This window comes from Bradyrhizobium yuanmingense (genome assembly GCF_900094575.1).
Classification (GTDB): Bacteria; Pseudomonadota; Alphaproteobacteria; order Rhizobiales; family Xanthobacteraceae; genus Bradyrhizobium; species Bradyrhizobium yuanmingense.
This window is the reverse complement of record NZ_FMAE01000003.1, coordinates 673083-787606: the sequence shown is the minus strand read 5'-3', so window position 1 is coordinate 787606 and position 114524 is coordinate 673083. Positions and strand designations below refer to the sequence as shown.

Annotated in this window: 100 protein-coding genes, 1 tRNA gene and 2 pseudogenes (2 of these 103 cut by a window edge); 49 read left to right on the top strand and 54 right to left on the bottom strand. The window is 64.1% G+C overall.

The features are described from left to right. Positions 1–444, bottom strand: partial view of an acetolactate synthase large subunit gene (locus GA0061099_RS13415; RefSeq protein ID WP_036028597.1) — the beginning only. 1104 nt of this gene lie to the left of the window's left edge; the window shows 444 of its 1548 coding nt (coding positions 1–444); its start codon is at positions 442–444; its stop codon lies off the left edge, out of view. 343 nt (positions 445–787) lie between these two features. Between GA0061099_RS13415 and GA0061099_RS13410 the strand changes: the two genes are divergently transcribed. Continuing rightward, on the top strand, positions 788–1288 hold the full coding sequence (locus tag GA0061099_RS13410) for a L,D-transpeptidase (protein ID WP_420886525.1): 501 nt from the start codon (positions 788–790) through the stop codon (positions 1286–1288). A gap of 208 nt (positions 1289–1496) precedes the next feature. Next, the gene (locus GA0061099_RS13405) at positions 1497–2312 is read left to right on the top strand and encodes a DUF2927 domain-containing protein (protein ID WP_036028613.1); all 816 of its coding nucleotides are present in this window, start codon (positions 1497–1499) and stop codon (positions 2310–2312) included. A gap of 19 nt (positions 2313–2331) precedes the next feature. On the opposite strand, the gene GA0061099_RS13400 is transcribed toward GA0061099_RS13405, so the two are convergent. Continuing rightward, positions 2332–3360 carry a YcjF family protein gene (locus GA0061099_RS13400; protein ID WP_036028600.1) on the bottom strand — a complete coding sequence of 343 codons (1029 nt, stop codon included), beginning with the start codon at positions 3358–3360 and terminating at the stop codon, positions 2332–2334. Next, on the bottom strand, positions 3357–4826 hold the full coding sequence (locus tag GA0061099_RS13395; protein ID WP_036028602.1) for a YcjX family GTP-binding protein: 1470 nt from the start codon (positions 4824–4826) through the stop codon (positions 3357–3359). Before GA0061099_RS13395 ends, GA0061099_RS13400 begins: the two co-directional genes overlap by 4 nt. Before the next feature lie 185 nt (positions 4827–5011). Here GA0061099_RS13395 and trhA point away from each other — a divergent pair, with 185 nt between their 5' ends. Further along, positions 5012–5707, top strand: coding sequence for a PAQR family membrane homeostasis protein TrhA (gene trhA / locus GA0061099_RS13390; protein ID WP_036009743.1), 696 nt, complete (start codon positions 5012–5014; stop codon positions 5705–5707). 44 nt (positions 5708–5751) lie between these two features. Then, complete coding sequence (locus tag GA0061099_RS13385; protein ID WP_036009739.1) at positions 5752–6546, top strand: SDR family oxidoreductase; 795 nt, start codon at positions 5752–5754, stop codon at positions 6544–6546. Positions 6547–6710: 164 nt separating this feature from the next. Here GA0061099_RS13385 and GA0061099_RS13380 read toward each other — a convergent pair whose 3' ends face one another. Continuing rightward, positions 6711–7169, bottom strand: a complete 459-nt coding sequence (locus GA0061099_RS13380; RefSeq protein ID WP_050996046.1) for a MarR family winged helix-turn-helix transcriptional regulator — start codon at positions 7167–7169, stop codon at positions 6711–6713. A gap of 76 nt (positions 7170–7245) precedes the next feature. Between GA0061099_RS13380 and GA0061099_RS13375 the strand changes: the two genes are divergently transcribed. Next, positions 7246–8022 carry an SDR family NAD(P)-dependent oxidoreductase gene (locus tag GA0061099_RS13375; RefSeq protein ID WP_036028604.1) on the top strand — a complete coding sequence of 259 codons (777 nt, stop codon included), beginning with the start codon at positions 7246–7248 and terminating at the stop codon, positions 8020–8022. A 96-nt stretch (positions 8023–8118) separates the two neighbouring features. Here the strand turns inward: GA0061099_RS13375 and mdlC are convergent, their stop codons facing one another. The 4 genes from mdlC to GA0061099_RS13355 all read right to left on the bottom strand — a co-directional run bounded on the left by mdlC (position 8119) and on the right by GA0061099_RS13355 (position 13037). Continuing rightward, on the bottom strand, positions 8119–9741 hold the full coding sequence (gene mdlC / locus GA0061099_RS13370) for a benzoylformate decarboxylase (protein ID WP_036028606.1): 1623 nt from the start codon (positions 9739–9741) through the stop codon (positions 8119–8121). Positions 9742–9889: 148 nt separating this feature from the next. Further along, the gene (locus GA0061099_RS13365) at positions 9890–10741 is read right to left on the bottom strand and encodes an HTD2 family dehydratase (RefSeq protein WP_074447725.1); all 852 of its coding nucleotides are present in this window, start codon (positions 10739–10741) and stop codon (positions 9890–9892) included. A 15-nt stretch (positions 10742–10756) separates the two neighbouring features. Then, entirely contained in the window at positions 10757–11857 is a 1101-nt protein-coding gene (locus tag GA0061099_RS13360; protein WP_036028624.1) for a CaiB/BaiF CoA transferase family protein, read from the bottom strand. A 10-nt stretch (positions 11858–11867) separates the two neighbouring features. Further along, the gene (locus GA0061099_RS13355; protein WP_036028627.1) at positions 11868–13037 is read right to left on the bottom strand and encodes an acyl-CoA dehydrogenase family protein; all 1170 of its coding nucleotides are present in this window, start codon (positions 13035–13037) and stop codon (positions 11868–11870) included. Positions 13038–13163: 126 nt separating this feature from the next. Between GA0061099_RS13355 and GA0061099_RS13350 the strand changes: the two genes are divergently transcribed. After that, on the top strand, positions 13164–14084 hold the full coding sequence (locus GA0061099_RS13350; RefSeq protein ID WP_036028629.1) for a LysR substrate-binding domain-containing protein: 921 nt from the start codon (positions 13164–13166) through the stop codon (positions 14082–14084). Positions 14085–14314: 230 nt separating this feature from the next. Here the strand turns inward: GA0061099_RS13350 and GA0061099_RS13345 are convergent, their stop codons facing one another. Together GA0061099_RS13345 and GA0061099_RS13340 are read right to left on the bottom strand one after the other, a co-directional pair. After that, positions 14315–15589 carry a cytochrome P450 gene (locus GA0061099_RS13345; RefSeq protein WP_036028632.1) on the bottom strand — a complete coding sequence of 425 codons (1275 nt, stop codon included), beginning with the start codon at positions 15587–15589 and terminating at the stop codon, positions 14315–14317. Between the two features lie 24 nt (positions 15590–15613). Next, positions 15614–16879, bottom strand: a complete 1266-nt coding sequence (locus tag GA0061099_RS13340; protein WP_036028633.1) for a cytochrome P450 — start codon at positions 16877–16879, stop codon at positions 15614–15616. A gap of 309 nt (positions 16880–17188) precedes the next feature. Between GA0061099_RS13340 and GA0061099_RS13335 the strand changes: the two genes are divergently transcribed. Further along, complete coding sequence (locus GA0061099_RS13335; RefSeq protein WP_193374982.1) at positions 17189–18334, top strand: DUF898 family protein; 1146 nt, start codon at positions 17189–17191, stop codon at positions 18332–18334. 3 nt (positions 18335–18337) lie between these two features. Further along, positions 18338–19447 carry a M48 family metallopeptidase gene (locus GA0061099_RS13330; protein WP_036028635.1) on the top strand — a complete coding sequence of 370 codons (1110 nt, stop codon included), beginning with the start codon at positions 18338–18340 and terminating at the stop codon, positions 19445–19447. Positions 19448–19465: 18 nt separating this feature from the next. Here GA0061099_RS13330 and GA0061099_RS13325 read toward each other — a convergent pair whose 3' ends face one another. From GA0061099_RS13325 to GA0061099_RS13310, 4 genes are all read right to left on the bottom strand, one after another. Next, complete coding sequence (locus GA0061099_RS13325) at positions 19466–19678, bottom strand: hypothetical protein (protein ID WP_036028638.1); 213 nt, start codon at positions 19676–19678, stop codon at positions 19466–19468. A 68-nt stretch (positions 19679–19746) separates the two neighbouring features. Further along, positions 19747–20376, bottom strand: coding sequence for a uracil phosphoribosyltransferase (upp, locus tag GA0061099_RS13320; protein WP_036009715.1), 630 nt, complete (start codon positions 20374–20376; stop codon positions 19747–19749). Positions 20377–20543: 167 nt separating this feature from the next. Further along, positions 20544–21782, bottom strand: a complete 1239-nt coding sequence (locus tag GA0061099_RS13315) for a URC4/urg3 family protein (protein ID WP_036028642.1) — start codon at positions 21780–21782, stop codon at positions 20544–20546. Positions 21783–21787: 5 nt separating this feature from the next. Then, complete coding sequence (locus tag GA0061099_RS13310) at positions 21788–23044, bottom strand: GTP cyclohydrolase II (RefSeq protein WP_036028644.1); 1257 nt, start codon at positions 23042–23044, stop codon at positions 21788–21790. Positions 23045–23392: 348 nt separating this feature from the next. On the opposite strand from GA0061099_RS13310, the gene GA0061099_RS13305 reads away from it, so the two are divergent. After that, positions 23393–24520, top strand: coding sequence for a threonine synthase (locus tag GA0061099_RS13305; protein WP_036028646.1), 1128 nt, complete (start codon positions 23393–23395; stop codon positions 24518–24520). Positions 24521–24528: 8 nt separating this feature from the next. Here GA0061099_RS13305 and GA0061099_RS13300 read toward each other — a convergent pair whose 3' ends face one another. Continuing rightward, positions 24529–26091 carry a glycosyltransferase family 39 protein gene (locus GA0061099_RS13300; protein ID WP_036028647.1) on the bottom strand — a complete coding sequence of 521 codons (1563 nt, stop codon included), beginning with the start codon at positions 26089–26091 and terminating at the stop codon, positions 24529–24531. 192 nt (positions 26092–26283) lie between these two features. On the opposite strand from GA0061099_RS13300, the gene GA0061099_RS13295 reads away from it, so the two are divergent. The 4 genes from GA0061099_RS13295 (at position 26284) to GA0061099_RS13280 (ending at position 30161) form a co-directional block, all read left to right on the top strand. Continuing rightward, a complete protein-coding gene (locus tag GA0061099_RS13295; protein WP_141697588.1) occupies positions 26284–28011 on the top strand; it encodes an adenylate/guanylate cyclase domain-containing protein in 1728 nt (575 codons plus the stop codon). 220 nt (positions 28012–28231) lie between these two features. Further along, complete coding sequence (sorA, locus tag GA0061099_RS13290; RefSeq protein ID WP_036028656.1) at positions 28232–29431, top strand: SorA family sulfite dehydrogenase catalytic subunit; 1200 nt, start codon at positions 28232–28234, stop codon at positions 29429–29431. A 12-nt stretch (positions 29432–29443) separates the two neighbouring features. Then, positions 29444–29752: a SorB family sulfite dehydrogenase c-type cytochrome subunit gene (sorB, locus tag GA0061099_RS13285; protein ID WP_036028658.1), complete on the top strand. Its 309-nt coding sequence runs from the start codon at positions 29444–29446 to the stop codon at positions 29750–29752. Between the two features lie 208 nt (positions 29753–29960). Next, the gene (locus GA0061099_RS13280; protein ID WP_008563500.1) at positions 29961–30161 is read left to right on the top strand and encodes a cold-shock protein; all 201 of its coding nucleotides are present in this window, start codon (positions 29961–29963) and stop codon (positions 30159–30161) included. 172 nt (positions 30162–30333) lie between these two features. Here the strand turns inward: GA0061099_RS13280 and GA0061099_RS13275 are convergent, their stop codons facing one another. Further along, on the bottom strand, positions 30334–30795 hold the full coding sequence (locus tag GA0061099_RS13275) for an Lrp/AsnC ligand binding domain-containing protein (RefSeq protein WP_036009699.1): 462 nt from the start codon (positions 30793–30795) through the stop codon (positions 30334–30336). A gap of 114 nt (positions 30796–30909) precedes the next feature. On the opposite strand from GA0061099_RS13275, the gene putA reads away from it, so the two are divergent. From putA to GA0061099_RS13260, 3 genes are all read left to right on the top strand, one after another. Next, positions 30910–33909, top strand: coding sequence for a bifunctional proline dehydrogenase/L-glutamate gamma-semialdehyde dehydrogenase PutA (putA, locus tag GA0061099_RS13270; protein ID WP_036028660.1), 3000 nt, complete (start codon positions 30910–30912; stop codon positions 33907–33909). 115 nt (positions 33910–34024) lie between these two features. Next, on the top strand, positions 34025–35230 hold the full coding sequence (locus GA0061099_RS13265) for a CaiB/BaiF CoA transferase family protein (protein WP_036028662.1): 1206 nt from the start codon (positions 34025–34027) through the stop codon (positions 35228–35230). Positions 35231–35394: 164 nt separating this feature from the next. After that, complete coding sequence (locus GA0061099_RS13260; protein WP_036009689.1) at positions 35395–36042, top strand: glutathione S-transferase family protein; 648 nt, start codon at positions 35395–35397, stop codon at positions 36040–36042. A gap of 159 nt (positions 36043–36201) precedes the next feature. On the opposite strand, the gene GA0061099_RS41105 is transcribed toward GA0061099_RS13260, so the two are convergent. The 6 genes from GA0061099_RS41105 to GA0061099_RS13235 form a co-directional block, all read right to left on the bottom strand. Further along, positions 36202–36366: a hypothetical protein gene (locus GA0061099_RS41105; protein ID WP_167361650.1), complete on the bottom strand. Its 165-nt coding sequence runs from the start codon at positions 36364–36366 to the stop codon at positions 36202–36204. A 79-nt stretch (positions 36367–36445) separates the two neighbouring features. Further along, positions 36446–37984 (bottom strand): hypothetical protein, encoded by a 1539-nt coding sequence (locus GA0061099_RS13255; protein ID WP_036028665.1) that lies wholly within the window; start codon positions 37982–37984, stop codon positions 36446–36448. A 93-nt stretch (positions 37985–38077) separates the two neighbouring features. After that, a complete protein-coding gene (locus GA0061099_RS13250) occupies positions 38078–39073 on the bottom strand; it encodes a hypothetical protein (protein ID WP_036028667.1) in 996 nt (331 codons plus the stop codon). 313 nt (positions 39074–39386) lie between these two features. After that, positions 39387–39884 (bottom strand): TPM domain-containing protein, encoded by a 498-nt coding sequence (locus GA0061099_RS13245; RefSeq protein ID WP_036009684.1) that lies wholly within the window; start codon positions 39882–39884, stop codon positions 39387–39389. 5 nt (positions 39885–39889) lie between these two features. Then, the gene (locus GA0061099_RS13240) at positions 39890–40804 is read right to left on the bottom strand and encodes a TPM domain-containing protein (protein ID WP_036009682.1); all 915 of its coding nucleotides are present in this window, start codon (positions 40802–40804) and stop codon (positions 39890–39892) included. 131 nt (positions 40805–40935) lie between these two features. Further along, positions 40936–41544 (bottom strand): LemA family protein, encoded by a 609-nt coding sequence (locus tag GA0061099_RS13235; protein WP_036009681.1) that lies wholly within the window; start codon positions 41542–41544, stop codon positions 40936–40938. Between the two features lie 143 nt (positions 41545–41687). Here GA0061099_RS13235 and GA0061099_RS13230 point away from each other — a divergent pair, with 143 nt between their 5' ends. From GA0061099_RS13230 to GA0061099_RS13220, 3 genes are read left to right on the top strand one after another with little or no spacing between them, the layout of a single operon-like run. Next, the gene (locus tag GA0061099_RS13230; protein ID WP_036028670.1) at positions 41688–42542 is read left to right on the top strand and encodes an enoyl-CoA hydratase; all 855 of its coding nucleotides are present in this window, start codon (positions 41688–41690) and stop codon (positions 42540–42542) included. A 5-nt stretch (positions 42543–42547) separates the two neighbouring features. Beyond that, entirely contained in the window at positions 42548–43696 is a 1149-nt protein-coding gene (locus GA0061099_RS13225; RefSeq protein ID WP_036028672.1) for an acyl-CoA dehydrogenase family protein, read from the top strand. Positions 43697–43709: 13 nt separating this feature from the next. Further along, on the top strand, positions 43710–44906 hold the full coding sequence (locus tag GA0061099_RS13220; protein ID WP_036028674.1) for an acyl-CoA dehydrogenase family protein: 1197 nt from the start codon (positions 43710–43712) through the stop codon (positions 44904–44906). A 243-nt stretch (positions 44907–45149) separates the two neighbouring features. Here the strand turns inward: GA0061099_RS13220 and GA0061099_RS13215 are convergent, their stop codons facing one another. From GA0061099_RS13215 to GA0061099_RS13200, 4 genes are all read right to left on the bottom strand, one after another. Further along, entirely contained in the window at positions 45150–47474 is a 2325-nt protein-coding gene (locus GA0061099_RS13215; RefSeq protein WP_036028677.1) for a xanthine dehydrogenase family protein molybdopterin-binding subunit, read from the bottom strand. Between the two features lie 126 nt (positions 47475–47600). Further along, positions 47601–48707: a S1C family serine protease gene (locus GA0061099_RS13210; RefSeq protein WP_036009668.1), complete on the bottom strand. Its 1107-nt coding sequence runs from the start codon at positions 48705–48707 to the stop codon at positions 47601–47603. Positions 48708–48874: 167 nt separating this feature from the next. Beyond that, positions 48875–49750, bottom strand: coding sequence for a dihydrodipicolinate synthase family protein (locus GA0061099_RS13205; RefSeq protein WP_036028680.1), 876 nt, complete (start codon positions 49748–49750; stop codon positions 48875–48877). A gap of 63 nt (positions 49751–49813) precedes the next feature. Then, positions 49814–50779: a VOC family protein gene (locus GA0061099_RS13200; protein WP_036009665.1), complete on the bottom strand. Its 966-nt coding sequence runs from the start codon at positions 50777–50779 to the stop codon at positions 49814–49816. Between the two features lie 191 nt (positions 50780–50970). Between GA0061099_RS13200 and GA0061099_RS13195 the strand changes: the two genes are divergently transcribed. After that, positions 50971–51837 carry a S1C family serine protease gene (locus tag GA0061099_RS13195; protein WP_036028682.1) on the top strand — a complete coding sequence of 289 codons (867 nt, stop codon included), beginning with the start codon at positions 50971–50973 and terminating at the stop codon, positions 51835–51837. Next, positions 51834–52205, top strand: a complete 372-nt coding sequence (locus GA0061099_RS13190) for a response regulator transcription factor (RefSeq protein WP_036028685.1) — start codon at positions 51834–51836, stop codon at positions 52203–52205. The genes GA0061099_RS13195 and GA0061099_RS13190 overlap by 4 nt, the downstream gene beginning before the upstream one ends. A gap of 25 nt (positions 52206–52230) precedes the next feature. On the opposite strand, the gene GA0061099_RS13185 is transcribed toward GA0061099_RS13190, so the two are convergent. Continuing rightward, positions 52231–54567, bottom strand: a complete 2337-nt coding sequence (locus GA0061099_RS13185; protein WP_036028687.1) for a Tex family protein — start codon at positions 54565–54567, stop codon at positions 52231–52233. Between the two features lie 242 nt (positions 54568–54809). Between GA0061099_RS13185 and atzD the strand changes: the two genes are divergently transcribed. Beyond that, positions 54810–55919 (top strand): cyanuric acid amidohydrolase, encoded by a 1110-nt coding sequence (atzD, locus tag GA0061099_RS13180; RefSeq protein WP_036028690.1) that lies wholly within the window; start codon positions 54810–54812, stop codon positions 55917–55919. Between the two features lie 116 nt (positions 55920–56035). After that, the gene (locus GA0061099_RS13175; RefSeq protein ID WP_036028693.1) at positions 56036–57505 is read left to right on the top strand and encodes an amidase; all 1470 of its coding nucleotides are present in this window, start codon (positions 56036–56038) and stop codon (positions 57503–57505) included. A 234-nt stretch (positions 57506–57739) separates the two neighbouring features. Here the strand turns inward: GA0061099_RS13175 and GA0061099_RS13170 are convergent, their stop codons facing one another. Then, on the bottom strand, positions 57740–58060 hold the full coding sequence (locus GA0061099_RS13170; protein ID WP_036009675.1) for a hypothetical protein: 321 nt from the start codon (positions 58058–58060) through the stop codon (positions 57740–57742). 136 nt (positions 58061–58196) lie between these two features. Between GA0061099_RS13170 and GA0061099_RS13165 the strand changes: the two genes are divergently transcribed. Together GA0061099_RS13165 and GA0061099_RS13160 are read left to right on the top strand one after the other, a co-directional pair. Then, a complete protein-coding gene (locus GA0061099_RS13165; RefSeq protein WP_036028695.1) occupies positions 58197–59105 on the top strand; it encodes a PaaI family thioesterase in 909 nt (302 codons plus the stop codon). A gap of 68 nt (positions 59106–59173) precedes the next feature. Beyond that, entirely contained in the window at positions 59174–59533 is a 360-nt protein-coding gene (locus tag GA0061099_RS13160; protein WP_036009657.1) for a hypothetical protein, read from the top strand. Positions 59534–59535: 2 nt separating this feature from the next. Here GA0061099_RS13160 and poxB read toward each other — a convergent pair. The 3 genes and pseudogenes from poxB to GA0061099_RS13145 all read right to left on the bottom strand — a co-directional run bounded on the left by poxB (position 59536) and on the right by GA0061099_RS13145 (position 62942). Then, positions 59536–61271 (bottom strand): annotated as a pseudogene (gene poxB, locus GA0061099_RS13155) (ubiquinone-dependent pyruvate dehydrogenase). A 109-nt stretch (positions 61272–61380) separates the two neighbouring features. Next, the gene (locus GA0061099_RS13150; RefSeq protein WP_036028697.1) at positions 61381–62013 is read right to left on the bottom strand and encodes a 2-dehydro-3-deoxy-6-phosphogalactonate aldolase; all 633 of its coding nucleotides are present in this window, start codon (positions 62011–62013) and stop codon (positions 61381–61383) included. Positions 62014–62027: 14 nt separating this feature from the next. Then, positions 62028–62942, bottom strand: a complete 915-nt coding sequence (locus tag GA0061099_RS13145; protein WP_036028700.1) for a 2-dehydro-3-deoxygalactonokinase — start codon at positions 62940–62942, stop codon at positions 62028–62030. Between the two features lie 223 nt (positions 62943–63165). Here GA0061099_RS13145 and GA0061099_RS13140 point away from each other — a divergent pair, with 223 nt between their 5' ends. Next, a complete protein-coding gene (locus GA0061099_RS13140; protein WP_036028702.1) occupies positions 63166–64263 on the top strand; it encodes an LLM class flavin-dependent oxidoreductase in 1098 nt (365 codons plus the stop codon). Positions 64264–64378: 115 nt separating this feature from the next. Then, positions 64379–64933: a flavin reductase family protein gene (locus GA0061099_RS13135; RefSeq protein WP_036009648.1), complete on the top strand. Its 555-nt coding sequence runs from the start codon at positions 64379–64381 to the stop codon at positions 64931–64933. Between the two features lie 174 nt (positions 64934–65107). Here the strand turns inward: GA0061099_RS13135 and GA0061099_RS13130 are convergent, their stop codons facing one another. The 5 genes from GA0061099_RS13130 to GA0061099_RS13110 all read right to left on the bottom strand — a co-directional run bounded on the left by GA0061099_RS13130 (position 65108) and on the right by GA0061099_RS13110 (position 74607). Continuing rightward, the gene (locus GA0061099_RS13130; protein ID WP_036028709.1) at positions 65108–66961 is read right to left on the bottom strand and encodes a sigma-54-dependent Fis family transcriptional regulator; all 1854 of its coding nucleotides are present in this window, start codon (positions 66959–66961) and stop codon (positions 65108–65110) included. Positions 66962–67057: 96 nt separating this feature from the next. Continuing rightward, entirely contained in the window at positions 67058–70363 is a 3306-nt protein-coding gene (locus tag GA0061099_RS13125) for an acetyl-CoA carboxylase family protein (protein WP_036028711.1), read from the bottom strand. A gap of 8 nt (positions 70364–70371) precedes the next feature. Beyond that, positions 70372–72093 (bottom strand): AMP-binding protein, encoded by a 1722-nt coding sequence (locus GA0061099_RS13120; RefSeq protein ID WP_036028714.1) that lies wholly within the window; start codon positions 72091–72093, stop codon positions 70372–70374. Positions 72094–72240: 147 nt separating this feature from the next. Continuing rightward, complete coding sequence (locus GA0061099_RS13115) at positions 72241–72912, bottom strand: aspartate/glutamate racemase family protein (RefSeq protein WP_036028715.1); 672 nt, start codon at positions 72910–72912, stop codon at positions 72241–72243. A gap of 12 nt (positions 72913–72924) precedes the next feature. Next, positions 72925–74607: a methyl-accepting chemotaxis protein gene (locus GA0061099_RS13110; protein ID WP_036028716.1), complete on the bottom strand. Its 1683-nt coding sequence runs from the start codon at positions 74605–74607 to the stop codon at positions 72925–72927. 288 nt (positions 74608–74895) lie between these two features. On the opposite strand from GA0061099_RS13110, the gene GA0061099_RS13105 reads away from it, so the two are divergent. Continuing rightward, the gene (locus GA0061099_RS13105; protein ID WP_036028718.1) at positions 74896–75396 is read left to right on the top strand and encodes a hypothetical protein; all 501 of its coding nucleotides are present in this window, start codon (positions 74896–74898) and stop codon (positions 75394–75396) included. A 14-nt stretch (positions 75397–75410) separates the two neighbouring features. Then, positions 75411–75881, top strand: a complete 471-nt coding sequence (locus GA0061099_RS13100; RefSeq protein ID WP_036028721.1) for a hypothetical protein — start codon at positions 75411–75413, stop codon at positions 75879–75881. 3 nt (positions 75882–75884) lie between these two features. Here the strand turns inward: GA0061099_RS13100 and GA0061099_RS13095 are convergent, their stop codons facing one another. Further along, positions 75885–76484 carry a TetR/AcrR family transcriptional regulator gene (locus GA0061099_RS13095; protein ID WP_074447723.1) on the bottom strand — a complete coding sequence of 200 codons (600 nt, stop codon included), beginning with the start codon at positions 76482–76484 and terminating at the stop codon, positions 75885–75887. 158 nt (positions 76485–76642) lie between these two features. Here GA0061099_RS13095 and GA0061099_RS13090 point away from each other — a divergent pair, with 158 nt between their 5' ends. Further along, complete coding sequence (locus tag GA0061099_RS13090) at positions 76643–77020, top strand: tautomerase family protein (RefSeq protein ID WP_036028785.1); 378 nt, start codon at positions 76643–76645, stop codon at positions 77018–77020. Positions 77021–77057: 37 nt separating this feature from the next. On the opposite strand, the gene GA0061099_RS13085 is transcribed toward GA0061099_RS13090, so the two are convergent. From GA0061099_RS13085 to GA0061099_RS13075, 3 genes are all read right to left on the bottom strand, one after another. Next, entirely contained in the window at positions 77058–77927 is an 870-nt protein-coding gene (locus GA0061099_RS13085) for an urea carboxylase-associated family protein (protein WP_036028726.1), read from the bottom strand. 65 nt (positions 77928–77992) lie between these two features. After that, positions 77993–78922, bottom strand: a complete 930-nt coding sequence (locus GA0061099_RS13080) for a CobW family GTP-binding protein (protein ID WP_036028729.1) — start codon at positions 78920–78922, stop codon at positions 77993–77995. Positions 78923–78925: 3 nt separating this feature from the next. After that, on the bottom strand, positions 78926–80416 hold the full coding sequence (locus tag GA0061099_RS13075; protein ID WP_036028732.1) for an amidohydrolase family protein: 1491 nt from the start codon (positions 80414–80416) through the stop codon (positions 78926–78928). 336 nt (positions 80417–80752) lie between these two features. Between GA0061099_RS13075 and GA0061099_RS13065 the strand changes: the two genes are divergently transcribed. The 4 genes from GA0061099_RS13065 to GA0061099_RS13050 all read left to right on the top strand — a co-directional run bounded on the left by GA0061099_RS13065 (position 80753) and on the right by GA0061099_RS13050 (position 83583). Further along, positions 80753–81199: a hypothetical protein gene (locus GA0061099_RS13065; RefSeq protein ID WP_244429376.1), complete on the top strand. Its 447-nt coding sequence runs from the start codon at positions 80753–80755 to the stop codon at positions 81197–81199. A 138-nt stretch (positions 81200–81337) separates the two neighbouring features. After that, positions 81338–82321, top strand: coding sequence for an alpha/beta hydrolase (locus tag GA0061099_RS13060; RefSeq protein ID WP_244429377.1), 984 nt, complete (start codon positions 81338–81340; stop codon positions 82319–82321). 189 nt (positions 82322–82510) lie between these two features. Further along, complete coding sequence (locus tag GA0061099_RS13055) at positions 82511–82981, top strand: aminoacyl-tRNA deacylase (RefSeq protein ID WP_036009608.1); 471 nt, start codon at positions 82511–82513, stop codon at positions 82979–82981. Positions 82982–83163: 182 nt separating this feature from the next. Continuing rightward, the gene (locus GA0061099_RS13050; RefSeq protein WP_036009620.1) at positions 83164–83583 is read left to right on the top strand and encodes a CBS domain-containing protein; all 420 of its coding nucleotides are present in this window, start codon (positions 83164–83166) and stop codon (positions 83581–83583) included. Between the two features lie 320 nt (positions 83584–83903). On the opposite strand, the gene GA0061099_RS41830 is transcribed toward GA0061099_RS13050, so the two are convergent. Together GA0061099_RS41830 and GA0061099_RS41825 are read right to left on the bottom strand one after the other, a co-directional pair. Next, positions 83904–85031, bottom strand: a complete 1128-nt coding sequence (locus GA0061099_RS41830; RefSeq protein WP_199751041.1) for a DEAD/DEAH box helicase — start codon at positions 85029–85031, stop codon at positions 83904–83906. Further along, a complete protein-coding gene (locus GA0061099_RS41825; protein ID WP_199751042.1) occupies positions 84944–85720 on the bottom strand; it encodes a nuclease-related domain-containing protein in 777 nt (258 codons plus the stop codon). Before GA0061099_RS41825 ends, GA0061099_RS41830 begins: the two co-directional genes overlap by 88 nt. A 330-nt stretch (positions 85721–86050) precedes the next feature. Here GA0061099_RS41825 and GA0061099_RS13040 point away from each other — a divergent pair, with 330 nt between their 5' ends. Next, the gene (locus tag GA0061099_RS13040) at positions 86051–88213 is read left to right on the top strand and encodes an ATP-binding protein (protein ID WP_074447736.1); all 2163 of its coding nucleotides are present in this window, start codon (positions 86051–86053) and stop codon (positions 88211–88213) included. On the opposite strand, the gene GA0061099_RS13035 is transcribed toward GA0061099_RS13040, so the two are convergent. From GA0061099_RS13035 to GA0061099_RS13020, 4 genes are all read right to left on the bottom strand, one after another. Next, positions 88210–89385: a DNA methyltransferase gene (locus GA0061099_RS13035; protein ID WP_074447721.1), complete on the bottom strand. Its 1176-nt coding sequence runs from the start codon at positions 89383–89385 to the stop codon at positions 88210–88212. The genes GA0061099_RS13040 and GA0061099_RS13035 overlap by 4 nt on opposite strands. A 64-nt stretch (positions 89386–89449) precedes the next feature. Further along, a complete protein-coding gene (locus GA0061099_RS13030) occupies positions 89450–90331 on the bottom strand; it encodes a hypothetical protein (RefSeq protein ID WP_141697587.1) in 882 nt (293 codons plus the stop codon). 419 nt (positions 90332–90750) lie between these two features. Further along, complete coding sequence (locus GA0061099_RS13025) at positions 90751–92457, bottom strand: AAA family ATPase (protein WP_083235098.1); 1707 nt, start codon at positions 92455–92457, stop codon at positions 90751–90753. 190 nt (positions 92458–92647) lie between these two features. Continuing rightward, positions 92648–93346: a recombinase family protein gene (locus GA0061099_RS13020; protein ID WP_244620988.1), complete on the bottom strand. Its 699-nt coding sequence runs from the start codon at positions 93344–93346 to the stop codon at positions 92648–92650. A gap of 143 nt (positions 93347–93489) precedes the next feature. Between GA0061099_RS13020 and GA0061099_RS13015 the strand changes: the two genes are divergently transcribed. The 4 genes from GA0061099_RS13015 (at position 93490) to GA0061099_RS13000 (ending at position 96527) form a co-directional block, all read left to right on the top strand. Then, positions 93490–93927, top strand: coding sequence for a hypothetical protein (locus GA0061099_RS13015; protein ID WP_141697586.1), 438 nt, complete (start codon positions 93490–93492; stop codon positions 93925–93927). Positions 93928–93972: 45 nt separating this feature from the next. Beyond that, on the top strand, positions 93973–94344 hold the full coding sequence (locus tag GA0061099_RS13010; protein WP_074447716.1) for a hypothetical protein: 372 nt from the start codon (positions 93973–93975) through the stop codon (positions 94342–94344). A gap of 36 nt (positions 94345–94380) precedes the next feature. Next, positions 94381–95118: an RNA methyltransferase gene (locus GA0061099_RS13005; RefSeq protein WP_074447735.1), complete on the top strand. Its 738-nt coding sequence runs from the start codon at positions 94381–94383 to the stop codon at positions 95116–95118. A 140-nt stretch (positions 95119–95258) separates the two neighbouring features. Next, on the top strand, positions 95259–96527 hold the full coding sequence (locus GA0061099_RS13000; protein WP_141697585.1) for a hypothetical protein: 1269 nt from the start codon (positions 95259–95261) through the stop codon (positions 96525–96527). A gap of 580 nt (positions 96528–97107) precedes the next feature. Here GA0061099_RS13000 and GA0061099_RS12995 read toward each other — a convergent pair. Continuing rightward, positions 97108–97344, bottom strand: coding sequence for a helix-turn-helix domain-containing protein (locus GA0061099_RS12995; RefSeq protein ID WP_074447714.1), 237 nt, complete (start codon positions 97342–97344; stop codon positions 97108–97110). 84 nt (positions 97345–97428) lie between these two features. Between GA0061099_RS12995 and GA0061099_RS39945 the strand changes: the two genes are divergently transcribed. Further along, positions 97429–97914 carry a hypothetical protein gene (locus GA0061099_RS39945; protein ID WP_141697584.1) on the top strand — a complete coding sequence of 162 codons (486 nt, stop codon included), beginning with the start codon at positions 97429–97431 and terminating at the stop codon, positions 97912–97914. Here the strand turns inward: GA0061099_RS39945 and GA0061099_RS12990 are convergent. Next, positions 97911–99734, bottom strand: a complete 1824-nt coding sequence (locus tag GA0061099_RS12990) for a site-specific integrase (protein ID WP_141697583.1) — start codon at positions 99732–99734, stop codon at positions 97911–97913. The genes GA0061099_RS39945 and GA0061099_RS12990 overlap by 4 nt on opposite strands. 289 nt (positions 99735–100023) lie before the next feature. On the opposite strand from GA0061099_RS12990, the gene GA0061099_RS12985 reads away from it, so the two are divergent. After that, positions 100024–101430 (top strand): tyrosine-type recombinase/integrase, encoded by a 1407-nt coding sequence (locus tag GA0061099_RS12985; protein ID WP_074447713.1) that lies wholly within the window; start codon positions 100024–100026, stop codon positions 101428–101430. Positions 101431–101590: 160 nt separating this feature from the next. On the opposite strand, the gene GA0061099_RS43085 is transcribed toward GA0061099_RS12985, so the two are convergent. After that, the gene (locus GA0061099_RS43085) at positions 101591–101809 is read right to left on the bottom strand and encodes an excisionase family DNA-binding protein (protein ID WP_036028736.1); all 219 of its coding nucleotides are present in this window, start codon (positions 101807–101809) and stop codon (positions 101591–101593) included. A 225-nt stretch (positions 101810–102034) separates the two neighbouring features. On the opposite strand from GA0061099_RS43085, the pseudogene GA0061099_RS12975 reads away from it, so the two are divergent. Together GA0061099_RS12975 and GA0061099_RS12970 are read left to right on the top strand one after the other, a co-directional pair. After that, positions 102035–102571, top strand: a pseudogene (locus tag GA0061099_RS12975) (ATP dependent DNA ligase); the annotation flags it as partial. Positions 102572–103134: 563 nt separating this feature from the next. After that, positions 103135–103461: a DUF3833 family protein gene (locus GA0061099_RS12970; RefSeq protein ID WP_338060687.1), complete on the top strand. Its 327-nt coding sequence runs from the start codon at positions 103135–103137 to the stop codon at positions 103459–103461. Between the two features lie 139 nt (positions 103462–103600). Here GA0061099_RS12970 and GA0061099_RS41100 read toward each other — a convergent pair whose 3' ends face one another. Further along, positions 103601–103738, bottom strand: a complete 138-nt coding sequence (locus GA0061099_RS41100; RefSeq protein WP_157786030.1) for a hypothetical protein — start codon at positions 103736–103738, stop codon at positions 103601–103603. A 699-nt stretch (positions 103739–104437) separates the two neighbouring features. Between GA0061099_RS41100 and GA0061099_RS12965 the strand changes: the two genes are divergently transcribed. Further along, on the top strand, positions 104438–106192 hold the full coding sequence (locus GA0061099_RS12965) for a recombinase family protein (RefSeq protein WP_420886524.1): 1755 nt from the start codon (positions 104438–104440) through the stop codon (positions 106190–106192). Here the strand turns inward: GA0061099_RS12965 and GA0061099_RS12960 are convergent. From GA0061099_RS12960 to mnmA, 4 genes are all read right to left on the bottom strand, one after another. Beyond that, positions 106149–106225: transfer RNA gene (locus GA0061099_RS12960), tRNA-Met, on the bottom strand. The genes GA0061099_RS12965 and GA0061099_RS12960 overlap by 44 nt on opposite strands. A gap of 287 nt (positions 106226–106512) precedes the next feature. Further along, on the bottom strand, positions 106513–106866 hold the full coding sequence (locus GA0061099_RS12955; RefSeq protein WP_035999080.1) for a hypothetical protein: 354 nt from the start codon (positions 106864–106866) through the stop codon (positions 106513–106515). Positions 106867–106912: 46 nt separating this feature from the next. Continuing rightward, positions 106913–107551 carry a class I SAM-dependent methyltransferase gene (locus GA0061099_RS12950; RefSeq protein WP_035999078.1) on the bottom strand — a complete coding sequence of 213 codons (639 nt, stop codon included), beginning with the start codon at positions 107549–107551 and terminating at the stop codon, positions 106913–106915. 247 nt (positions 107552–107798) lie between these two features. After that, positions 107799–108980 (bottom strand): tRNA 2-thiouridine(34) synthase MnmA, encoded by a 1182-nt coding sequence (gene mnmA, locus GA0061099_RS12945; RefSeq protein ID WP_036022170.1) that lies wholly within the window; start codon positions 108978–108980, stop codon positions 107799–107801. A gap of 348 nt (positions 108981–109328) precedes the next feature. On the opposite strand from mnmA, the gene GA0061099_RS12940 reads away from it, so the two are divergent. The 5 genes from GA0061099_RS12940 to fliG form a co-directional block, all read left to right on the top strand. Next, complete coding sequence (locus GA0061099_RS12940; protein WP_036022167.1) at positions 109329–110924, top strand: flagellar hook-length control protein FliK; 1596 nt, start codon at positions 109329–109331, stop codon at positions 110922–110924. Between the two features lie 13 nt (positions 110925–110937). Next, positions 110938–111642 carry a flagellar hook assembly protein FlgD gene (locus GA0061099_RS12935; protein WP_036022166.1) on the top strand — a complete coding sequence of 235 codons (705 nt, stop codon included), beginning with the start codon at positions 110938–110940 and terminating at the stop codon, positions 111640–111642. Positions 111643–112027: 385 nt separating this feature from the next. Next, positions 112028–112303 (top strand): CtrA inhibitor SciP, encoded by a 276-nt coding sequence (gene sciP, locus GA0061099_RS12930; protein ID WP_002714638.1) that lies wholly within the window; start codon positions 112028–112030, stop codon positions 112301–112303. 178 nt (positions 112304–112481) lie between these two features. Continuing rightward, positions 112482–114092, top strand: coding sequence for a flagellar basal-body MS-ring/collar protein FliF (fliF, locus tag GA0061099_RS12925; RefSeq protein WP_057027994.1), 1611 nt, complete (start codon positions 112482–112484; stop codon positions 114090–114092). A 32-nt stretch (positions 114093–114124) separates the two neighbouring features. Beyond that, on the top strand, positions 114125–114524 hold the start of the coding sequence (gene fliG / locus GA0061099_RS12920; RefSeq protein WP_035999044.1) for a flagellar motor switch protein FliG. It continues 695 nt past the right edge of the window; the window shows 400 of its 1095 coding nt (coding positions 1–400); its start codon is at positions 114125–114127; the stop codon falls past the right edge of the window.

Here is a 114524-nt window from a genome sequence, read left to right as displayed (position 1 = left end):
GCTTTTGGCGGCGGCAATCGCCGCAGCGCCGTCGGCGGCGACCGATTTGGCATCCGGGGAGGTGCGGACCCAGGACGACATCGGCCGGGCCAGGCCTTCGATGTCGGAGGTGAGCGGCGCGTTGTAGCCGATGTGGTAGACGGCGTGCTGGCCGACAATGTTGACGATGCCGGAATTGGCCTTCTTGGCATTGTGCAGATTGGCAAGGCCGTTGGCGAGGCCGGGGCCGAGATGCAGCAGGGTCGAGGCCGGCGTGCCCTTCATGCGGAAATAGCCGTCGGCCGCGCCCGTCACCACACCTTCGAACAGGCCGAGCACGCAGCGCATGCCGGGGACGCGGTCGAGCGCCGCGACGAAATGCATCTCGGAGGTGCCGGGGTTGGTGAAGCAGACGTCCACCCCGCCCTTGACCATCGTCCGCACCAGGCTTTCCGCACCGTTCATTCTGTCTGCTCCCGCAACCGGCATTTCCAGTGATCCGCTCGATCAATCATTGTTCGCGCGGCCCGTCAAAGCAATAGCGGGCATTGCGGCCCTGTCCCGCGTGACGACGCCCGGATTTGGCTAACGCTTTCCAGCAAATTGGCGAGAGTTGCGATTTGGTAACGTCAGTCGTTAACGATGCGACCCTCACGGGCCCGTGGCTTGCGAAATCCGCGCAAATATGGCCTCTGGATCCGGTTGAATCGATTTTTTTCTGGGGGAAATGATGATCCGGTTTTTTGCCGCACCGATGGCCGCAACGGCGCTGCTGCTGACTGGCGCAGCCGACGCGTCCGCGACGGGGATGATAGACTTCACGGGCACCAGTTCCACCAGCTATATCGGCCGCGGCGGCGCGAGCCCGATCCCCCGCACCACCGTCATGTATAACGGCAGCTACGCCCCGGGCACCGTCGTGGTGAACACCGCCGAGCGGCGGCTCTATTTGGTGCTCGGGAACGGGCAGGCGCTGCGCTACGGCATCGGCGTCGGCCGCGACGGCTTCCGCTGGGCCGGGGTGCACAGGATCACCGCCAAGAAGGAATGGCCGGACTGGACGCCGCCCTCGCAGATGTTGGCGCGCCGGCCGGACCTGCCGCGCCACATGAAGGGCGGCATCGACAACCCGCTCGGCGCCCGCGCCATGTATCTGGGCTCGACGCTGTACCGCATCCACGGGTCCAACGAGCCGGAGACGATCGGTCAGGCCGTCTCCTCGGGCTGCTTCCGCATGACCAACGACGACGTCACCGACCTCTATAGCCGCGTCTCGATCGGCACCCCGGTGGTGGTGCTCAACAACTAGCCGCGCGCGAGCTGCCGTAGGGTGGGCAAAGGCGCACTTGCGCCGTGCCCACGATCTGTCCCCAGTTAGATCGAAATCGTGGGCACGCTTCGCTTTGCCCACCCTACGGCACTGTAACTCTCTTGTTACAGACAACCGCAGGAACCCGCGCGGCGCGTGATTTTGCGGCCTTGTGCGCGCGGCGCGAATGCGGCAGCGTCACAGCACGATGAGCGCATTCGTCCCGCCCTCGCCCGGCCTTCGCTTCGCCCTGCTGGCGCTCGCGACGCTCGCCTGCGCGCCCGATACCGCACCGATGGCTGCCGCCGGCGAGCTGCCCGCGGTGTCCTCGCGCCAGCGCACCGAGAAGAAGAGCTTCACCGACGGCGAGATCATCGAAGGCTTCCTGAAGACGGCATTCGGCGCCGAATACCATCTTGCCGGCCGCGTCGACCGCATCCGCAAGTTCGACGGGCCGGTGCGCGTCTACGCCGAGAGCGACCGCGAGGATCGCAAGACGCAGCTCGCCAAGGTCGTGGCCGACATCGGCAAGCGCGTGCAGCATCTCGACATCGCCATGATCGACACCAACGAAGCGGCGAACGTGCGCGTGAAGCTGGTGCGCGACCGCGATCTCTTCCGCACCATGTCGAGCTTCTACGGCACCGAGAAGGCGCGCGAGATCCGCTCCTCGCTCGATCCGCAATGCCTGTCCGGCTTCCGCAAGAACGACAATTTCGAGATCGAGCATTCCGACGTCATCCTCACCGTCGACAACGGCGATTTCACCTTCCTCGACTGCGCCTATGAGGAGCTGCTGCAATCGCTCGGGCCGATCAACGACACCACGAGCGTGCCCTGGACCATGTTCAACGACAACGTCTCGATGGGCTATTTCGACGTCTACGACCAGTACATCCTCAACCTGCTGTACGATCCCCGCATCAAGGCGGGCATGACCGTGGCGGAGGTCAAGGCCGTGCTGCCCGCCGTCCTCAAGGACGTGCGCGCCTGGGTGAAGCGGGCGAATAATCTGAAGGAATGAGGCAGTCTAACGGAGCGATCTACTCGTCGCCGTCCTTCTTCCGCAGCAGATCCGTCGCCAGATCTGACAGCTTCGGCGGCGGCAGGGCGGCGAACGGCAGCGGCCGCGTCACGTCGATTGCGGCCAATCCCAGCCGCGCCGTCAGCAGCCCGTTCAGCACGCCTTCACCCAAGCGCTGCGACAGCTTCGCCGCGATGCCGTGGCCGAGCATCTGCTGCACCAGGCTGTCGCTCGCGGCCATGCCGCCGGTGATGGCGAGATGGGCGATGACGTGGCGAAGCAGGCGGATCATGCCGAGTGCGCCGGGACGGCCGCCATAGAGATAAGCGAGCTGGCGGATCAGGCGCAGCGCCGCCACGAACACGAACAGCACGTCGATGGCGGCGCGCGGGCTCACCGCCGTCACGATCGAGACCTTTTGCGCCGCCGACGACACCAGCCGCCGCGCCTCGGCGTCCAGCGGCGACATCAGCTCGCGCTCGGCGAGGCGGATCATGTCGGCGCCGTCGATGATCTCGCCGGCGTGGCTCTCCAGCGTCGCGCGGGCGCGCGCCAGCTGCGGATTCTGGTGCGCGATCTTGAGCAGGTCCTGGACGATGACGCGGCTCTCCTTGCGATCGTCGCTGGCCAGCACGGAAGCTGCGCGTTGATGCAACTTCTCGATGGTCGCAAGCCGCGCGAGGCCGAACGCCTCGCGTCCGATCACCACGGCAAGCGCCAGCGCGGTGACGGCGGCGAAGGCAAGCCCGACGAAACCGAGCGTCTCGTTGCGCGCGAACAGATCCTCGACCAGATGGACCACGCCGAGCCCGGTGCCGAGCAGCGTCAATCCGGCGAGCCCCGACCAGAACAGAGTGCCCCAGGGAAAGCCGCGCCGCGCCGGGACTGCGGCGTGCACCGGCACCGGCAGCATCGCCGGGTCGGGCTCCGGCGTGATCTGGATGGTGGCGCGACCGAGACGGCCGGTCTCGTCGGCCTCGGCGACGACGACGCTGGGATCATCGAGCCGGAACGTCGCCGGCCGCCGTGGCTTGGATCGCTCGGTCATGACAGCTTGTCTCCGATCAGGAACTGCAAAGCACGGTCGAGGCGGATGTGTGGCAGCGTCGGCTCGTCGGCACCCTCGCGTTCGAGCTTCGGCGGGCGGAAGCGCAGGAAGCGGAAATCGCTGTTCCCGGCCGCCTCCGACGCGAGCCCGCGGAACGCATCCGTCCCATTGAACAGCGGTTCGGGATCGAGCGGAAGATCGCCCGGAAAGGTCGCAACCTCGGTGTTGCCGTCGAAGAACTCGCCGCCGGCGCTTTCGCCTGCGGCGGGTGTTCCCAGGATCGACGGCAGCTTGTCACGGCCATGCGCCACCTGCGCTTCGCGCGTGGCGCGCACGGCGGCGAGCGCGACGACGTCGATCGCCGCGCCGGTGTTTTCCGCGCGCGCGACCGCGCGCGAGACGGCGCGGCGCAGCACCGCCTCGAGCCGGTCGTGACTGGAATGATGCAGATGATCCGCCTTGGTCGCGGCGAACAGGATGCGGTCGATGCGCGGCCGGAACAGGCTGGAGAGGATCGTGCTGCGGCCGGTGTTGAAGCAGTCGAGAATGCCGGCGAGCGCGGCTTCGAGATCGCGCAGCGCCTCGGGGCCGGAGTTGAACGCGGCGAGCGCATCAGCCAGCACAATCTGACGGTCGAGCCGCGCGAAATGATCGCGGAAGAACGGCCGCACCACGACGTCCTTGTAAGCTTCGAAGCGCCGCACCATCATCGCCCACAGCGATCCCTCACCCGCCTGCCCGCCCGCAGGCACGTCCAGCGGCGCAAAGGTCAGCGCCGGCGTATCGGCGAGATTGCCGGGCATCAGGAAGCGACCGGGCGGCAACAGGCTCATCGCAAACCGCTCGTCGCGGCAGGCGCGCAGATAATCGGTGAAGAGCTTTGCGGCCGTCAGCGTCGCCTGCTCGTCCTCGCGCGCTTCGGGCTTGAGCGTCGCGAGATGACTGTGCCACTCGGCCGCGAGATGCGCACGCGGCGCCTCGCGCGACAGCGCCAGGCTCTCCGCCGACCATTGCTCGTAGCTCTTGTGGAGCAGCGGCAGGTCCAGCAGCCATTCGCCGGGATAGTCGACGATGTCGAGCGTCAGCGTGCGGTCGGCGCCGTTCGGGCGCTGGTAGTCGATCACGAGCCTGAGCTCGCTGATGTCCATGGTCGAGCTCGGCCAGCGCCGTTCCTCGATCAGCGCGCGCAGATGGCTCTCATATGCAAAGCGCGGCACGGCATCGTCCGGCTGCGGCGCCAGGTGCGCCCGCGCGATCCGGCCCGAGGCGTAGGCCTCGAACACCGGAAACCTGCCGCCACGCGTCAGTCCATGGATCAGCGCGGTGATGAATACGGTCTTACCGGCGCGCGACAGACCGGTGACACCAAGCCGCACCGTCGGGTTGAAGAAGTGCTCGCCATAGTCGATCAGCGCCCGCGCCGACAGCCGCGCTTCCTCGACCATATCCTGGAAACTGAATGCCATATGAACGTGAGGGGATCTCGGGCGAGGGATACGCAAAACGGATTAGTCACAAAAGTGGCAATTGCCTGAAGAAATTCAAGCTTTCATACTTCCACCGCCTTTCTCGGCAAATCAGCCGTTTGAACGACCCGCCGGTCCTGAAACACCCATCTAGAGGGCATTGCCTCGAGCCTTTGCGGATTGCCATGACCGTCTTCCAGTTGAAGCAGCTTGCATCCTCTTCCGTCCACGCCGCAGCCGACGCGATCGGCTGGGACTACGATCGCGCCGAGCTGATCGCCGACGGCATCGTCCACGGGATCGGCGTGCTCGCGGGCATCATTGCCGCGACGGTGCTGGTGGTGCTGACGGCGGTCTATGCCGACGCCACCGACATCGTCGGCGTCTCCGTCTATGTCGCCGGCCTGCTCTCGATGCTGGTGCTGTCGGCGACCTATAATCTCTGGCCGGTCTCGCCGGCCAAATGGCTGCTGCGCCGCTTCGACCATTCCGCGATCTATCTCTTGATCGCCGCGACCTACACGCCGTTCATCCTGGAGCTGAAGGACAGCGTGTTCGCGTTGGTGCTGCTGGCCGGCGTCTGGTGCGTCGCAATCCTCGGCATCGTGCTGAAGCTGCTCTATCCCGGCCGGTTCGACCGCGTCTCGGTCGGCATCTATCTCGCGATGGGCTGGAGCGGCATGATGCTCTACGATGCCGTGGTCAGGGCGTTGCCCACGCTGGTGCTGGGCTTCATTCTTGCCGGCGGCCTGCTCTACAGCTTCGGCGTGATCTTCCACGCCTGGCGGCGGCTGCGCTTTCAGAATGCGATCTGGCACGGCTTTGTCTTGGCCGGCGCGGCATGTCATTATACCGCGGTGCTCGACCTCGTGTTGAGCTGAGAAGTTTCCGCGAAGCGGTATAAGAAGACGAGAGGAGACGTCGCATGCAGGTGACCGGCAAGGTCGTGGTCGTCACGGGCGGCGCAAACGGCATCGGCAAGGCGCTGTGCGAGGCCTTTCACAATGCGGGTGCGGCCAAGGTCGTGGTCGCGGACATGGACGCGGCCAATGCGCGAGCGGTCGCGGCCATGGTCGATGGCGCCGCGTTCAAATGCGACGTCGCGCAGGAAAAGGACATCGTCCACGTCATCGAGGAGACCGAGCGGCAGTTCGGCCCGATCGCGCTGTTCTGTTCCAACGCCGGCATCGGCGGCGGCTTCGATCCAATGTCGGAGAACGCCGGTGGCGCTTCCGACGAGCCTTGGCAGCGCAGCTGGGCGATCCACGTCATGGCGCATGTCTATGCGGCGCGGCATCTCGTCCCTCGGATGAGGGCGCGCGGCGGCGGCTATTTCCTCAACACCATCTCGGCCGCGGGCCTGCTGTCGCAGGTCGGCAGCCCGGCCTATTCGACGACGAAGCACGCGGCGGTCGGTTTTGCCGAGAATCTCGCGATCTCGCACAAGGCCCACAACATCAAGGTCTCGATCCTGTGTCCGCAGGGTGTCGACACCAACATGCTGCGCTCGATTCCCAAGGGCCCGCAATCCGGCGACGGCGACCTGACGCCCGAGCAAGTGGCGAAAGACGTGCTCGCCGGCCTCGAGCAGGAGACGTTCCTGATCCTGCCGCACCCGCAAGTGCTCGGCTACATGCGCAAGAAGACCGAGAATTACGACCGCTGGATCGGCGGCATGGCCAAGATCCAGGCGAAGATGCGGGAGGAGTTCGGGAAGTGACCGTTAGGTGCTCCCACGCTAGACGCTGTCATGCCCCGCGGAGGCGGGGGCATCCAGTATGCCGCCCCTGTCGGCTCAACCACAACCGTCTCAGAGTACTGGATCGCCCGCCTGCGCGGGCGATGACACCGAGCGTGTAGAAGCAGCTTCAGCAACCTCGCGCATCACACCACCGCCACCGTCTCCCCCACCCGGCTCGCGCGCAGCGCCTGCGCATAGAGCATCATGCCCTCGCACACCGTGCGCTGCTCGGCTTCCGTCAGCGCCGCCAGCGCGCCGCGCACCTGCTGCCGGCCGAACGCGTGGAGGGCCTCCAGCGTGCGCCGGCCCTTCGCCGTCAGCGACAGCAGCTTGCTGCGCGCATCCGCCTCGTCCGGCGTCTCCTTGAGCTCGCCGCAATCGATCAGCTTGCGCACCAGACGGCTGACGCTGGATTTCTCCAGCCGCAGGAAATCGCCGAGCTCGCCCGACGTCATGGGGCCACGAATGCCGATCTCCAGGATGGTGTGGACCGCCGAGGGCGGATAGCCCGAGGCCGCCACCGTGGCGTCCATGAAGCCGAGTTCGCGCACCATCAGGCGCGAGGCGGCGCGGATGTCGTCAATCAGCGAAAGCTCGGCCATGGCTTGACTCGCCCCATATCGTTGTATCATACAACTATATGGGCGCAGCGGCGCGCGCAAGTGTTTGGAGTGGACCATGAGCGAAGCCTTGCCGACCGGTCAGCGCATGAGCGGCAAGGTCTGCCTGATCACGGGCGGCGGCAGCGGCATCGGGCGCGCAACGGCGCTGAGGATGGCGGCCGAAGGGGCGGAAGCGATCGTCGTCGCCGGCCGGCGCGAGGCCGAGATCGAGGCCACCGCCGCCGCGTGCCGCGAGCTCGGCACGGAGGCGATCGCGCTTCAGACCGACATCACGAAGAAAGACGAGGTCGCGCGCCTCGTCGGCACAGCCGTCGGGCGCTGCGGCCGGCTCGACGTTGCCTTCAACAATGCCGGCTTCCAGGAGCGCCGCGCGCCCCTGGAGGAGCAGGGCACGGAGATCTACGACAGCGTGTTCGACACCAATGTCCGCGCGCTGTTCCTCTGCCTGCGCCATCAATTGCCGGCGATGCTGGCGCAGGGGCGCGGCAGCATCGTCGTCAACACCTCCGTCAGCGGGGTGCGCAATCCCAATCCAGGCTTTTCGCTCTACTCGGCCTCAAAGGCCGCCGCGATCTCGCTGACGCGCTCGGCGGCGATGGAGAACGCGCCGCGCGGCATTCGCATCAATGCGATCGCGCCCGGCCGCGTCGTCACAGACATGATGCTGCGCGCCGGCGTCGGCGATGTGGCGACGGTCAGCGCAGGCCTGCCGCTGCGGCGGATGGGCAGCCCGGAGGAGGTCGCCGAGGCCGTGGTGTGGCTGTCGTCGGATGCGTCGTCGTATGTCGTCGGGCATGTGCTCGCGGCCGACGGAGGTTTTTTGGCGTCGTGATGTCGTAGCCTGGATGGAGCGCAGCGCAATCCAGGGCCGACTCGCCTGTGGCAGGATTCCCGGATGACGCTGCGCTCCATCCGGGCTACGACACGGTCAATGCTTCTGCCCGTACAGCACAGGCACTGCGGAATCCACGACGACCTCAACGAGGCTCGTGCCCGCATACGCCATGCCGCGCTTCAGCGCTTCGCCCAGCTCCGCGGCCTTCGTCACCCGCACCGCATGACAGCCCATGCCTTCGGCAAGCCGCACGAAATCGATCCCCGGCAGCTCCAGCCCCGGTACGTTGCGCACCTGCATCACCTGGCTGAACGAGCGCATCGCGCCGTAGCCGGAATTGTTGATGACGACGATTGTGAGCGGCAGCTTGCGCTGCACGGCGGTCCAGAGCGCCTGGATCGAATACATCGCCGAGCCGTCGCCGATCAGGCACACCGTGCGCTGCTTCGGCTTGCCGAGCGCCATACCGACGGCGGCGGGTAGAGAATAGCCGAGGCCGCCGCTCGACATGGTGTAGAAACTGTCTTGGCCGCGCATCGGCAGGAATTTTTGCATCGCCGGCCGGTGCGAGGGCACTTCCTCGACAAGTGATGCGTCATCCGGCATCGCCCGCGACAGCGAATGCAGCAGGAATTCGACCGGCAGCGGATCGGCGGGCTGCGGCGCCGGCGGCAGCGTGCGGCCTTTTGGCGCCGCGCGCTTGCTCTCCGGCAGCAGGTCGAGCAGCAGGCCGAGCGCTGGCTTCATCGTCGCGATGATGCTGGTGCCCGATGGCGTCACTGCGGCGGCATCCGCGTCATCCGTGATCTGGAAGATGGTCGCGCCGCGGTCGAAGATCGCGGCATGGCCCTCGACATGGAAGGTGAACACCGGCGCGCCGATGACGACGACGACATCGTGCTCGCGCAGTGCATCGGACAACTGCGCCGGCGAGGCGTGCAGAAAGCCTGCGAATTGCGGATGCCTCTCGGGGAACGAGCAGCGTGCCGAGAACGGGCTAACCCAGACGCTCGCCTTGGCCTTCTCGGCAACGCGCACCATCAGATCCACCGCGCCGGCGCGATCGACGCCCGGGCCGACGACGAGCGCAGGCTGTTTGCTTGAGGCGAGCGCCGCAACCAGCGCCTTCATCGGCTCCAGCTCAGGGCCGATCTCGCGGCTCACTTTCCGCGCCTCGACCGGCGCGCAGGGATGGGCCCAGTCGTCGATCGGGATCGACACGAAGGTCGGCCCGCACGGCGGCTGCATCGCGGTGTAATAGGCCCGCGCGATCGCGGCGGGCACGTCCTCCGGCCTTGCCGGCTCGACGCTGTATTTCACATAAGGTCGCGGAAACTCGGAGGCGCGCTCGGCATAGAGGAACGCCTGCAAGGGCAGGATCGAGCGCGCCTGTTGGCCTGCGGTGATCACTAGCGGGGTCTGGTTGCGATGCGCGGTGTAGATGTTGCCGAGCGCGTTGCCGACGCCGGCCGCCGAATGCAGGTTGACGAACCCGGCATTGCGCGTCGCCTGCGCATAACCATCGGCCATGCCGACGGCGGAAGCCTCCTGCAGCGCCAGCACGTAGTCGATATCGTCGGGCCAGTCGCTCAGGAACGGCAGTTCGGTCGAACCAGGGTTGCCGAACACCCTGTCGATGCCGAAGGCGCGCAGAAGGTTGAGCGTCGCCTGCTTCACGGTGACGGGCTTGCTGCCGGTCTTGCCGTTCCTGGCCATGGTTTCCGTCCCCGTGTTGTTGATTGAGGGTAGCAGCCTCACCCCGTCATTGCGAGGAGCGAAGCGACGAAGCAATCCAGATTATCTCCGCGGAGGGATTCTGGATTGCTTCGCTACGCTCGCAATGACGGGAAGAAACAGTGGTGGCTCACCACACCGCCGTGCCCTTCATCGTCGGCTGCCCCTCCGCGTTCGCGGTCCACAGCTCCATGCCCGCCTCAGTCTCGTTGGCGTTGACCGAGAACTCCGTGCCTTCGAATAGCGGCTGCACGCCGCGATACGAAAACTTCTTCGGCGCCTTGCCGCCACGAAGCTTGGCCGCCATCTCGACGATCAGCGCTGCCTGTAGTGGACCGTGGAAGATCAGGCCCGGATAGCCCTCGACCTCAGTGACGTAGTCGCGGTCGTAATGGATGCGGTGGCCGTTGAAGGTCAGCGCGGAGTAGCGGAACAGCAGCACGGGATCGGACACATGCGTTTCGCGATGCTGCGCCTGCGGCGGCGGAGGCGACGCCTTGCCGCCAGCCGGCGCGCCGCCGGTCATCTCGCGATAGACGATGTCCTGCCGCTCGCGGATCGCCGTGCCCCTCGGCGAGGAGATGCTATGCTCGACCGAGACGAAGCACAGCGTGCCGGTCGATCCTGATTTCACCTGCACGTCGGCAATGCGCGAAGTCCGCGTCGATTCATCGCCGACGCGCAAGGGCTGCAAGAACTCGATCTCGCCGCCGGCCCACATCCGGCGCGGCAGCGGCACCGGCGGCAGGAAGCCGCCGCGGGTCGGGTGGCCGTCGGGCCCGAGCATCGACATCGGGAACACCGGCTGCGCCAGGCACCAATGCACCGTGAACGGCGCAGCATCGCCCGTCTTGGGCTCGCCGACCTCCTGGAACAATGTCGCGCGCAGGCCCTTCACAAGCTGCGCGGTGACGATGTCGGTGGCCTCCTGGCTGCGGCCGATCCATTGCCTGAGATGATCGATGTCGAGCTTCTCGGTCATGACGCCTCGCTCTCTTTATTTGGACTGGGGACGCTCGCCGATCGCGGGCACGGCGCCGTAGCTGCGCGTCTCGCCGACGATGATCGGCGCCGGCGCGGGATAGCTGACGCGGCCGTTCGGCGTGTCGACCTCGATACGACGCAGATGCGGATGGTTGGCGAGGTCGGCCATGGTGTTGACCTCGGCGAATGCGATGTCCGCGTCCGACAGCCGCTTCAACAGCTCGTCGCGCGTCATCCTGCCGAAGATGTCGGCCACCGTCGCGTCGGTGAAGTCGCGGTTGCGCACGCGCTCGACCATGTTGGCGACGCGGGGATCGGCCGGCAGGTCCGGCTGATCCAGCACCTTCGCGCACAGCGTCTTCCACTCGCGTTCGCTCTGGATCGAGATCAGGATGTCCTTGCCGTCCTTGGAGGTGAACACGCCGTAAGGCGCGATCGAGGGATGGCGCAGGCCCATGCGCTTGGGCGGATTGCCGGCTTCGGCGTTGAGCAGCGGCACGGTGCACCAGTCCGCCATCACGTCGAACATGGAGATGCGGATGTCGGCGCCCTTGCCGGTGCGCCCGCGCGCGATCAGTGCCTCCAGGATTGCGGCATGCGCGGTGGCGCCGGTCGCGACGTCCACGATCGACATGCCGACGCGCGAGGCGCCGTCGGGATTGCCGGTGATCGAGGCGAGGCCGCTCTCGGCCTGGATCAGCAGATCATAGGCCTTGCGATGAGCATAGGGACCTTCGTCACCATAGCCGGTGATGGTGCACGAGATCAGCTTGGGATAGTCCTTCAAGAGCCGCTCGCGCGAGAAGCCGAGCTTGTCCATCGAGCCGGGTTTCAGGTTCTGGATCAGCACGTCGGCACTCGCGATCAGCTTCTCCAGCTCGGCGCGGCCTTCCTTCGTGGTGAGATCGACCACCGCCGATTGCTTGCCGCGATTGAGCCAGACGAAATAGCTGCTCTGGCCCTTGGCCGCCGCGTCATAGCCGCGGGCGAAATCGCCCTCGGGCCGCTCGATCTTGATCACCTCCGCGCCGGCATCCGCCAGGCGCGAGGAGCAGAACGGCGCCGCCACCGCCTGCTCGACCGCAATCACCCTGATCCCGTCCAATGCTCCCATGGCCGCAACCTCAGTACGAGCGCGGCATGCCGAGCACGTGCTCGGCGACGAAGGACAGCACGAGGTTGGTCGAGATCGGCGCCACCTGGTAGAGCCGCGTCTCGCGGAACTTGCGCTCGACGTCGTATTCCTCGGCAAAGCCGAACCCGCCATGGGTCTGGATGCAGGCATTCGCCGCTTCCCAGGACGCATCCGCCGCCAGCATCTTGGCCATGTTGGCCTCCGCGCCGCAATCGAGCCCGGCCTCGTATTTGCGCGTGGCTTCCTTCACCATCAGTTCGGCCGCGCGCATCGAGGCGTAGGCCTTGGCGATCGGAAACTGGATGCCTTGATTCTGGCCGATCGGCCGGCCGAACACGGCGCGCTCCTTGGCGTAGTTCGTCGCCTTCGCGATGAACCACTTTGCGTCGCCGACGCATTCGGCCGCGATCAGGATGCGCTCGGCATTCATGCCGGAGAGGATGTAGCGAAAGCCCTTGCCTTCCTCGCCGATCAGGTTCTCCGCCGGCACCCTCATGTCGGTGAAGAACACTTCGGTGGTGGCGTGGTTCATCATGGTGCGGATCGGGCGGATCTCGAGGCCGTTGTTCTTGGCCTCGCGCATGTCGACGATGAACACCGACAGGCCGTCGGTGCGCTTCTTGACCTGGTCCTTCGGGGTGGTGCGCGCCAGCAGCACCATCAGATCGGAATGCTCGGCGCGGCTGGTCCAGATCTTCTGGCCGTTGACGATGTAGCTGTCGTTGCCGTCCTTGCGCGCGAACGTCTTCAGCGAGGAGGTGTCGGTGCCGCTGGTCGGCTCGGTGACGCCGAACGCCTGCAGGCGCAACTCGCCGCTCGCGATTTTCGGCAGGTATTTTGCCTTCTGCTCGGCATTGCCGTGCCTGAGCACCGTGCCCATCGTGTACATCTGGGCATGGCAGCCGCCGCCGTTGCAGCCCGCGCGCTGGATCTCTTCCAGGATCGCCGCGGCCGCCGACAGCTTCAGGCCCGCGCCGCCATATTCCTCGGGGATCAGCACCGAGAGATAGCCGGCCTCGGTCAGCGCATCGACGAACGCCTTGGGGTAGGCCATCTCGCGGTCTAGCTTGCGCCAATATTCGCCGGGGAACTGCGCGCAGAGCTTGGCTACGGCCTCGCGGATGTCGGCGTAATCTTCGGCGTGGTGTTCTTGACTCATGGCGTTTCCAATTCTCAGCGGCAGTTAAAGATAACGCCGGCCAACCCACGGGCGTTGTGAAAACAATGCCCGCCCCCTATGCTCATTTGTTATAGCGTATGGAGTAGCCTTCCAGGATTGGCAAGCATGGATTTCCGGCAGCTCAGGACCTTCAGTTGCGTGGCGGAGCTCGGCAGCCTGTCCAAGGCCTCCGACACCTTGCGCGTGGCGCAGCCGGCGCTCTCCAGGCAGATCAAGCTCCTGGAACACGAGCTGCGCACCGAACTCTTCACGCGCAACGGCCGCGGCATGGTGCTGACCGAGGCCGGCCGCCTGCTGCTCGCACGCACCTCCGGCATCGTGCGGCAGATCGACCAGATCCGCGACGACATCCAGTCGGCCAAGGGGCCGCCGTCCGGCCAGGTCGTGCTCGGCCTGGTTCCGACCGTGAGCTGCGTGCTGTCGGCGCGCTTTGCACGGCGCTGTGTCGAAAAATTTCCCGGCATCTCGCTGCGCATCGTCGAGAGCTACAGCGGGCATCTGGTCGAATGGCTGCATCGCGGCGAGATGGATCTCGCCATCCTCTACGGCCGCTCGGCCGACCTGCATCTCAACGTGCAGAGCCTGGGGCGCGACAACATCGTCGCGGTCGGTCCGCGCGGCTGCGGCTTGGCGCGCAAGAAGAGCGTCGACATCGGCTGGCTGCTGCGGCAACGGCTGGTGCTGCCCTCTCATTCCCACGGCCTTCGGGCGCTGATCGAGCACGCTGCGGCCCAGCGCAAGATCAAGCTCGACGTCCAGCTGGAAGCGGACTCCTTCCGCGTGCTGACGAGCCTGGTCGAGGAGGGCCTCGGCTTCGCGCTGCTGCCGCCGTCCTCTGTCCACGGCGAGGTCGCGGACGGGCGGCTGGAAACCGCACCGGTATCCAAGCCGATGACGCGCGAGCTCATTTTTGCCTCTCCAATCGACCGCCCGGCCTCGACGGCCTCGCTCGCCATCACCGCGCTGCTGCGCGAGGAGGTCGCCGCCTGCCGCAAGGACGGCGTGTGGGACATCAAGCTGAATTAGATGGCATGTGGTAGAACAGCCGCGCGCGGTCGTGCCTTCGCATCTGGCGCGAGCTGTCATGCCGGAATTTTATAGCTGGGGAGTGCCGTGCCTGCCGGTGCGGGCGTGACGAGCAGGTGTGTCCAGGACCCCGTCATTGCGAGCGCAGCGAAGCAATCCAGAAATCCCTCCGCGGTGACAGTCTGGATTGCTTCGTCGCTTCGCTCCTCGCAATGACGGTAGGAGAGAGCTCAGCCCGGAATCCGCACCGGCAGCGTCTCATATCCCTTGATGAAGCTCGAATAGATCCGCTTGGGCTCGCCGACCACCTCGATGCGGTCGAAGCGCTTCAGCATCTCCTCCCAGACGATCTTGAGCTGCAGCTCGGCGAGGCGCATGCCGACGCAGCGGTGGATGCCGAAGCCGAAGGAGAGGTGCGTGCGCGGGCGGGGGCGGTCGATGATGAACTCGTTCGGCTTGTCGAACATCTCCTCGTCGCGATTGCCGGAGACGTACCACATCACGACCCGGTCGCCCTTCCTGATGTGCTTGCCGCCGATCTCGGTATCGGCAAGCGCGGTGCGACGCATATGCGCCAGCGGCGTCTGCCAGCGGATCACCTCCGGCACCATGGAATCGATCAGCTCCGGATTGGCGCGCAGCTTGTCGTATTGCTCCGGGTTCTCGTTCAGCGCCAGCACCGAGCCGGTCATGGTGTTGCGCGTGGTGTCGTTGCCGCCGACGATGAGCAGGATGATGTTGCCCATGAGGTTGTCGGGGTCCATGTGGCGCGTGGCCTCGTTGTGGGCCATCAGCGACAACAGGTCGTTGCGCGGCGCGGAGTTGACACGCTCGTTCCAGAGCTTGGACATGTAGGCGTAGCACTCGTCCATCTCGCGGCGGCGCTCTTCAGCGCTGGCGACGATGCCGCTCTTGGGCAGCGCGGTGGAAACGTCGGACCAGCGCGTCAACTTGCGCCGCTCCTCCCAGGGGAAGTCGAACAGGGTCGCCAGCATCTGCGTGGTCAGCTCGATGGAGACGCGCTCGACGAAGTTGAACGTCTCGTTGCGCGGCAGATTGTCCAGCACGGTCTGCGAGCGCTGGCGGATCAGCTTTGCCAGCTCGTCCAGGTGTGTCGGCGTGAACATCGGCGACACCGTCTTGCGCTGCGCCGAATGCCGGGGCTGGTCCATCGCGATGAAGCTCGGATAGTCGTAGCCTTCCGGCACGTCGCGGATCGAGATGCCGCCGAGCTTGGAATCCGAGGAGAAGATGCCGTGATTGGTGTCGACATGCATGATGTCGTTGTACTTCACCACCGACCAATACGGCTCGATCGGCGCATTGGTGCAGTAATGCACCGGCTCTTCCTTACGCAGCCGCTCGAACCAGGGCCACAGCGTGTCGTCCTGGAACAGCCGGGGCGCGCCGGGGTGGAATTGCGACAACGGCGTCGCATAGGCCTCCTCGCGCGCCTTCCGCATGCGTTCGGCCTTGTCCACTTTAACCGGCGCTTGGATGTTCATGATCGTGGCTCCGTTGCGTTCGACTCACGCAGCAATCTTCACCGGCAGCGTTTCGATACCCTTTACAAAACTCGAATAGACCCGAGTGGGTTCGCCGACCACATCAATATGGTCGAACCGCTTGAGAATTTCCTCCCAAATAATCTTGAGCTGGAGCTCGGCGAGCCGCAGGCCGACGCAGCGATGGATGCCGAAGCCGAAGGACAGGTGCGTGCGCGGGCGGGCGCGATCAATGATGAACTCGTAGGGCCTGTCGATCGCCTCCTCATCGCGGTTGCCCGAGACGTACCACATCACGACCTTGTCACCCTTCTTGATCTGCTTGCCGCGGAACTCGAAGTCGGACAGCGCCGTGCGGCGCATATGCGCGAGCGGCGTCTGCCAGCGGATCACCTCCGGCACGAAACTGTCGAGCAGGTCAGGGTTCTCGCGCAGCTTGCGATATTGCTCCGGATGCTGGCTCAGCGCGAGAAGCGAGCCCGACATGGTGTTGCGCGTGGTGTCGTTGCCGCCGACGATCAGGAGGATAAGATTGCCGAGGAAGTTCTTCGCATCCATGTCGCGCGTAGCAGTGCCATGCGCCATCATCGACAATAGGTCGCTCTTCGGCGGCTGTTCGATGCGCTGCTTCCACAGCATCGAGAAATAGGCCGCACATTCCGTCAGCTCGGCCTGCCGCTCGTCCTCGGTCGCGACCAGGCCGTCAGGCCCGGGAATCGTGGTGGCGACGTCGGACCAGCGCGTCAGCTTGCGGCGATCCTCCCAGGGGAAATCGAACAGCACCGCAAGCATCTGCGTGGTGAGCTCGATCGAGACGCGGTCGACCCAGTCGAACACCTCGCCGCGGGGAAGGTTGTCCAGGCACTCGGCCGAGCGCTTGCGGATGTTGATGGCGAGATTGTCCAGATGCGTCGGCGTGAACATCGGCGCCACGGTCTTGCGCTGGGCGGCATGGCGCGGCGGGTCCATCGAAATGAAGCTCTCACGGCGTAGATCCGGATCGATGTCGCGGATGGTGATGCCGCCGAGCGCGGAGGCCGAGGAGAACACCGCATGGTTGGTCTCGATCTCCATGATGTCATTGTAGCGCGTCACCGACCAGTACGGCCCGAACATCGAGTCCTTGCAGTAATGCACGGGATCCTCGCGGCGCAGCCGGTCGAAATAGGGCCAGAACGTATCGGTCCTGAACAATTCGGGGTCGCCGGGATCGAACTGCTCCAGCGGCAGCGACATCGCGCGCTCGCGCAAGGCGTCGAGCTTGGCCGCGCTTTCGATGGTCCCATGCATGACCGTTCTCCCTGAATATGAACCGCGCGTCGTTGAATTCTGCGCTGCGGTATTTGATTTGCAATTACAGCCGGTTGTCTGCGCCGGGGCAAGGGAGAGTTTTGCCTCATCCAGCCTTCACGAGCGCGTTGCACGATCGTCACGGCGCCACGAGAACGTGACCTCCCGCACGCCGAACGACAGAGAATCGTGCGAGAAACCCGCTGGAATCGAGCTAAATCGAACCCGCTCATCTTGGGGATCGACTAATCTCTGATCTATAGTTTGGCCGGAACAGATCCGCATCCCGAGGTTGCCGCCGTGAACGACATGCAATGGACCCCGATCGGGTCCGAACCCTTGCCCCCGCCGCTGCCGGCGACGCGGGTCGATTTCTCCGGCAGCCGCTCCGAGTTCCGCAAAATGGTCACCAAGGGTGCCATGCTCGAGCTCGTGACCTTCGGCTTCTACCGGTTCTGGCTCGTCACCGACATCCGCCGTCATCTGTGGACGCACACCGCGATCGATGGCGATGCGGCCGAATACACCGGACGGGCCAAGGAGCTCCTGGTCGGCTTCCTGTTCGCGCTCGCGATCCTGGTGCCGATCTATCTCGCCTATTTTCTCATTGGCATCGAGTTCGAGCGCTGGCAGGCCTTTGCCTCGACGCCGCTATTCATCGCCTTCTACGCCTTCGGCCAGTTCGCGATTTTTCGCGCGCGGCGCTACCGCCTGACCCGCACGGTCTGGCGCGGCGTCCGCTTCTGGATGGACGGCTCCGGCTGGGCTTACGCGTTTCGCGCCATGCTATGGGGCTTGCTGGTGCTCCTGACGCTCGGTCTCGCGCTGCCCTGGCGCGCGGCGGCGCTCGAACGCTACAAGATGCGGCACACCCATTACGGCGATCTCCGCGGCGATTTCGACGCCGACGGCTGGACCTTCTTCAAGCGCGGCTGGTGGCTCTGGCTGCTCAGCCCGATCGCGCTGATCATCTTCCCGCTCGCACCGTTCTTCTATGCCGAGTTCAAGGCGCGCGAATGGCGCTGGTGGCTCGATGGCATCCGCATCGGTGGCGTCAGCCTGTCCTCGGAATTGCCTCATGATGCCTTCTACGGCCTGTATTGGAAAGTGATCGGCTGGTGGATGCTGCTCACGGTCGCGTTCGCAGCCTATATGGGCGGCAGCGCCTTCCTGGTCGTCTCGCTCACAGGCGTTTCCGCCGAGGAGATCTTCGCCGGCGACAATGCGACGAAGAGCATCCCGATGGTGGCGATGATGGTGATCGGCTATTTCGCGCTCGCTCTTGCCATCAACATCGTCATGCGGGTCTATCTTCAACGCGATCTTTGGGCCAAGGTGCTGGAGACCGTCGAGGTGCACAACATCTGGGCCGCGGCGGACGTGCGCGGCAGCGGTCAGCTTGCCGGCGCGCTCGGCGAAGGCTTTGCCGACGGGCTCGATGTCGCGGGATTCTGAGCTGTGAGTGACGTGTTTGCCGAGACCCCGGCGCAGTCGGAGAGTCCGACCATCTTCTTCGACGGCGTGTCGAGCCGCAGACGGCAGGTGACGCTGACGCTCAGTGATGCGCTCGAGATCGCCGAGGACGGCGCAACGCCTGTTCGCTGGGCCTATGCCGACGTTCGCCGCGCCGACAGTCCCCCCGGAATCCTGCGCCTGGCTGCGACGTCTGCACCGCCTCTGGCGCGGCTGGAGATCCGCGATGCCGTGCTCGCCGCGGACGTAGCCGCGCGCTGCACGCGCCTCGACGAGCACCGGACGACGCGCAGCGGCGTCGCGAAAATCGTGGGCTGGTCGGTTGCCGCCGCCGTCTCCATCGTCTGCGTCGTCCTGTTCGGCGTGCCGCTCGCCGCCGACCGGCTCGCGCCGCTGGTGCCGAAGCCCGTGGAACGGCGCATCGGCGACGCCGCCGAAGTGCAGATGAAAACCATCTTCGGCCGCGGCGTGTGCGAAGACCCCGCGGGCAAGGCCGCGTTCACGAAGCTCGTCAACCGCCTGCGCGATGCGGCCGGCCTCGACGACTCAATGACGGCCGGCGTGCTGCCGAGCTCGATACCGAATGCCTTCGCGCTGCCCGGCGGCAAGGTGTTCGTGCTGAAGGGCCTGCTCGACAAGGCCGAAAGTCCCGACGAGCTCGCCGGCATCCTCGCCCACGAGCTCGGCCATCTCAAGCATTACGACAACATGCGCGGCCTGATCTACAACGGCGGCACCTCGTTCCTGATCGGCCTCTTGTTCGGCGACATCACCGGCTCCTCGGCCGTGATCTTCGCCTCGCGCAGCCTGGTCGAAGCGTCCTATTCGCGCGAAGCCGAGACCGGCGCCGACACTTTCGCGATCGAGATCATGCATGCGCTCGGCCGGTCGCCGAAGCCCGCGGCCCAGCTGATGTTCCGCATCACCGGCAAAGAGGGCGGCTCCGGCCTGACGAATATCCTCGCCAGCCATCCGCTGACCGAGGACCGCCTCGCGCGCATGACGAAGGAGGACCGGCCCGCCAGCGGCCCGCCGCTGCTGACCGACAAGGAGTGGCAGGCACTGAAGGGCATTTGCGGCAGCGGGAAGGTGTGACGGCCCGCTCCTGGCGCATCACTTCGCCGGCGCAGCCGGTGGATTCGATCCGGTGGTGACGTTCGGCGCCGTGTTCGGGTTCGAGGTCGTGGTCTGGGGACCGAACTCGCGACCATTGTAGAAGAAGACGGCCGCGACCACGGCGATCACGAAGATCGCGCCGACTGCCCAGCCCACCGGGCTGTTGCGGCGCGCTCTGTCGGCCCTGCGGTCCTCATTCTGATAGGTCATCGTTGCTCTCCATCGCAAAGCAGGAGAACCTCGCGCGGTGGAAGCTGTTCCTAAAACGCGCCCAGCACTTACCGCGTTCCGTAGGCGCGGTCGCCGGCATCGCCGAGGCCCGGCAGGATGAACCCGTTGTCGTCGAGCCCTTCATCCACCGCCGCCGTCCAGATCGGCACGTCCGGGTGCAATCCGCGCAGCCGTTCGAGCCCTTCCGGTGCGGCGATCAGGCAGGCGAGGCGGATGTCCCTGGCGCCGCGCTCCTTCAGCCGGTCGATGGCGGCGACGGCGGTGTTGGCGGTGGCGACCACCGGCGTCACCACGATGGCGAGGCGCTCGCTGAGGTCGGAGGGCGATTTGAAGAAGTACTCCACCGCGGCAAAGCTGTGCGGCTCGCGGTAGAGCCCGATATGGGCGACGCGCGCGGTCGGCACCAGATCCATCATGCCGTCGACGAAGGTGGTGCCGGCGCGCAGCATCGGCACGAATACCAGCTTCTTGCCGGCGATCTTGGCCGAATGCATCGTCGCCAGCGGCGTCTCGATCACGGTGTCGGTGAGCGGCAGGTCGCGCGTCACCTCGTAGCACAGCAGCATGCCGATCTCCTTGATCAGCTCGCGGAACGACTTGGTCGAGATGGACTTGTCCCGCACCAGCGTCAGCTTGTGCTGCACCAGCGGATGATCGACGATCGTGACGCCTTCCATGATGAGATGCTCTTGCTTTTCCCTTCTCCCCTTGTGGGAGAAGGTGGCGCGAAGCGCCGGATGAGGGGTATCTCTCCGCGAACTCCAACTGAGAGATGTGCCCGCGGCGACAACCCCTCACCCGGCTTCGCTTCGCGAAGCCACCCTCTCCCACAAGGGGAGAGGGTTTAAAACACCGTGCCGTCGCTGATCACCTTGAGCGGCGGCGATCCATCGGGACGGCGTGCAAATGCGATGGCGCGGCCCGCCGCCCACGTGCCGCCTTCGAGGATGCTCGCAAGCGGCAAGGTCCGAGGGGTGCGGCCGAGCTTGGCGCGAATGCGCTCCGCCAACCTGTCGAGCAATGCAATTGTCAGCGCGCGCCACTCCACGACGAGCAGCGAATCCACTTCATGCGCACGCGCGGCATCGGCGGCATCGCGCAGGCGCAGCACGTCATGATCGACGAACAGACCGCCGTTGCGGTATTCGGCGAGCCCGGTCAGGCCATCGATGTCGGTCACCTCAAAGCCGGCGCGCTGCAGCGGCTCGATCAGCGAATAGCTCAGCCATTGCGACAGCTTGTGCAGCGGCACGAGGCCTGCCGTGCCGTCGTCCGCCTTGATCGCCGGATGTCGCCAGCAATCGCCGAGCGGAATGCCGCCGAGTTCGAGTCGCGAGGGCCAGATCGATCCAAGCTGGTTCAGCACGGCCGACAGAATCGCGGGCGCGGCAATGGCGCCGCCACTCGCTTGCGCCGCGATATGATCGAACAGCCCGCCCGGCCGCGGCGTATCGTGCAGGCCGAACACGTCCGCACGCTCCGAGACCTGCCTGCCCAGACGCCGCAGCAGGTCGGTGCGTCCCTCCAGGCCGAGCAGCGGATTGGCCTCGGTCACCTGAAAGGCGGAGGTGAGTGAGCCAAGAGGCAGTCTTTCAAGCACCTCCGCATCGGCCCTGAACGGCGCACGCGCATCGCGCGAAAACAGCCCGCTCGCGAACATGTCGAGGCTCGCGATCGCGAGCCCTTCCGATCGCCCTACGTCTGCTCCCGTCACGCTGTCGCGATAGCGCCAAGCTGCGCCGGCGCCGGCATCGAGCAGCACGCTGACGATGGCGAGGTCGAACTCGGCGCGCGCTTGCGCCGCGCGATCCGGCCAGGACGCAGCATCGGCAAGCCGGGCCCAGCGGTCGACGCCGCCGAGCACGAAGTGCCGCCAGCGCGCATGGAAGGGAATGTCAAGCGTCGGATAGGCTTTACGGGTCACCGCGAGCACGGCATCGGCAACGCCATCGATGCGGTCGAGATCGACCGTGAAATGGGTGAGCCCGCCGGCAAGGCCGAGCTCGAGCATCTGCCCGGCGCGCGCGCGCACCGCCTTTGCGGTGAGCAGCGCGCGTGCCTGCGATTCCAAAGCGTCCGCCATCGCGATCAGTATTTTTCCAGCGAACGCCCGACCACGCCGTTCACGTCCTTTTCCGGTGCGATGTCGGTCGAGTAGTAGCCCGCGGCCTTCTTGGCGGCGATCTCGACATGGGCGTCGGCGGGAATCAGCTCCAGCGGGATCGGCACACGCTCGACGATGTCGATGCCTTGCGAGGTCAACGCGTCGTATTTCATGTCGCTCATCGACAGGAAGCGGTCGATGCGCTTGAGGCCGAGCCAATGGATCGTATCCGGCATCAATTGCTGGAAGCGCGCGTCCTGGACGCCAGCCACGCATTCGGTGCGCTCGAAATAAGCGGCGGCCGCATCGCCGTCCTCCTGCCGCTTGCGCGCATTGTAGACCAGGAATTTGGTGACCTCGCCGAGCGCGCGGCCTTCTTTGCGGTTGTAGACGACGAGCCCGAGCCCGCCCTCCTGCGCGCCGCGCGCGGATTCCTCGATGCCGTGGATCAGATAGGGCCGGCAGGTGCAGATGTCGGAGCCGAACACATCGGATCCGTTGCACTCGTCATGCACGCGGCAGGTGATCCTGGTGCGATGGTCCGGCAGTTTCGTCACGTCGCCGAACAGGTAGACCGTGGTGCCGCCGATCGGCGGCAGGAACACCTTCATGTCCGGGCGCGTCACCAGCTCCGGGAACATGCCGGCGGTCTGCTCGAACAGCGTGCGCCGCAGCTCGGTCTCGCCGGTGCCGAAGCGCGCCGCAAGGCCCGGCAGGTACCACACCGGATCGATCGCGATCTTCACCACCGATACGCTGCCACTGGCGTGCACGACCTCGCCATCGGCGCGCAGCCGCTTTGCGGCGAGCGCATCGCGAATCTCCGGCAGGTCGAGCCGCGCCCGCGTCACCGCGATGCTCGGGCGGATGTCCGCGCCCTCGGCGATCTCCTGGCGAAAATTCTCGGCGACCAGATGCCCCCAGGGATCGAGCGCGACGATTTTTGTGGGATCGGTCCATTGCTCGAACGGACCGATGGTGGCGGCCGGAAAGGTATTGGTGAGGTCAGGACGCCTGATCGGGTCCAGCGCCCCGGCGGAGACCGCGAGCGCGCGGTACATCGCGTAGGACCCGCCATGGCTGCCGATCACGTTGCGATCCCCGGCGCGCGACACCGTACCGATGATCGGCCCGCGCGCGCGCGCATCAGCGGCGCCCCAATGGATGGGAAAGGCGGCCTTCCTGCCCGGCTCCGGATGGGAGGTCAGGCGGATGTGGTCGGTACGGTTGGCACGGCTCATGTCCAGGCTCCCAAAAAAGCCAACGGCCCGCCGCTCGGACGGGCCTGCTCACTTGCGACGCCGAACCGGCGGCGCAAGCTCAATCCAACATATTGTAGCGACCGGCGACGACAGACAAGTTAATCGTGGCAGGGCGCAGGGGCCGTTCGGGGCCAAATTCCCGTCATCGAGAGGGCCGTCAGGCCGTCGCATCCGATGCCAGCGCGCCCATCGCGCTTGCCGCTCGGCCTGCGAGGCCAGTTTAAGGAATTGAAATAGTTCCATTTTTCGTGTTTTCAAGGTGTTGCTTCGTTTCGTGCGGTGGGCTTCAAGTTCGGCGCACCGCGCTGCCCTGCCTTGGAGACTGCTATGCCTGCCGCCAGCTACATCGATCCCCGCAACGGAAAGCTCTATCCCTTGGACCAGCCGCGCTGGTGCTCGGACGAGCGCACGCCGCTGCTGGTGACGCCGGGGGCGGGTATCTCACGCGAGGACATCGATGGCCGGACGCGCTCGCTGTGGCGCTATCGGGCGGCGCTGCCGGTCGAGATCGAGAACCCGATCACGCTCGGCGAGGGCTGCACGCCGCTGGTCCAGCAGGACTGGGGCGCGCTGCGCCCGCTGTTCAAGCTCGAATGGTTCAACCCGACAGGCAGCTTCAAGGACCGCGGCTCGGCGGTGATGCTGTCGTTCCTGCGACAGATCAGTGTCGACGCCATTCTGGAGGATTCCTCCGGCAACGGCGGCTCATCCATGGCGGGGCTGGGTGCGGCCGGCGGCATGCGCGTCAAGATTCTGGCGCCGGCCTCGACGTCGCCGGCCAAGATCGCGCAGGTGCGCGCCTACGGCGCGACCGTGCAGCTCGTGGAGGGCCCGCGCGAGGAATCCGAGGCCGAGGCCATCCGGCAGTCGAGCCAGACCTTCTACGCCAGCCACAATTGGCAGCCGTTCTTCCTCGAAGGCACCAAGTCGCTGGCCTACGAGATCTGGGAAGATCTGGGATTCCGCGCGCCCGACAACGTCATCATTCCCGTCGGCGCCGGCAGCAGTCTGCTGGGTTGCGCCTTCGGCTTCCGCGAGCTGATGAAGGCCGGGCAGATCTCGAAGCTGCCGCGCCTGTTCGCGGCGCAGCCGCTCAATTGCTCGCCGATCGATGCAAGCTTCAAGGCCGGTGTCGATACGCCGGTCGCGCGCGAGGTGAGCAAGACCGTTGCCGAGGGCACCGCGATCAAGACTCCCCTCCGCCTGCGTGAGATCATCGCCGCCCTGCGCGAGAGCGGCGGCGCCACCATCGCGCTCACCGAGGACGAGATCGTCGCCGCCCTGCGCCGCCTCGCGCGCCAGGGCCTGTTTGCCGAGCCGACCAGCGCCAGCGCGGCTGCGGCGCTCGACAAGCTCGCCGCAACCGGCGCCATCAATGCGAACGAGACAACGGTCGCCGTTCTCACCGGCACCGGCCTCAAGGCCGCAACCACCGTCGCCGACCTCGTGCAGTAGTCTCGCGCTTACCCTCCCGCTCCAGGCTCCTGGAGAGGCTTGGAGAGAGAACGCGAGCGCCCGCCGGCGTCCGCCAGCACCTTCCACTGGAACAGCGGCGAGTCCTTTGGCGGCGAGAGCTGCGGGGTCCAGCCGGTGAGCTTTTCGATCATATAGGTGTCCGTCACGACGCCGCGCCAGCGGCGTTCGACCGTGGCGAGTTGCTCGCGCTGCGCCGGAATGTGCTCCCACAGTGATGCGCGGTTGTCCGGCTCGCGCCCGACATAGATGCCGGCATGGCCCTTGATCCTGTCCATGCCGGGATCGCGGAAGTCCTGGAAGCGGCCGCGCTCGTTGAGCTCGATCACGGGCACGCGGCCCCGGAACAGCCAGCGCATCATGGCGTAGGTGCGGTAGTCCGTGGTTGCGATCCAGGTCGCGCCTGTTGCGTCGAGGGCGGCTTGGGCCTGCGCGGCGATCTGGTCGTAGCCGGCCTCGGCGCCGATCGGGTCGATCTTGCCGAGCAGATTCCAGGGCGCGGCAACGTAGTAGAGGAACACGATGATGACGAAGGCGATGCCTGAGACGATCGCTGTCCTGGCCCAGAACAGCGAGGACCTCAGCATCCGGGCGGACCATCCCTCTTTCCTCATCGTGACGAGATTGACCGCGGTGGCGGCAAAACCGACTGGCCACATGAACATCGGCCAGGTGTCGCCGACGCGCAGCGTCAGCGACTTGAAGAGGAAGTAGGCGAACGGCACCAGCACCGCCGTCGACAAAAGGATCGCGACCGGCTCGCGCGTGCGATAGCCGCGCCACGCCGTCAGCACCAGGCCCGTCAGCACCACCGGCAGCAAGACGAAGCCGACCAGGCCGAATTGCAGGCCGATGTAATCGCCGATCGTACGCAGCGAGACGCCGTAATTGGCGGTGGCGCGCACGCCCTGGAAACGGAACGAGGCCCAGTCGTGCTGCACGTTCCAGATCAGCACCGGCGAGAACACCGCTATCGCGACCAGGACGGCGAGATAGGGGTACGGACTGCGCAGCCAGCGCCAGCGCCAATCCGGCACCAGCAGAAAGGCGGCAACGGCCGGCGCGAACATGATCACAGTAAATTTCGACAGCATCGCCAGGCCCGCGAACAGACCGGCCGCCAGCCACCAGCGGCCGTCGCCGCTTTGCGCCAGCCGCACCAGCGACCACATCATCGCGACCGCGAACGGGATCATCGCGACGTCGGGCGCGACCTTTGCCATCAACAGGCCGTAATAAAGCGCGGCCTCCGGCATCAGCACCGCGAACACGATCGCGCGCGCATCATGGGTGAGGCGGCGGACGATGTCGGCGAGCAGCAACTGCGTCACCAGCATCGCGACGATGCCGCCGAAGCGGACGCCGAGATTGGTGTCGCCGAAGATCGCGGTTCCGAAGCGGATCAGCCAGGCGATGCCGGGCGGATGATCGAGGAAGCTGAGCGCAGCCTCCTTCGACCAGGTCCAGTAATAGGCTTCATCGGTACGCAGCTCGATGGCCGAGGCATAGACGATGCGGAGCAGCGTCATCGCGGCGATGATCGCTGCGGCCATGAGGATCAGACGCCGTTCGGCGCCGGCTGGCTTCGCAGAGATGTCGGGAGCGATCGTCACGGCGGCGCTTTTCCCCGACTTGGAAGGGGGAGTCAATGTGGGGCCGTCGTCCCTGTGATCCTGCTGGCTGTCCATATCGGAAATTAAAGGTTACGCTGGCTGGTCTCCTCCAGGACCTGACACAACCGAATCATGGCCACCGCTCCCACACAGATGTCAGTCGTCCGCGCCGCCGGGGTGCGGCAGGTGCGACTCGTTTGCGGCATCATCCTGTTCGCCTTTGTGGTCAGTCATTTCCTCAACCACGCGCTCGGCAACATCTCGGTCGATGCCATGGAGACCGGGGTCTACTACCACACGCTGTTCTGGCAGTTCCTCCCGGTCGCGATCGTGTTCTACACGGCCGCCCTCACCCATATGGGCCTCGGCGTCTACGCGCTGTATCAGCGCCGCCAGTTCCGCTGGCGAACGATCGAGCCGCTCCAGCTCGTGCTCGGCTTGAGCATCCCCGTCCTCGTCATGGGCCATGTCATCGGCGTGCGGCTCGCGCAGACGCTGTACGGACACGAGAAGCTGTATCCGCAGGAGCTCTATTTGTTCTTCGTCGCGGCGCCGGGCCTGCTCTGGCAGATGACGATCCTGCTTCTCATCGCCTGGGTGCACGGCTGCATCGGCGTCTATTTCTGGCTTCGGCTGAAGCCGTTCTTCACACGCGCGGCGCCCTATCTGCTCGCGGCCGCCGTGCTGATCCCGACGCTATCGCTGCTCGGCATCTACCAGGGCGGCCGCAGCGTCGCCGCCGACAGTGACGACGGCGAATGGCGTAAGCAGCATCTCACCCGCAGCAAGGTCGGCACGGTTGCGGAAGGCAACACGCTCGAGCGCATCGCGGGCGGTCTCACCATGGGCTATTTCGGTCTGTTGGGACTGGTGCTGGCGGCGCGCGGCGTGCGCGCCCTGCGCGAACGGCGCGGCGGCATGATCGCGCTGTCCTACGGCAACGGCAAGACGGTGCGGGTCCCCAAGGGCCTGTCGGTGCTGGAGGCGAGCCTGCGCCACAACGTGCCGCACGCCAGCGTCTGCGGCGGCCGCGCCCGCTGCTCGACCTGCCGCATCCGTATCATCGGCGATCATGATGCCCTGCCCACTCCGTCGCAGCGCGAGGCTTTCGTGCTCACCCGCGTCGGCACCGCCGATCCCTCGATCAGATTGGCCTGTCAGCTGCGTCCGACCTCCGATCTCTCGTTCTTCCAGCTCTTCGCAGCTCACACGCATGCAACGGACGGAGCCTCGACATCGGCCAGTATCGGCCAGGAGCGCTATCTCGTCAGCCTGTTCGTGGACATGCGCGGCTCGACGCAGCTGGCCGAGAAGCGCCTGCCTTTCGACACGGTCTTCATCGTCAACCGCTTCCTCGGCGCGGTGTCGCAAGCGGTGATCGAGAACGGCGGCCAGCCGAACCAGTTCGTCGGCGACGGCATGCTGGCGCTGTTTGGCCTCGCGGCCGACCCGCAAACCGCCTGCCGGCAGGCGATGAAGGCCGCCGCGGGAATCGCTGCGCATATCGATGAGCTCAACGATCTCCTGAGCCACGATCTGCGCCAGCCGATCCGCTTCGGCATCGGCATCCACGGCGGCGAGGTCATCATCGGCGACATCGGCTATCGCGATCACATCGTCTTCACCGCGCTCGGCGATGCCGTCAACGTCGCCGTCCGCCTGCAGGACATGACCAAGACGCTGGCCTGCGAGGCCGTCGTCTCGGACGAAGTCCGCCGTACCGCTGATATTGCCGACGATGCGCTGCCGCAGCAGGAGGTCGCCATCCGCGGCCGCGACCAGCCGCTCGCAGTGCGCGTGGTGGCGAATGCGAGGGAGCTGGCGGCGCTGGTCGATCGCAGCAAGCGCGTGGCGGCGTGATTCTTTACCTCTCCCCGTAAGAACGGGGCGAGGGAGCGCACCGTCGTCGCGGCCTACTGCTCGTCAATCTCGTTACGAGCACAACACCGGCCTGCTGCAACGCAGCGGCATGGGCTTGCTGCGAAAGCGCGAATTGACTTCACGCAAATGGTTGCGACAGATGAGCGCAGGATCGTGCTGATGACCGCCGATCCAACGAGAAGCTCCGGGAGGAGAAAGAATGTTCGATCGACGCGACCTGCTCAAGGGAGCAGGCCTTGCCGCCATGGCGGCCACACTGAATTCCACCAAGGCGCTGGCCCTCGACACGGTGACCCTGCCCTTCGCCAATGGCGAACGGCCGCTGGTGAAATATCCGCAGAAGCGGCCGATGATCGGCCTGACCAGCCGGCCGCCGCAGCTCGAGACCCCGTTTGCGGTGTTCAACGACGGCCCGATCACGCCGAACAACGCGTTCTTCGTGCGCTACCACCTCTCCGACCTACCCTACGATCTCAACCCCGACAAGTTCACGCTGGAGGTCAAGGGCAACGTCGACAAGCCGCTGAAATTGTCGCTGAAGGACATCCGCAAGATGAAGGCGACGGAGATCGTCGCCGTCAACCAGTGCTCCGGCAACAGCCGCGGCTTCTTCGAGCCGCGCGTCGCCGGCGGTCAGCTCGCCAACGGCGCGATGGGTTGCGCGCGCTGGCGCGGCGTGCCGCTGAAGAACGTGCTGGAGATGGCCGGCGTGCACAGCGGCGCCAGGCAGGTCACCTTCAACGGCATGGACGGACCGGTCAACGACAAGACGCCGGATTTCATCAAGGCACTCGACATCGATCACGCCACCGACGGCGAGGTGATGCTGGCCTATGGCATGAACGGCGAGGACCTGCCGTTCCTCAACGGCTTTCCGCTGCGCCTGATCGTGCCCGGCTATTTCGGCACCTACTGGGTCAAGCACCTCAACGAGATCACCGTCATCGACGACGTTTATGACGGCTTCTGGATGAAGTCGGCCTACCGCATCCCCGACACGCCGAACAATGCGGTCGAGCCGGGCACCGCGCCAAAGGCGACGATCCCGATCAACCGCTTCACCATCCGCTCCTTCATCACCAGCGTCCCCGATGGCGCCAAGCTGAAGGCGGGAGCCGTGACCCTGCGCGGCATCGCGTTCGATGGCGGCAAGGGCATCAAGCAGGTCGAGGTCTCCACCGACGGCGGCAAGACCTGGGTCGGCGCCAAGCTCGGCAAGGACCTCGGCAAGTACGCCTTCCGCGAATGGAAGCTGCCGGTGAAGCTCGCGGCCGGCAGCCACGAGCTCAAGGTCCGCGCCACCGGCAATGGCGGCGAGACCCAGCCGGACATGCCGCGCTGGAACCCGGCGGGTTACTTGCGCAACGTCGTCGAAACCATTCGCGTCAGCGTGGCCTGAAGGAGACTGATCATGCAGCGCATCGTTCTCCTCGCCATCACGCTCGCCGTCACCGCATTGATGGGCTCGTCACTTGCAGCGCCCGTCAATTACAAGACCCCCGACGAGGTCGCCGCCTTCAAGCCCGGTCCCAATCTCGAGGTCGTGCAGGGCAATTGCAGCGCCTGCCATTCGTCCGACTACGTCGCCACGCAGCCGCCGATGAAGGACAAGAGGGCGTTCTGGCAAGCCGAGGTGACCAAGATGATCAAGGTCTATGGCGCACCGATCGACGATGCCGATGTCGGCAAGATCGTCGATTATCTGACCGCGACCTACTGAGGGATGGCATCACGCGCTCCTGCCATTTGACCGCGAAACGGGCAGAACCGGCAAAAACGCCGCGAAGTTGAGCGGAATTCGGCGAAATGGCGATGTGGTTTGAGCTACCAAGCCTGCCACATTCCGCGTATCCTGTTAGGACCGAACCGGCCGGTTGGCGGGGACTGGCGGTTCGAGATCTCGGAGGAAGACCCGCGGAGAAGTCGTGATGGCTAAAGGTACGGTCAAGTGGTTCAACCCGACGAAGGGTTATGGATTTATCCAGCCTGCGTCGGGTGGCAAGGATGTGTTCGTGCATATCTCGGCAGTGCAGAAGGCCGGTCTGTCGACCCTCAACGAGGGACAGACGGTGGAATACGAAGAGATCGCAAACCGGGGCAAGACCTCCGCGGAAAACCTCAAAGTATAAGCCCGCGCCAGCCTTTGCTGCCTCCCGGATTTGTCCGGGAGCGGGCCAAGAAAATTTAAGAAGACGGCCGGTGCATTCGACGACAGGCGTTGCGATTGCACAAGGATAGCTATTTTTTCCTTGCGAAGACCGCTCATCGAACCACAGCAATGACAATCGCGACTGCACTTCGCTAACCCACCGGCAGCGGTGCGTCGCGCTTGATCTCCTCCATCACCGCATAAGTTCGCGTCTCGCGCACGCCCGGCATCGACAGCAGGGTCTCGCCGAGAAAGCGTCGATAGGCGGTCATGTCTGCAAGCCGCGCCTTCACAAGATAGTCGAAGCCGCCGGCAACCATGTGACACTCCAGCACTTCAGGGGCGAGCCTCACGGCTCGGGCGAACCGCTCGAAATTGTCGGGCGTGGTCTTGTCGAGCAGCACCTCGACGAACACCAGGAGCCCAAGGCCGAGCCGGTGCGGGTTGAGCCGCGCGCCATAGCCTTCGACAAAGCCCTCGCGCTGCAGGCGCTTCAACCGCTCGCCGATCGAGGTCGGCGACAGCCCGATGCGCTCGGCGAGCTCGACATTGGCGATGCGCCCATCCTCCTGCAGGATCGAGAGGATTTTCCGGTCTGTTCGATCGAGTTCCATATCTTATCCGGCCAAATGGCTAATCCTCTTCATTTTCTAAGGCAAACCGGCTAAATTGTCTATCGAACTACGGTCACGCGGGCCTTATCCTGGATTTCAGCCACAGGACACGCCATGCCGAACATCCCGCCCCCCTTCTCCGCGCCTTACGCCCCCGATGATTCCGAGATCGCCGCAAAGGTTCTGCCGGCCTCGCATCTCATCCCGGCACGGGAGGCCCGGATCGACCGCCTCGCGACGCGGCTGATCGAGGCGATCCGCAAGCGCGACGACCGGCTCGGCGGGGTCGAGGACATGCTGCGGGAGTTCGCGCTCTCGACCAAGGAGGGGCTGGCGCTGATGGTGCTGGCCGAGGCGCTGCTGCGCGTGCCCGATGCGCGCACGGCCGACCAGTTCATCGAGGACAAGCTCGGCGAGGGCGATTTCATCCATCACGAGACCAAGTCCACCGCGTTCCTGGTCAACGCCTCGGCCTGGGCGCTCGGCCTGTCGGCGCGGGTGATCCAGCCCGGCGAGACGCCCGACGGCACCATCGGCCGGCTGGTGAAGCGGCTCGGCGCACCGGCGGTGCGCACCGCGACGCGCCAGGCGATGCGGTTGATGGGCAACCATTTCGTGTTAGGGGAGACCATCGAGCAGGCGCTGGAGCGGGCTCGGCCGCGCTCGGGCCAGAAGCCGCGCTATTCCTTCGACATGCTCGGCGAAGGCGCGCGCACGGCCGCCGATGCCAAGCGCTATTTCGACGCCTATGCCAGCGCGATTGACACGATCGGCAAGGCTTCGGGCAACCATCCCCTGCCCGACCGGCCCGGCATCTCGGTCAAGCTTTCGGCGCTGCATCCGCGTTTCGAGGCGATCAGCCGCGGCCGCGTGATGGCCGAGCTGGTGCCGCTATTGCTGGACCTTGCGCAGCGCGCCAAGACGCATGACCTCAACTTCACCGTCGATGCCGAGGAAGCCGACCGGCTGGAGCTGTCGCTCGACGTGATCGCGGCGACGCTCGCCGATCCCTCGCTTTCCGGCTGGGACGGATTTGGCCTCGCGATCCAGGCCTATCAGAAGCGCGCCAGCGCGGTGATCGACTATGTCGATGAACTCGCCCGCGCGCATGACCGCAAGCTGATGGTGCGCCTCGTCAAGGGCGCCTATTGGGACACCGAGATCAAGCGCGCGCAGGAGCGCGGGCTCGACGGCTATCCCGTGTTCACGCGCAAGGCGATGACCGATCTGAACTTCGTCGCCTGCGCGACGAAGCTTCTCGCCTTGCGGCCGCGCATCTTCCCGCAATTCGCCACCCACAACGCGCTGACGGTCGCGACCGTGCTGGAGCTCGCAGCAGATGGCGGCGGCTTCGAGTTCCAGCGCCTGCATGGCATGGGCGAAGCGCTCTACGAGCAACTCGCAAAGGATCATCCTGACATCGCCTATCGCACCTATGCGCCGGTCGGCAGCCATCGCGACCTGCTCGCCTATCTGGTGCGGCGCCTGTTGGAGAACGGCGCCAACTCGTCCTTCGTGGCGCAGGCGGCCGATTATCGCGTGCCTGTCACGGCGCTGCTGCAGCGCCCGGCGAATGCCATCGGCCAGGCATTGCAGGCACCTCATGCCAAGATTCCGTTGCCGGCAGATCTGTTCGCGCCGGAGCGGCGCAATTCGCGCGGCGTCGAATTCGGTGAGCGTGCCGCCCTCGACCAGCTGCTGACGGACGTGAAGGCCGCGGCGGCCGACCTCAAGCCTGTCGCTGACGCAACACGGGATCAGGCCAACGCGGCGGTGACGACTGCGCGCGCCGGCTTTACTGCCTGGAGCCGGACACCTGCAGGCACACGCGCGGCGGCGCTGGAGCAGGCCGCGCATCTTCTGGAAACCCGCGGCGCCCGTTTCATCGCGCTGCTGCAAGCCGAGGGCGGCAAGACGCTCGACGACGCTCTGTCCGAGCTGCGCGAAGCCGCCGACTTCTGCCGCTACTATGCCGCGCAGGGCCGCAAGCTGTTCGGAAACGATGCCGCCATGCCCGGCCCGACCGGCGAGAGCAATGTGCTTAGCCTGCGCGGCCGCGGCGTGTTCGTCGCGATCTCGCCGTGGAATTTTCCGCTCGCAATCTTCCTTGGCCAGGTGACCGCGGCGCTGATGGCCGGCAATAGCGTGGTGGCGAAACCCGCCGAGCAGACGCCGCGCCTCGCGCGCGAGGCCGTAGCCCTGCTGCACGAGGCCGGCATCCCCAGAAGCGCGCTGCATCTCGTCACCGGCGACGGCCGCATCGGCGGCGTCCTCACCGCGCATCCTGATGTCGCCGGAGTAGTCTTCACCGGCTCGACCGACGTCGCGCGCCAGATCAACCGGACGCTGGCCGCCAAGGACGGGCCGATCGTGCCGCTGATCGCGGAGACCGGCGGCATCAATGCCATGATCGCGGATGCGACCGCACTGCCCGAGCAGGTCGCCGACGACGTCGTGACCTCTGCGTTCCGCTCCGCAGGCCAGCGCTGCTCGGCCTTGCGGCTCCTGTTCGCGCAGGAGGATGTCGCCGACCGCATGGTCGAGATGATCGCGGGCGCCGCGCGCGAACTGAAGATCGGCGATCCCGCGGATGTCGCGACCCATGTCGGTCCGGTGATCGATGAGGAGGCCAAGCAGCGCCTCGATGCGCATATCGCGCGGATGAAGCGCGAGGCGCGGCTGCATTTTGCGGGCACCGCGCCGGACGGCTGCTTCGTCGCGCCGCATATCTTCGAGCTCAAGGAGGCCGGTCAGCTCACCGAAGAGGTGTTCGGCCCGATCCTGCATGTCGTGCGCTATCGCGCGGAGAACCTCGAACGTGTATTGCAATCGATTGCGCGCACCGGCTACGGGCTCACCCTCGGCATCCATTCGCGCATCGACGACACCATCGAGGCCATCGTCGACCGCGTCCAGGTCGGCAACATCTACGTGAACCGCAACATGATCGGCGCCGTGGTCGGCGTGCAGCCGTTCGGCAGCAGCGGCCTGTCCGGAACCGGCCCCAAGGCCGGCGGCCCGCACTACCTCGCGCGCTTTGCCACCGAGCAGACCGTGACGATCAACACGGCTGCGGCCGGCGGCAATGCCGCATTGCTTGCGGGGGAGGAGTGAGGCCCTGCGCCAGGTGCCGTTGCATCCCGGCAAAACATCGGTCTAATGCTCTCATCACGCGCCCGCGCCAATTCCAGCGCGCGGGAAACGACTGAAGCGAGGGAGCGACGCCGCGATGGAGAAGGGCATTTTTGCAGGCCTGAAGGTGCTGGACTGCGCGAGCTTCATCGCAGCGCCCGCGGCCGCGACCGTGCTGTCGGATTTCGGCGCCGACGTCATCAAGATCGAGCCGCCCGGCACTGGCGACCCCTATCGCAACCTGCCGAACCTGCCGGGCTATCCCTCAGGCGAGCACAATTTCGCCTGGCTCTTGGAGGCGCGCAACAAGAAGAGCATCGCGCTCGACCTGTCGAAGCCGGAAGCGCAGGCCGTGCTCTACAGACTGGTGGAGGAGGCCGACGTCTTCATCACCAACATGCCGCCGCCGGTGCGCACCAAGCTTGGCATCACCTATGACCACCTCGCCCATCTCAACGACCGGCTGATCTACGCCTCCTTCACCGGCTATGGCGAGAAGGGCGAGGAAGCCAACAAGCCCGGCTTCGACAGCAACGCCTATTGGGCGCGGTCCGGCCTGATGGATCTCGTCCGCGCCGACACCGACACCACGCCGGCGCGCTCGGTCGCGGGCATGGGCGACCACCCTTGCGCCATGGCATTCTACGGCGCGATCGTCACCGCGCTGTATCAGCGCGAGAAGACCGGCAAGGGCTCGCATGTCGCGTCCAACCTGATGGCGAACGGGGTGTGGGCGGCGAGCGTGCTGGCGCAGGCCAAGCTCTGCGGCGCCAAGTTCGGCGAGCGGCGCCCGCGCGAGCGCGCGCTTAACGCGGTGGCCAATCATTACCAGTGCAAGGACGGCCGCTGGCTGATCCTGTCGCTGCTGAACGAAGAGAAGCAGTTTCCGACGCTGGCCAAGTGCCTGGGCCGCGAGGATCTGATCAACGATCCCCGCTTCGCCACCAAGGCCGACCGTCACGCCCGCTCGGTCGAGCTGATCAGGATCCTGGACGAGACCTTCGCCACCAGGGATCTCGCCGAATGGCGGAGAATCCTCGACGGTAACGGCCTCGTGTTCGGCGTCGTCGCCATCCTGGACGACATCCCCAACGACAAGCAGATGCTCGACAACGAGGTGCTGGTGCCGTTCGAGAACGACACCATGCTGACCATCAACAGCCCGATCTGGATCGACGGCGCCAAGAAGGTGCAGCCGCGCAAGCCGCCAGCCGTCGGCGAGCACAGTGACGAGATTTTGCGCGGGGCGGGATTTGACGAGGCGGCGATCAAGGCGCTGCGGGGGTCGGGGGCTGTGGGGTAAGGCCGAGTCGGTTGCTCCGAACACCGTCATTGCGAGGAGCCCTTGCGACGAAGCAATCCAGACTGTCTCCGCGGAAAGATTCTGGATTGCTTCGCTGCGCTCGCAATGACGATGCCGGACTATCTCGCTATAACAATCGGCAACACACAGTGCCGCGAGGTCCCATGCCCAGCTACCGCCTGCACTACTTCCCCGAATCCGGCAACAGCTACAAGCTGGCGCTGATGCTGACGCTCTGCGGCGAGACGTTTGAGCCGGTCTGGACCGATTTTGCCGGCGGCGTCACGCGCACGGCGGAATGGCGCAAGGCCGTCAACGAGATGGGCGAGATTCCCGTGCTCGAGATCGACGGCGTGAAGATGACGCAGACCGCGCCGCTGCTGCTGAAACTGGCCGAGCAATACGGCCGTTTCGGCGCCGAGACGGAGGACGAGAAGTTCGAGCTGCTGCGCTGGCTGTTCTGGGACAACCACAAGCTCACCGGCTACATGGCGACCTACCGCTTCATGCGCGCCTTCACCGAGAAGAACGATCCGCAGGTGCTGAAGCATTTTCGCCGGCGGCTCGAAGACTTTCTCGGTATCCTCGACGGCCATCTCCAGCACAATGCATTCGCGATCGGCGCAAGGCCGACGGTCGCGGACATCTCGATGATGGCCTATCTGCATTATCCCAGCGACGAGCATGGCTTCGATTTCGCATCGAGCCATCCCGCCATCCACGCCTGGCTCGGCCGCATGGCCGCGCTGCCGGGCTGGAAGCAGGCCTACGAGCTGCTGCCGGGAAAACGGATGACGAACTACGCGACGTGAGGACTCTCTCTTCTCCCTCTCCCCGTTCTTACGGGGAGAGGGTTGGGTGAGGGGCTTCTCTCCACATGTGAGTTCGTCGAGGGACCTGTACCCCCTCACCCGAATTCGATCTGCGATCGAATTCGACCTCTCCCCGCAAGCGGGGAGAGGTAAGCAAGCTCACCTCAGCGACAGCCAGCCCAGCGTGAACAGAATTCCGCCGATGATGACGGCCACCGCGACGGCCCAGATGCTGACGCGGGCGCTGCCGGTGACCTGCTTGACTTCCTCGTTCCGCGCGATCTCGCGATTGCGCGCCTTGTTGGCGTTGCCGGTATCCGTCATGGGTCATCCAAATCGCTTGAGACTTTATCTTGCGCGTGATCCTTCGGAAAACCGCTCCACACTTTTCCTGGATCACGCGCTAACGCGTCTTGATGAAGCACATGCCGATGCGGCGCGAGGCCGCGGCGGCCTGGCAGGTCAGACCGCTAGCACAGCTCCATGACGTAAAACTCCTGTCCGGCGTTCCCGATCCCGGATCTTGCAGGGAACAATGCGCGCCCCAGCCGTCCTGATATTCGCTGCCGTCCAGCTCGCTGCTGCCGCGGGTCTGCGGCCGGCTGGCAAATCCGCGTGAGAAATCAGGGGTTTTTCCGGCCGCGAACGCGGTCAGGATGTCGCGGCGGCGGAGCTGGTCGCCGAAGAAGTGCGGCGAGGCCGCCACGATGGCGGCATTCGACGGTCTGTCCGCAAGCCAATCGACGCCCGGGAAATGGAAGCCGCCGATGCCACGGGTCTGGTGACAGCCGGTGCAGGTGACGTCGTTGAGCCGGCGCTGGAAGCCTGCGACCGAACGGACGTTCTGCATGTCGAGGCCGCGTGCCGCCGCCCGCTTCAGCGCGCCGACCACGTCATTGTCGGTGAAGACGGGATCGCCTTTGCCCTCCCCCTGCATCATGCCGAACTCCGGCTGCAACGCCGAGGCGTCGAGGCCGGCGGGGGTCGGCACAATTGCGGCCCTGGCCAGGAATTTCTCGGGGATCAACACCGTGCCGCGATCGAATTCACGCAAGTTCTCGGGCGCGAGCAGCCAGGCCTTGAAGTCGCGCCGCAGCGCATCGTCAGCAAGAATGCGATCGCGGTCGATCTGGTTCTCCAGCGTCGATTCCACGAATGTCCTGGTGGCGGCATTGTACTTGAACACCTTGAGAAGATAGTCGGAGCGGAAATCGTGCAGCGCCGATTTCGGCGCGACCGAGACCTGGATGTTGGTCTCGATGCTGTCGAGCATGGCGTCGTCAGGCGGAGCGCGACCGCCGATCAAGCCCTGCCAGTCGCCATTGTCGAGCCAGCGCCGCGCGATCTCGGCGCAGCTGATCGGCTTGCCGTTCGCATCCGTCTGGCGCCCATCGCGCGCCTTCATCACGAGGTTGAATGTCATCGGCAGGCGCGTTACGGTCTTGCCGCCATCCGGCCCGCTGTCGAAGCGCGCCAGACGATAGATCAGCCGGATCTCGCCACAGGATTCTTCCGAGACATAGGCACGGTCCATGCGATTGACGATGCCGGCCAGAACGAACCGCGCCTCGCGCGATTTCAGATTGGCCCGATCGAACAATTGCGCGTCAAAACCCTCGCCGACGCCGATGGTCTCGCCCGGATAGGTCGCCCTGAACCATGCGATATAGCGGTCGAATTCCGCATCGATCGCGGGCAGAATGTCTTTCAGCTGCGGCCGCGAGGCGAACATCGGCTCGGTCGTGAGCGGGACGTCCGAATTCCGCTCCGGCGACAAAAGACGCGAGATCGTCAGCGTGTTGTTCTGGTCGAGCTTGCGCAGGAGATCGGGATCGGTAATCGCGGTGCCGCGCGTCAGCGCGGCATTCTCCGCTGCGAACAGCGAAACCACACCGCCCAGCAATGCGGCGGCAGCAACGAGAATTCGCAAGGCGCGGCCCATGCCTGAGGTAACACCGCGCAGGGACACCTATTCAAGCAAAAAGGCGCCTCACATCGCAGTGAAGCGCCTCTTCGAAAGTCGGATATCGGACGCTCAGCGTCCGGTGATCAGCCCCCTCGAGGTGACGACCACCCAGCGGCCATCCTGGCGGCGGATCGCATCGACACGGCCGACGCCGGGGATGGGGTCGCCGGGATAGACCTCGTAGAGGCCGTCGCGGCCCTCGATCAGCGCGCCGCCATTGCCGGCGCTGCGCAGCCGCCAGCCTTCGATCGTCGGCAGACGCCCAACTTCGGTCTTGGGAGCTGCGGGCGCCGGGACCGGTGCGGCCGCCGCGGTCGCGACCTGCGTCGGCGCGATCGAGCCGGTGGTCTCCTTGGGCACCGCTGCAGCGGCCTGCGCAGGCGCGGCGGGCGGCGTGGCGCGGAGCTTGTCGACGGCCTCGGACAGCTTTGCGATCCTGGCCAGCGGCTCGGCCTGCGCCTTTTCGAGCTTGTCCAGGCGGTCGTTGGCCCGGTTGAACTGGGTGAGGCCGGTCTTCGAGCTCTGCTCGACATTGGCCTTCAGGGCGACGAGGTCGGCGTCGATCCGCGCCACGGACGCATCCAGCGCGCTGGTATCGGCGACCTGGACCGGACCCGGGGCGGGTGCGGCGAAACGCATCATGCCGGCGGTCGCAAGCGCGCCGCTGATCGCGCCGACGCTGGCGGCAATCGCCACCACCGCGGCCATCGCCGACAGCCGGCGCTTGCTGCCGGACTCGCGCGGCTCGTCGGCCTTCCCATGCGGGGCGAACTCCTCGCGCTCCCAGGCGCGGTCGGCGGGCGGCATGACGATGAGCTTGCCGTGCTTCGGCTCGGGCTTGGCCTCAGCTTTGGCGTCAGTCTTGGCGTCAGTCTTGGCCTCAAACTTCGGCACTTCGATCCGCGGCGGCTCAATCTTCGGGGCGTCCGCCTTGACCGGATCGGGCTTGGGCGGCGCTTCGTGGTCGGGGGCGATCGAGGGGGCCTCGATACCCGCGGCAGCCTCGATGGCCTGCGGCGCTGCCGCGTCGATGGCAGCGGAATCCTGGGCAGCCTGCTCGGGCATTGGTTCGCTCACGGCTCAAATACTCCAGTCTCGGTTGACCTTTTGGTAACTTTCATTGCTTGCGAAATCCTTACCTCGGGACCCGCTTACCGAAATTTTAGGAATTCATCCGGGGCCGAATTGGGCCGGGAAAGTGGAACCGGTGTGGCGGGCGTGAAACAGTTCGTAATCGGGGGAAGATGAACGGGGGCGGAATGGCCCCCATGGCGTCATTGCGAGCGCAACTCCGCGGAGGCAGTCTGGATTGCTTCGTCGCAAGGGCTCCTCGCAATGACGGAGCGCGCCGCGCGCGCTCCGATCAAATCACTATCCGTCACATCACGACGGGAGCATCCGGCAGCTCGTTCGCATGCGGCCCTTGCTTAGGAAAATGCTTTGCCATTTCGCGCGAGACGGCCTCGATGCCACTGATCACGCCGCGTTCGAACCGGCCCGATCTGAACTCGGCCTCTATCGCGCGGCAGATCGTCTCCCAACCCTCCGCGCCGACCTTCGCGTCGATGCCGCGATCGGCGATGATCTCGACGTCGCGGTCCGCGAGCAGGAGATAGATCAGAACGCCATTGTTGTGGGCGGTGTCCCAGACACGCAGATGCGAGAACACGTCGAGCGCGCGCTCGCGGGCCGGCTGGTTGCGGAACAGCGGGCCGCCGTCGAGCGCCCCTTCGACGACGAAGCGGACCTGGCCGGAATGGGTGGCTTCGCCGCGCTTGATCGCCTGCTCGATGCGGTCGAGCACCGCTTGCGGAAAGATCTGCTTCGCCCGCCAGTGATGCTGCACGAGATGTCGGGCAATGCGCTTGATGCTCATGATCGCTACCAGCTCCCCGAGGCGCCGCCGCCGCCAAAACTGCCGCCGCCGCCGCTGAAGCCGCCGCTACTCGACGATCCGCTACTCCATCCGCCGGAGGAGCCGCTCGACCACGAGCCGCCGCGCGAGCGGCCCGTGCCCGGCGTGATCGCCGAAAACAGATCGGCGATGAATCCGACGATGAAGCCGAGGATGCCGACAGCCGCCGCGAGCGCCGCGGAGCCGAGAATGAGCCAGGTTACCGCTGCGATGATGCCCCCGGTCACCAATGATCCGAGCAGCCGCCCCAGGATGGCGCGGAAGAACCCGCCGACGCCGATCGAGGCAAACAGCGCCACCGCAAACACCGGCGCCAGATCATCCAGACTATTGTGGGCGAAGTTGACGCTGCGCGAGGGTGACGGCAGCGGCTCGCCGTCGATCACCCGCAACATGCGGTCCACGCCTGCGCTGATGCCCGCGGCGAAATCGCCACTCCTGAACTTGGGGGTGATCGCCTCGTCGATGATGCGCCGAGAGGTGACGTCGGTGAGCACGCCTTCGAGACCGTAGCCGACCTCGATGCGCAAATGCCGGTCGTTCTTGGCGACGACGAGAATCGCGCCGTCGTCGACCTTCTTGCGACCGATCTTCCAGGCCTCCGCGACGCGAATCGAGAATTGCTCGATCGTCTCCGGCTGCGTGGTCGCGACGATCAGGACAGCGATCTGGCTGCCCTTGCGGTTTTCGAAGTCGCGCAGCTTTTGCGTGAGCGTGGCGATGTCGCTGCTGGAGAGCGTGCCGGTCTGATCGACGACACGGCCGGTGAGCTGGGGGACGGCGACGTCGGCATGGGAGGGGAAGGCAAAGGTGAGGAGGAGGGCGATGGCGAACACAAAAGAGGCGATCGCTCGATGCGCCCACCAAATCCTCGCTGTCATCGCCCGGCTTGACCGGGCGATCCAGTATTCCAGAGACGCCCGTGGGATGCGGAGAGGCTGCGGCGTACTGGATTCCCCGCCTTCGCGGGGAATGACAGCGGAGTGTGGGGCGCGCATTCGAAACGACGCGCTTACTTCGACGGCGCCGGCGCCGCGTTAAAGTCCACCTTCGGCGCGGTCGAGATCGCCTTCTCGTTCTCGACAGAGAAGTTCGGCTTCTCCTTGTAGCCGAACGCCATCGCGGTGAGATTGGTCGGGAACGAGCGGACGGTGACGTTATAATCCTGCACCGCCTTGATGTAGCGGTTGCGCGCCACCGTGATGCGGTTCTCGGTGCCCTCGAGCTGCGACATCAAATCCTTGAACAGGGCATCGGACTTCAGCTGCGGATAGTTCTCGGTGACGACCAGGAGGCGCGACAGCGCGCTGGAGAGCTCGCTCTGCGCGGCCTGGAATTTCTGGAACGCGGCGGGATCGTTCAGCACCTCCGGCGTCGCCTGAATGCTGCCGACCTTGGCGCGTGCATTGGTGACGCCGAGCAGCACGTCCTTCTCCTGCTGGGCAAAGCCCTTCACCGAGTTGACGAGATTGGGCACGAGATCGGCGCGGCGCTGATACTGGTTCACGACCTCGGACCAATTGCCCTTGATCTGCTCGTCCTCGCTCTGGATCGCGTTGTAGCCGCAATTGGTCAGGCTCAGCGAGGCCAGGGCGGCCAGCACGGTCAGGATCTTGCGCATTAAATTTCTCCCGGTGGAATCCGGCGCAAACTATCAGATTGCGCGCCTGAGAAAAGCAGCAGGCTGACGCAAGCCTCTTGCCTCGCACCGGCCGACATAGTCAACTCCGGCAAAACAAGAGCGGAAACACCAGGGGGAACGCGATGTCCTCGTTCGAGACCATCCTCGTGGAACGGCCTGAGCCGGCGATCGTCCGTGTCGTGATGAACCGGCCCGAGGCGCGCAACGCGCAGAACCTGCAAATGACCTACGACCTCAACGCCGCCTTCGACGCGGCGGTGCAGGACGATGCGGTCAAGGTGATCATTCTCGCCGGGAACGGCCCGCACTTCTCCTCCGGCCACGACCTGCGCCCCGGAGACAAGAATACCGCAGGGGTCGATTTCCCGCCGATTGGAAATTGGGGCGGTTTCGCCGAGCCGAACGCCCATGGCCGGTTCGCCCGCGAGCAGGAGATTTATCTCCAGATCACCCGGCGCTGGCGCAATCTGGCAAAGCCCACCATTGCCGAGGTGCATGGCAAGTGCATCGCCGGCGGCTTGATGCTGGCCTGGGCCTGCGATCTCATCGTCGCCAGCGACGATGCGCAGTTCTGCGATCCCGTCGTCACCATGGGCGTGTGCGGCGTCGAATGGTTCGTGCATCCTTGGGAGCTGGGGCCACGCAAGGCCAAGGAGTTCCTGTTCACCGCCGACAGCTGGAGCGCGCAGGAGGCGCACCAGCTCGGCATGGTCAACCAAATCGTGCCGCGCGCCGAGCTGTCGTCGCGCGTGCTGGAGCTGGCGCGAAGGATCGCGACAAAACCGTCCTTCGCGCTGAAGCTGACCAAGGAGGCGGTCAACCGCTCGGTCGACGTCATGGGCCAGCCGGCCGCGATCGACCAGGCCTTCGCGCTGCATCAGCTCTGCCACGCGCACAATCTCCAGGAGTTCGGCATGATCGTCGATCCATCCGGCCTGCATCCCTCCGTGCGCAAGCCGCCGGCCGCCGCGGAGTAGACGCGATGGATCTCAATCTCAGTGACGAGCAAAAGTTGCTGCGCGAAAGCGCGGAACGTTTCGTGGCCGAGAGCTACGATGCCGAGCACCGCCGCAAGATGGCGAACGATCCGCTCGGCTTCAGCCCGGCCGTTTGGAAGCAATTCGCCGAGCTCGGCTGGCTAGCGCTGCCGCTTCCGGAAGAGTTCGGCGGGCTCGGCGGCGGCGCGGTCGATATCGGCATCTTGATGGAGGCCTTCGGCCGGGGCCTGGTTTCTGAGCCTTATGTCGCAACCGTCGTGCTCGGGGCCGCGCTGATCGCCAGATGCGGCACCAGCGAGCAGAAGCAGGCGAGCCTGCCCAAGGTGGCGGACGGATCACTGAAGCTTGCCCTGGCGCATTCGGAGCGCGCCGCCCGGTTCGATCTTGCCAAGGTCACGACCAGCGCCAACAAGACCGGACAAGGCTGGCGCCTTTCCGGCAGCAAGATCGCCGTGCTCGACGGACATGCCGCCGACGAGATCATCGTCTCCGCCCATATCCACGATCATCGGGGCCCCTCGGGCCGGATCGGCCTGTTCCTCGTGCAGGCGACGACGTCAGGCCTCGTCATCAGTGAGTATCCGCGTCTCGGCGGCGGACGCGCCTGCAACATCGAGCTGTTCGACGCGCATCTGCCGGAAGACGCCCTGCTCGGCGACGGCAGCGACGCCGTGCCCGCGATCGAATGGGCGATCGATCGCGCCATGGCCGCGCTCGGTGCGGAAGCTGTCGGCATCATGCAGACGCTGCTCGACACCACGCTCGACTACACCAAGATCCGAAAACAATTCGGCCGGCCGCTCTCCGCCAACCAGGTGATCCGCCACCGCCTCGCCGACATGGCGATGCAGGTGGACGAGGCCCGCTCGATGGCGCTGCGCGCGGCGTTGAAGGCCGATAGCGCGCCGATCGAGCGTGCCCGGGCAGCCTCGGGCGCGAAGGCGAAGATCGGCAAATGCGCGCGCTTCGTCGGCGAGCAGTCGATCCAGCTCCATGGCGGCATGGGCGTCACCGAGGAGCTTGAGGTCGGCGCCTATTTCAAGCGCCTCGTCGCGTTCGACACGCTGTTCGGCGGCAGCGCGCATCACTATGCCCGCCACGCCGAGCTGAGCCGCAGGGCCATCTCTGCTTAACAAGGAGCGCATCATGGACCTGTCGTTCAATGCCGAGGAGCGCGCCTTCCAGAGCGAGGTGCGCGGCTTCATCGCCAAGAATCTCACCGAGGAAATGAAGCGCGCGACCGCGCTGACGCCATCGGTGTTCTCCGATCCCGACATCGGCATGGCCTGGCAGCGCGCGCTGCACGCCCAAGGCTGGGGCGCGCCGGGCTGGCCGGTCGAATATGGCGGCCCCGACTGGACGCCGGCGCAGCGCTGGATCTTCGAGACTGAATGCGCCCGCGCCGGCGTGCCCAACGTCAACGTGATGGGCGTGAAGATGGTCGGGCCCGTCATCATCGGCTTCGGCAGCCCCGAGCAGAAGAATTTCTACCTGCCGCGGATTCTCTCCGGCGAGGATTATTGGTGCCAGGGCTATTCCGAGCCGGGCTCCGGCTCAGATCTGTCGTCCCTCAAGACGCGCGCGGTGCGCGACGGCGACGACTACATCATCAACGGCACCAAGATCTGGACCACGCATGCGCATCACGCCAACCGCATGTTCGCGCTGGTGCGCACCAGCGACGGGGCGCGGCAGCAGGACGGCATCAGCTTCGTCCTGATCGACATGAAAACGCCGGGCATCACCATCCGTCCCATCCTTACCATCGGCGGCGACCACGAGGTCAACCAGGTGTTCTTCGACGACGTGCGCGTGCCCGTCGCCAATCGCGTCGGCGAGGAAGGCAAGGGCTGGACCTACGGCAAATATCTGCTCGAGTTCGAGCGCGGCGCGGGCATCGCCTCGGCCAAGCTGCGCGAAGGATTGAAAGCGATTGCCGATCTTGCCGAGTCCGACCTCACGGGCCGCGCCATCGACAGCCCCGACATCGCGACGCGGATTGCCGAGGTCGAGGTCGACATCGACGCGCTCGAGATGACGGAGCTACGCGTGCTCTCGGCACTCCAGACCGGCCAGAATCCCGGCGCGGTGTCGTCGATCCTGAAGCTGCGCAACAGCGAGATCCGCCAGGCCGTGACGCGGTTGGGAGCCGACGTGATCGGCCACGACGCCCTCGCCGTCGAGCCGATGCGCCCGCTCTACAGGCTCAACCACGAGCCGGCGACGCCTGAGGAGATGCTGACGGTGATGCCGGAATATCTCAACGGCCGCGCCTACACCATCTTTGGCGGCACCTCGGAAATCCAGCGGGATATTATCGCGAAGATGATGCTGGGGATTTAGGGCATGTAGCCCGGATGGAGCGCAGCGAAATCCGGGATATGGCGAGCGCCTGTGCTCCGATCTCCGCTGTCGTCCCCGCGAAGGCGGGGACCCATAACCCCAGGGAGAGGTTATGGGGCGAGCTGGTCACTCCGAGTCTTCGCCAAACCACTCCCTGTGGTTATGGGTCCCGGGCTCGCGCCTTGCGCGCCCCGGGACGACGAGCTGAGTTTGGTGCAATAGCCTGCGCAACAGCTAGCGCACTTACCCCGCCGCCTTCGCGTCCCTGATCGCCTGCCAGATCTTCTGCGGCGTCAGGGGCGTGTTCAGCTGGGTGATGCCGAGCTCGGCGAGCGCGTCCATCACGCCGTTGGTGACGCAGGGCGGGCCGCCGATGGCGCCGGATTCGCCGCAGCCCTTGGCGCCGAGCGGATTGGTGCGGCAGGGCGCGGAATCATCCAGCGTCACTACGATCGGCGGCACGTCGTCGGCGCGCGGGATGCAGTAATCCTGGTAGCTCGCCGTCAGCAGCTGGCCGTCGGCATCATACGACACGCCTTCATACAGCGCCTGGCCGATGCCTTGCGCGACGCCGCCATGGATCTGGCCGGTGACCAGCATCGGGTTCACGGCGACGCCGACGTCGTCGACCGTGGTGTAGAGCACGACCTTGGAGACGCCGGTCTCGGGGTCGATCTCGACCTCGCAGATATGCGTGCCGTTCGGCCAGCTGGGACCATCGACCTCGCCTTCGGAATCGACGCTGAGCCTGGCGCCGCTCTCCTTCTCGGCGAGATCGAACAGGCTGATGCGGCGGTCGGTGCCGACCACGGTGAGCATGCCGCCCTGATATTCGATATCCTCGACCGAAGTCTCCAGCACGTTCGCGGCCTTCTCGCGCGCCTTCTGGATCAAGTCATTCGAGGAGACCGCAACCGCGGTGCCGCCGACGAACAGCGACCGCGAGCCGACGCTGCCGAAGCCCATGGCAAGATCGGTGTCGCCCTGCACCACGTCGATCTTGTCCATGGCAATGCCGAGCGTGTCGGAGATCATCTGGGTGTAGGTGGTCTGCAGCCCCTGCCCCATCGCCATGGTGCCGGAATGCAGCACGACGCGGCCTTGCGAGGTCGCTTGCAGCGTGACCTTCTCGGTGTGGGCGCGGCCGCCGGTCCACTCGATGTAGGAGGTGAGTCCGCGGCCGTAGAGCAGGCCCTTCTTCTTCGCGGCCTTCTTGCGCGCGGCAAAGCCGTCCCAGTCAGCGAGCTTCACGGCGCGGTCGAGCATGTGCGCGAAGGCGCCGGAATCGTAGACCTGGCCGGCCGCATTGGTGTAGGGCAGCTGCGCCGGCTTGATGTAGTTGGCCTTGCGGATCGCGCGCGGATCCATGCCGATTTTTCGCGCAGCGGCGTCGAACAGGCGCTCGACGATGAACACCGCTTCAGGGCGGCCGGCGCCACGATAGGCCCCGACCGGCGCGGTGTGGGTCATCACCGACTGCACCTCGAAGTGCACCAGCGGCAGGTCGTAGACACCGGTCTGTACGAACGGCCCGAGCACCAGCGGGATGATGTTGGCCGCGCCCGAGGAATAGGCCCCGGTGCAGCCGATCGACTTGACGCGATAGGCCAGCACCTTGCCCTTGTCATCCAGCGCGAAGGACGCCGTGGACGTGAGATCGCGGCCGTGGGTGCCGCCGACGAACTCGTCGGTGCGGTCGCCGCGCCAGCGGATCTTCTTGTTCAGCTTGGTCGCGGCATAGGCGACGATGCCGTCTTCGGGATAGAGATTGGTCTTCTGGCCGAAGCCGCCGCCGATGTCGCCGACTAGCACGCGGACACTGTCCTTGGGACGCTTGAGCACGGCTTCCGCCAGCACGTCGCGGGTCGAGGCCGGCGTCTGCGACTGCACGTGCAGCAGGAGACGGCCGGACTTCTCGTCGATCTCGGCAATGGTCGAGCGCGGCTCCATCGCGGACGGAACGAGACGCTGGCTGACGATATCGAGCTCGACGGTGTGCGCCGCCTTGGCAAAGGCCTCGTCGACCTTGGCGGCATCGCCGTAGCTCATGGCGCCGACGATGTTGTCGGGCGCCTCCGGCCACACCACGGGCGCGCCTGATTTCACCGCCTCGACGGGATCGACCACCGCGGGCTGCACATCGTATTCGACCGCGATCGCCTCGGCCGCGCTCTGCGCCTCCACGCGCGATGACGCCACCACCGCGGCCACGGCCTCGCCGGCGTAGCGGACGACCTCGTGGGCGAGCAGCCGGCGCGGCGGCACGGTCATCGGCTTGCCGTCCGGGCGCTTGAAGATGTTCAGCGTCGGGATGGTGCCGATGTCGTCCTTGACCAAGTCCGCGCCGGTGTAGATCGCGGCAACGCCCGGCATCGAAGCCGCGGCGCTGGTGTCGATCGAGACGATCTTGGCGTGGGCGTGCGGCGAGCGCAGCACGTGCAACCACAGCGCGCCGTCCTCCGGCTTGTCGTCGATGAACTGTCCCTTCCCGGTGAGCAGCCTCTGGTCTTCCAAACGCTTGACGGGCTGCCCCGCTCCGAAACGCAAATTGCCGGGAAGAATGTTCATTCCGCTGTATCCTCGAGATCGGGAAAAACGACGGCGGCGGTTTTAACCGATTTTGCGCGCCAGACAACCGAGCCCCGGCGCATCTGCAATGCGCGTCAGAGCCCCTTGCAGGCGCGGATTGGGCGGCTAGGACCTGTCGATATCGACAATGCTCACATTCACGTCACGGGTGTCCGAGCCGCGCTTGACCGTGAGCCGAACGGTCTTTCCGGCCCCGGCCTGCTCGAGCGCATCGGTCAGGTCGGCAAGGCGCCGCACCGGCTTGCCTTCCACCGCGGTGATGATGTCTCCGACCGCTCCCGTGGAAAAGTTGACGCCGCGAATCCCCGCCCGCTCGGCAGGACTGCCGGGGGCCGTCCGCACCACGATCACCCCTTCGACAGCAAGCCGGGTCGAAACATCCTCGCCGGCGGCCACGATGCCGATGCCCGGCGTCGGCACGCGGCCGTTGCGGATCAGCTCAGGGACGATCCGGTTCACGACGTCGACCGGGACCGCGAAGCCGATGCCGGCGTTCGATCCGGACGGCGAGATGATCGCCGTGGTGACGCCGATCAGCCGGCCGGCGGAATCCAATAGCGGCCCGCCCGAATTGCCGGGATTGATCGCGGCATCGGTCTGGATGACGTTGGCGATCTCGCGGCCGCCATGGGTCGGGAGCCGTCGCTTGAGCGCGCTGATGATGCCGGAAGTCATCGACTGATCCAGCCCGAAGGGATTGCCGATCGCGAAAGCGGATTGTCCGACTTTCAGGTCGCTCGAACTGCCGAGAGCGATCGGCGCTGGAAGCTGGCGCACGCTGCGGATGCGCAACACCGCGAGATCGTAATTGGGCGCCGTGCCGACCAGGTCGACCTGGGCCACCTCACCCGAGGCAAAGCGCACGGCGATCTCGCCGCCATTGGCGACAACATGATTGTTCGTCACCAGGTGGCCGTCGCGGTCCCAGACAAATCCCGTGCCGGAAGCACCGCCGCCGGCCTGGCTCTCCTCGCCCATGAGGGGACTTGCCGCCGACTTGGCCGCAACCTGAACGACCGACGGCGATACGCGCTCGAAGATGTCGATGGTTGCCTTCTCGCCGTCCCACAGCGGCCCGCGCTGCTCGACGGCACGTGCGGAGGGCGCGGCCCATGGGACATACGAGACGGGGACATGCAGGATCTTCGCGGCCGTGACCGCGACCAGCAGGGCGGCGAAGGCTGCCGCGGCAATCGCATAGCGACGATTCATTGGGTGATCACCGTGTCTTGTGCTGAATGCGGGCTGTGAGATGCACATGCATGAAGTGGCAGGATCTCGCTTACGCAGCAACGTCGCAAACGCGCGGAAGTTTCTCGGTCAGGTATGGACCATTTTGCGCCCGGCACGGATGCCGGGGCATATTGCCGCGTGGCGAGCTATTCCAGCTCGCGCAGCGCCGTTTCCACGATTTTGCGCGCATCCGCCGTCAGTGGCGCCTGCGGCGGGACGGGGCCGCCGACGTCATAGCCCTGGATCGCAAGGCCGGCCTTGATGCACGCCGCGAGATTGAAACGGGCGAAGGCTTCGTTGATCCGCCACAGCCGCCGCTGCAGCGCCATGGCCTCGTCCCAGCGGCCGGCCGTGCATAGATCGTAGAGCATCACGCTCTGGCGCGGGATGATGCAGGCAGGTCCCGCCATCCAGCCGCGGCCGCCGATCAGCATCACCGCCGCCGGAATGTGGGCGGAGGCGGAGAACACGCGCAAGGAGTCCCCGCAGCGGTTCATGATCGAGAGCAGCCGACCGGTGTTGGTCGAGGCATCCTTGATGTAGCCGATGCGCGGATGCTCGGCGAGGCGCGCGATGACGTCGAGCGTGAGATCGGAGCGCTGGAATTGCGGATTGGTGTAGATGACGACGGGAATGTCGACGGCATCGGCAATGGCGCGGAAATAGGATTCGACCTGCGCATCGGCCAGCGGGAAATACGCCTCCAAAATCGCAAGGATGCCGTCGGCCCCACACTTCTGGCAGGCTTTCGCCTGCGCCACCGCATCCGCCGTCGCGGTCGAGGCGACGCCGGCGATAACAGGCACGCGGCCCTGCGCGGCCTCAATCGCGATCTGCACGACCGCCGTACGTTGCGCGGCGTTTAGGTAAGCGAATTCGCCGGTCGAGCCCAACGGCGTCAGCCCGTGCACGCCGGCGCCGATCAGGTCGTCGCAGAGTTTTGCCAGCACGTTGGTTCGCACCGTGCCGTCGGCATCGATGGGCGAGACGAGATACGGAAAGACACCGTGGAATTCGGACATGCGGCGCGGATCCCGGTCGATTGGTTTGCGGCTGACGGCTATTACCAATGCCGGCGCCGGCGATCAAACCCTGAGCAGACGCACCCGCGTGCCCCAGGGATCGATCGCCTCCACCCCGTCCGCAAGCGCCGTGACCTTCACACCGCCTTTGCGCAGCCGTTCTTCCTGCGCGGCGAGCAGCTCCGGCTTCGCCATCACCAGCGAGAACCAGGCAAGACCGGTCGTGGACTCGTCGCGCTGGCCGGCGCCCTGGCTCTGCCAGACATTCATGCCGAGGTGATGGTGATAGCGGCCCGACGCCAGGAACGCGGCGCCGCTGCGGCGACGAGTCGGGTCGAGGCCGACCGTGCCGTGATAGAAGCTCTCGGCCTGGGCGAGATCGCCGACGCGCAGATGCATGTGGCCGATGCGCATTCCGTCCGGCGCCTTGGCATAATCGGGAACGCGCGTATTGGTGAGCGACAACAGGTCGGGAATGTTGAGCTCGTCGGTCGCCATCTTCACGCTACCCTCGCTCCATTGCCATTGCGAGGGGTCGCGGTCGGCATAGACCTCGATGCCGTTGCCTTCGGGGTCGTCGAGATAGACGGATTCGGAGACGAGATGATCGGCAAAGCCCGACAACGGCACGCGGTGCGAGGCGGCATGAACCAGCCAGCGCGCCAGATCCTTGCGGGTCGGCATCAGGAAGGCGGTGTGGTAGAGGCCTGCGGCGCTGCGCGATTCAATCGCGGCTTCGGGACGGGCCTCCAGCACCAGCAGCGTGAGGCCTGATGTGCCGAGCTTGGCTGTGGCCGCCGAGCGCTCCATCACGGTGAGCCCGATCACATCGCGGTAATAATCTGCGACTTTGTCGAGGCTCTTCACCCGCAGCGTCACCATGCCGACCCGCATCGGCGTACGGCTGGCAAAGGTGGGGCCGCCGCCCTGCGCTGTGCCCTCGGCACGGGCCGCGGCTGCGGCGGCCATGGCGAGCGAGGTGGCGCCGGCGAGCTGCAGCAGGGTGCGGCGGGTCAAGTCGATGGTCATCGGTCGGGCTCGCTGGAAATCCTCGAGGCCAAATGGCCCAATTTTGGGATTGCTACACGTTCCCGTGAGGCGCTCCCAATCACATGTTCGTCGGTCGCGGTCTTGCGGAGGCCGTCCTTGTCCTGGCCACCCGGCCAGTTTCGCAATCGCCCGCGGCATCCCAGATTGAGGACAACTTACGGGAGCCCGCCATGACTGATCTTAGTCCCCTGTCCTCACTGTCCTCCGCGCTCGCGGACATTGTGGCGCGCACCGCGCCGTCCGTCGTCTCCGTGCATTCGCATCGCTCTCGCGCGACCGGCTTTGCCTGGAAACCCGGCCTGATCGTCACCGCCGACGAGGCGCTGGCCGACGAGGGCGGGGTCGAGATCGGCCTCGCCGACGGTCGTCGGGTCGCTGCCACGATCGCCGGCCGCGACCACACCACCGACATCGCGCTGCTGCGCACTGAGGCCGCGGTCGCGCCGGTCAAGCTCGCCGCAACCGTCCCGCCGCTGGGCGCATTGTCGGTCGTGGTCGCGACCAACCGGGAGACACCAAGCGCGGCGCTCGGGATGGTGTCGGCGTCCGGAAAGAGCTGGCGTTCCTTGCGCGGCGGCGACATCGATGCGCGGATCGAGCTCGACGTCCGCCTACGCGGCAGCCAGCAGGGCGGGCTCGCGCTCGATGCATCGGGCGAAGCCTTCGGCATGGCCGTGCTCGGGCCGCGGCGCGTGCTGGTGATCCCGACCGCGACGATCGAGCGTGTCGCGCCCCAGCTCGAGGCGCGCGGCCGCATCGCGCGTGGCTATCTCGGCCTCGGGCTGCAGCCGGTGCAGCTCGACGACGGCATCGGCGCCATGGTCATGAATGTCGACAAGGCTGGGCCTTCGGCCGCGGCCGGCATTCGCCAGGGCGACGTGATCGTGGCGGTCAACGGCCAGAAGCTCTCGGGCGTGCGCGCACTGTCGCGAACGCTGGGACCTGCGAGCGTCGGCGCGGTGGTCGACGTCGCCGTGCACCGTGGCGGCGAGCCGGTCAGCTTCAAGGTCACGGTCGGCGAAAGGCCGGAGGCGTGAGCGAGGACAAGACGGCCGAGATCGTATTGTCGCTGGAGATCGACGACCCCACACTCGCCGATCGCCTCGCGGCCCTGCTCGGCAATGTCGCCGGGCTTCGCCTCGCCGCGCCCGGCGAGCAGGCCGCCGCGACAATCATAGCCCGCGATCCGCGCATCAGCCCTGCGGACATCGCGCTGACGCAGCGCGAGCTCGACGTGCTGGCGCTGATGGCCGAAGGCGCCTCCAACAAGATGATCGCCCGGCAGCTCGGCATCTCCGTGCACACCGTGAAATTCCATGTCGGCTCGTTGCTCGACAAGCTCGACGCCACCGGCCGCACCGATGCGGTGGCGCATGCGGCGCGCCGCGGCGTGATCGAGCTTTGACAGCCCTAACGGCGCCGCTCAGCCGCTACACCCGCTTGCCGTTGTTCTTCTCCGCCGCGCGGCGCAGCGCTTCGGCGAGCGCGCCGCCGCCCGAAGATTCCTGCTTGCGCGGCGCAGACGACGTCATGCGGCTTGCGTTGCGCTGATTGTTGTCGCGCTGCATGCCGGGGGCGTCCTTCCTAGGCCCGACCTCGTCGTCGAGGCGTAGCGTCAGCGAGATGCGCTTGCGGGCCACCTCGAAGTCCAGCACCTTCACCTTGACGATGTCGCCGGGCTTCACCACCTCGCGCGGGTCCTTGATGTAGGTCTTCGACATCGCCGAGATGTGCACGAGGCCATCCTGGTGCACGCCGATGTCGACGAAGGCGCCGAAGGCGGCGACGTTTGTCACGGTGCCCTCGAGGATCATGCCCTTCTTGAGATCCTTGATCTCCTCGACGCCTTCCTTGAACACCGCCGCCTTGAACGCAGGGCGCGGGTCGCGACCGGGCTTTTCCAACTCGCGAAGGATGTCGGTGACGGTCGGCAGACCGAAGGTCTCGTCGACGAAATCCTTCGGCTTCAGCGTGCGCACGACGTCGCTGTTGCCGATCAGCGCCTTGATGTCGCTCTTGGTCGCCTCGAGAATCCGGCGCACCACGGGATAGGCCTCCGGATGCACGCCGGAGGCATCAAGCGGATCCTCGCCGCCGAGGATGCGCAAGAAGCCCGCGCACTGCTCGAACGCCTTCGGCCCGAGCCGCGGCACGTCCTTGAGCGCCTTGCGCGACTTGAACGGACCATTGGCGTCGCGATGCGCCACGATGCTCTGGGCGAGGCCGGAGCCGACACCCGACACGCGCGCCAGCAGCGGCGCGGAGGCGGTGTTGACGTCGACGCCGACCGCGTTCACGCAATCCTCCACCACGGCGTCGAGCGATTTGGCGAGCTTGGCCTGGCCGAGGTCGTGTTGATACTGGCCGACGCCGATCGCCTTCGGCTCGATCTTGACGAGCTCGGCGAGCGGATCCTGCAGGCGCCGCGCGATCGACACCGCGCCGCGCAGGGTGACGTCGAGGCCGGGCAGCTCCTCCGAGGCGAAGGCCGAGGCCGAATAGACGGACGCGCCGGCTTCCGACACCACGATCTTGTTCATCTTCAGCTCAGGCAGACCCTTGACCAGCTCGGTGGCGAGCTTGTCGGTCTCGCGCGAGGCGGTGCCGTTGCCGATCGCGATCAGCTCGACGCGGTGCTTGATTGCGAGCCGGCCGAGCGTCGCCAGCGACTCGTTCCATTGCCGCTGCGGCTCGTGCGGATAGATCGCGGTGGTGTCGACCACCTTGCCGGTGGCATCGACGACGGCGACCTTCACGCCGGTGCGGTAGCCGGGATCGAGCCCCATGGTGACGCGGGTGCCGGCGGGCGCGGCCAGCAGGAGGTCGCGCAGGTTCGATGCGAACACGCGCACGGCCTCGGTCTCGGCCGAATTCCACAGCCGCATGCGCAGATCGATATTGAGATGCACCTGGATCTTGGTGCGCCAGGCCCAGCGCACGGTATCGATCAGCCAGCGGTCGCCGGGACGCTTGAGATCGGCAATGCCGAACCGCTTCATGATCTTCAATTCATAGGCGCTCGGCACGCCCGGCGGCGGCGCCTCGGCCTCGGGCTGAATTTGCAGGTCGAGAATTTCTTCTTTCTCGCCGCGGAACATCGCGAGGATGCGGTGCGAGGGCAGTTTTGTCAGCGGCTCGGAGAAATCGAAATAGTCGGCGAACTTCTCGCCCTCGGTCTTCTTGCCGTCGCGCACCTTGGAGGCCATGCGCGCATTGGTCCACATCTCTTCGCGCAAGGCGCCGATCAGATCGGCATCCTCGTCGAAGCGCTCGACCAGGATGGCGCGGGCGCCGTCGAGCGCGGCAGCGGCGTCAGCGACGCCCTTCTCGGCGTTGATGAAGCCTTCCGCCACGACCTTCGGATCATTGCCGGGCTCAGCCATAAGCTGGTTGGCGAGCGGCTCGAGGCCGGCTTCCTTGGCGATCTCCGCCTTGGTGCGGCGCTTCGGCTTGAACGGCAGATAGATGTCCTCGAGGCGAGCCTTGCTGTCAGCGGCCATGATCGAGGCCTCGAGGGCCGCATCGAGCTTGCCCTGCTCGCGGACCGATTCGAGAATGGCCTTGCGGCGATCCTCGAGCTCGCGCAGGTAAACCAGGCGCTCCTCCAGAGTGCGCAATTGCGCGTCGTCGAGCGCACCGGTCGCTTCCTTGCGGTAGCGGGCGATGAAGGGAACCGTGGCGCCGCCGTCGAGCAGCGTCACCGCCGCCTCGACCTGCTCGGCGCGAACCCCAAGCTCCTGCGCAATTTTCTGGTTGATGTTTGCCACGCGAGATTCCCTCTAATCCAAGCACGCGGGCGCAGGGGCGAACCACCGGCCGCGGGACGCCGCTTATGGACCAACCAAGGTTGATTCATCAAGGTGCGGTGCGCAACCGTCGACAGAGGATTTTTTGCCCGACCGATGCGATCTCGCCACATTCGTGGGGGCGCGGCGACTTGACATCGGCCCCGCGTTCCGCGCCTGCTTGCTCCCGCCGGGCCAATGAACTCTCCGCACGAGGACCAATCATGCGTACCACATCGGTCGGCGTCTTCAGGATCGCCACCACGGGACCCGGCGACGTCTCCGGCCTGATGGACTTGATCGTTTCAGGCGCGATCGATCCCACCTCGATCCTCGCCGTTCTCGGCAAGACCGAGGGTAACGGCGGCGTCAACGATTTTACCCGGGAATACGCGGTGGCCGCGCTATGTACGGCGCTGGCACCCAAGCTCGGCCTGTCGGCGCCGGACGTCGAGCAGCGTATCGCCTTCGTGATGTCCGGCGGCACCGAGGGCGTGCTCAGTCCGCATCTTACGGTGTTCACACGGAGCGAGGCCGAGCGCCCGGCAGGCCTTTCCGGCAAGCGCCTCAGCATCGGCATGGCGCACACGCGGGACTTCTTGCCCGAGGAGCTCGGCCGCGCCGCGCAAATCGCCGAGACGGCGAAGGCCGTGCAAGCCGCGATGGCGGATGCCGGCATCAGCGATCCCGCGGACGTTCATTTCGTGCAGATCAAGTGCCCGCTGCTGACCAGCGAGCGCGTTGCCGCGGCAAACGCGCGAGGCAACAAGACGGCGACGACAAACGCTTACGGCTCGATGGCCTATTCGCGCGGTGCGTCCGCGCTGGGCGTTGCGGTCGCGCTCGGCGAGATCAGTTCCGACGTCGGCGACGAGGACGTGCTGCGGCGCTATGATCTGTTCTCCAAGGTGGCCTCGACCTCGTCGGGGATCGAGCTGATGCATAACGTCGTCATCGTGCTCGGCAACTCGGCATCTTCAGCGAGTGAGTTCGAGATCGGCCATGCCGTGATGGAGGATGCCATCGACGCCGCGGCGGTGGTATCGGCGTTGAACAGCGTCGGGCTTGGCACTGCGCCGCAAACCACCGCGGGCCGCACGCTCGTCAACATCTTCGCCAAGGCGGAGGCCTCGCCTAACGGCACAGTGCGCGGCTTCCGCCACACCATGCTTGAAGACACCGACATCAGCGCGACACGCCACGCCCGCGCAGCGGTCGGCGGCCTGATCGCGGGCCTTGCCGGCACCGGCGCAATCTACGTGTCCGGCGGCGCCGAGCATCAGGGGCCGGCCGGCGGCGGCCCGGTTGCAGCGATCGCACGACTGTCGGATTGATAGCCGGCAGCCCGACCTCTCCGCCGGGCGCAACCCTGCCCCTCGTGGCGCCTCGGTTGATTCACGCGGGCCGTTGCGAAAAAGGTGACGCCGCGGCCTTAAGGGGATTTGACTTCATGACTTTGCCGATGAGCTGGAATGAATGGGCACAGCACGATGGCGTCGCGCTGGCGGGGCGCGTTCGCAAGGGCGAGCTGACGGCGAAGGAGCTGGCGCGCCAGGCCGCCGCGGGCGTTGCCAAGGTCAATCCAGCGCTGTCCGGCGTGGTCGAGCTGTTCGAGGACGTGATCGCCGATCCCGCCAAGGACGGCGCCAATCTCGCAGGTCCGTTCGCCGGCCTGCCCTTCCTGATGAAGGACCTCGGACCGACCATGAAGGGCCGGCTGCAGGAGATGGGATCGCTGCTGATGCGCGGCAATCGCGCGAGCGCCGATACGTTCCTCACCGGCAAATTCCGTCAGGCGGGGCTCAACCTGATCGGTCGCACCACGACGCCAGAATTCGGCGTGTGCTCGTCGGCCGACAATCCTGCCGTCTACGTCACGCGCAATCCCTGGAATACGGACTACACCACCTGCGGCTCATCGGCAGGCAGCGCGGCGATGGTGGCCGCGGGCGTGGTGCCGATCGCGCATGCGACCGACGGCGGCGGCTCGATCCGCATTCCCGCCGGCGTCAACGGCAATATCGGCCTGAAGGTCTCGCGCGGCGTGTTCTCGCTCGCGCCGCACATGTCGGACCTGACCGGCCTCGTCTCGATCCAGGGCTGCCAGTCGCGCTCGGTGCGCGACACTGCCGCCTTCGTCGATCATGCGCGCGGGCCTGCGCCCGGCGAGTTCATGCCGTTCTGGACCACGGCGCAGCCATATTGCGAGATGATCAAGCGCGATCCCGGCAAGCTTCGCATCGCGCTGTCGCACACATGGGGCAATTACACCGCGGCGCCCGAGCTCGCTGCCGAGCTGGAGAAGGCCGGACGCTTCCTCGAAGGCCTCGGCCACCACGTCGACTATGCGCTGCCGGAGATCGACCTCCCGGCCGCCTTCGAGGCGCAGACCACCTGCTACATCTCGAACTTCGCGGTGGTGATCTCCAACATGCTCGCCGCGCGCGGACTGGAAAAGCCGCCGGAGGATCTGATCGAGCCGATGAACATCCGGATCTGGGAAGCCGGGCGCCACACCAGCTTTGCCGAGCGGGCGAAGATGCAGGCCGTGTTCAACACGACCTCGCGCGGCTTCGGCAGCTTCTTCGAGCAATGGGACGTGATCCTGACGCCGATCACGGCGCTGCCGACGCCGAAGGTCGGCACCAGGGAATATCTCACCATCTCGGACAATCCTGATGTGCGCGACTGGTTCGACAATCTGTGGCGCTTCTTCGCCTTCACGCCGCTCGCCAATCTCTGCGGCATTCCGGCGATTTCGATGCCGATGGCAAGCCAGGATCACGGCCTGCCGCTCGGCATCCAGGCGATCGCCAAGCAGGCCAATGACGGCCTCCTGCTGCAGCTCGCCGCCCAGATCGAGCGCGCGCTCGACGGCAAGTGGAACGGCGGCAAGAAACCGAAGGTGCATGTAGGCTAACTAGAGCGTGATGAGATCAGTTCGATCGCTACGGCGGAGGTGCACTCCCTCTCCCGCTTGCGGGAGAGGGCTGGGGAGAGGGTGTTTCCGCGATGGGACAATCCCCTAGAGGAGAAAGCCCTCCCGCGCCTTCGGCGCAACCTCTCCCGCAAGCGGGAGAGGTTGCAGCGAGCCCGTGGCATGGATCTCGCTTTAGCAAGTGTGCGATCGCATCGATACGCGATCGCAACAGCCTCAGTTCTTGACCGCCGGTATCTCCTCCGCCACCGGCTGCTTCTGACCCTGCTGATACATCGCGAGCGCCTTTTCGAGGGCTTCGCGCAGTGCCAGTGCTGCGGCGACACTGCAACGCAGATGCGCAGTCTGGACCACGTCGACCCTGACGGCAGCGCCGACCGGCATCAACAGGTTTGCGGCAAGCTCGATCTGGATCGCGCCGTTGTGGTGACCGAAGCAGGATGCGCCGTCGAAATAGATGATCGGCGCCCGCTCGGCGCTGGAGGTGGAAATGGTGACGGGCCCCTGGGCGGTCGAGGGCGTTTCGGGGTCGGCCATGGGCGCTCCTTGCAGTTCATCGACGAACGAAGCGCCCACCATCGACGCTTCGGCGCGCCCTGTCGAGACCAAACCGTCCCATGCGGGGCTCATTCGGGATTTTGCGCGAGGCCCGACACTGGTCTAGAAGGTCCCCATGAGCACCACGCCGACCACGCTTGCCTTCGAGGAACTCGCCGAGGCCATCAAGGGCCGCCGCTCCGATTACGGCCATATCAGCGGGCTCCAGCTCGACCGGTTCGCACCTGGCGAGGCTTGGTCCAGCCTGCCCTATCGACCGGTCTTCGTCGGCGACACCGCGACCGGCGTGCTGCATGGCGGCGTCGTCACCGCGATGCTGGACGAGAGCTGCGGCATGGCGGTGCAACTTGCGCTCGACGGCACCCGCGCGATCGCGACCCTGGATCTGCGCATCGACTACCAGAAGCCGGCAACGCCCGGCCTCGACATCAAAGCGCATTCGGTCTGCTACCGCACCACGCGCTCGATCGCCTTCGTGCGCTCCACCGCCTATCAGGAGTCCGAGGACGATCCGGTCGCGACCGCGACCGCCTGCTTCATGATCGGCGCCAACCGCACCAACATGCTCGCCGACCGCCGGATGGATGCGCGCAGCATCCCGACGCTGGACGCGCCGGAGGATCCGGACGGGCCCTTTGCGCGCAGCCCGTTCGCGCGCGCGCTCGGCATCCGCGTCAACGATGACGGCACGCTGACGATGCCGTTCTCGCCGCAGATCATCGGCAATCCGATCCTGCCGGCGATCCATGGCGGCATGACGGGCGCCTTCCTCGAGACCACCGCCGTCATCGGCGTGGCGCGGGAGCTCGGCGCTAGCGCACCGCCCAAGCCGATCGGCCTCACCGTCAACTACTTGCGCTCCGGACGCGCGCTCGACACGTTTGCCGACGTCTCGATCGTGAAGCAGGGCCGACGTATCGTCGCCTTCGAGGCGCGGGCCTGGCAGGACGATGCTTTGAAGCCGATCGCCACCGCTTTCGGTCACTTCATGCTGCGCCCGACGCCTGGAAGTGACGAGGAATAAGCCCATTTTGACTTGACGGCCGCAGCTCCGGCCCCAACGATAGCGCGCCTTTCGCCAGAGGAATTGGATTGCGGCATCCGCTCGACATCGTTGCCATGTTCGCCGCACTCTGGCTGCTGGCATCGATGGTGCTCGACACGCTGACGCCGAAGGAGCTGACCGCGATCATGATCGGCATCGCGATCGGCCCGGCCATCGTCATCACCGCCGTGTTCTATTACCTGCGGTGCCCGCGAACGGATTTTGCGGTGATGTTCGCAGCGCTGTGGCTGATCTCCGATATCGCCATCGCCCTCATCTCGCCGAAGCAGCTGCCGCATTTCCTGATCGCGCTCGGCTTTCTGCCGGCGATGCTGATCGGCATCGTGCTGCACTGGCAGACTTTCACCTCTCCTCGGCGGGGAGAGGTGAACCACCGCGCCGGCTGATATCACCGCGGCAACAGGTTCGTCTTCGCGAGGTCGAGCACCTCGTCACCGCGTCCGTTCATCACCGCACGCAACACCCAGAGGCTGAAGCCCTTCACCTGCTCGGCCGTGATGGTCGGGGGCATCGACAGCTCCTGCTTGGCGGTGACAACATCGAGCAGCGCCGGCCCATTGTGCGCCAGCATCTCTTTCATCGCGCCCGGAAGCTCGCCGGGATCCTCGACGCGCTTGGCAAAGATGCCCATCGCGCGCGCCATCGCGGCGAAATCCGGGTTCTCCAGGTCGACATTTGTGTCGACGAAGCCCGCCGCCTTCATCTCCAGCGCGACGAAGCCGAGCACGCCGTTGTTGAAGACGACCACCTTCACCGGCAGCTTCTCCTGCGTCAGCGTGATCAGGTCGCCCATCAGCATGGTGAAGCCGCCGTCGCCGGAGAGCGAGATGACCTGGCGTCCGGGCTGCGCCGCTTGCGCCCCGATCGCCTGCGGCATGGCATTGGCCATCGAGCCGTGAACGAAGGAGCCGATCAGCCGGCGGCGGCCGTTCATGCCGAGATAGCGCGCCGCCCACACCGTCGGGGTGCCGACATCGGCGGTGAAGACGGCATCGTCGGAGGCATGGTCGCTGATGACCTTGGCGAGATATTGCGGATGGATCGGCTTGGCTCCGGGCGTGCCCTTGGCTAGCGAATCGAGGCCCTCGCGGGCTCTCTTGTAGTGCGCGACGGCGTCGTCGAGATGCTTGCGCTGCGTCTTCGTCTTGAGCAGCGGCAGCAGCGCCTCGATGGTGAGCTTGACGTCGCCGACGAGACCGAGATCGATCCTGCAGCGCCGTCCCAGATTTTCCGGACGGATGTCGATCTGCGCGACCTTCGCATCATCAGGGAAGAACTGCTTGTAGGGGAAGTCGGTGCCGAGCATCACCAGCGCATCGCAGGCGTGCATCGCGGCGTAGCCCGAGGAGAAGCCGATGAAGCCGGTCATGCCGACGTCATAGGGGTTGTCGTATTCGACATGCTCCTTGCCGCCGAGCGCGTGCACGATCGGGCTTTTCAAGGTCTCGGCGAGCTGCATCAAAGGCGCGTGTGCGCCGGCGCAGCCGCGGCCGCAGAACAGCGTGATGCGCTCGGCGCCGTTGAGGAGATCCGCGAGCGCCTGCAGCTCATCCGCTTGCGGCACGACCTTCGGCGGAGCCAGTGCAAGGCCACGCGTCGTCGAAAGCGCGCGCTTCGGAGGACTGCGGAAGGCGACATCGCCGGGCATGGCGACGACGGCGACGCCGCGCAAGCCGACCGCCGCGCGAATTGCATTCTCCAGCACGAAAGGCAGCTGGCTCGGGTCCGACACCAGCTCGCAATAATGGCTGCATTCGCGGAACAGGTTTTGCGGATGCGTCTCCTGGAAATAGCCGCCGCCGATCTCGGCGGTCGGGATCTGCGCCGCGATCGCCAGCACGGGAACGCGGCTGCGATGCGCGTCGAACAGGCCGTTGATCAGATGCAGATTGCCGGGGCCGCAGGAGCCCGCGCAGACCGCGAGGCTCCCGGTCATCTCGGCTTCGCCGGCCGCCGCGAGGCCGCGACCTCCTCGTGCCGGACATGTATCCATTCGATCGTGCCGCGGCGGCGCAGCGCCTCGGTGAGCGCGTTCAGGCTGTCGCCGACGATGCCGTAGATGCGCTTGACCCCGGCCTGTTCGAGCGTTGCCACGAACAGATCGGCCACGTTGTTGATCGCCATGTCGGTCTCCTGATTCAGCCAGTCGCATAACACGATGCGCGCATGTCGGCATCGCGCCACCATATGGCAGAATAGACCAAGTCAGGATTACGGCTAGTTTATTGTCGGCTCAATCTTTCTCAATTGCCCGATCGTAAGCGGCAATTGTCACCTCTGCGCGGGCTGCGACATCTGTTGCCGTCATGCCTGGCTTGTAGAGGCTGGAGCCGAGCCCGAAGGCGGTCACCCCGCCCTTGATGTACTCGGCAAAATTCTGGTCGGAGACGCCGCCGACGGCGGCGATCATCACGCCTGCCGGCAGCACGGCACGGATCGCGGCGATGCCGGCAGCGCCGAGCACGCTCGCCGGAAAGAATTTCAGGCTCGACGCGCCCGCGCGCACCGCCAGCAGCGCCTCGGTCGGCGAGAACACGCCGGGCATGGTCACCATGCGATGCTGATGCGCGCGCGCCAGCACTTCGGTGTCGACATTGGGCGAGACCATCAGCCTGCCGCCGACATCGTTGAGACGATCGACATCTGCCGTCGTCAGCACCGTGCCGGCGCCGATCAACACGCCTGATGGCGCGAGCTTCACGGCAAGCGCGATCGAGCGGAACGGATCGGGTGAATTCAGGGGGATCTCGATCGCGGTCATGCCGGTCTCGACCAAGACGCCGACGATCGCTTCGGTCTCCTCAGGCTTGATGCCGCGCAGGATCGCGACCAGCGGCCGCTGCATCGGCGGAAAGGGAACGCTCATCTCTCGCAGTCCTTCTACTTCGTCCAGATCGCGGCTGCCGCCATCGACAGGCCGCGGCGGACGGCTTCATCCGCATCGACCGGATTTGCCGTTACCGAGAGCGCCTCGAATGCCAGCCGATACAGCACCGCAAGCCGCCCCGCGGCAATCAGCTGGACGCCCGCTTGCGGCACGGTGCCGGAGAGCCCTGCCGCGAGCTCCACACCGATCAACGTGCCCGACAGCGTCTCACGTGCCGCTGCCGGCGTGCCGCCGAACAAGAGCTGTCGCGACCGTGCAGTGAACAGCAGGTTGGCGGCGAAGGCCGGAGCATCGAATGCGGCCTTTACGGCTGCCTTGAAGCTCGCGAAATCTTCGGCGTCATCAGCGCCGGCGACCGCGAGCGACAGGATCGTCTCGCGCGAGACGGCGCTGAACAGCTCGCCGGTCATGAAGGTGGAGAAGCGCTCGACCGTGCCGTCTTTCACCCGCACCCATTTCGAATGCGTGCCGGGCATGCAGACCAGCGCCTCGCCCGCGGCATCGAGGCCGAGCGCGCCGAGCAATTGCGTCTCCTCGCCGCGCATGACGTCCGGCGCCTTGGCATCGCGCTGGGCGATGCCCGGCAGGATGCGAATGTCGCGCGCCTCGCCCGGCACGCGCACGGCCTGTTTCAGGACGGCTGAGAGCTTTGCCGGCGTGTCGACATAGCCGGCCTCGACCCAGCCGGTCTTGGCACCGGCCATGCCGCAGACCAGAACCGGCAGATGCGCGGGCGCTTCGACCGCGGCCAGATGCGCTTGCAGCACGGCAGGAAAGCCGGTCCTAGCCGCCGCCAGCATGCCCTCACCGCTGCGGCGCTCGGTCAGCACCTGACCGGCGGGATCGACTAGCCAGAGCCGGAAGCTGCTGGTGCCCCAGTCCACCGCGACATAGGCGGGTTCGGTCATGTCAGGTCTCGTCCTCGTCCTCGTCTCACGGCCAAGACGCCGTCTCGCGACACATGAGACGATGTCCGGCAGGCCCCCGTCGAGATACCGGCTATTGCGCGGGCAAACCAGCCCTTTCTCTTCATTTTGAGGCTCCGCCGCGCTGGCACAACGCTTGCTGACACTTCGTCACTCAACTCCGTCAACGCGCGACAAGACGCGTCAACATCAGATGAGGAAACCCATGGAGATCGGCTATTTCACGATGCCTTCGCATCCGCCGGAGTGCGGCCTGAAGGAAGGGAACGACTGGGATCTGCAGGTCATGCGCTGGCTCGACGAGCTCGGCTATCAGGAGGCCTGGGTCGGCGAGCACCACACCGCGCCCTGGGAACCCAATCCCACGCCGGACCTCCTGATCGCGCAGGCCTTGATGCAAACCAAGAAGCTGCGCATCGGTCCGGGCGGCTTCCTGCTGCCCTATCATCACCCGGCCGAACTCGCCAACCGCGTCGCCATGCTCGACCATCTCTCCGAAGGCCGGCTCAATTTCGGCGTGGCGGCGAGCGGGCTGCCGAGCGACTGGGCGATGTTCAACGTCGACGGCATGAGCGGGCAGAACCGCGACATGACGCGCGAGGCGCTGGAGATCATCCTGAAGCTGTGGACCGAGCCGGCGCCCTTCACCCACAAGGGCAAGTACTGGACGGTGACCAAGCCGGACACGATGTTCGACTTCCTCAAGCCCCATATCAAGCCGCTGCAGGCGCCGCATCCGCCGATCGGCGTTGCGGGCCTTTCCAAGAACTCGGACACGCTCAAGCTCGCCGGCGAGCGCGGCTTCATCCCGATGAGCCTCAACCTCAACCCGGCCTATGTCTCGAGCCATTGGGACTCGGTCGAGATCGGGGCCGCCAAGACCGGCCGCAAGCCGAACCGCCAGGACTGGCGCCTGGTGCGCGAGGTATTCGTCGCCGACACCGACGAAGAGGCCTGGAAGCTCTCGACCGGCGACATGATGGGCCGAATGATGAGCGAGTACTTCCTGCCGTTGCTCGGGCATTTCGGCTTCAAGGACTATCTGAAGCACGCGCCCGATGTGCCAGACAGCGACGTCACGGTCGAATATTGCGCGAAGCGGAACTGGATCGTCGGCTCGCCCGCGACTGTCGCCGAGAAGATCGAGAAGATCTACGACGAGGTCGGCGGCTTCGGCGTGCTGCTCGTGTTCGGCTTCGACTACAAGCATAAGGCCGAGGCCTGGCACCACTCGCTCTCGCTGCTGAAGAACGAGGTGATGCCGCGCCTTGGGCATCTCGGCTCCGCGAAGAAGGCGGCTTGACGCAAGCATGATCCGGAAAAGTGCATAGCGGTTTTCCGAAGAGATCATGCTAGACTCTTGGCGCCGGGTGCGGCGCGATCGTGCCGCACCCGCTTCTATTCTGGGAGATTTCCGCGTGACGGTGGACGCGAAGGACTTCAAGCAGGCGATGCGCCAATGTGCCGGTGCGGTAGCGCTGGTCACGGTGGGCGCCGAGCACGGCAGGCGCACGGGGCTGACGGTGACCTCGGCCTGCTCGTTGTCGGACAAGCCGCCCTCGCTGATCGTCTGCGTCAACCGCAACGCCAGCGCCCATGCCCGCATCCGGGAGGAAGGTGCTTTCGCCATCAACTTCTTGCATGAGGATCACGCGCTGCTCGCCCTCACCTTCAGCGGCCAGAAGGGCGTCGACGGCGACGATCGCTTCGCCTTCGGGCAATGGACGCGTGGCGTGACCGGCGCACCGGTGCTGGCGGACGCGGTGGCCGCGTTCGACTGCGTGCTGGCGCAGGAGTTCGAGACAACGACGCATTCGATCTTCGTCGGCGAGGTCCGCAGCGCCTCGCATTCCGCTGCCGTCACGCCGCTGGTGTACTTGCGCAGCAATTTCCACACGCCACGAGAACTCCGCGAGAACGTGACGATCGGCGATCTCGACGCACGGCATCTGAGCTGGACGGATTTTTCGTAGGACGAGTGCTCGCTTTCTTCCTTCTCCCCTTGTGGGAGAAGGTGGCGCGAAGCGCCGGATGAGGGGTATCTCTCTGCAAACTCACCAGAGTCATACGCGGAGAGAGACCCCTCACCCGTCTCGCCGCGGCGCGGCGAGCCACCCTCTCCCACAAGGGGAGAGGGGAAGAAAGAGCTACTGCGTCGTCTCGATCTTCAGCTGCTTGATCTTGCGATAGAGCGTCGCGCGGCTGAGCTTCAGTGCGCGCGCGGCTTCCGTCACGCGGCCATCATGCTTACGTAGCGCCGCGACAATCGTCGCACGCTCGGCTGCTTCGAGATCAGGTTCCGTCCGTCCGCCAAACGGCGGCAGATCGAGATCGGCATCGGTGATGACGCCATCTTCCGCCGTGCAGCCGGCGAGCCGCAGCACGTGGCGGAGCTGGCGCATGTTGCCGGGAAACGGGTAGGCCGCGAGCTGCGACCATGCCTCCTCCGAGAGCCGGCAGCTCGGCGCCTCCTCGCGCGCGATCTGGCGGATGATGTCGTCGCGGTCGGCGCGCTCGCGCAAGGCGGGCAGGCGCACTTCGATGCCGCGCAGGCGAAAATAGAGGTCGGCGCGGAAGGCCCCCGCTTCCGCCATGCGGACGAGATCGCGATGCGTGGCGCTGATCAGGCGAATATCGACGGTGACGGGCTTGAGCGCGCCGAGCGGCCAGACCTCGCGGTTTTCCAGAACGCGCAACAGGCGCGTCTGCAAGCCGATCGGCATGTCGCCGATCTCGTCGAGGAACAGCGTACCGCCGTCGGCCTGCACGATCAGGCCCTTCGAACCCTCGCGCCGCGCGCCGGTGAAGGCGCCCGCCTCGTAGCCGAACAGCTCGGCGTCGATCAGGCTTTCCGGCATCGCCGCGCAATTGAGCGCGACATAATTGTTGCGCGCGCGGTTGCTCGCACCGTGAATGGCCCGCGCGAACACGTCCTTGCCGACGCCGGTCTCGCCATGCAGCAGCACCGGCAGATTGTGGTCGCCGATGCTCCGCAGCCGTTTGACGCTTCGGATAAGGCCGGGGTCGCGGCCGGCGAGCCGGTGCAACGCATCAAAGCGATCGACTTGCGCATCGCGGCGCGGCGCATGCGATCTCGCACGCAGGGGCGGAGCAACATGCCCCTGCCCCAACGGACGGCCGTCGCCATGGCGCAGCTCGACGATCTCGCCGCTGCCACGCGCAGCGTGATGGTCGAACTTGAGATAGCGCGACAGGTCGATGCCGGAGGCGATCATGCCGTCGGTGAGGCCGAGCAGCGCACGCGCCGAGCGGCAGGCGCCGACGATGCGGCGGTCGTCATCATAGGCGACGAGGCCGCTGCCGCCGTCACCGGGCACGGTGGCGATCCAGGCATTGCGGAAATGCCCGCGGAAGATCGCACCCTCCATCCGCCGCGTCGCCTCCATGGTCACCGCAAGTGCAAGCTGATGCGCGGCGCGCTCCAGATCCTCACGGCAGGAGGTGATGTTGACGGCACCGGCGAGCCGGCCGACCGGATCGAACAGCGGCGCCACCGCGCAGGAGAACATGTGCCATTGCGCCCGAAAATGCTCGTCGCGATGCACCAGGATCGGCTTCTGCTCGGCCAGCGCGGTGCCGAGCCCATTGGTGCCCTCGCAAGCCTCGGCGAAGTTCGAGCCGGTGTAGATCTTCCAATCCAGAAACATCCTTGCATCGGCTTCGCCCGGCAGACGGCTGAACAGCATGGTCGCGTTGACATCGGCGAGATTGACGCAGTAGCCGGCGTCGCGCAGCACACGGGCGAGATCGTCGAGCTCGGGCGTGACGAGCCGGATCGTCTCCTCCATCGGCTCGGCGACATGGCGGATTTCGGCTTCGGTGAGCGTCTGCGGTGGGCCCTGGCGGGCGGGATCGAGCTTGTGGTTGACGAGGCAGCGCCGCCAGGAACTCGCAATCCGCGAAGAGGCATCGACGTCGGCCACATGATTGGCGACGGACAAGACACGGGCGACATGGTTCGAGGCCGAGAGGCTGGCCATCGCGGACGTCTCCACCCTGTATTATTATGCAAAGTCTGGCAGCACAGGCGGGGATGTCAATCGGGAACCGGGAAAGCAGCTAATGCTGCACCGCCCTCACCACGTGTCGATGCACGGCCGCTTCTTCGCCGTCCTCGGCTCGGGCTTCGGCACCGTGCGCAAGCCCGCCATGATCCAGCGCCGCGTCTCGGCCGGGTCGATGACGTTGTCGATCTCGAACACGGAGGCGATCGAGACCGCCTTGCCGTTGGCATAGAGCTCGGCGACCTTGTTGCGGTAATAGGTCTCGCGCTCCTCGGGATCGGCGATCGCCTCCATCTCCTTGCGGAAGCCGAGGCGGACGTAGCCCTCCAGGCCCATGCCGCCGAACTCCCCGGTCGGCCAGGCCGCGGTGAAGAACGAGGCGTGGAAGCCGCCGCCGATCATCGATTGTGCGCCGAGACCATAGCCCTTGCGCAGCACGATGCCGAACAGCGGCACGGTGAGGCTGGCGCCGGTCACGAACATGCGTGAGACGTGGCGCACGATCGCGGTCTTCTCCGCCTCGGGGCCGACCATGAAGCCGGGCGTGTCGCACAGCGAGACAACAGGCAGATCGAAGGCGTCGCAGAGCTGGAGGAAACGCGCAGCCTTGTCGCCGGCATCGGCATCGATTGCGCCGCCGAGATGGCGCGGATTGTTGGCAATCAGGCCGAACGGCTTGCCTTCGATTCGGATCAGTGCGGTGATCATGCCGACGCCGTAGTCGCGGCGCAGCTCCAGCACGGAATCCTTGTCAGCGACGAGGTCGATCACGCTGCGGATGTCATAGACGCGCAGGCGGTTCTCGGGGATGGCGCGGCGGAGCAGGCGCTGGTCAGCAGCCTCCCAATCCGCCACCGCACCCTGGAAATAGGACAGATATTTTTGCGCGACTCGGGTCGCTTCCTCCTCCTCCTCGACCAGGATGTCGATGACGCCGTTCGGCGACTGGAATGATACGGGGCCGACCTCGGCCGGATGATAGACACCGAGGCCGCCGCCCTCGATCATGGCAGGACCGCCCATGCCGATCGAAGCGTTCTTGGTGGCGATGATGACATCGCAGCAACCGAGCATCGCGGCGTTGCCGGCGAAGCAATAGCCGGAAACAACGCCGACGACAGGCACAAGGCCCGAGAGCCGCGCGAACTGCACGAAGGACGGCCCGTCGAGGCCGGTCATGCCGAGCCGGTCGGTGTCGCCGGGCCGGCCGCCGCCGCCTTCGGCATAGAACACCAGCGGCACGCGCCAGTCTTCCGCCAGCGTCAGCATGCGATCGATCTTCTTGTGGTTCATGTGGCCCTGCGTGCCCGCGAGCACGGTGTAGTCGTAGGCCACGACGATGCAGCGCGCGCCTTCTGGCCCGAACTTCTCGGCATTGACAGTGGCGACGCCCATGACGAGGCCGTCCGCCGGCGTGTTCTTGATGAGATCGTCGAGCTTGCGCCGGCGGCGCTGCGCCGCGATCGCAAGGCTGCCGTACTCCATGAACGAGCCGTCGTCGACGAGCTGGGCGACGTTCTCGCGAGCGGTGCGCTGGTTGGTGTTGCGGCGGCGCTCGACCGCAGCGGGGCGGTTCTCGTCGAGCGTGTTGGCCTGGCGGGCGATCAGCTCGGCAAGATCGGGACGGATATGGTCGAGATCGATGTCGGCTTCCGCCGCCGCGCTGTCGGCGGCGACGTCGAGCGGCTCGAGATAGAGGATCGGCTCGCCATGCAGCAGCGTGACGCCGTCACCTGCGACGAGTTTTGTCACCCGCCCGCCCTGCTCGGCCATGACGAGGTGCTCCATCTTCATGGACTCGATCACGGCGAGTTGCTGGCCGGGGCGGACGATCTCGCCTTTCTTCACCTGGATGGTGACGATGGTTCCCTGCAAGGGCGCCGCGACCATCACCGTGCCTTCGGGTACGGCTGGCGCGACATGCACCTCCGCGCTGTGACCGGCGCCACGCTCGGCCGCGGCGAAGTAAAGCGGCTTGGCGGCACCATCCGATGCTTCCACGAGCCTGGCAATGTTGCGGTCGATGAAATCAGTCGCGATGCGGTTGGTCCTGAAATCGGGATGTGCGAGCACCGCCTGAAGAAACGCGATGTTGGTGACGACGCCATCGATCCGGAACTCGCGTAGCGCACGCGAGGCTTTCGCGACGACGTCATGCCAGGCCTCGCTCGGCGTGTGCACGATCACCTTGGCAAGCAGCGAGTCGAACGCGGCGCTGGTCTTGTAGCCGGCATAGCCGAAACTATCGACGCGCACGCCGGGGCCCGACGGCGGCTCGAATACCGCGAGCACACCGCCGGTCGGATGGGTGGCGCCTGACACGTCCAGCGTCTCCATGTTGACGCGCAGCTGCATGGCATGGCCGCGCGGCTTCGGGATCGATGCCTGCGCGAGACCGAGCGAGCTCAATGTGCTGCCTGCGGCGACCGCGAGCTGGGCGCGGACGAGATCGACGCCGAGCACCTCTTCGGTCACGGTGTGTTCGACCTGGAGACGCGGGTTGGCCTCGATGAAGGCGAAGCTGTCCTCGGCGGTTCCGTCGACCAGAAACTCGAACGTGCCGAGATTGTCGTAAGACGCGGCGCCCGCCAGCTGCTTTGCCGCTTCGATGATGCGGCCGCGCAGGGCATCGCTCAATGACGGGCTCGGCGCCACCTCGATCAGCTTCTGGTGCCGGCGCTGGATGGTGCATTCGCGTTCCCAGAGATGGGAGATCGCACCATGGCGGTCGCCGATGATCTGGACCTCGATGTGGCGCGCCTGCCGGATCAGCCGTTCGGCATAGACGCCCTCGAAGCCGAACGCCGCCTTGGCCTCGGACTGGCAGCGCGCATAGGCCTCCGAAAGGTCGGACGCGTTCTCCACCACGCGCATGCCGCGGCCGCCACCGCCCGCCATCGCCTTGATCACGATCGCAGCATTGCTGCCGAGCGAGGTGAAGAATGCCGTGATCTCCTCGAGACTCGACGGCCCGCTGGTGCCGGCAATGATCGGCACGCCGCAGCGTTTGGCCAGCTGACGTGCCGCAACCTTGTCGCCGAACAGCTCGAGCGCAGCCGGTTTCGGCCCGACGAAGGTGATTCCGGCCTCGGCGCAGGCTTTCGCGAATGCCGCGTTCTCGCTGAGGAAGCCATAGCCGGGATGCACGGCATCGCAAGCTGCGCTCTTGGCCGCCATCACCACGGCCTCGATGTCGAGATAGGCCCGTGCGCCGCGGCCGGGGATCTCGATCGCCTCGTCCGCAACGCGCCCGTGCAGCGACAGCGCATCGTCGGCGGGATGGATCGCGACCGTCGCAATGCCGGCATCGGCCGCCGCGCGTGCGATGCGGATGGCGATCTCGCCGCGATTGGCGATCAGGAGCTTCTTGAACGACATCGTCTCTCTCACTGGACGGCAGGAGGATTTGGAATGAGGTCCTGCTTCCTGACCTTGCCCGTTGCCGTCAACGGCAGCGCATCGATAATGCGGACTTCCGGAACCTTGTAGACGGCCATGCGCTCGGCGCACCAGGCGCGCAGTTCCTGTTCTGAGACCGTACCGATCGCTTCCGGCTTGAGCTGGATGTAAGCAACCGGCACCTGGCCCTTGTCCGGATCATCACGGCCGACCACGCCCGAGCCCAGCACCTTCGGATGCTGCCCCAGCAACGCCTCGATCTCCGGCGGAAACACGCTCATGCCCTTGACCTTCAGCATCTCCTTGCGCCGGCCGAGGAAGTGCAGAAAGCCGTCCTTGTCGATGGTGCCGATATCGCCGGTGCGCAACCAGCCGTCGACGAGCGATTCCGCCGTCGCCTCGGGCTTGTTCCAGTAGCTCTTGAGCAGCGACGGCGTACGCACGCGGATCTCGCCTTCGGCTCCCAGCGGCAGCAGCGCACCGGTCTCGAAATCGGTGATCTTGAACTCGGCGCCGGGGACCGGCAGGCCGACGAAGATCGGCTGGCTGTTGAGGTCGAAATCCCCGTCCTGAAAGCCAGCGGTGAAAGTATTGGAGGTGTGGGTCTCGGTCATGCCCCAGGCCGCCTCCATCAGGATCGTGCCGGTGAGGTCCTTCCAGCGCCTGCGATAGCCGGCGTTGAGCTTCTTGACGAAGGAGACCACGCGCACCTGTTGCAGCGACGACAGGTCGAACTCGCTCCAGCGCGGATGGTCCATCATCTCGACCGCGCTGTCGACCGGCATCGCCGTCATCGTGACCTTGTACTTGTCGATCGCCGCCATCGCGCCGACAGCGTCCCAGCGCGCGAGCAGAACCAGCGTGCCGCCCGAGAACAGCGGGAAAATCAAACCGGAATTCTCGCCCGCAATCCAGAACTCCGGAAAGAACGACAGGAACACGCTGCTCTCATCCGAGGGAAACGAGATGCCGTAATTGGCGGCGGCCGTGTAGACCATATCGCGATGGGTATGGACGCAACCCTTGGGCATGCCGGTGGTGCCGCCGGTGTAATTGAGCGCGGCGACATCATCGAGGTGAGGCGGCGGCAGCGAGGTCGGTGCGGGCAGTGCCGCGAGCGCCGGCAGGAGATCAGTTGCGCCGGAGACCGCAACGCGCGGCGTGCGGATCGAGTCCGGTGCCGGAAAGGCAGGCGACGCCGGCACGACGTCGGCGAAGCTGGTGACGATGATCTCGCGCAGTTGCACCTCGCCGCGGACCTGATCAACGATAGGCATGAGCTGGTCGAGCGCGACGATCACCTCGGCCTGGGTGTCGTTGAGCTGGTAGGACAATTCGAATGCGCGCGACAGCGGGCTGATGGGGACGTGGATCGCGCCGAGCTTCAGGATACCGAAGAACACGACGTGGAATTGCGGGCAGTTCGGCAGGAAGACAGCGACGCGATCGTCCTTGCGCACGCCCTTTGCCTGCAACAGCGCCGCAAAGCGATCGCTCTTCTGATCGAGATCGGCATAGGTGGTCACATGCCCGTAGAAGATCACCGCGGGCCGCTCCGGACTCCGCTTCGCCCAGGCGCGCAGATATTCCGTCAGGGGAACTTCGCCATGCAGATAGTTCGGCGAGCGCGGCAGGCCGGTCGGCCAGGCTTTGTCCCACAGGCCGCGCAAGGTGGCGAGGTAGTCATTCTCGTCAAGGCCCGTGTTCATGACGTCCTTCCCGTGTTGCTTTTCCTTTCGCGAGGGACGCAAGGCAGCATCGCTCGACCTCGTTACACGTCGAGCACCGCAGAGTTGATGTCAAGGAAAACAGTTTTCCGCAGCACGGCCGATGCCGCGGCGCGGAAAAACAGGGGGCTACGCCGCGACGAGACGAATGATCCGTCGCACGGCAGATGGGATCGGTGCGATGATTGGCGCCGCGAACATCGGCTGAAGCTCGCGCGCCGCTTCACCCAGCGGCCCACCGCCGATGATGACTGCTTCCGCTCTGTCTCGCACAATGCAGGCCTCAACCGCGCCGGCGAGCGCTGCGCGCAGCTGCACCGGATCGCGCATCAGTTCTTGCGGATCACCATCGGCGAAGCGCGTGCCGGTGTAGCTCGCGCGCAAGCCCAGCGTATCAGGCAATGCATCGATATTCGCTTTCAGCAACGGCGTCGTGGTCGCCACGCCGAACCGGCGACCGTTCCCGGCGGCTTCCAGCATCGCGGACTCGCCGATGCCGACGGCGGGCAGCTTCATCGTCGCCTTGATCCCGGTGAGACCGGGATCACCGAATGCCGACACGATGACGCCGTCGCACTCGCCGCCACGGAGACGCGCGATCTCCTCGGCCTCCAGCGCAGCCACCTCCAGCGCGTCCGCCGAGACGATCATCGTGGGCGCACGCGTTGCCGTGGCGCCGACGATATCGAAACCGTCGGCGGCAGCAGACCTGGCAATCGCCACCATCATCGTGGTGGTCGCCTCATTGCTGTTCGGATTGATCAGGAGGATGCGCGCGCGTCGATCGGAGTTTTGGCCCATCCTCCCGCTATACTAGGCCGCCCGCACGCCCGCAACGAAGGCGCTGACCTCGTCCTGCAGCGATTGCAGCTTGTGCGTCAGCCGGCCGCTCGATTGCAGCACGAGGCCGGCGGCCTGTCCGGTCTCGGCGGTCGCATCGGTGACACCGGAGATGTTGTGCGAGACCTGATCGGTGCCGGAGGCCGCCTCCTGCACGCTGTGCGCGATCGCCTTCGTCGCGGCGCCCTGCTCCTCGACCGCGGCGGCGATCGACGAGGAGATCTCGTTGACCTCCATGATGGTGGCGCGGATGCTCTCGATGTTGCCGACGACCTGATTGGTCTCGGCCTGGATCGCGGTGATCTGCGCGCCGATCTCGTCGGTCGCCTTCGCGGTCTGGCTCGCCAGCGACTTCACTTCGCTCGCGACCACCGCAAAGCCCTTGCCGGCCTCGCCCGCGCGCGCCGCCTCGATGGTGGCGTTGAGCGCGAGCAGATTGGTCTGCGAGGCGATCTGGTTGATGAGGTCGATGACCTCGCCGATCTTGTGCGCGGCGGCGGCAAGGCCCTGCACGGTGTCGTTGGTGCGCTGGCCGTCGGCGGCGGCCTTGTCGGCCACTGTCGCGGCCTGCGCGACGCGCTGGCTGATCTCGGCGATCGAGGCCGACAATTCGCCCGCGGCCGAGGCCACCGTCTGCACGTTGCTCGAGGCCTGCTGGCACGCGGTGGCGACGAAGCTCGCACGGTCGCTCGCCTTGTTGGCGGTTTCCGACATGCCCTGCGCGGCCTGCTGCATCGCGCGGGCCTCGTCGAAGACGTCTCGAACGACGGCCTGGACGCTCGCCTCGAACTTGCCGGCGAGATCGGTCATGGTCTTGCGCTTCTCCTCGTCGGCCTTCTGCTTCAGCTCCTGCTGCTCGGCATGCATCCGGCTCACCGCCGATGCATTGTCCTTGAACACGGCGAGCGCCTTGGCGAGGCCGCCGACCTCGTCGCGGCGGTCGGTGTAGGGCACGTCGAAGGCGCTGTCGCCGGCGGCAAGGCGCTCGGTCAGCGCGGTGATCCGGGCCAGCGGCCGGGTGACGCTGCGGCCGATCAGGAAGGAGGCGCCGAGCACCACGACCAGCACAGCGAGACAAATATAGGCGAAGGTCATCGCGTTCTGGCGGAAGGCGGCATCGACGTCGTCCAGATAGATGCCGGTGCCGATGATCCAGCCCCAGGGCGCAAAGCCCTTCACATAGGAGATTTTCCCGACCGGCTGGTCGAAGCCGGGCTTCGGCCAGAGGTAGCCGTAGAAGCCCGCACCCTGCTTGTTGATGACATCAACGAAGCCCATGAACAGCGCATTTCCGGCGGGATCCTTCATCCCGGAGAGATCCTTGCCGTCAAGCTCGGGCCTGATCGGATGCATGACCATCTTGGGGGTCATGTCGTTGATCCAGAAATACTCGACCTTGTCGTAGCGCAGACTCTTGATCTCGGCCATCGCGCCGGCCTGCGCCTGCTCGCGCGAGAGCTTTCCTTCGCTCTCGAGCTTCTGGTAGTGCGCCAGGATGCCGTAGCCAACATCGACCATCTGCTGCGTCTTGGCCTGACGGTCGGCGACCATCTGCGTGCGCAGGGTCGAGAGGGCGACCGGCGCCAACGCGATCATGCCGAGGAGGCTGATGCCGACAATCAGGACCAGCTTGAAACTGATGCGGGAGAAAATCATCGGTGCTCACAGGAATTGGAAGGGCTGATATGCCAGATTATCCCGCGTCTCTTAGCAAAGCTTTAAGCATTCGGGTTCCCGACACTCCGAAATTTTGCGGGTTACCGGCACGCTCGTATGGCCACGAGACAAGCAAGACCGACCTCACCCGAGATACGAATTCTTCCAATCTAGAACACCTCGACATCGCCTCTCCGCGCGTTGACTTGGAGAGCTCTCTGGCAGAACGATCGGCGCAGATCATCCGCGCCAGCACTGGCGTGAGCGCAGCCGGAGGCCAGAAGCACAATGCATCGATCGACATACACCAGGCCCGTCGACCTTCCTGCGCTGAGCGCAGCGGAGCGTCTCTTCATCTGGGGATTTCGGGCGAAGGCGCGTAGCGGAAGCGCCGTCCCGACGGCGGCCGATATCCAGCAGGTGTACGATCATTTTCGTGTCGGCGATGCCGTGCTGTCGCTGGATTCCATCATCGAGATCTTTGCCTGCACCGCGCATACCGCGATCGAAGTGCACTGCCCCACCTGTCCGCGCATGTCCGACAGCGAGCGCGGAATCTTGCGCGCGATTGCCGCGGCCCAGCAGGACCGCGTCGATGTCGCGCGCGAGCAGTTCGAGCGTTGGTTGCCGCCGATCGGCGCCGATTGGGCGCTCGCGCCGGTCCTGGGGCTTGCGACGATCTTCCGCATGGTCGGCCTCGTCCTGCCCGACCGGCACGTGCAGCCTATCGAGCATGACGGGATGTTGGCGATGAAGAGCTGGTTCGTGGGCAGCGCGACGTTGCATTGACGAGATCGTTCACGATGCGGGCCAGTTGCGATTCTGCGCCGACGTCGGACGCTGGTGAGCCGCTGCTCTGTCCACTCCAGGCCGCGCTTGCGACCCGGCCGGACATCGACAGCTATGATGATTTTTCCCGCCTCGCGCTGGCGCTGCTCCGCTTCATCGGAGCGGCCTATGCGACCGGCGCATCGGATTGCTGGGAAGCGGCCTATCGCTTTGCCGAGGAAGCGCCCGGCATTGCCGACAGCCCGCTGCTGGTCGCGCGCGCGGCCGCGCTCGTCAGGATTCTGCGCAAGGAGCGGTCCTGCGAGCTGTGCTTCATGCCGCCGTCCTGCAGGCGGCTTTCCAAGGACGAGGCGGAATTGATGCGACTGCTGGCGGTCGCGCGCCGCAAGCAGCCGGGCGAGCTCGAATCCACCGTTGGCCAGGTCGTTGGCTCCGGCAAGGAGGATGCTGCGACACGCGCGGTCAACGCGCTCGCGCTGTGCTGACAACTATCCGCCATTCCTGCCGAGCACGAGATCGATCGTGTGCGCGGCGATCTTGCGCAATTGGGGCTCGTCCCCGAAGGCACGCTCGAGCACGGCGAGGCCGCGCGTCACGGTGACGATGTGCAGCGCCGCAGCCGCGGGATTGCCGTCGAACTCGCCCCGCGCCGCGCCAGCGGCCAACGTGTCCTGAAGCAGTGCGGTGATGCGCGAGATCAGGTTCGCAAAAGCCTGGCGCGCGTTGTCGTCGAGCCCCTCGCCTTCGGCGCCGCCGAGCTCCATCAGCCCGCGCGTCGTCGGACAGCCGCGCGGCGGCGTGCCCGAGCGGAAATTGGTGATGGTTAGATCGAAGAAGGCGGTGAGGCGCTTGCGCAAGGAACCTGCCCCGAGCGCCTTTTGCAGCTTGGCGAGATAATCCCCCGCGTAGCGTTCATAGGCCTGCAGGAATAGCGCCTCCTTGCTGCCGAAGGCGTTGTAGAGACTTCCGCGCTGGACCGCCGCATCGCGCGCAATGTCGGACAGCGAGGTGCCGCGCACGCCCTTGCGCCAGAACTGGTCGAACGCGATGCGCAGAACCTCGTCATGATCGAACTCGCGCGGTCTCAAGCTTGGCTCCGCAAAGTATTTGACATGCCGTCAAGAACATGCTTTCTCGACATCGTGTCAAAAACTGATCGAGATTAATAGTCCGTTTTTCTCAATTGGCCGAGCCGGCGGCGTTCACATCGCCGTGTCGGCCGGGGCCGCATGCAAAGGGCCGCGTGATGCCTCTCCTCCACATTTCGATGCGCGCCGGTAAGCCGCAAAGCTACCGGCAGGCGATTCTGGACGGACTTTACCGCGCGATGCGCGAGGTCCTGAACGTGCCCGAAGGCGATGCGTTCATGGCCATCACCGAGCATGAGCCGGCCAACTTCCGCTGCGGCAATGCTTACGGCGTCGAGCGCAGCGAAGACGCCCTGCTGATCCAGATCACCGTGTTCGCCTCGCGCACGGCCGAGCAGAAGAAAGCGCTGTATCGCCGGATCGCCGACCTGCTCGGCGAGAACCCGGGGATCAGGCCCGAGGACGTGTTCGTCAACGTGCTCGACGCGCCCAAGGAGAACTGGTCCGTCGGTCACGGCATCGCGCAGTTCGCGTGAAGTGCACGGCGACGGATTGCCGGTCGAGGACTGAGATTCAGCTTCCCGCATGCGCACCGTGGTGACGGTGATACGCGCTCGGGGTAGGCCAGGTCCAGCCTTTCAGGGCCGTTCGATCCGGCTCGAAGATTTCGATCCTGAGCGGATGGCATGCCGCGGCATCGCTGGAATGGGTTGCGCTGCAGTCTCCACCCGGACAGGCCGACAGCGCGCCGAGCAGGTCGATCTCCGCGAAGAGCTCGATGAAGTCGCCGGGGCGGACCGGACTTGCCTTCATGAAATATTGGTGCGTGTCCCTGGTGAAGCCGGTGCACATGAAGACGTTGAGCACGTCGTGGACATGATGCTCCACTGCGGCCGGATCCGCCTTCAATTCGATGGCGAGGGCGCGGGACAGGTTGGAGTGGCAGCAAAAATCGTAGGCCGTGCCGTTCAGCAGGAGATTTGTATAGGGATCGCAGCGCGTGCCAATCACATCGTGAATGCCGGCGCCGTCGGCGTCGAAGCCGTACCAGCCGAGCGTATCGTGGCTGATGGTCGCCATCGGCCGAAGATAGGGCATATTGCTCCAGAGCCGGTCACCGATGCCGACATGCGTGCCATGGAGCGCCCGCGTCTTGCCGCTGAAGAAGCGCTCGGAGAGATCGTCTGCATTCCAGAGATTGAGGTCACCGACCTGAGGGCCTTCGATGCTCACGATGCGGAAGAATTGGCCGCGCGCCACGCGAAAGGCACGGGCATCGCGTGGCGGCACGATAAGCTCGTGCGTCTTGACCGCGGCACGGCGGACTGCTTCGAGCGCGGCCATGTCCGGCCCGGGCATCGTCCCGGCCGGATAGACGATGGCCGGCTTGGCAGCGCGGCGCGAGGCAGCATCAGCGGGGGCGGGTGGGATATTTGGCGGCATAGTTCGGCCTCGGAAGAGGAGAGGTGGTGGCTAATGGCGGAAGCGGTTGACCCTACCCCCTCACCTCAGCCGCCGGCAACGCACGCCTCCATGACTTCATCGAGCTCCGCCTTCGAGAGCATGCCAAGCTCGGCAATGAAGACGATGCGCGTCCGCGCCGCGCCCGGTGTCGGCGCATCGCCAGGCGCCAGGGTCGCGCGGCCGGCGGCGAACTGAAACACCATCGTGCGGCCGGGCTGCTCGAGCGTCTCGAACAGGCCCTTGGCGCGCGCCAGCTTCGGTGCAAGGCGGCTGATGGCCTGCTGCAGGCGCGGCAACGAGACCGGCTTATCCGAGGTCCAGCTCAGTGCCTCGAAGCGCTCCTCCGCCGGCCGTTTCGGTCCCACCTCGCGCGACGCCGGAGCGCGGTCGGCGCCGGCGGGAAACAGCAGCGCAGGCGGAATCTCGCCGTGGTGTGCATCGACCACCACCGCGGGCACGCGCTGGGCGCGGATGGCTTCACGCATCCACGCCCCTGCGCCCGCGCCCACCAGATCGAGCTTGCTCAATGCCACGATATCGGCGACGCGCAGCTGCGACCGCTGCAACGCCTCGTCGAGGGCAGCGAGCGGTGTCCCTGCGTCCAACACGCAAAGCACCGTCTCCAGCTGTGCCTCGCGCAGGATCACCGGGTCCATCAGATTGCGCACGATGTCAGCGGGATCGGCGACGCCGCTGGTCTCGATGACGATACAATCGGGCTTGGGATCACGCCGCAGCAGCGTCGAAAGCGTGCGGAGCAGATCGCCCTCGAGCGAGCAGCAGATGCAGCCATTGGCAAGGCTGACCACGCCGTCGCTCGCGCCCGCGATCAGCTCCGCATCGATGTTGATGGCGCCGAAATCGTTGACGACGGCAGCGATCCGCCGCCCCTCCGCATGCGCCAGCAGATGGTTGACGACCGTGGTCTTGCCGGCCCCCAAGAAGCCCGTCACCAGGAGAATGGGGACCGCCATGGATCAGCCCTCGACGATTGGGCGGCGCACGGGCCTGCCCGGCCGCGCGGTCACATCGAGCATGCCGTCGCTGATCAGCACCTGGCCGCTGACGACCAGATGCCGGACGCCCTCAGAGGGCCGGTTCATCGCGGTGAAGGTCGCACGGTCCGAGAGCTTCTCGTAGTCGAACACGACGATGTCGGCATCCGCGTCCTTCGCGAGCCGGCCCTTGCTCCGCATCGCCGGCGTGCTCTGCGAGAGGATTTCCGCCGGGATCAGCGCGCATTTGCGCACGCCTTCCAGCAACGACACGGCTTTGCGCTCGCGCACCCATTCACGGATGAACTTCGTGAAGCAGCCGGCCGAGCGCGGATGCGAGGTCGCATCATCCGGCAGCGGCCAGGCATCACCGGTGTAGGTTGAGCCGTCCGACAGCGTCCACGGCATCGCGTCGGAGGCGATCGCGCCGCCGGGATACAGCACCGACATATCGAGCAGGTCGCGGTGGTGCGCATTGTTCTCGGTGTCGAGAATGTGCCAGAGCACCAGCGAGGACGGCTCCTCGGCCTGCGCCTTCAAGAGCTCCTCGCGGTCGTGGAAGCGGTAGCCGTCGGTGACGCGCTGCACGGAATCGTAACCGGTGCCGTTGCGCTCGACGAACTGGGGATCACTGAAGAAGGCCGCGGCCAGCACGGTCGAGCCGGTGCCGTAAGGATAAGCCTCGACCGTGATCGGCAGGCCCTGTCCTTGCGCCTTCTCGATCAGCACGCGGCAACGCTCGACGTCGGTCTTGCTCGACGAGTTGAAATGGCAGATGTGCATGTGCGCGCCGGTGGCGCCGGCATAGCCGATCAGGCGGATATAGGCTTCCACTGCGCTCTCGGGATCGATGCGCGACATGAAGGCGACATGGGTGAAGGTGGGGACGTCCTGCTTCGCGGCCAGCTGGCACACTGCGGTCAGCTCCTGCACGCCGGCGCCGGGCGCATAGGCGTTGAGGATGCCGATGCCGATACCGCCCTCGTTGAGGCCGCGGGCCAGACGCTCGAGAATGCCCGACACCTCCGCACCGGTTGCGACGTTGTCCATCCAGCGACGGTCGCGCATGGCGTTGCCGAATGCTTCCAGCGAGCTCTCCGCGTTGGAGCCCGTCATCGCGCCGATGCGGGCAAAGGCCCAGTTGGTGGCCGCGCCATAATTCAGCACGCGGCCCTTTCGCGCCTGGCGCTCATACCAGGACCCGACCGGCAGCACGCCGGCCTCGAGATCGAGGGTGGTCGTGACGCCGTCGAACGCCTGCATGCGGTCAGCCGGGATCGACTGGCCATGGGCGTGCAGATCGATGAAGCCCGGCGCCACCACGAGCCCAGTTGCGTCGATCACCCGTTCGGCGCTGCCGAGGCCCGTGCCGACGGCGGCGACCCTGCCGTCCACCACCGCCACATCCCCAACGGCGTCCATCCCGCTCGCGGGATCCACCACCCGGCCGCCAGAGATCACCAAACCGCTCATCTCGTCACTCCGAAAAACAAAATTGCCCGAGCCTCCAAAGGCCCGGCAGCAGCTTCGGAGGCGCGGGGCGCATAGTGCAGATTCTGGGGAGAACGGCCACCGCCACGGACGCCGATGCGGCATGCTTGCTTGGAGGCAGGTCCTTGGTGGGAGAATCTCGGTAAAGTGGGATACTTCGGCAGGAGGGGTTGACAGCGGATCGGTGTGTTCTGCCGTCGACGCCGGGGCAGTTGCCTTCCGGACACGGCGAGGGTTCATTGCCTCGAAGGACGATCCGCTTATACTGTCCGGGCCGATTGCAGACATTGCGGCATCGGTCCGTTGGCAAGGTGTCCAATGCGCGTGAAATTCGGAGACATCCTCCAGGCTTTTGAGTTCGCCGACATCAGCGGCATTGTGGAGTGCCGCACCTTCGTCTGCAGGCAGACAGGAAAGATCTACTACCAGTTCGATCAGGACAACCTCCAGGAGCTCGAGGACGACGAACTGCCTGACGATATCGAGGACGAGACCAAATACTTGCAGATCCCGAACTCACGAGACCTCGACCTCGGCAAGCCTCTCGTGATTGCCTTCGTCCGCGAGTTCCTGCCGAACGATCTGGACGACGTTCGCTATATTTCAGCAAACGCGGCGCCTATCAGAAGTTCAAGGGCCTGCTCTCCCGACGGGGAGCGATCGATGCTTGGCATGACTACCGCAACAAGGCGAGGGAGCGGGCATTGCGCGATTGGTGCGAGATTCAGGCAATCGAGATCGTCGACTGACCCGCCATTCACTTGAAGGCCACGACATGCGCGAGGCGGCTCCGCCGCGATCTCGCCCCCATTGTCATTCAGAGAGCAGATGGGGCGGCTGTCGGGGCAAAGTTCCCATGGGTTCCCAGTGATAGGTCGACGTCTTCTCCAAACAAATCATTCCATGTCGCGCCGCGCTCTCATCGGCGGTCTCCTGTCGACGGGTAGCGCGCTGGCTCTTGGCGGATGCGCTGGCCTCGGTGCGACCGGCGCGCGCTTCGACGCCTCCTCGCTCTCCGTCGATCCGACGTTGCTTGTCGTCACCACGCGCAAGCCCGTGAACGGTGCTCGCGCGAAACCCTGGTTCGGGCCGGAGCGTGCCGCAAGCATGACGGTCGCGCGGGCGAAGCTGACGGCGCCGGACGAGAGCCGACTTTCCCTCGCCTCGGTCGGACTCGAGAACTGGCGTCTCGACCGGATCGAGCCGGTCCTGGCCGACGCCGGCGATCTCGCTGCGCAGGCCGGCGGCGGGGACGTGCTGATCTATGTGCACGGTTTCAAGCAGACATTCGAGACGGCGGTGCTGGATGCAGCCCACCTTTCCGATGGGATCAAGTTCCGCGGCCGGACCATGGCGTTCTCCTGGCCTTCCAAGGCAGGACTGTTCGACTACGCCTATGACCGCGACAGCGCGATGTGGTCGCGCGATAATTTCGAGCGCGTGCTCTCTGCGCTGGTGTCGGCGCCGGGGGCGGGGCGCGTGCACATCGTCGCCCACAGCATGGGAACCATGCTGACGCTCGAAAGCCTGCGCCAGCTCCATGGGAGATACGGCGACACGGTGACGAGCAAGATTGGCGCGGTGGTGTTTGCCGCGCCCGACATCGACATGGACGTGTTCTCGTCGGCGATCCAGCGCATCGGCCCTCTCGCCGGCAAGATCACGGTGATCGCCTCGACCAACGATCGTGCACTGGCGCTGTCGGGGCAGCTCGCCGGCGGCATGACCCGCGTCGGCGCGGCCGAGAAGGCCGCCATCGCAGGGCTCGGTGTGCGCGTGGTCGATGCCTCCCAGGAAGGCTGGGGCATCATCAACCACGATTTGTTCCTGTCGAATACGGAAGTGCAGCGGGTGATCCGCCGCTCGATCGACGGCACGACGGCGTAGGAGAGCGCCGAGCCACGCGAAAAGCCTGCTCCTGCCCACACCCGTTGCGGCTCCGAGGGGAATTGCATTGCAGCTTGCGGATGGAAGACCTATGTTGGGTAGCTAGTCAGGCAGCCGCCCATCGAATGGCGAGGGTCTGCAGGATCGCCTCACGGTGGATGGTTTCCATTCCGCATCGGAGGTGATGCCATGGCCATTGCTCCCACCCTCCAGAAATACCTCGCCGCTGAGAACATCCAGTACGAGGTGATCCCGCACGAACTCAGCATGACGTCCGCCCGAACGGCGCAGGCATGCCATATCTCCGGCGATCGCCTCGCCAAGGGCATCGTGTTGCGGCGCGACGGCGGATACATGCTGGCCGTCTTGCCCGCATCGCATCACCTCCGCCTGTCGGACCTGAGGACAAGCCTCGGCGACAATGTCCACATGGCCAATGAAACCGAGATCAATCGGCTGTTCAGCGACTGTGCACACGGTGCAGTTCCTGCCGTCGGCAAATGCTACGGATTGGATATCATCGTCGACGACAGCCTCGAGGCACAGCCGGACATCTATATGGAAGCCGGCGATCATGAGACGCTGCTTCACATGGGTCACGCGCAGTTTGCGCGCCTGACGGCCAACGCACCACACGGCCGCTTCAGCGCGCATGACTGAGGACCTGTGCGCCGCCCATTGTCCTTGCGGCCCTGGGCGGGAACTCTAGCCGCAAGTTCGCCGTCATACCGTTCCGCAGGGTGGCGGCGAAAGTGTCTGCGCTTTGTCTGGTCGGAGTTCGGAAGATGGGGGTGCCGCTGCATTGCATCAACGCACTTGAAACCCACGAACGGAGGCTCGCCATGAAAGTCAAAGACGTGATGCACAAGGGTGTCGACTGGGTCAGCCCCGACACCCCAATCACCGAGATTGCCAAACTGATGCGGGCACATGACATCGGCTGCATTCCGATTGGCGAGGATGACAAGCTGGTCGGAATGGTGACCGACCGCGACATCGTCTGCAAAGGACTCGCGAGCCACAGCTTCGATGCCGGCCGCGCGACGGCACGTGACGTGATGACCGAGGGCATCCATTGCTGCCGCGAGGACGATGACCTCGCCAAGGCGATGCATCATATGGAGAAGCTGCAGGTCCGCAGGCTGCCGGTGATCAACAAGAGCAAGCGGATGGTCGGCATCATCAGCCTGGGTGACGTCAGCCATTCCTCATCGGGTGACATGCTCACCGAGACCGTCAGAAGCGTTTCGGCGCATCACTGAAGTTACCGCCAAAACGTATGGCCACGGCTCCTCTCGCGATCCCCCCGAATAGGGTTGAGTGGGAGCCCGAGTCATGCGCTCGTGGTGCAACTATCGCGCGGCGCAGAAGCGACGACGCGATGCGGCTCATTTTGCGCCGGAGTGAATGCAAGTTGCGCCGGAATGGATGCAAGGCCCGTTCACTCGATCACGTCATCATCGATGACGCTGCGACGCGCAACCTACCAAGATGTGTTTCTTTCGAATGCGGACGTGCAGCGGGCGATCCTCCGCTCGATCGACTGCACTACCGCGTGAAAGAGCGCCTGCGCGGCGTCGGGCTACGCGATCAAGCGCTGCACCAATGCCGACTCGCTCGAATACGTCAGGAGCGCCTCGTGAGTTGCCCGGGTCACCCCGACATAGGTCAGCCGGACACATTCCTCGACGGTCTCGCCGTAGCGGCCGAGCAGGCCCAAGCCGGCGATGGCGACGCAGGGAAACTCCAGCCCTTTCGCGCTGTGCATGCTCAGGAATCGCACGGCGACCCGCTTGACCGAAACCCGGTTGCGATTGTCCTTGGCGATGTCGATCGGCGCACCATGCCCGGCGAGAATCTGCGCAACCCGTCCGCCGATCCAGTGCTCCGGGTAGAGACACGCCATCTGCGACCACTCGTAGCCGGCTTTCTTACGGTCGAGAAACCACTCGGCAACGCAGTGAGCTTCCGCCTCGATGCTCACGCACCGCCGCACATCCGGCTCCAGTCCCTGCCGACCCGCATCTTCGGGCAGCAGGATGGCGTGCTCGTCGTCGGCCGTGATGCCGGGAGCGCCGATGACGTCCGCGGCGAAGCGTCTCGCGAAGGCAACGATTTGGGCGGTGTTGCGATAGTTCACCTTCAGTACGGTCGTTCTGCCCTTTGCTTCAATGCCGAGCTGGCTCCAGACCGGCCGTTCACGCCCCTTATAGATAGCCTGGATATCGTCGTAGACGACCATCAGCGCCTTGGTGCGCGGGTTCACCATCTTGGCCGCAAGCGCGAGCCATTGCGGTTCGAAGTCGTGCGCCTCGTCGATCAGGACCGCGTCGTACTGCTCCGCCGGGATATGGCCGTGATCGACCGCCTTCACGACCTCTGAAACGCTCGCAGCCAGGCGCTCCGCGTAGTCCGGATAGTCTCGCTCGGATGGGGCGGTAATCCCGTACGTCCGCAGCATCCGGAAGCACCACGAGTGGAAGGTGAGAACCTGAACGCGGTCCTCGACACCCCTGCTCTGCATGGCATCTTCAAGCCGGCCGGCGATGCCGTTGGCGTAACACAGGATCAGCACCGGCTTTGCCGCCGCACGTGCCAGATACTCGGCGCGAAAAGCGAGGATCAGGGTCTTGCCCGATCCGGCGACGCCGCGAATGATGCGATGCCCCTCGCCCAGGCTGCGCGCGAACTGCTCCTGATGAAGGTCCATGACCGCGAGCGTCCGATCCGAAGAATCGGCGCGAGGCGCATCGTCCAAAGGCAGGGCAATCTGTCGTATCCGAACCTCCGGAACAGCAGCGCGCGCAGGCGGTCGAATTGCGGCATGGACAGCGGCTCTTCGAGACGCGGATGAACCATGCGCCACAATTTCGACCGGAATTCCTCGGGGTCCGCGCCCTCGGTCATCTCGTCCTTGAACAGGCAGAGATGCCCGGAGAACACCTCCTTGAGATCGGTCTGATCGAACTGCTTGCGGGTGATGTTAGTGAACACGGACCCGAAGCCGAACGGAACGATGGACCGGCCCGCGAGGCGATGTCCCGGCGGAAACAACAATTGCCCGTCGCGCTCAAGCGTGCGCACGACCTCGAATGTATATTTGCGAGCCTGCTCCAGCGGATTGCTTTCCCGCACCACACCACGACTTGTCAGCAGTTCGACCTTCGTCTTGTCGGCCGACACGATCGTCTCCAGGCGCCAATCCTTCACCTCGAGCACGAGCAGGCCGTTCGCGGGATGAATGATGATGAAGTCCGGATGCCGGTTGCGAGGCCCGACAGGCAGGTTGTGCCAAACGACGGCGTTCTCCTCGAGGAAGTCCTTCAATCGTTCCGCCAGTCGTAGCTCACCACGGCTGTCGAAGCGCGCGAAGCCGAGACTCGGGATCAGGATAGCCATGTCACGACCGCGAGCACCATTTGCGGACCACCTTGTGAGGCAAAGTGCAACAGGGCGGTCTCTCCAGGCTGACATGGTCGCCTAGAGTGTGCAGGTTTTCAATGGCTTAGGATCAGCTGGCGCTCCCTAGGGGAAACAAAGAGCGAAGGCCTAAGCGATTGATTACGCAGAACTAAAAGGACAGCCGCTTCCGCATTGTGTAGCACGGATAACGGGTCCGGCCAACCGCCCCTGCCTGCCAATACAGAATGTTCGTGGATAAGTGGAAACGGGCACTCGGCTCAACCTGACCCGCAGCCTACGATGCGCCGCTTATTATTGGGGCAGGTTATGGCTAAGATCAGTGTCGACCTCGAAAACTGCTACGGAATCAAGAAGCTCAAGGCGGACTTCGATTTCAAAAAGGCGAGAGCATTCGCGATTTACGCGCCCAATGGGGCAATGAAATCCTCGCTGGCGACGACATTCCAGGACATCGCAGACGGCCAGCCCTCAAAGGACCGAATATTTCCCACGCGTACCACGAGGCGAACCATCACCCTGGACGGTGCTCCCCTTGCAGAGGATGCTGTGCTGGTTGTCCGGCCTTATGACGAGATTTTTGGGAACAACGAGAAGACGTCGACCCTGCTCATAAACGCAAAACTGAAGCAGGAATACATCAGCCTGCATGAGGCAATCGAGGAGTGCAAAGACAACTTCGTCAAAGCGCTCCGGACCCAATCTGGATCAAAGCGAGATATCGAAAAGGAGATCTCGAGGACATTCACGGCGAATGAAGATCAGTTTGCGAAAGCTCTTTTCCGCATCGAATCCGAGGTGCTTGCTCAAAAGTCCGCGCCGTTCAGCGATGTCGATTACGATACCGTCTTCGATGACAAAGTTCTTGGCCTCCTCGCAACGAAAGACGTCAAAACTGCCATCGAGGATTACATCAAAAAGTACAACGAGCTCCTGGCCAAATCGACATACTTCAAACGGGGTACTTTCAACTATTACAATGCTGCGTCCGTAGCGAAAAGCCTCGCTGACCACGGTTTCTTCAAAGCGAACCACTCGATCAATCTTGTATCTGGGACACGTCTCGAAATCAGCAACGCGAAGGACCTAGAGGCGCTTATCGCCAAGGAAAAAGAAGGGATTACAAGCGATGCGACCCTCAGAAAGAAGTTTTCAGAAATCGAAAAACTTATGCAAAAGAATGCCACGGTCCGCGACTTCCAGTCCTACATTGAACAACGTGAGGATTTGTTAGCCCAGCTGGCAAACGTTGACGCCTTCCGGGAAGAGGCATGGAAGTCGTACATTTTCGCCAATATCGACTTGTTTAAAGAATTGCTAGCTCATTACCGTGCAGTAGAAAAACGGAAAGCCGAGATCGAAAAAGAAGCTGCCGCCGAACGAACTCGTTGGGAAGAGACCATCGATATTTTCAACGACCGCTTCTTTGTGCCGTTCGAGCTTGTCGCAAAGAACAAAATCTCGGTCATGCTCGGTGAAGACCCGATTTTGAACCTTGGCTTCATCTTCAAGGACGGCACCGAGAGCACGTCGGTTGATCGGGAGGCACTCATCTCGGCGCTCAGCACCGGTGAAAAGAAGGCCCTGTACGTTCTGAACATTATCTTCGAAATCCAGGCGCGGCGAGCGGCAAATCAGAAGACTGTACTAGTTGTTGATGATATCGCTGACTCCTTCGACTACAAAAATAAGTACGCAATCATCCAATACCTAAAGGACATAGCGGATGATGAGACGTTTAATCAGATAATCCTCACGCACAATTTCGATTTTTTTCGTACCGTGAACAGTAGATTTGTAGACTACGACTATTGCTACATGGCATCGAAAAGCTCCGCCGGACTTTCGCTACAGAAGGCCGCTGGCATAAAGAACATCTTTGTGAATGACTGGAAGTTAAACTTTCACTCGGATGCGAAGAAACAAATTGCCTCCATACCGTTCATACGCAACCTCGTTGAATTCACGAAGGGCGAGGCGGACGCTGACTATGGGACCCTCACGTCCTTGCTCCATTGGAAGGCGGACAGCACCACGATCACGCGGAACGCATTAGCCGACGTCTACAATCGGGTATTCCACTCAACGATAGCGCTGGCCGATGGTACGGGGTCCGTGCTGTCGGACATTTTCACCGCGGCCAGCGAATGCCTCAAAGCAACGGAAGGCATGAACTTCGAAAACAAGGTCGTCCTGTCGATAGCCACCCGGCTCTCCGCCGAGAAGTTCATGGCGGAGCAAATAAAGGATGAAAAACTGCTCGCCGGGATCACTTCAGCTCAGACGCCCAAATTGCTGAGAGAGTACAAGAAGCGGTTCGCGGCCAAAACCGCCAACATTGCCATTATCGAAAGGGTAATGCTGATGACCCCGGAGAATATCCACCTGAACTCTTTCATGTATGAGCCCATCATCGATATGTCCGACGATCATCTCCGAAAGCTGTATCGAGATGTCGAGACGCTTAGTTAGCGTCGTTTAGCTTGTCGCGGTATTCTCTTGGCTTTGCTTTCTGAAGCGACCTTCTTGCCAGACTGATCCCGCGACTTCGTTACGCCGTCAGCACGTTCTTTCAAGATGCGTCTTTCAGCTTCCTCGCAATAGCTCTCGTTCATGTCGATTCCAATGACCGACCTCCCGGAGCGAAGCGCCGAGATGGCTGTCGTGCCTGAACCAAGAAACGGGTCGAGAACAACCCCGCTTTCAGGACATCCGCAAGCCAAACAACGATCAACAAGCTCGGTGGGATATGGCGCCGCGTGGCTGAAGGGATTTTCAGGCCGAGCGGCTATCCGCCAGATATCTTCCTCACCATTCAACGCGGACCGGTCGAAGAAATATTTCGGCCCCTTCGAGAACATAAAGACGTGCTCAAAGGTGCGGTGAGGTCGATCGTGCGCGGTGGGCTCACTTAAGCATCCGGGGCGCTCCCAGATCACTGCGGTCCGCAAGGTCCACCCAGATTGTTGCATGGCAAGCGCTACTCGCCAGGGAAGACCGATGAGCGATTTCCGTGGGAGACCTAGCCCGGGACCATCTACGGCCCGGAGTTTGGCTCTCGCTAGCTGGCGTCCAGCGCTTTTTCGATCACGTCCATGCGGGCGGCCCTTCGCATTGTAGTAGGCATCCCCGATGTTCAGAAAGAACGTTCCTCTTTCCTTTAGCACCCTGCGCAGTTCTTCGAACGGCTTAACTAGCGCGTCAACGTAAGCCTGGATTGTCGCTTCGTGGCCGATTTGGCCTTCATAGCCGTAATCGCGCTGCCAAAAATATGCGGGAGAGGTCACTGCGCAGTCGACCGATTCCGACGCCAAGGACTTCAGACCATCTGAGACGTCTGCCGCCAGTATTTTATATGTCAATCGGCGGCCGATACTTCCTTCACGAACTTTAACTCGGGGTAACTCCTCACCCGAGATATCGTTCGGAGAAGCCTGCGGTTCAGCCTGTTGGAGCGAAGCTTCTTGGAGCGTAGACTGCCGGCCTAGATACACATTGACGGCATCTTCAGAAACGCGGATTTGCCCCCGGTCGCCCGCTCTTACGTGAGCAAGCTGGCCAGAGCGAACGGCCCGGCGGAGGGTGGAAATGGATACTTTAAGGACCCCCTCAAGCTCCTGAAGCGTGAAAAGTCGCTGGAGCATGTCCCCTCCGAATCATTGCCCACTCTGCCAACGGCGTTTCTATGCCAGAACTTGCCACAAGTGGTCAATGGTGGTCACTCACGCCGTCGTTGAGTGATAAGGCGGTTTTGATACCGGCGGCAAATGCAGCCCTATCAAAAGAAGAGACCAAAACCACACTCATTGAATTGAGAGCCACTCCAGATCTTAAGCTGATGTCCTCCGGCACGAGCAGAACCACTTTTGGATTCGATAGGTCAGAGCGCCACACATCTTTAAAGTCAGCGATGTAAGCCAGCGCCTTGTAGATGCCGTCGCTGAGATAGCTCCCCCGCCACGAATTCTTCGCCTCAACAAGTACAATGTGGCGCTCTTCGCCTTTTTGATGGACGATCACTATATCAGGTCGCCGGGGAGAGGATCTAACCCCGAGGTGAGCTTCTTGAATTGCAAGTTGGGCAGAGTGACACCCAAGAAATGTGACGGGCGACTGGTCGAAGTAGACAGTGACAGTCGACGCCCCTTTCACGAAGCGAGCAACATGCGCTCGGCCAGATATCGCTAAGCCGTATTGATGAGGAGGCCCAAATGCCGCTTCGTGCTCCAGCACGTCCAGCACAAGAGTAAGGCCGTACAATTCAAAGAGGTCGTCTTCGTCTAAGGGTGAGAGCCAATTCACCGATAGCAATTCACGAACGGAGAGCCACCTGCTCGCCCTGTTTCGGTCCACCATCTGCCGACGCCGTTGCGAAAGAGTTGCTGCTAATCGATAGGCCGGCAACCTCTGTCGTTGGGCTGATGTGATCATATTGACCTCAAGCGCCTTCGGAGACGGAACGTCCTTGAACCAAGGATGCCGATTCGCCTCGCGACATCCGTCACGAATCATTCGCAATTGCGGCGGGAGCGCCTTAGACCCGATGCGTTCCTCAACTTCCCGAAGAGAGCGCTCCAGGCTGTCAACCAACCACCTCACCAACTGGTTCTCTGGAAGCGCAAAACTCCGAGCCGGAAGTCGGGTGAGAAATTGGACCGGAGAGATGCGGCCCGAATGGCGTGCTACCGCAGTTAAATCCCATCGAACGTTACCCCTCAACGCCGGGCCCACCACGGCGTTCTCACCTACATGCTCATTTGACAACGAATCGAGCAGGGCCGGTAAGGATTGTGAGCAGAACGAACCATACCCAGCTGAAAGGAGATCAACTATCGATCCTAGAAACCATACATCCGTTGACGCGGCAGCCAATGCTTCTAGAAAATGCTGCACTACATTCGAGTCAATGGCAGGAGCTTGGCCAGCCTCGACAGAAGCCCCGATGCTTGACAGATACCGGCCAGCTCGACTGGGATCGAGGACGAACTCCCTCCATTGCTCCAAAAGGCTCAATCTACAAACCCTGTCCAGACCGACAACGTAGACTTGAACCGGTCGACCGCATTCGGAGCTAGAATAAAGCGCCTAACCAGCTTGACCAAGTCCTCGTGCTTGTCTGCTCGCCCTTGAAATTGGGGTGCGACAAACAACTCAAGTCCGGACAATAGAAGGCCTTCGGTCGTCCTTGCCGAATCCAGCGCTAGCTCGCCTCTTGCGTGGCGCATCATGGCCTCCGGTATGGCATAGCCCATTGCCATGCCAAAGGAGGATAGCCCGTCCAATTCAGCGAAGATGCCCTTCAAAGCATTAAGGAAGTCCGTCTTTGCTGGCTTCAGCCCACCACTGCCTTCCCCTGCTCCAAGATCGATGAGGCCCTTGTATATGTCGGCGCTTGGGACCGTTACGGGAATGAATGCAAAGCGCCGAATGAAAGCATATGAAAGTCGCTTGAGGCTCGCTTTATCTGCATCGTTCATCGAACCGATGATCCTCCACCAGTTCGGCACTCTGATGACCTCAAGCGATTCATCAGCTTCGGCGTCCTCCATCGCGAGTTGGATTCTTCGCGGGGCGGCGCCTGCGGCCGACCCTCTCATCAGATAAGGCAGATCGACGGCGTTTCCGCTTAATAGCGTGAATAGCTCCCCGAAAGCTTTATCGATATCCGCACGATTGATCTCATCTATGATAAGTGTTCGGCGTTGTTTGATGGCAGTCGTTACGAAGCCGGGCTGGAAATCTAACTGGCCCGGCTCAATTGCAGAGGGTAGATATCCTCCGATGGTATCGATGGTGGTCCATTGATCTGTAGCAGCGGCCATAGTCCACGGAATTCCGGACGCACCGCATAGCCTCCTAGCAAGCTGCGTTTTTCCGGTGCCGGGTGGCCCAGTAAAGATCACGTGCATTCCGGCCCTTAGCGCTGAGGCCGCTCGAAACGCAGCGTCCTCTACGCCAGCGAGCCCGCTGATCGCAGCACCTAGATCGGCCCCATCAATCTCCCACGTAAAGTCATCATCCTCCGCAGTAACAGGCGAGGCCACTGCGGAAGCCGGCGCTACACTGACGGGAATTGCTGGCGCAGAACCGGGCGGCACAAGGAGCGCCATAATGTCCGCGTCGCTCAACGAATTCGCCGCAAGGGGGATTGCAGAGAGGAATGAGTCTTCCTCGTCCGTAAAAATATCCGGGACGAGACCGTAAGTGTTGAGGTGAAACTCTTCGATAAACTCAGCGATGGCCGCCTGATGTGAGGCGACTTCCTTCTGGCGATAGCACCAAACAGCGAGATTATGAATCGATATCGGGATTTGACCAATAACGTCGGCATGCCGCTCGGAGAGGACCGTTACGAGATTGGGATCAAGCGACCAAAGATCGTTCGCCGTGCCGCTGCCCTGCCGGTACACAAATTGCTTGCCAGTGCGCATGCGCTGCAAGCTAGTCCCCGCATGTTGCTTAGGTCGCCAGGGCGTCAATCCCGCGATAGCCTTCCCGAAAGGGATGTACCAAGGCTTATCTGGGACACCGCCGCCGGGCTGAAAATAGTCCTTCAAGAGAGACGTCTCTTGTGCGCTGCCGAATGTTTTAGACGGGGTGGACGATGCGGGTACTCCATCTCGCAACATTGCTAAAAAGCTAATCAGAGAGGAATGCGTTTGCTCCGGCAAGACTTCCAGAGCATGCGATATGTGATCTTGAGTGAAATAGGGCATGGCCTTCCACAACCAGAGAACCGCATTGATGTACGCCGATTCGCTAGGCTGCTTGAAGGTGTATGAGGCGGATTTCTCGCCGTTAGATAATCTATCCGGCCTCGATCGCGCTATGGGTCAAAAATCTAAGAGCTGACCTCGTCACGCGCGACGTCGGAGATCCCCCCGTCCCCCCAGGGTGCCATTGGCTTCACGTCTCCAGCCGCCTCAGAAGGTTTGCCACCGAGGATGGATGCCAGCGCCCACCTCTCGGCGTTATCATCTCTCGATCGTTCAGTTCGTGCGCGATAGCCAAAAGCGTCGTCGCACCCCCGGCCTTGATGTCCTTCAGCACCAGCGCGAGGTCCGAAGCCCGCTGATCTGCTTCGGCCCTTATCCTCGCGACTGCCGCACCGTTACCCTTCCCTGCGCGAGCAAGCGCCGCTGCACCGTTTGGATTGCCCAAGCGCTTGATATTGCCGTGGCCGCGCTGCCCTTTCTCCTGGACGCGCCTTCGGGCCACTTGAAGTGCGTCCTTGGTCCTCCTTGAAATCGCTTGCGCTTCCGCCTGGGCGACGACCGCTAGAACGCCTATCGTAAGATCGTTTGCTTCCGGCATGTCGCAGCAAACGAATTTCACACCGCTGTCCCTCAACGTTAGCGTGAATGATGCTGACCGGGAAAGCCGATCCAATTTCGCGATCACCAACGTCGCTCCTGTGACTTTGGCATGATGAAGCGCGGCCCTCAGTTGGGGGCGCTGTGTGTTCTTACCGCTCTCGACCTCCGTGTACTCGGCAATGATCCGCGCGTCTCTCCCCGCAGCGAATCTTTGGATGTCAGCTTCTTGTGCCTCTAAGCCCAATCCACTCTCAGCCTGCTTCTGTCGAGAGACACGCCGGTAAGCCACGATCTTCAAATCCGCCTCCTTACAGAACCGCCAAACGGTCGTTAGGCCATTTTGGAATTTCGACCTCGGTGAAAACAATATCTTGCAAATTCTTCATTTACTACTATTTTCTGAGATATCAGTTTTTGCAGGAGATGATGGATATGAAGACCATCACGGTTTCTAGCGATGTCTTCGCCGCCATCTGGAAGGCCCACAAAGAAGGGGACGAGACCGAAGACGCTATCCTGCGTCGAATTTTCAAGCTCCCGCCGGCCCCTGCGGCAGTTGCTCATACCGGCGGGCGAATGGGCGGGTTTTACGACGAGCGAAGCGGCACGCATTTCCCCGAAGGGATGCGGATATTCCGCGTCTACAAAGGACGGAAATACGAGGCGATCGCAGAGCGGGATCGATGGTTCGTGCCCTCAACGGGCAACTCGTACCACTCGCTCAACAAGTTATCCCAGTCGGTAAATCCTGGGGGCACCGAAAACGCTTGGTTGAACTGGAGATACACCGACGAAGAAGGAAAGGATCACTTCATAGACGAAATGCGAAAAGACCCAACACGCAACATCCTCTCTCGCCGCTCTGAATAGCGGTAATCCAAATGAGCATTGAGCGCTCTACTAACAGGAAAAAACATGTCAGCCCCTACGAAGAAGGACGCCATTTGGCTGGCCGGCGTCATGGACTCTTTTGGCCAAATCGGAATCAAAGGCCTGAAGACGTTTGCCAAATTCAAGTCGGCTTATCCCGACAGGCTCGAAGCTATAGCGGCTGCGCTCGGGGTAGATCGAACCCCATCCGGCCCGTTTGCTCCGGCCGGGATTTCTAAGCAACCCCACTACGAGTTGGTTATCGTGGGTCGCGACTTGGTTTGTTTGGAGAACCTGGTCGTGAGTGAAATGCGCACCGCCAAGAGGCAGCTCTTTGAGGAGGCCCGGCGCAAAATCCGTCAACTCAAGTCAAAGATGGGTTTCCCTATTGGCTTGCCAAACGAAGACGAGGAATGATGTTCCTCAAGAATGGCAACTGACAGTCAGCTTACAATGACTGATCGCTCCAAGCGAACTCGGGCCCTGAAGGAGCGCATCCGTCTCGGCCCGCTTTTTTCCGCCTCTACCTGCGCCATTCCCGGCTGCGGGCGCCCGACCATGAAGGCGGCCCGCGAAGGCCTCGCTCCATTCCATTGCCGACGCCACGTTGAGCACCGGCAGCGTCATGGGTCCTACTGGCGGCCAAGCTTCAAGGCTTCCGAGTTGCGGCCTTTCATCACGGCAGCGACGGCGTATGTCGGCCTTCGGGCAGCTAACGATAAGTTCATCGCCGCCGCGATTGCGGACATGGGACGGGCCCTAGAGGACGCTGGTCCGGCAGAAATTGTGACGCGCCTCAAAGGCATGTCCGCCACAAAGCGGGCCAAGATCGGACTGGCGAGGCTCCGTGTTGAAGGCGTGCCCCCGCAGCGGATTGTCTCCATTGTCCTCGCCGTCGCGGCCCTCATCAAGGCTGACGCCACAGCGCCCCGCGCAAAGGAGTTTCGGACGGTGCAAATCTGCAAGGCCGTCCACCGGCTGGCCTCTGGCACGCATCGTGTGTGGGTCCTGGAGGACCATCAGGGCAGGAAGCGGCAGATCGAAATGCACGCCTTCCCCAAGTCCACCGGGCGGGTTCTGCGGGAGATGGGGCGGATGCTGGAGGAGCCCTGCGACTGGGTCATTGAGAAGCATGTCGCGGGCGTCCTCGCCCACCGGCAGCGCTATGGGCGGCCCCGCGCGGCGAGCTGATTGATGTCCGCATGAATTCGCGGGTCGCAGCATTCGCACGAGCGATCTGGTCGGAGTGAAGCAGTGCGTGCATATCGAGGGTTCGGGCAGGTCACTTTGAACACGTACTTCACGCTCCCATGACGCAATCACCCGAGATAATGTGGTTCGATCCACTGCTCCGGGCCAAGACGAATGAGCTTGCCTATGCGGTCCAATGTTTGCGCGATGCGCTGCTGCTCCACGAGACGGATAGCGGCGCCAGAAAGCGTGCGCGGAAGGAAGTGGACAAGGAGAAATTTGGCCTCGCCGTTGAAGCATTGGCCTGCAACTTGATCCTGCTCAGTGCAATCGAGTCCGGCCCAAAGCTCGCGGTGCCCCGGTCGCACGGCTTTCTTTGGCGGGGCGATGGCAGCGCCAACCCGGTATACGGCCAGCACTTCCTATCCGCGATAGATGGGCTTGCATCGCTTGGCCTGATCGAAGAGGAGAAAAGAGGATACAGGCTATCCGCTAGAATGCGGGTGCCGTCGCTCATTCGACCAAGCGCAGCGCTCGCTCAGCATCTTCCGCTGGCACCGCCGGGTTGGCGAAGCGTCAAGCAAATCGACGACCGCGCTCTGATCATCTTGAAGGAAGGCAAAGATGACGACGGGCGTGCGGCCACGATTGCCTTCCCGGAAACGGCCAGGACCCGCCAGCTTGCGAGGCAGATGCGGCGCATCAATGAATCTCTACGGGGTGCGGATATTGAGGTGACCGGGCAGAACACCGGCCTCTCTCTAGGAAAGGATGGCCAAGTCATCGCGCCCTATCGCCGCTCTCTTCGGCGTATCTTCAATAACGACAACTGGCAACACGGAGGCCGGCTCGCTGGCGGCTTTTGGATGGGCATGGAGCGGGCCGAGCGGTTTGAGCGCATTCGGATTGATGGTGAGCGAATTGCCGATGTCGATTACAGGCAGCTCTTCCCGCGCCTCGCGTATGTGCGGGCGGGACAGCCGCAGCCGGAAGGCGACATATATAATGTGGCCGGTGACGGCTCCGGACGTGATGGCTGGAAACGGCTGATGAACGCGATGCTGTTCTCGGACGGCCCGTTGCGGAATTGGCCGGAGGGCACACTTCAACATTTCCCCCCGGGCACGAAACTCCGTGACGCCATTGAGATGCTAGCCACGCGCCATGCGCCCATCGCTGATTTGTTCGGCACCGGGCTGGGCTTTCAGTTGATGCGCATCGAAAGCGACATGCTAATCGGGATCATCACGCATCTCGCGAACGTTGGGGTCACCGCCCTGCCGCTCCATGACGCGGTGCTGGTCTCAGAATCGAAAGCCTACGCTGCGGCGGACGAGATGCAGGCTGCTTTCAGCATGGGGACGGGATCTTCCTGCGCGATTGTCTCTATAGAATTTTGCCCACAATAACAGTCGCTTAGACCGGAAATCGGCCTTACGCCTCCGCTAATGGAGGAGGAAGCTGAAGGGGGAAACTCAGAGGGTTAGAAACTTAGAGGTCCTTCTCTGGGCGGCCTGTAAGGGCTGCCTTCAAGTTGGGAGGGTGACACCACCCCTCCTCCATTGTCACCCCTAGTGCGGCCTCTAAGGTTCACCCTTCACCAACCCTGAAGGGTCACCTCCAAGCTCGGGTGAGTGACCCACCACCCCTCCTACATGGCCCCCTCAAAGGACAGCCCCTAAGACTAACCCTTCGGTCTCCTCCATAGGGCCGAACCATGGTGCGGACCAAGGCGATCTCAATTCATCCTCTGACGCAGCTTCCTGATGATCTCTCGGAGGTCATCGACATACTCTTCGATGAGGCGTCGAGCCTCCTCCATGCGCGTCGGCTTGGGCGTCGGACGTTTCTGGGGCTCAGGCTCTTTCATGCCTAAGGCTTGGCAAGAGGACGACAGTGATCATTGAGCTAAATCAAACAGTCCTGTTCGGGCCTAACCTGAGGTCCAGTGCTAAAAGTGACCTGCCTGACACCGGACGAGATTCAGGCCTAACCCCGGGTCCTCTTCTGGGGGACGAGCAGCCGATCAGGGGTCGTCTTCAAGGCACGAGCCAAGCGGGCCAGGACGATGATGGTGCAGTTGCGGGTGCCTCGCTCCACCTGACTGACGTAGGTCCGATCTAGCCCCGCCTCTAGGGCCAAATCCTCTTGGGACAGCCCGAGACCCTTGCGGGCCTTCCGCACGGCCGCCGCCAACACGTCAACGATCCCTGTCTCGTCTTCCATGCGAGCGACAGGGCCGAGATGTTGACTTTTGGTCTACGGACTATGAGTCTCATTTCTTATCAAGTCCGCCTTCCGGAGTAGATCATGGCCTTACGCATTGTTTACGTCTTGGTCCTTTCAGCCACCGTTGTCTATTCGCACAACGCCACCTTGGCTGCGTCTTGGAGCGCGGCTGTTTGCGGTGCAGCAACTAAGAGCCCGTTCTGCGCTCTTTTTAACTCCGTTGAGAAAATACCGGAGGATGAACGGCTAAAGCAGATAAGGGAGTTTTATCTTGCAAAGCTGGACAAATGGGCCCTGAACGCAGAGCCAGCCACGATGCAAAATCAAGTTGTTGACAGTTGCGGCATGCTAACAATTGTCACCGCACCGGCCAGCACAGCAAGAAACTTCGTTGAGGGGAGAGAGCGCGAAGAATTTGATGCGCGTGTCGATGCCTGCGCAAAGTTGACGGCACAAAGGGCATGGCCGCAACCCGAATTCGCTACACCTCAAACAGTCGATCTCGTCTGCAATCGTTGGACGCCGCTACTTCGCGATCTCTGCATTCGCGCCAAACTAAACACTTAACGACGCTGCATTTCCCAGCGTAATGCTCCCAAATCAACAGGAGCTTTGACACTATCGATCGCGACCGCCAAAGGTTTCAGCGAAAAGCCCTTGCCGTATGATCGCCCTACGCCTCTCCCAGAATGGCCCGTCAGAGCGTCATGCATTTCCTCGGAGATGTTCGCGTCCCGGGTCATCCGCTTGAAGGTATGGCGAAAGGAGTGAAATACCTTAGCGGTATCCGCTACGCCACACGTCGAGCGGAGATAGCGACCAAACCACTTTGACCATGCTGATGAACGTGTTCGCTCACCCTCAGCATCGACGTCCGGCCACAGTGGGCTCTCCAAGTTACCGCCTCTCTTGAGCAGTGTCTCCCTGTACCTCAGCAAGCCGATGCGCTTGAGTTCTCGGTGTAGGGGCACATGACGGATGGATGAGTTGGTCTTCGTTGAGCGCCCACCAGTCCGGTCAATATCGAAGTACCATCGCTTCGTGTCTTCGTCCTGCCGGAGATCGCATATCCGCAACTGTGCGATTTCATCCAGGCGCATCCCGGAAAGCAGACTGATAAGAGGAAACCAGAAGGCCGCTTCGCCACCACCACCGGTAGGACGCTCGTTGTTCGCATATACAGGTGACGCGAAGATCGCCTTCAGGTCTAGCTTCTCGAAATGCTTCCGGCGCGTCTGATGATTATCGACGGAGAACCGAATGGCCTTCCCGAATGGATTCACGAAGCCGGGGACCTTATCGAGAAAGCCTTCGCGCTCGGCCCGAGAGACGATTCCACCCAGAACCTGAACGATCTTATTCACGGTGGTTGCCTCGCGGGGTTTGAACTCAGAAAGGTCCCGCTTCAGCAACTCCGGCAAGGGTAACCGGCGCAAATCGCGCGGCAATGCGGCGGGCACTCCGGCAACGGCGTCACGAAATTCGCGGGCCTTCTCGCGGGTAATCTCGCCAAGCCGTAGATCGCCATGCAATTCCTTGAAGTACCGGATGGCTTGCTCCGCCTCCGTCACCGTGTTGGCATTCGGCCTCTTGGCATTGTGCGCCGAACCGCCGGCAGCCCATGACGCCAGAGCCTTGGAGAGCTTCGGTCCGAGTTCATCGGCAGATCGCTCGGCCACGACCGGAGTGGGGATGATTTCCCCGCGCTGCCGTTTCTTCATGGCATCGTAGGCCCGCACATGAGCTTCAAGGACCGCTAGGGCGGCCTTCTGAAACTCCGGCGACGATTTACTTAAGTAGATGCCACGCGCTTTGAGGGCGATGTTAGTCTCGGGATAGACGATCTTGGGGTCACGCCGGGCGTAGGCGGTACGAAACTCGTCTTCGAACACCGGCAGCAGTTCACCGTACATGTGAGCATGGTCGGCGGACATTCCCATCTGTGTGCTTGGCGGCACGGCCGCTAGGTCGGGCCAATCCGCTCGTTCGTGAGGTGTTTGGAGATACCGCCGGTCATCGCCATCCGTTCGCTCGGCTTCGTCCTCGGCAAGCAACGCTGCGAAGACGTCGTCGCTTAGTTGCTTTAGATCGAGGTTCACCGGCTGCGCGACTATGGCGCGAGGTGTTAGAGCCTCCACTGCGGCGTCAAACAACCGGGCCGCCTTCAAGGCCTCCTGATGATCGCGCCGCTTCGCCTGCTTCAGTTCTTTCGTCGCGAGGGACCGAACAAGTTCACGCTTGAAGCGCTGCGTCTTAGGATTGACGAGGTCGGGGAAAGCATCGCGAATGTGAGACGGTGCGGGCTTCCCAGCGAGTGCTTCGGGTAGCCTCTTGCGAAACTCGTAGGTGCCGGACGCACGCCGCTGCATGTAACTTAAAGCCGCCATTGTGGACCACCTTTGTGGGCTACGGTTGTGTAGCAAGGCGGCCGCTCTAAGCTTATGATTGCTTAGAGTTTTCATCTTTTCAATGGCTTAGGATGTGGCTGGCGCTCCCTAGGGGAATCGAACCCCTGTTTCAGCCTTGAGAGGGCTGGAAACATTTTCCGCGGGGGTTCGCGGTCGTTCGTCATAATATAGCCTTCTCAATAGTTTATGTAGAATCCGTTCTTCGCTGTTCGGCTTTGTACGCCGATGCTTATTCGACGGATATTCGACGACTCCGGGTTCGTATGCCGTGACAAAGACGCTCACTGAGGCTCAGATCACGACTGCCAAGGCGCGTTCGAAACTGGAGCTTGGCGTCCATTGGCGCCGCCTCGATGCCGAGGCGCATCTTGGCTATCGCAAGGGCAAGCGGAGCGGCGTTTGGTTCGTGCGCTGGCGCAATCACCATGAAGGAGCCAACTACAAGCAGGCGCCGGTCGGCATCGCCAACGACGTCAACGACAAACTTGCCGAAGGCACGCTGACTTTCGAGCAGGCGGTGACACAAGCGCGGGAACACGTCACCCGGTCCAGAATAGAAGCGGCGGCACAAGCCGCCGGACCGGTACCCACCGTGCGGACGGCTGTAGAGACATACATCAGGGAACGTAATGCCCGTGATAGCCGACGGGCCGGACGCGAGGTTCGATCCGATGCTGGTCGCCGCTTGCGGCGTTACGTTCTTGGTCAAGAGCAGCGTGGCAGCCAAGAAGCCGTTGAGGCCGCCTCTCTCGCCGCAGTCCATCTACACGCGCTACAGGAAGATGATCTTTTGACGTGGCGCGAGGACCTTCCTGTAGAATTGAAGGCGACGACAAAACAGCGGCTCATAAACGACCTGAAGGCGGCGCTGAATGCTGCATGGCCACGCTTGACGGCGGAACAAAAGAAGCTGAATCCAACATTCCTCTCGATTGTGAAAGACGGGTTTAAGGCTGAGCGCATTGATGACGATGACGAGATATCTGTTGCTCGAGACAATCAAATCCTCACGGACGCGCAGATCAGCACGTTGCTTCAAGCCGCATGCGAGATCGACGACGAGCAAGGATTTGAAGGCGATCTATATCGCATTGTCGTGTGCCTTGCAGCAACGGGCGCGCGATTTGCGCAGGCAAGGCGGATGCGCGTTAGCGATGCACAACGGAAAGAGCGACGTTTGATGGTACCAGGTTCCTACAAGGGACGTGGCGGCAACGGCGGCTCCGTACCAGTTCCGGTGGGCGAAGATATCGTCGAAGTCCTCTTACCGGGAATCCTAGATCGTCCAAGAGACGCGCCGTTGTTCGAGCGATGGAGCCATGAGCAGGAAGCAGGTAGCATCGTTTGGAGAAAATCAGAACGCGGTCCGTGGAAGACGGCAGAACTTACTCGTCCGTGGCATGCGATCCGCGAGCGCGCAGGGCTGCCGGAAGCCATTCCTTATGCGTTACGACATTCCAGCATCGTGCGGGGCTTGCGAAACCGCCTCCCCATTCAGCACGTTGCTAAACTGCACAACACTTCTGTGAAAATGATCGAGGGGCACTACGCCAAATATATCTCGACAGCTTTGGAAGATCTCGCTCGGGCAGCAGTGGTACCGCTGGTCCCGCGGCCCGGTGAAAATGCGGCCGGCGCGGATGACAGTAAGAAGCTTTTGCCATCTAACGCATAAGTCTGCAGGCTTGGCTCCGCGGCCCCAAGCCCGGAGCGCACTCGCTGCTTTTCCGGGCTGATACACAATTGAATCAAGAGCTATTTCACGATTGATTCGATAGGCGTGCTGTCGTCAGCTTCCGCACCTGTTCGGGTGACTGTCATTAGGAGCCGCGAACCTATGCACGGTTGGCTGGTGTCATATTGACGCCAACCAGAGCCAGCAGAGATTGCACCATGACTAGCCGACGGCGACCGACGGTCGTCGTGGTAACTCGACCATCGCCGATTAATTCATAAATCTTTGTCCGCCCGAGACCGGTCACTTCACAAGCCTCGGCGACGGTGCAGGTCAACCGCTGGGCAAACGGAAGGCGTCGACCTTGATGACAGGGCATCGACTTATCTGCCGCCACCTCGCGTTCAGTTTGGACACTGCGTTCGAACTCCGGACCAAGCCGTATCAAGATTACGCCTCCCTCACAATCGGAGGAGCTACCTTGAGACGCGCCGCCTTCCACGTCAACGGAAGCAGAAGCGCAGAATGGAAAGCCGTAGCGAACGTCAGGAAGCATTGGAAAACTCTCGGCTACAAAAGGCAACGCCGAATTTTTCGCAACCGATATCTAAATGGTCGCGATCTGCGCATGGTGCCGCTGTTCGAGCGCAAAGCGCTGTTGCGTAAGATCGTTGATGGCACGGCTATCCAATTCAGCGAAAGCTTTGAGATAGACGGCCAGGACATGTTCAAACATGCGTGCAAGACCGGCTTAGAAGGCGTTGTGTCGAAGGTGCGTGACAGCCGATACGAAAGCGGCCGGGGCACTGGATGGGTAAAAGTGACGTGCGCACAACGCGAGACGCTGGCCATTGCTGGCTACGCGCTAGGCGGCACCAAATGGGACGGCATGTACATCGGCCGCCGCAAAGGCAACGAGTTTCTGTACGCCGGGAAGGTTGACTACGGCTTTTCGCCTGCCGATAGGAAAGAACTACAGCGAAAGCTAAAGCCGCTCATTCGCAAAACGCAGCCCTACACAAAGCGCATCGCGCGTCGCGGCATTTGGGTGGAGCCCGAGCTAATGGCCGAGATCGAGTATCGCGCCAAATCAGCGGAAGGAAAGCTGTATCCATTCTTCAAAGGACTGCGGCAGGACTAATGACAGTGTGTCTAAGAGGCCACTAGTTCAGCCATTCCTGCTGGGAGCGTCGGATTTCCGACTCTTCTCCCCCTCGCACTCAAGATACGATGCGGGCGCTGGGACTGCGATCAGCCGCTTGATCTTTGACCCGGTGGCCGCTCGATTGTTGCGGGCGGCCTTTCTCTTCTGTTCTAACGCTGCGTTTTGGGGTCTGCTATGGACCGCAATCAATACCTCTGCACCGCGTGCCACAAGCCGCGAAAGTTCGTCGGCAGCGAGCCCGCCGCCACGCGGTACGAAATCCGATCGTATGAATGTCCGTCCTGCAAGAGCGTGCTGCGGATGGTAGAGCGCACCGAACCAAGCATGTTTCCGCGCCGATCAGGAACCTGATCTCAGGAGGAGACTTAGTTCGTTAGACGGCTTTCGAAGGGCTCCGCTATGGCTATCGCCCACTTCAAAGAAACCAAACCGCTATTTCTGCCCGAAGCATTCTTCGTCGGCCGCCTGGAAGGATGGGCTGTGGTTGAAAGCCTTGTCGGTGGCTTCTTAAGCGAGCGACGATATCGGGTCACGGCGAATTGGACGAAGACACCGATACCGTTGTGTTCACGGAGACGTACACCTTCGATGATGGCCACAGCGACACGCTACGCTGGACCATCCACAAAATGGGCGAAGGCCAGTACACGGGGCACGAAAATCGGCTAGATGGCGAGGCCACGGGCGAGCAAGCCAGATGCGCATTTCATTGGAAATATAGTCGCGAGACGCCACAAGGCGACGGGAAGTCGTTCAAGCTGAACTTTGATGATTGGTTCTATGCGATTGATGGCCCGGACCTGCATCGTTCGGGGAAGCGCCGGGCGAGCGGGCATTCCGTTCGCCACGGCCCTTGTGACGTATAGGAAGCTTAAGCCTTCGGCGTGAACTGACTGGCGTGCTCGATCTGAGTCCGCAGAAATTCGGCCTGAAGGAAACGACCTCTTGCAAGTTTTGCGCGGCGGCGAGCTTACGCGCATATTCCAGAGAAGTTGTGACGTTCTGTTACGCGAAGTTCAGCGCAAGGTTGCCCGGCAGCTTGGCTTGCTCAAAGAAAAACGAGAACGCCCTCTCCGTTTGGTCGATGGTCTTTTCAACAAGCTCCCGCACATCGCGCGGCACGTCCACCGATCGATTTATCATCAGTGCCACCGAATCGGCGTGTACCGCGGCTTGCGTGACTCTAGCTCGGTTTGAAGCTGTCCAGCATAGGCGCGGACATTTGCCCCGATAAAGCGGTACCGACCGCCCCTGCCTCGTCTGCCGCTACTTGCCGCTGAATGCTGTTCCACATGGCAAGCAAGCTTTGATCTGTTGAGTGAAATGCATGAACGCCACTCTATAGAGCTGCACTAACGCCACGTCGCGTTCTCCAACCAACCAATAACCAACGCTACGGCGTAACAGAACGCGAACGAACGCTACCAATCTTCACCAAATTCATCAATATTTTCAGTGTCCTCCCGCGACCCCTTCCCGCTCATAACGGTCTGGTTGCAGGTTTATTTCTGGCCAAAAATAGCAATGAGATCAATAGCTGGTCACAGTCTGTTGGTGACGGTGCCGGATTCTCGCCCCAGAATCTAGCCACGTACAAAGAGCTGGACGTAACACTTGCTAGCAGTGCACACTTCGGCGGGCGAATGCCTTCCGAGCTGCATCCCTTTTTCTTCGCCGCGGCATCCAATTACACGACGAGCTCATAGCGGCCGTTCCGCTTAGGCACCGCCAGAGCATGATGCTCTGGATGATCACCAACGCCGACATTTTGTGGAATGGCGCCAGCGCAGGTGCGTGCACCTCGTTGAGTTGCGCGATGACCTAGAGGTTCAATCGTGCAGGATGCGCATCGCAAATTGTCCTTGCAGACGAATCCAGACAAGGCGATCTTACGCCTTGCGCGCGTACTTGCTCGTCTGGCTGCGAGGGAAGATCATGAAAGAGAGCTCGTCGATCGAAGAGTCAAGGAAGAGAGCGACGATCTATGCTCGATTCTCAACCGATCTTCAGAACGAGCGTTCGATTGAAGATCAGCTTTCACTTTGTCAAAGCTATGCAGAGCGCGAAGGCTTAACGGTTATCAGCACCCATGAAGATCGAGCTCGTTCAGGTGGCTCGGTCATGGGACGCGAAGGCCTTCTGCGGATGTTGGACCAAGCGCGGGAGAGATCCTTTGACGTAGTGATCGTTGAAGCGCTCGACCGCCTCTCTCGCGACATGGAAGACCTCGCGGGTATCCATAAGCGACTATCTTTTCTCGGCATCGAGATCCGGGCGGTCCACGAAGGCGTCGTTAACACTGTGCTGGTCGGTCTTCGCGGCCTGGTCGGACAACTCTATCGTGAAGACAACGCGCACAAGGTGCGGCGTGGCCAAGCAGGTCGGGTCAAGCAAGGTTTGGCTGGAGGTGGCCTCACATACGGATACGCCGCGGTCGCCGGAAAGAGCGGCGAACGAGTCATCGTCGAGGCCGAGGCAGAGATGATCCGGCGCATCTTCCAGGAATACGTGGACGGTCGGACGCCTCGTGAAATCGCGCACGATCTCAACAAGGAGAGGGTATCACCTCCGCGAGGGCGGGCATGGAATGCGTCAACTATCAATGGCAATCTCGGGAGGGGTGCCGGCATTCTGCAGAACGAGCTTTATGTAGGGCGCCTCGTCTGGAACAAGGTCAGGATGGTGAAAGATCCCGACTCGGGAAAGCGACTGTCACGACCAAATCGTAAGAGTGACTGGCAGGTGGCTGAAGTTCCGCACCTTGCAATTGTCAATCCAGAGCTATTCGCAGCTGCTCAGCAACGCAAAGAGGAGCGCAGTCACACCCACCCCAGCCATCAACGCCGGCCTCGTCGGATGCTATCTGGCCTGCTCCGTTGCGGCTCGTGCGGCTCGGGCATGGCAACCAATGGGCGCGACAAATCAGGGCGTGTTCGCATTCGCTGCTCGGCGGCGACAGAGAGCGGCACGTGTCCGGACGCCAAGACTTTCTATTTGGATACGGTCGAAAGTGCAGTCCTCAACGGTCTAAAGGCCGAATTGCGCGCGCCGAAAGTTATCTCAGAATACGTACGCACGTATCTCGAGGAGCGGAAGCGCCTCGCAGCCACATCACATGCAAAACGGCAGCGCCTTGAGCAGCAGCATGGGCAATTAAACCGGGAAATCGAACGACTGGTGGATGCGATCGCGAAAGGACATGGCGATCCATCCGTTCTCGGACCGCGATCGACTGCCTTAGATGCCGAACGAAAGCGGATATCTGAGGAGTTGCAGAGTGAGCCACCCGCCCCAAAGGAAGTCGCGCTGCATCCGGCCATCCTCAAACGATATGAGGAGCAACTCGGTCGGCTTGAAGAAGCACTGGGCAAAGGTGTCAGTGCGGGTGACGGAGAGGCCGCAGAAGCCATCAGAGACCTGGTCGAGACGGTCACTGTGTTCCGCGATCCAGGACGACGCCCAGGTGGCGTAGCCGTGGAGATAGCGGGCCGGCTAAACGCCCTGCTCGGGGAAAAGGCCTATCCAAACCACGTCAGAGGAGTGTGGGGAAAGGTGGTAGCGGGGGAGGGACTCGAACCCCCGACCCCAGGATTATGATTCCCGTGCTCTAACCAGCTGAGCTACCCCGCCACAGGGATCGCGGCGGCGATTTGAGGCCGATCTCGCGAACGCGCGGCATATAAGGAAGGGGGCGGGGGTAAGTCAACGCTAAAAGCTTCCGCCTTCGCCGAGGCTTCCGCCTTCGCTAAAGCTTCGGCGGACAAGGTCGGCGGGACAAGTCGGCGAGAAGAGGACGATTTCGGCGCTCGATTGCCGAATGTCGAGGCCGGACTCGTGGAGGGTCCCCCTCACCCGAAATCCGCGCGTCGCGCGGATTCCGGCCTCTCCCCGGCGGGGAGAGGCGAGGAAAGCAGCCCTTATTTCGGCCTCACATTGGGGTCGCCGCCGGGGCTGCCGGGGGGCGGGATCACCGGGGTGTTGCTGTCAGTGCTGGGGGCCGGGGCGTGCATATCGGGATCGACGCCCGCGGGTGGGCAGAGCACGCCGTCCGTCTTGGCGAGCTTGTCGCCGAGCGGTTCCCGGGACTGGCCGGTGGTGGTGCCTTCCGGGGTGGTGGCCAGCCGATCGGATGGGGCACAGCCGGCGGCGCGTTGCGGGGATGGCGGCGCGGTCGCTTGCGGCGGCGTCGCCGGGGCGGGCGGGGCCTGCGCGATCGCTGTGCCTGAGGCGGCGATCAGGAGGCCCGCGAGAATGAGGTTTGTCGTGCGCATGGGAAGGAAACGCGCGCGCGAGGCCCCCTGTTCCCGCGGCTCGCAATCACGATTTGCGGTAGCGGATCAGCGAGAAATGGCCCATCGGCGGCATGGGACGGCGCTCGGTGAGCGCGACGCCGCCGTGCCTTGCGGCCCAGCCCTCGAGGCGGGCCCACGGGAATTCCGGGCGCCAGCCGAGACGGCGGGCGATGGGCGCGAAAGCGAGCTCGAACAGCTTGCGAGGACCGCTCTCCGCGCCGATGTGATTGACCAGGATCAGCTCGCCGCCTGACTTAAGCACGCGCATGAACTCGTCGAGCGTGCCTTCGGGATCGGGCACGGCGGTGATGACATATTGCGCCACCACCGCGTCGAAGAAATTGTCGGGGAAGGCGAGGTTCTTCGCATCCATCACCGAGAGCACTTCGACATTGGAGAGACGTAAGCTCCGGACACGCGCCTGCGCCTTGCGCAGCATCGGCTCGGAGATGTCGACGCCGCAGACCTTCGTGGTGCGCGCGTATTCGGAGAGCGAAAGACCGGTGCCGACGCCGACGTCGAGGACGCGGCCGCCGATGCGGTCGGCCTCGGCGATGGTCGACTGCCGGCCGGCGTCGAACACCTTGCCGAACACGAGATCATAGACCGGCGCCCAGCGGCCATAGGCCTTCTCGACCCCGGCCCGCGAGATGTCTGCTGCCATGCCCCCTGCCCTTGCGCGAAGATTCTCTAAGGTGTGTTTGTTGGTGAGAACGGATCTTTCCCCGCGCGCGGTCTGGAGCCTCTCCCGCGTGCGGGAGAGGTCGACACGCTCGCAAGAGCGTGGCGGGTGAGGGTTCTCTCCGCATCGGGAGTATCCCATTGCGGAAGCACCCTCTCCCCAACCCTCTCCCGCAGGCGGGAGAGGGAGCGCACTTCCGGTGTCGCGAGAGTGCGATCCAATTTCATGATCAGCCGCGCACGGCTTCCGCGAGCGGGCGCGATGTGCCCGTGCCGACCTTGGCCGCGGCGCTCTGGATGAAGCCGCCGCCGAGCACCCGGGCCTGGCCGCCGGGCGCGTCGTAGAACACGCAGGCCTGTCCCGGCGAGACGCCCTCTTCGCCGGCGACGAGCTCGACCTCGTAACGGCCATTGCTGCCGCGCAGCCAGGCCGGCTGCGGACTGCGGGTGGAGCGCACGCGCACGAACATTTCGAGGCCGCTTCCGATGGCGCGGTCGATGTCGCCGTCGCCGATCCAGTTGACGTCGCGAAGTGCGATGCGGTGCATCTTCAGCGCATCGCGCGGGCCGACCACGACGCGGCGGGTCGCCGCGTCCAGCCGCACCACGAACAGCGGCGCATGGGCTGCGATGCCGAGGCCGCGGCGCTGGCCGACGGTGAAATTGGCGATGCCGTTGTGCCGGCCGAGCACGCGGCCCTCGAGATCGACGATGTCGCCGGGGTCCATCGCATTGGGGCGCAGGCGCGTGATGATGTCGGTGTAGCGGCCGGTCGGCACGAAGCAGATGTCCTGGCTGTCGTGCTTGTCGGCGACCGCGAGGTCGAAGCGGCGCGCGAGCTCGCGCGTCTCGGGCTTGGTCATGTCGCCGAGCGGAAAGCGCAGGAAGTCGAGCTGTTCCTGCGTGGTCGCGAACAGGAAATAGCTCTGGTCGCGATCGGCGTCGGCCGCGCAGACCAGCGCGCGCGAGCCGTCGCCCCGACGGCGCGAGGCGACGTAATGGCCGGTGGCGAGCGCTCGGGCGCCGAGCTCGCGCGCGGTCTTCAAGAGGTCGCGGAATTTGACGCTGCGGTTGCACTCGATGCAGGGTACCGGCGTTTCACCAAGGGCATAAGAATCGGCGAAATTGTCGATGACGGACTCGCGGAAGCGGTCCTCGTAGTCGAGCACGTAATGGGGAATGCCGAGCTTGGCCGCGACGTCGCGGGCGTCGTGGATGTCCTGGCCGGCGCAGCAGGCGCCCTTGCGGTGGGTGGCCGCGCCATGGTCGTAGAGCTGCAGCGTGATGCCGACGACGTCGTAGCCCTCAGCCTTCAGCAACGCAGCCGTCGTCGAGGAATCGACGCCGCCCGACATGGCAACGACGACCCTGGTGTCCTCGGGACGGCCTTCGAGATCCAGACTGTTGAGCATGGGTCCTAGAGCGTTGTGACGGCGGCGACGCGCGAATCCACGATTTGCTTTCTCGGGGGACGGCGGCGATCCCCCGGAACCTTGGTTCCCGAAGAGCACGACTGCCCAAGTCGAAAGCGGCTGAGAGTAGCCTCTTTAATATAGGCGGCATTCCGGTGAAGCAATCACGCGAGCCCCCCGCTTAGGGCAATTCTTGCCGGGGCGGCAGAAATGGCGGGGTCGGAGCCCGCGGCCCGGCAATGCACCCACATCGCCAAATCATTGATTATATTGCTGAAATATTCAGTTCGGGACGCTGGCCCGCTCCTTGCTCCCTCTTGATGCGAAGTTGCTTGCAAGGGGTTGCCTGTGGTCGGTCGGATGTCAGATGTCGTGGCAAGCGTGCAAATCCAGAGCGCGCAGCAGAAGCCTGCCCGGTCGCAAGCCCCGAAGGACACGCCCGCGAGCGAGGCTTTCGGCTCGCTGGTCGACAGCAACACGCAGGCCAGCGGCAACAACGCGCAGGACGCCGCACCGCGCCGGAACGAGCAGAGCTCGTCCTCCCCGGCGGCCGAGCGGCCGTCGCGCGACACCTCTTCCACGGACCAACCTTCGCAGAGCAAGGCGAGCGACGACACCGAGGCGTCTGCGCCTGCGGAGAATGACAGGGGCGAGGCGCCCAGCGATCCGACCAAGGACGTAGACAAAGTCAAAGACAAGTCCGAGACGGCCGACGCCAAATCGGCCGACAAATCCGACGAGCCCGAGAGCGACGCGACTGATGGCACCGAGGTCCTCACCGCCGCCGTCGAGGCGGCTGCCGCCGCGCCGTCCGCGACGACGCAGACCGCCCTGCCCGATCTTGGAATCATCGTTGCCGCGCCGGTCGTCCCGATCGACCCGAATGCAGCTGCGAACCAGGCTGGCGATGCCGCCGCCGCGCCGCTCGCGATCGCCGCGGCAGGTCTTGCCGCCAGCGCCTCCATCGCGGCCCAGATCGCCGGCACCAAGACCGATACCGCCACGGCGAGCGCCAAGGCCGCAGGCGCCGAGGTCGATGCCGAGACCACGACGACGCTCGGCGAGGCCGCGGCCGGCACGACCGAGACCGCCTCGACCGATGGAAAAGCTGGTGGCGGACTGATCGCCGCGGTCAGCCAGGGCACGCCCAAGACCGCGTTCAAGGATGCCGCCACAGCGCAAGCCCAGACCGACATCTCGAATATCGGCCAGGACACCGGCAAGACGAACCTCGCCACGGCGCAGGCACCCGCCAGCGCCGCGCATGCGCAAGGCGTCAAGCCGCAGCCCGATAGCGTCGCGACCGACGCCAAGGCGGGCCCCGCCGACCGCGCCGCCGATCCGGCCCAGGCCACGTCGGCCGCGCCGGCGCATGCCGGCCCGCAAGCCACGATCGCTCCGACGGATACCAGCGCGCAGGCCGCTTCTACCGTGCAGGCGCCGCTGACGAATGCGACCTCGGCCGCGACAGCATCAACCGCGACGCTCACCGCGACCGCGGCGACCCACACTACGGCGGTGCCGATCAGCGGCATCCCGATCGAGATCGCAGCCGCCATTCGGTCCGGCAAGTCGCGGTTCGACATCAGCCTCGATCCGGCCGAGCTCGGCCGCATCGACGTGCGCATCAACGTCGACCGCGCCGGCAACGTCACCTCGCATCTCACCGTCGAGAAGCCGGAGACGCTGCAGATGCTGCGTCAGGACGCGCCGCAATTGCAGCGCGCGCTCGACGATGCCGGCTTCAAGACCGGCAGCAACGGCTTGTCCTTCAGCCTGCGCGACCAGAATTCATCGGGCCAGCACTCGGGCCAGAACAACGACAATGGCGGCAATGCCCGCCGCCTGATCATCAGCGAGGACGACAGCGTTTCCACGGCGCCCATCGGGCGCGGCTATGGCCGCATGCTCGGATCGAGCAGCGGCGTCGACATCAGAGTGTGAGGAGTATCTGGCAATGACCACCACGAATGCCGCCACTTCGCCCCCGGTCGTCTCCGGGACGACCGATCTGCCGAAATCCTCGTCGAGTTCGTCGATGAGCTCGACCACGGGGTCGACGCTCGCCGGCAATTTCCAGACCTTCCTGACCCTGCTGACGACGCAGCTGCAGAACCAGAACCCGCTCGATCCGCTCGACACCAACCAGTTCACCCAGCAGCTGGTGCAGTTCGCCGGCGTCGAGCAGCAGCTCAAGACCAACGAATCGCTGGCTCAGCTCGTCACTCTGCAGCAGACCACGCAGGCGACCCAGGCGCTGGGCTTCGTCGGCAAGACCGCGCTGGTCGACGGCTCGACCGCGACGATGACCAACTCGACGGCTGTCTGGCATCTCAACGTCCCGACCGACTCCACCGTCGAGATCTCCATCGCCAATTCGAGCGGCCAGACCGTGTTCAACGGCAAATATACCGCCGCCGCCGGCAACGACATTCCCTTTACCTGGAACGGCATGGGTAATGACGGCACGCAATGGCCCGACGGCAAGTACACGATCTCGGCCACGGGCAAGGACGTCGCGAACAACAATGTCGGCATCGCCGCGCAGGTGCAGGGCGTGGTGTCGTCGGTCGATCTGACCCAGTCGCCGCCGCTGCTCACCATCGACGGCGCCAGCTACACGCTGAGCCAGGTGAAGAGCATCATTGCGACGAGCAATTGAGGGCGGGCAAGCGAACCACATACGAGATGTCATCCCCGCGAAGGCGGGGATCCATAACCCCAGGAAGTCGTTTTCGCATTAGGTCGTAACCCCGAGTCGTCGTCAAACTGCTCCCTGGGGTTATGGGTCCCGGGCTCGCGCTACGCGCGCCCCGGGACGACGGTTGGGCCTCCGCGGCACCGCGCTCCGACCCTCGTTCGTTAGTAAAGTATTTACCTTCTGCCCCGCTCAGCCGGCCGAGACTGCGTCTTTCGCCCGCCGAGTCGGCCGCGTTCCCGCAAGATTCAACGAGAATTGTATTGAACCCTTAGGCTTAGCGGATTTTTAAGCCGCGGGGGTTACGGTTACGGCGTGAGTTCAGTGGTTGAGAGTTTGTGAGTACGCCATGACAGAACCCCATCGCCCGAGGGTAAAATACGTCATCGGGCCGGACGGCAGTCCGTTGACGATCGCGGATCTGCCTGCACCCGGCACCAAACGCTGGGTCATCCGCCGCAAGGCCGAAGTCGTCGCCGCTGTCCGTGGCGGACTTCTCTCCCTGGAGGAGGCCTGCAGCCGTTATACCCTGACGGTCGACGAATTCCTCTCCTGGCAGTTTTCCATCGACCAGCACGGTCTGGCGGGTCTTCGCACCACCCGCATCCAGCAATATCGCCAGTAGGCGATCCGGAATTCTGCGGTCTTTGACGAAAATCGGCCTCGCTTCGCGAGGCCGATTTTTTTCATGATGCACTTTTGTCCGACCTCTTAACCTTCGTTAACCATATCGAAACCATCACCTAGGCAATAATTGCCCAGTCGACCGCTCGGTTGCGGGTCGGATTGGTCGGGGCGGTTGCTTGCAAGGTCTTGCGGACTTCTTAAAAAGTATCGGTGCCGCCCGGTTCGGGGCGATGATCGCGGTCACCGCCGCGCTCATCGGCTTCTTTGCCTTCGTCATCATGCGTGTCACCACGCCGCAGATGACGACGCTGTTCACGGACCTGTCCGTCGAAGACTCCTCCAGCATCATCAAGGACCTGGAACGCCAGGGCATCCAGTTCGAGATCCGCAATGAGGGCTCCATCATCATGGTGCCCAAGGACAAGGTCACGCGGCTGCGGATGAAGCTCGCCGAGGGCGGCCTGCCCAAGGGCGGCGGCGTCGGCTACGAGGTGTTCGACAAGTCGGACGCGCTCGGCACCACCTCCTTTGTCCAGAACATCAATCATCTGCGCGCGCTCGAGGGCGAGCTCGCCCGCACCATCCGCGCCATCGACCGCATCCAGGCCGCCCGCGTCCATCTGGTGCTGCCCGAGCGCCCGCTGTTCGCCCGCGAGGCGCCGGAGCCGTCGGCCTCGATCGTGGTCCGCGTCCGCGGTGCGCTGGAAGCCCAGCAGATCCGCGCCATCCGCCACCTCGTCGCCTCCGCCGTCAACGGCCTGAAGCCGCAGCGGGTCTCGATCGTCGACGAGGCCGGTCAGCTGCTCGCCGACGGAGCTCAGACCGATCCGGAACAGGCGGTCGGCGAGGAGCGCCGCATCGCCTTCGAGAAGCGGATGCGCAAGCAGGTCGAGGACATCGTCTCCTCCGTGGTCGGCTCGGGCCGCGCCCGCGTGCAGCTCTCCGCCGATTTCGACTTCAACAAGGTCACCCAGACCTCGGACAAGTTCGATCCCGAGGGCCGCGTGCTGCGCTCCAGCCAGACCCGCGAAGAGCAGAGCATGACCGCCGACAACAACGGCCAGGTCACCGTCAACAACGAGCTGCCCGGCAACCAGCAGAACAACGGCGTCGCGCCCAAGGACCAGAGCAAGAAGACCGAGGAGACCAACAATTACGAGATCTCCCGCACCACCAAGACCGAGGTGACCGAGGCCGGCCGGGTCAACCGCATCTCGGTCGCGGTGCTGGTCGACGGCATCTACAGCAAGAACGACAAGGGTGAGCTGGCCTACCAGGACCGCACCAAGGAGCAGCTCGACCGCATCGCCACGCTGGTGCGCTCGGCGATCGGCTTCGACCAGAAGCGTGGCGACCAGGTCGAGGTCGTCAATCTGCGCTTCGCCGACGCGCCCTCCACCGCCCCGATCGGCGAGCCCAGCGGCTTTCTCGGCATGCTGCAGTTCACCAAGGACGACGTCATGTACTTCGTCGAGCTCGGCGTGATGATGCTGCTCGGCCTCGTCGTGCTGTTCCTGGTGATCCGCCCGCTGGTCAAGCGCATTCTCGCCTCCGACGAGGTCGCCGCCGCCATCTCCGGCGTGCTGACGGGCCCAGCCGCCTCGGAAGAGGCCGCGCCGGCCGGCCAGCCGCTGCTGCCGAGCGGCGGCACCAGCGCCATCGACGTCGCCACCATTCAGGGCCAGGTCCACGCCCAGTCCGTTCACCGCGTCGGCGAGCTCGCCGAACGCAATCCCAACGAAACCGTCGCAATCATCCGCCAGTGGCTGACTGAGCCGACGAAATAACCAAAGCCAAGTGCATCAAGAAGTGATCTGACATGGCCGCCTCCTTGCAAAACGCCAACTCCAACGACATCACCAGCGTGATCTCCACGCTCGGTCAGCGCGCCGGCAGCCGTGAGGGCGGACCCAAGACAGAAGGTCTGACAGGGCCGAGGCGCGCCGCGATCCTGATGCTGGCGCTCGGCGAGCAATATGGCGGCAAGATCTGGAGCCTGCTCGACGACGACGAGGTCCGCCAGCTCTCGCTGGAGATGTCGACGCTCGGCACCGTCGAAGTCGACACCGTCGAGGACATGCTGCTCGAATTCGTCTCGCGCATGTCGGCCTCGGGCGCGCTGATGGGCAATTTCGACGCCACCGAGCGGCTGCTCCAGCAATACCTGCCGCCGGAACGCGTCAACGGCATCATGGACGAGATCCGCGGTCCCGCCGGGC

Excerpts from the sequence above, each read along its gene's own strand:
- GA0061099_RS13410 (WP_420886525.1), top strand. The coding sequence starts at position 788 with ATGATAGACTTCACGGGCACCAGTTCCACCAGCTATATCGGCCGCGGC.
- GA0061099_RS13405 (WP_036028613.1), top strand. The coding sequence starts at position 1,497 with ATGAGCGCATTCGTCCCGCCCTCGCCCGGCCTTCGCTTCGCCCTGCTG.
- GA0061099_RS13400 (WP_036028600.1), bottom strand. The coding sequence starts at position 3,360 with ATGACCGAGCGATCCAAGCCACGGCGGCCGGCGACGTTCCGGCTCGAT.
- GA0061099_RS13395 (WP_036028602.1), bottom strand. The coding sequence starts at position 4,826 with ATGGCATTCAGTTTCCAGGATATGGTCGAGGAAGCGCGGCTGTCGGCG.
- trhA (WP_036009743.1), top strand. The coding sequence starts at position 5,012 with ATGACCGTCTTCCAGTTGAAGCAGCTTGCATCCTCTTCCGTCCACGCC.
- GA0061099_RS13385 (WP_036009739.1), top strand. The coding sequence starts at position 5,752 with ATGCAGGTGACCGGCAAGGTCGTGGTCGTCACGGGCGGCGCAAACGGC.
- GA0061099_RS13380 (WP_050996046.1), bottom strand. The coding sequence starts at position 7,169 with ATGGCCGAGCTTTCGCTGATTGACGACATCCGCGCCGCCTCGCGCCTG.
- GA0061099_RS13375 (WP_036028604.1), top strand. The coding sequence starts at position 7,246 with ATGAGCGAAGCCTTGCCGACCGGTCAGCGCATGAGCGGCAAGGTCTGC.
- mdlC (WP_036028606.1), bottom strand. The coding sequence starts at position 9,741 with ATGGCCAGGAACGGCAAGACCGGCAGCAAGCCCGTCACCGTGAAGCAG.
- GA0061099_RS13365 (WP_074447725.1), bottom strand. The coding sequence starts at position 10,741 with ATGACCGAGAAGCTCGACATCGATCATCTCAGGCAATGGATCGGCCGC.
- GA0061099_RS13360 (WP_036028624.1), bottom strand. The coding sequence starts at position 11,857 with ATGGGAGCATTGGACGGGATCAGGGTGATTGCGGTCGAGCAGGCGGTG.
- GA0061099_RS13355 (WP_036028627.1), bottom strand. The coding sequence starts at position 13,037 with ATGAGTCAAGAACACCACGCCGAAGATTACGCCGACATCCGCGAGGCC.
- GA0061099_RS13350 (WP_036028629.1), top strand. The coding sequence starts at position 13,164 with ATGGATTTCCGGCAGCTCAGGACCTTCAGTTGCGTGGCGGAGCTCGGC.
- GA0061099_RS13345 (WP_036028632.1), bottom strand. The coding sequence starts at position 15,589 with ATGAACATCCAAGCGCCGGTTAAAGTGGACAAGGCCGAACGCATGCGG.
- GA0061099_RS13340 (WP_036028633.1), bottom strand. The coding sequence starts at position 16,879 with ATGCATGGGACCATCGAAAGCGCGGCCAAGCTCGACGCCTTGCGCGAG.
- GA0061099_RS13335 (WP_193374982.1), top strand. The coding sequence starts at position 17,189 with ATGCAATGGACCCCGATCGGGTCCGAACCCTTGCCCCCGCCGCTGCCG.
- GA0061099_RS13325 (WP_036028638.1), bottom strand. The coding sequence starts at position 19,678 with ATGACCTATCAGAATGAGGACCGCAGGGCCGACAGAGCGCGCCGCAAC.
- upp (WP_036009715.1), bottom strand. The coding sequence starts at position 20,376 with ATGGAAGGCGTCACGATCGTCGATCATCCGCTGGTGCAGCACAAGCTG.
- GA0061099_RS13315 (WP_036028642.1), bottom strand. The coding sequence starts at position 21,782 with ATGGCGGACGCTTTGGAATCGCAGGCACGCGCGCTGCTCACCGCAAAG.
- GA0061099_RS13310 (WP_036028644.1), bottom strand. The coding sequence starts at position 23,044 with ATGAGCCGTGCCAACCGTACCGACCACATCCGCCTGACCTCCCATCCG.
- GA0061099_RS13305 (WP_036028646.1), top strand. The coding sequence starts at position 23,393 with ATGCCTGCCGCCAGCTACATCGATCCCCGCAACGGAAAGCTCTATCCC.
- GA0061099_RS13300 (WP_036028647.1), bottom strand. The coding sequence starts at position 26,091 with ATGGCCGCAGCGATCATCGCCGCGATGACGCTGCTCCGCATCGTCTAT.
- GA0061099_RS13295 (WP_141697588.1), top strand. The coding sequence starts at position 26,284 with ATGGCCACCGCTCCCACACAGATGTCAGTCGTCCGCGCCGCCGGGGTG.
- sorA (WP_036028656.1), top strand. The coding sequence starts at position 28,232 with ATGTTCGATCGACGCGACCTGCTCAAGGGAGCAGGCCTTGCCGCCATG.
- sorB (WP_036028658.1), top strand. The coding sequence starts at position 29,444 with ATGCAGCGCATCGTTCTCCTCGCCATCACGCTCGCCGTCACCGCATTG.
- GA0061099_RS13280 (WP_008563500.1), top strand. The coding sequence starts at position 29,961 with ATGGCTAAAGGTACGGTCAAGTGGTTCAACCCGACGAAGGGTTATGGA.
- GA0061099_RS13275 (WP_036009699.1), bottom strand. The coding sequence starts at position 30,795 with ATGGAACTCGATCGAACAGACCGGAAAATCCTCTCGATCCTGCAGGAG.
- putA (WP_036028660.1), top strand. The coding sequence starts at position 30,910 with ATGCCGAACATCCCGCCCCCCTTCTCCGCGCCTTACGCCCCCGATGAT.
- GA0061099_RS13265 (WP_036028662.1), top strand. The coding sequence starts at position 34,025 with ATGGAGAAGGGCATTTTTGCAGGCCTGAAGGTGCTGGACTGCGCGAGC.
- GA0061099_RS13260 (WP_036009689.1), top strand. The coding sequence starts at position 35,395 with ATGCCCAGCTACCGCCTGCACTACTTCCCCGAATCCGGCAACAGCTAC.
- GA0061099_RS41105 (WP_167361650.1), bottom strand. The coding sequence starts at position 36,366 with ATGACGGATACCGGCAACGCCAACAAGGCGCGCAATCGCGAGATCGCG.
- GA0061099_RS13255 (WP_036028665.1), bottom strand. The coding sequence starts at position 37,984 with ATGGGCCGCGCCTTGCGAATTCTCGTTGCTGCCGCCGCATTGCTGGGC.
- GA0061099_RS13250 (WP_036028667.1), bottom strand. The coding sequence starts at position 39,073 with ATGCCCGAGCAGGCTGCCCAGGATTCCGCTGCCATCGACGCGGCAGCG.
- GA0061099_RS13245 (WP_036009684.1), bottom strand. The coding sequence starts at position 39,884 with ATGAGCATCAAGCGCATTGCCCGACATCTCGTGCAGCATCACTGGCGG.
- GA0061099_RS13240 (WP_036009682.1), bottom strand. The coding sequence starts at position 40,804 with ATGACAGCGAGGATTTGGTGGGCGCATCGAGCGATCGCCTCTTTTGTG.
- GA0061099_RS13235 (WP_036009681.1), bottom strand. The coding sequence starts at position 41,544 with ATGCGCAAGATCCTGACCGTGCTGGCCGCCCTGGCCTCGCTGAGCCTG.
- GA0061099_RS13230 (WP_036028670.1), top strand. The coding sequence starts at position 41,688 with ATGTCCTCGTTCGAGACCATCCTCGTGGAACGGCCTGAGCCGGCGATC.
- GA0061099_RS13225 (WP_036028672.1), top strand. The coding sequence starts at position 42,548 with ATGGATCTCAATCTCAGTGACGAGCAAAAGTTGCTGCGCGAAAGCGCG.
- GA0061099_RS13220 (WP_036028674.1), top strand. The coding sequence starts at position 43,710 with ATGGACCTGTCGTTCAATGCCGAGGAGCGCGCCTTCCAGAGCGAGGTG.
- GA0061099_RS13215 (WP_036028677.1), bottom strand. The coding sequence starts at position 47,474 with ATGAACATTCTTCCCGGCAATTTGCGTTTCGGAGCGGGGCAGCCCGTC.
- GA0061099_RS13210 (WP_036009668.1), bottom strand. The coding sequence starts at position 48,707 with ATGAATCGTCGCTATGCGATTGCCGCGGCAGCCTTCGCCGCCCTGCTG.
- GA0061099_RS13205 (WP_036028680.1), bottom strand. The coding sequence starts at position 49,750 with ATGTCCGAATTCCACGGTGTCTTTCCGTATCTCGTCTCGCCCATCGAT.
- GA0061099_RS13200 (WP_036009665.1), bottom strand. The coding sequence starts at position 50,779 with ATGACCATCGACTTGACCCGCCGCACCCTGCTGCAGCTCGCCGGCGCC.
- GA0061099_RS13195 (WP_036028682.1), top strand. The coding sequence starts at position 50,971 with ATGACTGATCTTAGTCCCCTGTCCTCACTGTCCTCCGCGCTCGCGGAC.
- atzD (WP_036028690.1), top strand. The coding sequence starts at position 54,810 with ATGCGTACCACATCGGTCGGCGTCTTCAGGATCGCCACCACGGGACCC.
- GA0061099_RS13175 (WP_036028693.1), top strand. The coding sequence starts at position 56,036 with ATGACTTTGCCGATGAGCTGGAATGAATGGGCACAGCACGATGGCGTC.
- GA0061099_RS13170 (WP_036009675.1), bottom strand. The coding sequence starts at position 58,060 with ATGGCCGACCCCGAAACGCCCTCGACCGCCCAGGGGCCCGTCACCATT.
- GA0061099_RS13165 (WP_036028695.1), top strand. The coding sequence starts at position 58,197 with ATGAGCACCACGCCGACCACGCTTGCCTTCGAGGAACTCGCCGAGGCC.
- GA0061099_RS13150 (WP_036028697.1), bottom strand. The coding sequence starts at position 62,013 with ATGAGCGTTCCCTTTCCGCCGATGCAGCGGCCGCTGGTCGCGATCCTG.
- GA0061099_RS13145 (WP_036028700.1), bottom strand. The coding sequence starts at position 62,942 with ATGACCGAACCCGCCTATGTCGCGGTGGACTGGGGCACCAGCAGCTTC.
- GA0061099_RS13140 (WP_036028702.1), top strand. The coding sequence starts at position 63,166 with ATGGAGATCGGCTATTTCACGATGCCTTCGCATCCGCCGGAGTGCGGC.
- GA0061099_RS13130 (WP_036028709.1), bottom strand. The coding sequence starts at position 66,961 with ATGGCCAGCCTCTCGGCCTCGAACCATGTCGCCCGTGTCTTGTCCGTC.
- GA0061099_RS13125 (WP_036028711.1), bottom strand. The coding sequence starts at position 70,363 with ATGTCGTTCAAGAAGCTCCTGATCGCCAATCGCGGCGAGATCGCCATC.
- GA0061099_RS13120 (WP_036028714.1), bottom strand. The coding sequence starts at position 72,093 with ATGAACACGGGCCTTGACGAGAATGACTACCTCGCCACCTTGCGCGGC.
- GA0061099_RS13115 (WP_036028715.1), bottom strand. The coding sequence starts at position 72,912 with ATGGGCCAAAACTCCGATCGACGCGCGCGCATCCTCCTGATCAATCCG.
- GA0061099_RS13110 (WP_036028716.1), bottom strand. The coding sequence starts at position 74,607 with ATGATTTTCTCCCGCATCAGTTTCAAGCTGGTCCTGATTGTCGGCATC.
- GA0061099_RS13105 (WP_036028718.1), top strand. The coding sequence starts at position 74,896 with ATGCATCGATCGACATACACCAGGCCCGTCGACCTTCCTGCGCTGAGC.
- GA0061099_RS13100 (WP_036028721.1), top strand. The coding sequence starts at position 75,411 with ATGCGGGCCAGTTGCGATTCTGCGCCGACGTCGGACGCTGGTGAGCCG.
- GA0061099_RS13090 (WP_036028785.1), top strand. The coding sequence starts at position 76,643 with ATGCCTCTCCTCCACATTTCGATGCGCGCCGGTAAGCCGCAAAGCTAC.
- GA0061099_RS13085 (WP_036028726.1), bottom strand. The coding sequence starts at position 77,927 with ATGCCGCCAAATATCCCACCCGCCCCCGCTGATGCTGCCTCGCGCCGC.
- GA0061099_RS13080 (WP_036028729.1), bottom strand. The coding sequence starts at position 78,922 with ATGGCGGTCCCCATTCTCCTGGTGACGGGCTTCTTGGGGGCCGGCAAG.
- GA0061099_RS13075 (WP_036028732.1), bottom strand. The coding sequence starts at position 80,416 with ATGAGCGGTTTGGTGATCTCTGGCGGCCGGGTGGTGGATCCCGCGAGC.
- GA0061099_RS13065 (WP_244429376.1), top strand. The coding sequence starts at position 80,753 with ATGCGCGTGAAATTCGGAGACATCCTCCAGGCTTTTGAGTTCGCCGAC.
- GA0061099_RS13060 (WP_244429377.1), top strand. The coding sequence starts at position 81,338 with ATGTCGCGCCGCGCTCTCATCGGCGGTCTCCTGTCGACGGGTAGCGCG.
- GA0061099_RS13055 (WP_036009608.1), top strand. The coding sequence starts at position 82,511 with ATGGCCATTGCTCCCACCCTCCAGAAATACCTCGCCGCTGAGAACATC.
- GA0061099_RS13050 (WP_036009620.1), top strand. The coding sequence starts at position 83,164 with ATGAAAGTCAAAGACGTGATGCACAAGGGTGTCGACTGGGTCAGCCCC.
- GA0061099_RS41830 (WP_199751041.1), bottom strand. The coding sequence starts at position 85,031 with ATGGACCTTCATCAGGAGCAGTTCGCGCGCAGCCTGGGCGAGGGGCAT.
- GA0061099_RS41825 (WP_199751042.1), bottom strand. The coding sequence starts at position 85,720 with ATGGCTATCCTGATCCCGAGTCTCGGCTTCGCGCGCTTCGACAGCCGT.
- GA0061099_RS13040 (WP_074447736.1), top strand. The coding sequence starts at position 86,051 with ATGGCTAAGATCAGTGTCGACCTCGAAAACTGCTACGGAATCAAGAAG.
- GA0061099_RS13035 (WP_074447721.1), bottom strand. The coding sequence starts at position 89,385 with ATGCTCCAGCGACTTTTCACGCTTCAGGAGCTTGAGGGGGTCCTTAAA.
- GA0061099_RS13025 (WP_083235098.1), bottom strand. The coding sequence starts at position 92,457 with ATGCCCTATTTCACTCAAGATCACATATCGCATGCTCTGGAAGTCTTG.
- GA0061099_RS13015 (WP_141697586.1), top strand. The coding sequence starts at position 93,490 with ATGAAGACCATCACGGTTTCTAGCGATGTCTTCGCCGCCATCTGGAAG.
- GA0061099_RS13010 (WP_074447716.1), top strand. The coding sequence starts at position 93,973 with ATGTCAGCCCCTACGAAGAAGGACGCCATTTGGCTGGCCGGCGTCATG.
- GA0061099_RS13005 (WP_074447735.1), top strand. The coding sequence starts at position 94,381 with ATGACTGATCGCTCCAAGCGAACTCGGGCCCTGAAGGAGCGCATCCGT.
- GA0061099_RS13000 (WP_141697585.1), top strand. The coding sequence starts at position 95,259 with ATGTGGTTCGATCCACTGCTCCGGGCCAAGACGAATGAGCTTGCCTAT.
- GA0061099_RS12995 (WP_074447714.1), bottom strand. The coding sequence starts at position 97,344 with ATGGAAGACGAGACAGGGATCGTTGACGTGTTGGCGGCGGCCGTGCGG.
- GA0061099_RS39945 (WP_141697584.1), top strand. The coding sequence starts at position 97,429 with ATGGCCTTACGCATTGTTTACGTCTTGGTCCTTTCAGCCACCGTTGTC.
- GA0061099_RS12990 (WP_141697583.1), bottom strand. The coding sequence starts at position 99,734 with ATGGCGGCTTTAAGTTACATGCAGCGGCGTGCGTCCGGCACCTACGAG.
- GA0061099_RS43085 (WP_036028736.1), bottom strand. The coding sequence starts at position 101,809 with ATGCCCTGTCATCAAGGTCGACGCCTTCCGTTTGCCCAGCGGTTGACC.
- GA0061099_RS41100 (WP_157786030.1), bottom strand. The coding sequence starts at position 103,738 with ATGATAAATCGATCGGTGGACGTGCCGCGCGATGTGCGGGAGCTTGTT.
- GA0061099_RS12965 (WP_420886524.1), top strand. The coding sequence starts at position 104,438 with ATGCGCATCGCAAATTGTCCTTGCAGACGAATCCAGACAAGGCGATCT.
- GA0061099_RS12955 (WP_035999080.1), bottom strand. The coding sequence starts at position 106,866 with ATGCGCACGACAAACCTCATTCTCGCGGGCCTCCTGATCGCCGCCTCA.
- GA0061099_RS12950 (WP_035999078.1), bottom strand. The coding sequence starts at position 107,551 with ATGGCAGCAGACATCTCGCGGGCCGGGGTCGAGAAGGCCTATGGCCGC.
- mnmA (WP_036022170.1), bottom strand. The coding sequence starts at position 108,980 with ATGCTCAACAGTCTGGATCTCGAAGGCCGTCCCGAGGACACCAGGGTC.
- GA0061099_RS12935 (WP_036022166.1), top strand. The coding sequence starts at position 110,938 with ATGACCACCACGAATGCCGCCACTTCGCCCCCGGTCGTCTCCGGGACG.
- sciP (WP_002714638.1), top strand. The coding sequence starts at position 112,028 with ATGACAGAACCCCATCGCCCGAGGGTAAAATACGTCATCGGGCCGGAC.